This is a genomic window from Bartonella sp. 1-1C (genome assembly GCF_002810325.1).
Lineage (GTDB): Bacteria > Pseudomonadota > Alphaproteobacteria > Rhizobiales > Rhizobiaceae > Bartonella > Bartonella rochalimae.
In genome coordinates this window covers 1-115343 of record NZ_CP019489.1, presented here as the reverse complement: position 1 = coordinate 115343, position 115343 = coordinate 1, and the positions used below count along the sequence as shown (strand labels likewise).

Below are 115343 nucleotides of genomic sequence, written 5' to 3'. Positions count from 1 at the left end.
TGGCACCACTGTGTACCGTATTGCCACCACCGATGCCTCCATCGCCACCTTTCCCTCCGTTACCTCTTTTGCCGATTGAATTTGTATAATCCTTGGGAGAACGATCATTACCACCCCCATATCCACCGCCACGAGCCAAAACAATTCCCTCAATAATTGTATCACCCCCCCAATTTCCGTTGCTTTTGCCACCAGCACCACCACGACCAATCTGAACTGTTGTTGATTCTTTAAGGTCTAACCCTTTAATTCTAACGCGCGCATGTTGACCACCTCCACCTCCACCGCCTCCGTTGTCATCACCACCATCACCACCGCCCCCTCCACCACCTCCCCAAGCCCATATTTCTATTTCTGTCTCATCAGTAACACCTTCTGGCCAAGGGATTTCTCCACTTTCTGTCATCAAAATTTCAATCGGTTTCAGAGCCCCGTTACAACTACAGCTCCCATTGCTGGTACTGTTGCTGCTATGTGCTTCAATCGAAGCAAGAAGGTGAACCGGTGAGATAAGCGCATGCTCTGTTTTGGTACCATTAATCCAGTCTTGTTGTTCAAGAGATTGCATGAGATCAACTTGTTCCTGCACCTTATCCGCTCTCTCTTTCGCTTTCTCAGCCGTCTCTTTTACAGTACTGATAGAAGCTTGTGCATTCTCGGCTGTACTTTGTGCAGTAGTAGCAATAGCTTGTGCTTCTGAAGCATGAACTTCTGCAGCCTTTGCTATATTGAATACACTGTCTGCAGCTTCTTTCGCCTTATCTGCAATACGCGTACATTCTTCAACTGCCTCCTGCGCTTTATTTGCTAAATTCTGAGCAGCATAAGCGGTAGTTTGTGCTTCTACAACATTCTTTTCTGCAGTTTGTGCTATCTTTAAGACATTCTCTGCAGTTTCCTTTGCCTCATGGGCTGTATGAACGCCATGAGCCGCTGTCTCTTTGGCATCATGGATGCCTTCTTTAATCGCCTCTTTTTAAGATCAAAAACAATGCACAAGCTGTCATCCACGTTTTAAATATAAAGCTAAAAGATGATTCTCGTTTTATTCTTGGATGTGGCATCAGATACAAACCTGAAATAGTATGGCGGCAAAAACAATCAACATATGTTAATCCTGATGCTGTTGAAAAATCATACCCAATATCACGCGGACACTGTAAGAAGGCAGAGCATTTTCGAACGGGACAAGAAATCGATGTTAATATTTCTATAGCTCCCTCAGAAAGTAAGTACACAAGCATCCCTATTGTTGTGGCAGCGCGTGAAGAAGATATAAAAGACCAAGTTACTTTAATCATTACCCACACATCCCCACTGCAACCAGAAACAACAATGACTGTAACTACACAAACCGACCTCATAGACTTTAAAAAATTGGATTAACTCAATTCAGACACATACTGCACACATCATTTATTAATTTGATTTCTTCTTTTCTTTTTTCGATGAGTTTATCCCTTAAGAAGCCAAGCTTGCTTTCGACTGATCCCATAAACAAGATCAGCCCATTTAAGCGATAAAAAGATGAGAATTCGTGAGCAAAATAATTATCCATCCAAGTTGTAAAAGCTTGCGTAAACACAGATGAAAACCATTGATTAAAGTCATCGTGCGGCAATAACGGAAAATATTTTCTATCATCACGCGCAAAGATACTATTCAGCATATAGACAAGAGCAGCTTTTGATAAGGGATCTATGCTTATTCCAAAACATGCATCTTGATGCGAAAGGACACCATAATATATGTCTCCCTCTCCAATCTTATTAACAAGATCAATCAACTGAACTTTGGTGATAGAGATCTGTGGTTCATTTATCATCTATGATCTTTCTTTTTGCATAGAGCGTAGAATATTTTTCAATTAAATCTTCTTGTCGACGTATTATGTTTTTCATTATTTCATCTGTCTCTTTTTCTTGTGTTTCCGTCATTTTATAAAAGTAAAAGCCAGAAAAAAACATGGCTACATTGACTATAAAAAACACAATCATTGCTGCCAAACCGTAATCCATCTTTATTTCCTTTCTTCATAATGTAATTGCTGCATATCGTTCCACTTACATTCATCTCTGCAACCAGAAAAATCATCGCAAAATGTAGATCCGGAGGATGAGCCATTTCTAAATTGTTGCAGTTTTAAGTAATTTTTTAAGGATAACCCTTTGCCTTGTTCCCAACGACAAACAGAAGCTTGTCTAACGCCTAAAATATCTGCTAATTCTTTTTGTGTTAGCGAGAAAAATTTTCTGATAGATTTAATTTCTAATTTTTCCTCTGTGTCCATTTGAGTTCAAGCCTACTATTTTAACCATATACGCAATTGTATACAGTTTTAGAAAAAAAACAATAGATTTTTTTAATTTTAAAATCATAAATAATTAATTATGACGAAAAATATCATTGCTACACTTCAAATACTGCAATCTGAATTCGGTCTTAGTCAAAAAGATCTTGCAAATAGATTAGATGTAACTCAAGCAACCGTTTCAAGATGGTTAGGAAGTGAATCAGACCCTAGAGGTTCACATAGAGATGCAATCCTAGAATTATATAAAAGCTTAAAGGGCTATAATCAAATTACTACACTTGTCCCTGTTATGGGGTATGTAGGAGCAGGCTTAGAGATCGATACAGATGTTGAACAAATTCCAGAAGACGGGCTTGAAAAAGTTGAAATACCATTTGATTTACCTTTTGAAGCAATAGGATTCATGGTTCGTGGAACTTCTATGTATCCTGTATATAAAGATGGAGACTTAATCGTAGTTAAACATCTGCAAACAAAGCCAGTAAGTGATTATTATGGTGATGAAGTTGTTGTTCTAACAGAAGACAATAGACGCTTCATTAAACAAATTACCCGCTCTTCAGAAGGCATTGTACTCAAATCATGGAATGCAGATCCTATTAAAAATGTTAAGATCAAGTGGATTGGAGAAATAGTTTCAATATTGCCACGTAAAGCTTATCGACTGCTTATGAAATGACCTAAATTAAATTTGATTCTCTTCTTTTTGAAGACGGCATTTAAATGAAAATGCAAAAAGTCACATATATTTCATTTTTTTGCTTGCTTTTATTTATACGTTTGCGTATATGTAATAAAAACCACAAACAAACAACAGCTGCAAGGCACTAGAGGGGGTAGATATGGAAAAGCCGATTTTTATTAATCCAGATGAAATTCTTTTGGTTATATGCACGAATGAAAATGCAAACACTGCACGGTCTGGACCTTTTTATGATGAAATGGAAGTCTTAAACTTTTTATCTAGCATTGAGGATGTGGAAAGAATTATTCGTGTCGAACTCTCAACAAATCGATGGGAAGATATTTCTGAAGAAATTGCTGAAGCATATATCAAAGAAAATGCAGAGAGCTGCTTTTATGAAATGATTGAACATCCTTTTGTAGAATACAGCGATGCTTATGAGGCTTTTAGAAAAGATCTAGAAGATCAAAAAATTGATGATGAAATCTACGGCACTTATGAAGAGCAACACCGTCTCAGACTTTCTGATGTGCTTTAAAAAGGCACAAAGCTCTCTTTACAAATACTCTCATCATAAAAAGCAATGGAATTGATCATGAGGCATCTTACAGAAATTACAAAAACTGTTGAACAGGAAACTGTTCAGACTATGTCTAGCCGCGAGATTGCTAAATTATGCGGTAAAAGACATGACCACGTTATGCGTGACATCAAGCAAATGCTTGAAGAATTATACTCCAAAAGTACTGCCCCCAAATTTGGGGTGAGTGATTTTGCTGGATTATATAAGGATTCAACAGGTCGTACGCTACCTTGCTATCATCTACCAAAACGTGAATGTCTCATTCTCGTCTCAGGTTATAGTACTGCCTTACGGGCTAAAATCATAGACCGTTGGCAAGAACTGGAAAAACAGGTGGTAGTTCCACAGATTGATTACTCCAGTCCACAGGTCATGCTTGGTGTCTTAACCCATTTAAAAGATGAAAATGAACGAAAAGATACTCTTATTGCTGAACTCACACCAAAGGCAATGGCTCTTGAGTGCTTGCAACGGCAAGATGGCCTCTTTGGTCTTACTGAAGCTGCTAAAATCCTCGAGATGCAACCAAAACAATTTGTTCAATTTTTACAGCAAAAAGGTTGGGTTTATAGACGTGCAGCAGGTGGAAATTTGCTCCCTTATCAAGACAAAATCCAAAAGCAACTTATGGATTGTACAACCATCACACTTCAAACTGCCAGTGGAATAGAAAAAGTTATTCCTTCTGCAAAAGTCACCACAAAAGGTATGGGCGTTCTGTCTCAAGCATTACAAAAACAAACTATGCATTAAACATTAAAATTAGAAGAAAACTCACTTTTACATACCTGTTTCATACCACGGGTAGAGTGCGTGCAAATCAAGGATTGCTCCTATGACAAATTCCCCTTTAGCTCTTATCTCCCAAAAATATGGGTTCTCAGAACAAGAGTTTCGAAAAACAATTATTAAAACTTGTATTAGCCATAACTTCTCTGATGAAGAGTTTGCTGCCTTCATCTCCGTCGCAAATACTTATGGCTTAAATCCACTCACGAAAGAGATTTATGCTCTTCCTAAAAGAGGTGGCGGGATTATTCCTGTCGTCTCTATTGATGGATGGATCAAGATCATCAAATCAAATCCTAAATTTGATGGCATGACCTTTCAAGATCAACTCGATAAGGACGGCAATCTAATAGCAATCAAATGCGCTATTCGCTTGAAGGAAATTAAAGACCCTATCGAAGTCACGGAATATCTCAACGAGTGTAAACAAAAAACTGACCCATGGCAGAAATATCCTGCACGCATGCTGCGCCATAAAGCAGTCATCCAATGTGCTCGTTATGCTTTCGGATTTTCCGGTATTTACGATGAAGATGAAGCAGAACGGATTAATCAGGGCGCCAATTCACAAAGACAGCTTGTATCCGATGAAATGATCATGGAAATCCAAAACCTCATGCAGGAAACACAAACAGATGAAACAAAGGTTTTGAGCTTTGCCAATGTCAGAAACATAACAGATCTTTCTCTTCAAGAAGGACAGACTGTTTTACATCTCCTACAGAAAAAAAGAGAACAGCAATCCCCTCAAGAACAACAGCCTGCTGAATTCGTTTATGACTATGATGAAACTTATAGACAAGACAGTGTTCATCACCAAGAACAAAGAGCGGTGTGAGATGGAACAAAGAACTGCAGAATGGTTTCAGGCACGTTTAGGAAAAGTCACCGCCTCAAATGTTTACAATATTCTTAGTCGAACCGCTAGAAATTTGCCCACAAGCAAATATGAGGAATACAAAATCAAACTCATGACAGAACGCTTAGTCGGTGAAATCAGCCATTCTTATACAACATCTGCTATGCAACGGGGCATTGAACATGAAGGGGATGCCCTCAAAGAATATAGCTTTATTTATGATAGAGAGGTTACTCCATGTGGTTTCATCCCACATCCTACAATCGAAATGGCCGGTGCAAGCCCTGATGGTCTCATTGGTGAGAATGGGCTCATAGAGATTAAATGTCCCCAGTCTGTAAACCACCTTCGTTTCTGGGTGACAGAAAAAATCAAACCAGAATATTTAGCACAAATGCAATTTCAAATGGCTTGTACAGGACGTCAGTGGTGTGATTTTGTGAGCTATGATCCTCGGTTTTCAGGACAATCTGCTCACTTACGTCTCAAGGTTCAGCGGATCCATCGGAATGATGAACAGATAGAATCCATCAATCAAGCAGTGGAAGCATTTTTAGAAGAAATCGAACAAGACATCAAACAGATTACAGCTCAAGCGGCTTAAAGTTATGGGGACGCTCCAGCCATCCCCCTCCAGCGTCCCCGCCCATTTAATTAATGTAAAAAAGAGAAAGGTAATGAGATGATATTTGATGATGGCGATAGGTATGTAACAACCCGTGAATGTGCAAGGCTATTTAGTGTATCGACAACAACGATTCGCAATTGGGTGCTTCAAGGTGTATTTCCAGAGCCATATAAGCTAGGTCGAGCCGTAAGGTGGAGAAAGAAAGAGATCTTAGCATTTGCTCCAGAGAAAAATAAGGAGCAAATAACAACAAATTAGGTAAAATTGTATAAACCGTTAAAGGTGGTCTAAAAGGTGGTCTGAAAACGGCTGTTTAAAGAAAAAATCTATATATTTCAATATGTTAAAGACACAAAATGGTGCCCAGACGCGTACTGTCTTATTTGAATAAAATCAATATATTAGTTACAGGTGAGGGAGTTTCATGGTTATTGATTTTATTATGTTTTTTTTGTTCCTATCCCTCATTTTTTTGGAGCTTTTTTATTGCTTCTAGAGCGAGCTTTTTACGGTCAGCACTTTTGGTATAAAGAGATGCCATTTTATCTTCTGTCCATCCGAAAATTGCCTTGAGTTGTGAAACTGTAGCGCCAGCATTGGCAGCACGTGTTGCTGCTAATTTTCTTAATCCATGAGCTGATTTTTTAATACCTGCTGCATTACATGCTTCACGAAATAGATTGCCAAAACTTTCTTTTGCGAGCTTATTTCCACTTTTACCACAAATGAATGTTTCCTCACCTACGGGACCAATTTTAAGAGTTTCTGCGAGTTCAGGCAAAATAGGAAGAAAGACATCTGTTTGGAATTTGCTTTTCTCTGTTTTGAGATGAATGATATTATCTTTGGTATCTTTCCAGCCGATACGAACGGCATCACCACGTCGCAAACCTGTGTAAAGAAGAACATTAATCCAGACACGTTCATAGGTACCGACGGACCATTGTTGGTAATATTTTTCAACATCTTCTTCTGTCCATGCAGCAAATCCATCTTTATTGTTAAGAGCTGGTTTTTTTACTCCTACTGTTGGATTGTTTTCCAAAAGGCCTTGTTCAATTGCCCAATTAAAAAGTCCATTGAGTGCTTTCAGAAAATTTTGAGCAGTTGATGGTTTATCTTTGCGTCTTTCAACTCCTGCTATAATATGGGCTTTTTTGATTTCTCTATATGGAATGTTTCCTATAGTATCGTATACTTTCATCAGGATGAGTTCTCTTTGTCTTTTCGTCCCTTTGGCAAGATTATGCCAATTGATGCTATTAAAATATTGCTTAAGCAGCCATGCGAATGATCCTTCAATAAGTTTTCCTGGTTTAGGTTTAGGAGGTATTATGCCGTGTAATTCGGCAAGTGAGCTTTTGTAGTTATCAATAAACTCTTGCGTTCCATAGGTTCCGTGCACTCTGCGACGTTGTCCATGACCAATACGCACATACCATACAATTTTACCGTGTTGAGTGATTTGCTTCACGAGGTGAGGAGGGCGTGGTTTAGGCATAGTCATTTTATATTTTAGAGAGCAAGGCTTCGTAATATTCATTCTTTGATAAATTGAATAATTTATCAGGATGTGTTGCTGAGTTTGGAGTTGGGATATCGGATTTGAGATATATGAGGAGTTCCCCCGTAGGTTTGATTTCTATGAGTTCACACCCCTGCTTTTTAGCTTCTCGTAAAGCGCGAGCAATAGCGGGTTGAGTTATGGTGGGAAGGCGGTGTGCCATGTTTTTCTCCTTTAATTGAGATGCAACTCGCCTGTGGCGTGAAGCACGCATGTTTTTACAGTTGTTAGGAAAGGGCGGGGACGCTGGAGGGGGATGGCTGGAGCGTCCCCATAACTTTAAGCCGCTTGAGCTGTAATCTGTTTGATGTCTTGTTCGATTTCTTCTAAAAATGCTTCCACTGCTTGATTGATGGATTCTATCTGTTCATCATTCCGATGGATCCGCTGAACCTTGAGACGTAAGTGAGCAGATTGTCCTGAAAACCGAGGATCATAGCTCACAAAATCACACCACTGACGTCCTGTACAAGCCATTTGAAATTGCATTTGTGCTAAATATTCTGGTTTGATTTTTTCTGTCATCCAGAAACGAAGGTGGTTTACAGACTGGGGACATTTAATCTCTATGAGCCCATTTTCACCAATGAGACCATCAGGGCTTGCACCGGCCATTTCGATTGTAGGATGTTGGATGAAACCACATGGAGTCACCTCTCTATCATAAATAAAGCTATATTCTTTGAGGGCATCCCCTTCATGTTCAATGCCCCGTTGCATAGCAGCTGTTGTATAAGAGTCGCTGATTTCACCGACTAAACGTTCTGTCATGAGTTTGATTTTGTATTCTTCATATTTGCTTGTGGGCAAATTTCTAGCAGTTCGACTGATGACGTTGTAAACATTTGAGGCAGTGACCTTTCCTAAACGTGCCTGAAACCATTCTGCAGTTCTTTGTTCCATCTCACACCGCTCTTTGTTCTTGGTGATGAACACTGTCTTGACTATAAGCTTCATCATAGTCATAGACGAATTCAGCAGGCTGTTGTTCTTGAGGGGATTGCTGTTCTCTTTTTTTCTGTAGGAGATGTAAAACAGTCTGTCCTTCTTGAAGAGAAAGATCTGTTATATTTCTGACATTGGCAAAGCTCAAAACCTTTGTTTCATCTGTTTGTGTTTCCTGCATGAGGTTTTGGATTTCCATGATCATTTCATCGGATACAAGCTGTCTTTGTGAATTGGCGCCCTGATTAATCCGTTCTGCTTCATCTTCATCGTAAATACCGGAAAATCCGAAAGCATAACGAGCACATTGGATGACTGCTTTATGGCGCAGCATGCGTGCAGGATATTTCTGCCATGGGTCTGTTTTTTGTTTACACTCGTTGAGATATTCCGTGACTTCGATAGGGTCTTTAATTTCCTTCAAGCGAATAGCGCATTTGATTGCTATTAGATTGCCGTCCTTATCGAGTTGATCTTGAAAGGTCATGCCATCAAATTTAGGGTTTGATTTGATGATCTTGATCCATCCATCAATAGAGACGACAGGAATAATTCCGCCGCCTCTTTTAGGAAGAGCATAAATCTCTTTCGTGAGTGGATTTAAGCCATAAGTATTTGCGACGGAAATAAAAGCAGCAAACTCTTCATCAGAGAAGTTATGACTAATACATGTTTTAATAATTGTCTTTCGAAACTCTTGTTCTGAGAACCCATATTTTTGGGAGATAAGAGCTAAAGGGGAATTTGTCATAAGAGCAATCCTTGATTTGCACGTACTCTACCCGTGGTATGAAACAGGTATGTAAAAGTGAGCTTTCTTCTAATTTTAATGTTTAATGCATAGTTTGTTTTTGTAATGCTTGAGACAGAACGCCCATACCTTTTGTGGTGACTTTTGCAGAAGGAATAACTTTTTCTATTCCACTGGCAGTTTGAAGTGTGATGGTTGTACAATCCATAAGTTGCTTTTGGATTTTGTCTTGATAAGGGAGCAAATTTCCACCTGCTGCACGTCTATAAACCCAACCTTTTTGCTGTAAAAATTGAACAAATTGTTTTGGTTGCATCTCGAGGATTTTAGCAGCTTCAGTAAGACCAAAGAGGCCATCTTGCCGTTGCAAGCACTCAAGAGCCATTGCCTTTGGTGTGAGTTCAGCAATAAGAGTATCTTTTCGTTCATTTTCATCTTTTAAATGGGTTAAGACACCAAGCATGACCTGTGGACTGGAGTAATCAATCTGTGGAACTACCACCTGTTTTTCCAGTTCTTGCCAACGGTCTATGATTTTAGCCCGTAAGGCAGTACTATAACCTGAGACGAGAATGAGACATTCACGTTTTGGTAGATGATAGCAAGGTAGCGTACGACCTGTTGAATCCTTATATAATCCAGCAAAATCACTCACCCCAAATTTGGGGGCAGTACTTTTGGAGTATAATTCTTCAAGCATTTGCTTGATGTCACGCATAACGTGGTCATGTCTTTTACCGCATAATTTAGCAATCTCGCGGCTAGACATAGTCTGAACAGTTTCCTGTTCAACAGTTTTTGTAATTTCTGTAAGATGCCTCATGATCAATTCCATTGCTTTTTATGATGAGAGTATTTGTAAAGAGAGCTTTGTGCCTTTTTAAAGCACATCAGAAAGTCTGAGACGGTGTTGCTCTTCATAAGTGCCGTAGATTTCATCATCAATTTTTTGATCTTCTAGATCTTTTCTAAAAGCCTCATAAGCATCGCTGTATTCTACAAAAGGATGTTCAATCATTTCATAAAAGCAGCTCTCTGCATTTTCTTTGACATATGCCTCAGCAATTTCTTCAGAAATATCTTCCCATCGATTTGTTGAGAGTTCGACACGAATAATTCTTTCCACATCCTCAATGCCAGATAAAAAGTTTAAGACTTCGGTTTCATCATAAAAAGGTCCAGACCGTGCAGTGTTTTCATTTTCATTCGTGCACATGACTAAAAGAATTTCATCTGGATTAATAAAAATCGGCTTTTTCATATCTACCCCCTCTAATGCCTTGCAGCTGTTGTTTGTTTGTAGTTTATAGGGTATGTATAGAACGCTTTAGCGTTTATGTCAATTAAAAAAACCGCTATAGCGTTATTTTATTCAAAAACGTAGAGGTGGAACGTGAAGAATTCTAAAAATTTAGAAATAATTTTACCTAGTATTATAGTAAAATGGGAAACGTTATCGACAGCACAAAAACAAGAGATATTAGGGATAATAGAAGATATTACTTGTGTTTCTCCGTCAATAAAAAATTTAAAGCCTCAAGCTTTTTCTTGTCTCCAGATGAAGCCCAAGTAATAAGCTTTATATCTTCTTCAGAAATATTAAATCCAGTTATTACGTATATAGCACTAGTATTTCCGAGAGTATTGAGAATAGCTATGAACTTATCTACAGAAGGCCTTTTTCCTCCATTTACCATTTGCTGTACATAGTTTTGTCCACAGCCTGCGGCTTTGCTTATTTCAGTCATTGTGCGTCCATCATTTTTTATTAGCTCAATTAAGCGCTGGAACCAATCTTTTTCAATTTTTTCCATTTTACACCTTTACACTTTAACGCTTTTGCGTTATCTTTACGTTAAAAGATTGTTACGTAATGAGGACTGCAAAAAATATGATGCGCCATTCTGCTCTCATAAAAGATATAGAGTCGTTTTTAACTAATAACAAAATGTCTCCGTATACTTTCGGTTTCAAATCAATAAAAAATGGTCGCCTAGTTTCACGGCTGCGACAAGGTGGACGCATATGGCCTGAGACGGAAATGCGCATTCGTACATTTATGAAATACTACCCAAATAATATACGCCCTAGCGTTACAAATCAAGATCTCTCGCGATCTACATTTTGCGATGATTTTTCTGATTGCAGAGATGAGTGTAAGTGGAACGATATGCAAAGACTTTAGGGAGCATGATAATGTCAGTAAGAAAGAAATATGAGTTTGTGCGTAAGAGTGTGACATTTCTTTATCCAGATGAACAGTCTTTGCATAAGACAGTAGCGCTTTTTCGTATCCGTGCATTAAGAGATTTTGGTGATGTGAAAGCAGGGGATTTAGGTGGTTTTATAGAGCATGAAGGTAATTTAAGCCATGAAGGTAATTGTTGGGTAAGTGCAGATAGTCGTGATGGCTATTATTCTTTTGAAGCTGGTTTTGTTTTTGGAAATGCCAAGATTTCTGGAGATGCACGTGTTGGTAACGAGGCTAGAGTTTTTAGTAATGCGCAGGTTTATGATTGTGCAGAGATTTTTGGTGGTGCCTATGTCTACGACCAAGCCAAGATTTACGGTAATGCGAAGGTGGCTGGTGCACTTGTTTACGGTCAAGCCGAGGTTTACGGTCAAGCTCGTGTATATGGGAATGCGAAAGTTTATGACTTAGCGCGTGTTTACGGTCGGGCTAAGGTTTATGATCATGCAGAGATTTTCGATCAAGCGAAAGTTTATGACAAAGCTTTAGTCTATGGTCATGCTACGATACGTGGTGATGCCGAGATTTATGGCAATGCCGATGTAGATGACTATGCAGATTTTCGCGATAATGAAAAAGTTTATATGTGTAATTGCTGTAATTGCGTTAATACACGCGATATGGCGCCACACATAATATAAGCACGTTATAGTCTTAGGGGGGATAATCATCCAATGACAAAATCCAAAAAAGATATGCAGCAATTACATTATGAAGAAAGGAAATAAAGATGGATTACGGTTTGGCAGCAATGATTGTGTTTTTTATAAGTCAATGTAGCCATGTTTCTTGTTGGTTTTTATGTCTTTCGTAAAAAAATACAAAACTTATCTTATACTTTTTGCATTTTAGAGGATTTAACAAAAGAAATGCATTTTCCAGATGGCAGCACAATTGTTTTTAGCGATTCTGACTGGGATTTTTCTCTTGATGAAAATGATAATTTAATAGCTAAAAGTGCTTTAGGTCCATCATTGTCTATAAAGGCATCTGGTGATGTATATGGTTTTAAAAAACGTTTCATAGATAGTTTACGGAATGCATCTGCAGAAATGCGTGCATCTGCAAATCAGAAAAAAAGATTTCTGAATTAAGTTAATCTACTTCTTTAAGCGAAAGCATATGATTATGCGCTCTGCTATGACGCACGCACAAATAGGTAACAACCTTAAGGGGGGATAATCATGGCTTTTGAAGCCGATAAGAATGATAGTGGTAAACCGCGTGTTGATCTTATTCCACCGCTTACATTGCTTGAGGTTGGCCGTGTTTTAGAGTTTGGGGCAAATAAGTACGGTGCGAGTAATTGGCTTCATGGCATGAATTGGAGCCGTTTGTATGGAGCTGCTTTACGTCATTTATTAGCTTGGTTTGGTGGAGAAGATAAAGATCTTGAAAGCGGATTGCCACACTTGGCTCATGCCGTTTGCTGTCTTCTTTTCCTCATGGAGTTTGAAGCACAACAGATTGGTTGTGATAATCGTCCCAAAGAAAGGCAAAAGTATCATGACCATTAAGGCACAAACGATTCTCTGTTTTGATCTAGGGACGAAGACGGGTTGGGCGATTTGTGGTGCTGATGGTCACATTATCAGTGGTGTTATGAATTTCCAACCCCGTCGTTTTGAAGGGGGTGGGATGCGTTATTTGCGTTTTAAGCAATGGCTTAATGAAATTAAGCTGACAGCAGGGAGAATTGATGCGGTGTATTTTGAAGAAGTCCGCCGTCATATAGGGACAGATGCCGCACATGTTTATGGTGGCTTGTTAGCAACCTTAACAGCATGGTGTGAGTATTATCAGATCCCGTATGAAGGGATCCCTGTTAGTACGATTAAGAAAGAGACAACAGGGAAAGGGAATGCCTCGAAAGAAGAAATGATTAAGGCGGTGTGTGCCAAAGGGCATGCGCCTTGTGATGATAATGAAGCAGATGCTTTGGCAATTTTATATTTAAGGAAAGAAGGGGAAATACATGTCCAGTAAAATACCTTGGACGAGACTTAATACAGACCAGTGGCTATTTAAGCTCTCTGATTTACCACCTATGGAAGTCAATGTTTATGTGAAGTTGCGGGTAAGAATGTTACACACACGTGAACCTCTTTTGAATGATTCACGAATATTATCTCATTTTACATGTTGTACAGTAAAAAGATTTGAAAAGGCGTTAGATTATTTATTTAGATCTGGACACATCATTTGTTTAGAAGATGGTCGTTTATGGAGTTCAGATGTTGAGGAAGAACTCAATAACTCAAACGAAAATTTAAATAAGTTTTCAGAGAGAGCACAGAAGGCAGCGCAAGCAAAATGGGCAAGACATCATCAAGAAAAAACAATTAGTGATGATCAAGATGCTAAGCATGATGCTAAAACGATGCTTAAGGATGCTAAGCATATGCTTAATGATGCTAAAGCAATGCTTAATGATGCTATTAACAATAACAATAACATATATAATAAAAAAACTAATACTATCGTATTAGCAAAAAAAGAAATTTGTTCTGAAAATTTAGAAACGAACGATTTGATTGAAGAGCCAACAGAGGTCGATGCTCTCCAGAGCTCATCAGAACAAAACGCAACGGCTGTAGAAAACCAACCTCCCATTCACGAGCAAGAAAACACTCCTAAAGAAGCTAAGCGGAGCAAAACTAAAAAACCTCTCGTAAGCTTGCCTGAGGATTTTGAACCTAATTTGCAATACGCAATTGATAAAGGCTTAACGCATGACGAGGCGCTGTTAGAAGTTGAACGATTTACTAATTTTTGGAAAGCTAATCCATGTTCAAAAGCTAAGCACCGCGATTGGCAAAGGACTTGGTACAATTGGGTTACCAATCCTAGGTATGGATTGCTAGCTAAGAAAAAGGAAGATTTGAAAAAGGAAAAACGGTTAGGTGATCATTATGGCAAACTCACTCAGAAAACTTTCACAGAACAACTTGCAGAAGGCTTCAACGAACTCAGAGATCATCTCTCATCTAGAGAAGATTACGGAAATGATCAGTCCGGGGTACCCATTGATGCTGAAAGCTGGGAATTCATTGACGAAACAGGAGGAGGAGCAAGCCTTAGATTCTTGCAATCGTCTACAAGCGTTGCTCTCTGTGAAAGCTTCAGTTAAGCAAATTGAGCAAGCTTCTTTCCTACTCTCAAGCATGAGAGTCCCTGCGAATACAGATGCTAAAGCCGTGGTTTTATCCTACGGCATGATGCTGGACCGCATTTCATCATACGCTCTGAAAAAGGGGGTCGAAGATATCGTGGTTGGTCAAGCAATTGGGATATCAAAAACATTTATGCCAACTTGTGGAGAGCTTTTAGCTTATTGCCAGACAGTAGAAAATACTCTTCTTTCGAAAGCCGAAAGTGTACGTAGAGCAATTGAAAATACACGTGAGAAAGCAGTCCAAGAAAAAACAGCGAAAGAGCATTTTAGACCACTAACGCTTGTTCAGAAGCAAAAGCTTGAAGAAACTTTAAATGGTCTTGGGAGAACAGTGAAAAACATTGCAGGTTAGCAAAATAGTGAAGTTTACTGATTGTTTTGTGATTTGACATGCGTTTAAATCGACAGAAACGTACCATAGAGAGAGATTTGATAGTTTTTTGATGAATTCCACATTGCAGATACAAAACGCGCTGTGTGATCAAATTTGAGACAAAGAAAGGATAGAGCAAAAATGAGAGAAAACATACTCAGTTTCAAACAATTCTTCTTAGCAAAAAATCAACAGCCTGTGAAGAAGAAAAAGTTCATAGCAACAGCTGTTGGTCATGTTCCATGGGGGCTTGGAGTCGCTGAGCGTTTTTACAATCTGTATGAGTATGATGATGGGACAAGGGAGTATGAAAAGTTTGATGGGGGGCAATATCATGACATGCCTGAGAATACCGATTACAGTACCAAAGCGCAGGTAAAAGCGTGGCTTTATGGAGGAAATGTGCCCCAGACTATTTTGAATGTTGAGCCTCTCATAAGTGAAGTGAACAAAGAAATTCAGCAGTATTCAGCGAAGGTGATGATGTACGATCAAGACGATGAACCCATGTTGAAAGAAATGGAGGAGGAAATAAAGAAAGCACTGGATAAAAAGTTTAAGAAATAATAAGGAAAACAGCCTTATTGATGTTATAAGGCTTGGTTTTGAGCGTGTTGTGGGGGACATAATGATATTTAATTCATTTGAATTAGAAAACTTCAAACGGATAGGAAATCCTGTAATAATAGACTTTTCAGGGGGGAGATGATGTTTTTCGGTATAAAAATCGCGCATTTTCGCTCAGTTTTTAAAGAGAAAGAGGTCAAAATTTGTCATTAAACTTTTTCTAAAGATGCCCAGCTTGTTCTAAGGATAAAACATTAGGGAGTGGATTGTTCTGCCGTGCTTGCCATAAATCATGCTTTTGTTGTAGTTTAAGCCAAAATTCTGCATCATTTAAACCCGCTTTTTCTAAGCGTAAAGCAAGGTTAATACTGATTGCTGCACGACAATTTAAAACACGCGATAGAGTTAAACGTGCAATATTGAGATGATTTGCAGCCTCTGTTACTGTTAACCCTAATTCATCAAGCAATTCTTCTTTTAAAATACCACCAGGGTGTGGGGGATTGTACATCATGATAACACCTCAAACATTAATGATAGTCTTGGTAATCAACAAGTTCAACATCTGTTCCAATAAAACGAAAAGTAACACGCCAATTTGCATTGACACGCATAGACCAATAACCCTTTAAGTCGCCAGTAAGTTCATGTAAACGATATGACTTAATCGTTACTTGTTCGGGTGTAGATATTGTATCTAAAATTACCAAAATATTTGCCAGTTTTTTCGCATGTGCAGGTTGTATTCCTTTAACAATTCCTCTTTCGAAGAATAACTTCAAACCTTTATGCTTAAAACTAACGATTGCCATATATTACCCCTTTGTTACTTGATACGATACACCATGCATTTATGTCAATCAATTATTTATTAATGAGTCATGTTGACCATAATTTAATATGTTAAATTATAATAATATATCATTGAAATAATTGAAAAAATAAGCAAATCATGTTAAGATCTTATATCTATAAAAGACAAGTTTAAGGTTAATAAAAATATGCTCAATAAAGTGACATTAATCGGGTACCTTGGGGCTGATCCCGAAGGAAAAATGATGCCTTCTGGTGCAGAGATTGTGAATTTTCAGTTGGCAACTTCTCAAAGCTATACAGACAAAGAAACCCATCAGAAAATAAAAAAAACCGAGTGGCATTCTGTGGTGATTTTTAATCCTCAGCTGGCAAAGATAGCTCTCCAATATCTTAACAAAGGAAGTAAAATTTACCTTGAAGGACAGCTCCAAACCCGCAAATGGCAAGATAAAAAGGGACAAGATCATTCCACAACAGAAATTATTCTGCCTCAGTACAAGAGCAAATAAGCATAAATTATGTAAAATTGTATAAATTGCAAAAAATAGCCCTAAAATAGCGAATTAAAGGAAAAATATTGTATTTCAATTTTTAAAGAAATGACGGTGCCGCATGCCGGATTCGAACCAGCGACCCCATCATTACGAATGATGTGCTCTACCAACTGAGCTAATACGGCATAAACCTGTTATTATTTAAAACTAAAGGCTAATTCGAGGGTAATAACTAAAAGTATATATAAAAGCAAGCAGGTAATTTTTTCAATAATTCATAAATGCAACAGTTACTAAAATAAAACAATAGATCCTTATAAGCAAAAGGATTAAAGCTACATTTCTTGAGTTTTTGTTGTTTAAAAATGAATTAAATATTTCTTCAATTTATAATCATATCTAATTTCAAAAGTAGGACTGAAAGTAAAATTTTTTTGTGTAATAAAATGATGCTAAACATTCTGTTTAGAAAAGTGTTTAATAATTTTACAAGGAATCAAAAATTATTTGACAAGTTATTTTTTGAATGGAAAAAATAAGAGTGTTTATGTTTTTATACAATCAAAGCCATACTAGTATGATAATTATTTGATATAAAAGTGTTCCTCATTTCTGGACCTATAGATATAAAGTTAAAATGGAGTCAGAAGGCAATGTCAGATGAAAATAGAATGACAGAATTAGAGATTAAACTAGCTCATCAAGAAAAGCTTGTTGAAGAACTTTCTTGTGTGGTCACTGATCAATGGAAAAGTTTAGATGAAATATCTAAAAAATTAAATGCTCTAACAAAACGATTGCTCGATTTAGAAGAGCGAGATTCCTCCGAAATTCCTGTTGAACGTCCTCCTCATTGGTAAAAGTATAGTAAAATTAGTATGCTTATCCTTCACAAATTATATAAAGTATTTTTTGTGTTTTATGAAAAAGTTGGTTTAATGATTGAATCAAATTATTATTCTCGTTGTTATATTTCTTATAATTTTTCTTTAATGTAGTGTAAAAAATATCTTTAATTTCGATTTACTAAAATAGCCAATTTCCGTTATCTTTTAAAAATGTAAATGCTCGAGAAATTATTCTATGAGTGAATATAATAAAGCTTAAAAAAATTCTTTAATGTTGAATATATTTTCCTTATTGACAAGCAATTTTATGAAAAGATTTCTATGGTTAGTAACTTAAGATATAAAAATGTTATTGTCAAAATGCCAAATATAAATCATGCTGGGAAAATATTTAGAATAACATAAATTGAAGATAGAAGAAATGACACAATGCTACATATAAACTAATTGAGACTATTAATATCTGTCTAAAAAAAGAAATGGCTAATATTTCACTAAATGGATTTAATAATCCAGCTTAATTGTACTAATAGAACATATGCCATCAATAACTAATTATCATATATGTCAATGTAACAAAATAAGCGTCATTAATTTAACTAAAGAGCAAAACATATCTTATTCCTATTATTTTAATAGAATATTTGATATAAGCTATAAAAAATAGAAAGTCGCATTATCATGAAAATAAACATGAATTCATTTTTATTGTAATTTTTTATCTAGAACAAAAATATGTAGAAACTGTATTTTGTTTTTATATAAAAATTAGGTTGAATACATCAGAATAATGAAAAATGTTGAGCTAAAACACAATGAATTAAAACGGAGACTTAAAAATCGTCATGTTCAAATGATTGCCTTAGGAGGTGTTATTGGAACAGGCCTTTTCTATGGATCAACAGAAGCTATTCAATTAGCTGGCCCTTCAACCATTTTAGCATATCTTCTTGGAGGATTCATTATCTATCTTATTATGCGAATACTTGGTGAAATGTCAGCAGAAGAACCAACTTCAGGCGCTTTTAGCTTCTTTGCTTATAAGTATTGGGGATGTCTTGCTGGTTTTATAACAGGTTGGAATTATTGGTTTCTTTATATCCTTGTTGGTATGACTGAACTAACAGTTATTGGGTTTTATCTTGATCACTGGATTTTGATTGATCACTGGAAATCGTCTTTATTGGTTCTCTTGTTTGTCACATCGATTAACCTTATAGATGTACGTTTTTACGGAGAATTTGAATTTGCTCTAGCTTTAATTAAAGTTATTGCTGTTATTGGTATGATCGTATTTGGAATTTTTATCATTATAACAGGGATAAGTGGAAGCCAAGCCAGTATCAGCCATCTTTGGAATCATGGTGGTTTTTTCCCTTATGGCGCAACGGGGGTTATATTTGCTACTTCTATACTCATGTTCTCTTTTGGTGGCACAGAGCTTATTAGTATTGCCGCAGGAGAAACATCAGATCCACAAAAAACAATTCCATCAGCCATTCGTAAAGTTATGTGGCGTGTGATCATTTTTTATATCGGTTCTATAAGTGTAATTATGATGATAAACCCATGGAATATGATTAAAAAAAACGGGAGTCCTTTTGTAAATATTTTTGAAACTATAGGTATCCCTGCAGCTGGCCATATTTTAAACTTCGTGGTAATTATGGCTGCTATTTCAGTCTATAATAGCGGCATTTACTCAAATGGTCGTATACTTTATAGCTTAGCGATGCAAAAAAATGCACCGCATATTTTTAGTAAACTTAATGCTACTTGTGTTCCTTATGTTGCTATTCTTTTTTCATCAATTTGTACTGCGACAATTATTGTCATCAATGTTCTTATGCCAGATAATAGTTTTATGCGGATTATGGCTATTACAACCGTAACAGCAGCTATTACTTGGGCTATTATTGTTATTGTACATTTCAAGTTTCGAAAAGCACATAAAGGTCAAGCAAAATCCTTCGTTTATGCATTTGGTTTCTATCCTTATGGAAATTATCTTTGTCTTTTTTTTCTTGCACTATTGTTTTGTATTATGTTTGTAAGTGGTTTAGGAAAAAATGGGTTAATTACCCAACTCTTTGAAATGATAGGAATAAAAATAAGCTTTATTGAATCCTATATTCCTACACAAATGCCTGATATGAGTTTAGCAGTTATTATTATTCCTATATGGTGTTCACTTTTATTATTAGGATATAAACTCAAGCGATAATTCTAAAGTCATATAAAGGAATTGATTGGAATAAACATTGGCGATAAAATTTGATAAGGTAACGCAAATTTTTGATGATTTATGTGTTTTGAAAAATATTACCGTAAATCTCACGGAAAAACGAATTGCAATTATTGGTGCAAACGGTTCTGGAAAAAGTACATTTGTTCGCCTTATTAATGGTTTGCAGCTTCCATCGAGGGGTTCTGTTAATGTTGATGGATTGGATACAAAACATGATGCAAAAGCAATAAGACTGAAAGTAGGATTTGTTTTTCAAAATCCCGATAATCAAATTGTATTACCATTGGTAGAAGAAGACTTATCTTTTGGGCTTAAAAACTTAAAATTAAGTAAGAATGAAATTAAAAAACGAGTAGATGAAGTTTTACAGTATTATAACCTCCAAGCATTCAGAAACCATGCCATTCATTTATTAAGTGGTGGACAGAAACAATTAATTGCTATCTCAAGTGTGGTAGCAATGAAACCAAGCTATATCGTTTTTGATGAACCAACAACATCACTTGATTTACAAAATAAACGCCGCGTTACACAAGCCATTAAAGAATTACCACAAACAGCTATCGTTGTATCACACGATTTGGAATTCCTAAAAGAATTTGATAGGATACTTGTTTTTGATAAAGGAGAAATAGCAGTTGATGATGTACCCTCGGTTGCAATCAAAGAATATATAAAAAGAATGTCATGATCAGTTTGTATATATCTCAAGACACATTCATCCACCGGCTTAGACCAGGGATTAAATTATCACTTCTTATCCTGTGTGGAACTATTATCTTTATGGTTTCATCAGTATCTACTTTTTTACTTTTTTTATTATTTATATCTTTATTATATAAAATAGCTAAAATCCCTTTCAACAAAATAATAAAACAGTTTAAATCAGTATGGCTGTTTTTAGTCTTTATATTTGTTTTTCAAGCTATTTTTGATAGTTGGCTTACAAGTTTTTCGATTATATTACGCTTTATTATTCTTATTTCCCTAGCATCACTTATTTCATTCACAACAAAAGTTTCAGATATGATAACTTCAATTGAAGCAGGGTTTAGATTCTTTCAATGTTTCGGTATCAATCCATCAAAATTAAGTATCTCCTTATCTATGGCAATTAGATTTATTCCAGTTATCAATGAAAAATTCAATGAGATATGTGAAGCACAAAAAGCGCGTGGACTTAATATAAACATTATAGCTCTTGCAATACCCTTAATTATTCGAACAATAAGGATAGCATCAGAAGTAGCAGAAGCATTAGATGCGCGCTCTTATGATTCTAATGATAACTCATTGTATTTAAGGAAATAATTCAGTGACAACCAAAGATTTAACGTATATTTCTTTATTTGCCGCCCTTTATGCAGTTCTAGGTTTTTTTCCTCCTATTTTCCTTCCTTTTTTTCTTGGCCTTCCTATTACTGCTCAATCTATGGGGCCAATGTTAGCTGGATCTATCCTTGGAGCAAAAAGAGGTGCTGCAGCATCAGTACTTTTTCTTTTTCTGATCGCTATCGGTTTACCTCTGTTGGCTGGTGGACGTGGAGGTGTTGGTGTTTTTTGGGGACCTGGTGGTGGTTACATGATTGGTTATCCATTTGCAGCATTCTTTATTGGTCTTATGGTTAAATTGTTTTGGCGACGACTAAATTTTATAAAATTGGTTATAATAAATAGTATAGGTGGAATTGGAATTGTCTATCTCTTTGGAATATCTTGGATCGTTTATATTTCTAAGATTCCTTCATTGACAGCTTTAACAATGTCATTAGGATTTATGGTAGGTGACTTTTTTAAAGTTCTGATTGCGTCATTTATTGCACTTACAGTCAAAAAATCCGTTCCACTCATTACTCCTTCAAAAAAGTAATAGCCATTCACATCAACTGCAAGGGTTTTATTCTTAAAGATCGGAAAAAAATGATTAAAATATTTCCAAACCATATGAAAATATATTGATGGTTTATTTAAGCCGTTTGACTTCTAATTCTTAGAATTAATGAATTCGCATTTTAAATTATGGATAAAAGTTTGAATGAGAATTTCAACATTCCAGAATTAATTTTCTACAACCTAAACAAATTATTGACATGCTCCATTACAACACGACTATCTTTATAATCTGAGATTTTTGTTGTAGCGCTAATTATATAATTTTTTTCCAATTTAAGAGCAGTTGCAGGATTTTTTACAGAAGATAAAGTATTTTTCATATTAACATAAACCTATTAATATCTTTTTTATCTTGTGGAAGTGATTGTTTTTATTGAATAGATTTAATTTATAGAAAAAATTATCGATCTATTTGCAAAAATACCATAACATAATGTGTTGAAGGCACATTATAAAATTTATCAAAAATTACTGATAAGAGTACAAGGACATCACATAACAATATATCATACTGTTTATCGTATTTAATAAAAATAACTTTGGGCAATCTACAAAACTAAACTCTTCTTATCTTGATCACCCTTTTAGATTCTCTGGACGAACTAAATTCTCATGTGTAATTTCTTTAATTGTACGTACACCAGTTAATGTCATAGCTACACGCATTTCTTGAGAAAAAAGCTCCAAGAGATGAGTAACACCTTGCTCACCTGCTGCGGCAAGCGCATAAACAAAAGCACGACCAATCATAACAGCATCCGCACCTTGCGCTATCATACGAACTACATCAAGACCAGAACGAATACCAGAATCAACTAAAATGGTTAAATCGCCTTTTATAACATCCGCAATTTTCGGCAATGCTCGTGCTGTTGACAATACCCCATCAAGCTGACGCCCGCCGTGATTGGAAACAACAATACCATCAGCTCCAAATCGTACAGCTTCACGTGCATCCTCTGGATCAAGAATACCTTTTAAAATCATTTTTCCTTTCCAAAAGTCTCTAATCCATCGCAAATCACCCCAACTAATTGATGGGTCAAAGTTTGCACCAAGCCAACCAATATAATCTTTTAATGTCGTTTTCTTTTTAAGATAGGTAGAAACATTTCCAAGATCATGTGGATGACCCATAACACCAACATTCCAAGCCCAATGTGGGTGAAAAATAGACTGTATAATACGCCGCAATCCAGCATAAGGCCCAGACATCCCTGAATGAGCATCACGATAACGTGCTCCAGGAACTGGCATATCAACTGTAAAAACCAACGTACGAACACCAGAAGCCCACGATCTTTCCAGTACATCCCGCATAAACCCACGATCCTTAAGAACATAAAGTTGAAACCAAAATTCTTTTCCAACTGCCGCATGTACTTCTGAAATAGGACAAACTGAGACTGAGGACAAAGTGAAAGGAATATCTTTCGCAACAGCTGCACGTGCAGCTTTTACTTCACCACGACGTGCATACATACCAGTCAACCCGACAGGCGCAAGTACAATTGGCATACCAAGTTTTTGACCCAAAATCTCCGTTGAAAGATCAACATCACCAACCTGCTTTAGAATCCGTTGACGTAATGCAAGTTCTTGAAGATCTGTACAATTACGCCGCATTGTTTCTTCAGCATAAGCGCCACCATCAATGTAGTGAAATAGAAAAGAAGGTAAGCGGCATTTTGCTGCTTCGCGATAATCAACTGTTGACGAAATAATCATAGTAACACCATTACTCCAGTAAAATACAAAAAGATTTTTTTCAACGACAAATCCTCTTGTATATATTTTTTAAAATCTATATTGTTAAACTCATTTAAAATGCTTAGATAATTTTAATCCTTGTTCTTGATAATGTGAACCAATACCATCTCCATAAAGTTTCACTGGCCGATTAAGCATATGTTCATAAACCAAACGGCCGATGATTTGTCCGTGCTCTAAAATAAACGGAACTTCGTGGTTCCTTACTTCTAAAACTGCACGCGCTCCTTTTCTACTTATTGCCATACTCCCAAATCCTGGATCAAAAAAACCTGCATAATGTACCCTAAACTCTCCTACTAAGGGATCGAATGGTTTCATTTCAGCAGCATAAAAGGGAGGAACATGAATAGCCTCTCGTGACACTAAAATATAAAACTCATGAGGATCAAGAACTATTTCTCTTGTTCCATGATCATAAATAGGTTCCCAAAAATCTAAAATGGGAGCAATAGCGCTTTTATCAACATCGATAACACCAGTATGACGTTTCCCCCGATATCCAATAAGTCCATTTTCATGGCCTTCTAAATTAATGGAAATTCCAATACCGCCATCGTTAATATTAGGAGTATCATCAGATACAAGCATTTCACTTTTATGCAACGCATATAATTCAACTTCTTTTAAATAACTATATCCTTTACGAAACCGAAGTTGTGATAAGCGTGAACCCGTACGGACCAAAATCGGAAATGTTCGTGGACTAATTTCGAGATAAAGTGGACCATGATAACCCAGACAAATTTTATCAAATTCCTGAGCGTAGTCTGAAATCACGCGTGTAAAAACATCCAACCGCCCCGTAGAACTTTTAGGATTAGCAACCGCAGACAAAACTTTCGATAAGGCTAAACTTTCTAAAAGAGGAACGATATAAACACAACCCGTTTCTAAAACTGCTCCATCTTGTAAATCAAATTCATGCAGCTTTAATCGTTCAAGTTTATCAATAACGGTTGCATCAGGTCCTGGCATAAAAGAAGCGCGTATACGATATGCTTTATTTCCTAAACGTAAATCAAGACTTGCAGGTTGTATTTGCTTCTCATCAAGAGAGTCAATGGCATTAACCATACCATTGTTAATTAAATCATGTATATCACTATCAGCAAGAATACCATTCATGCGCATCATATGTTGTGCCTTCCATCTTTTTCTCCCTTTTTATCAGTATTATTAACTGGAGCAAACCCTTTCAAAAATAACAAATGATTTATTTCAAATTTAACGACTTGGTTCACAAGCGTAATAAATGATTTTAATCTATAAAACGGCATTCGGTAAAGTATTCTTGCGTAGGACAAATTCTAGAACTCATCATAGACAACTTTTTACTCACAACCTATATACTCATTTTTTAGAATACATTTTCAGCTTTTTTTTGCATAAAAGTTGATAAATAGTGTTATTATAGTTGAAAGTTTCTATACAATAAGAGAAAAACTCGTTAAAATTCAGATATGATTATACGTCATCTTAGCGAAACTATTATTAATCAAATTGCAGCAGGTGAAGTTATTGAACGACCCGCTAATGTTGTTAAAGAGCTCATTGAAAATGCTATTGATGCAGGAGCAAGCCGTATTGAAATTGTCATAGCAAATGGTGGAAAAAGCCTGATAAGAGTGAGTGACAATGGTTGTGGTATCCCAGAAGATCAATTAACTTTAGCAGTTTCTCGGCATTGTACATCTAAAATTACTGATGATGTACATAATATCTGTTTTCTTGGTTTTCGTGGAGAAGCATTGCCCTCTATTGGTTCTGTTTCAAAACTTAAACTGACCTCACGAATACAAAATTCCGATAGTGCAGCTGAAATTATTGTTAATGCGGGAAAAATTGAAGGACCAAAACCCTCTGCTGCTAATCCTGGAACTATCGTTGAAGTCCGTGATCTCTTTTTTGTTACACCAGCACGATTGAAATTTATGAAATCTGATCGTTCTGAAACAATTGCTATCACGGATACAATTAAACGAATTGCAATCGCCTTCCCACATATCCGTTTTTCTCTTGCTGGTATAGATCGAGCTCCCATGGAATTTCCTGCTATGGAACAAAATACCCAAGGGCAATTACAACGCATTACACAAATTATGGGAAAAGAATTTGCTCCAAACAGCCTTATCCTCGATGCTAAACGTGAATCTGTTCATCTAACCGGTTTTATCGGTTTGCCATCTTTCAATCGCAGTAACAGCCTTCATCAATTTGCTTATGTTAATGGACGTCCAGTACGTGATAAACTCCTATGGGGAGCAATCCGCGGAGCATATGCCGATGTTATTGCTCGAGATCGTCATGCTGTAGCCATTCTTTTTATTCATTTACCGCCCACTGATGTAGACGTTAATGTACACCCTGCAAAAATGGACGTGCGGTTTCGCGACCCAAGTCTCATTCGCGGTTTAATTATTGGAGCGATCCGTGAAGCACTGCATCAAACTGGCATTCGCCCTACATCAACAGACTCCGAAGCCATGTTGGCTGCGTTTCGAACAGAACCTTTAGAAACTGAAAAAATGCATCAATCTTTTTCTTATGATGCACGACCACGTCATATTGATCCAAAGCTTACATCAATATTTCATAAACCATTAGATATAAACAGCTCTATTGACTTCCAAGAAGATACGATCCCTATTATGGAGCATCTTAGCACACCAAGTGGTGACACACGCGCTACAATTAATGCATTAACATCAGAAGAATTACATTATCCTTTAGGGGCAGCAAGAGCGCAAATCCATAAAAACTATATTGTCGCTCAAACTCAAGATAGTCTTGTCATTGTAGACCAGCATGCTGCTCATGAGAGACTGGTTTATGAAGCGCTTAAAAATGCTCTGTATTCTCAACCACTTCCTTCACAATTATTACTTATTCCTGAAATTGTAGAACTCTCTGAAGAAGATGCCACATGCCTTTTATCTCACAAAGATGCTTTGAAAAAATTTGGATTAGGAATTGAATCCTTTGGCATTGGCGCAATCGCTGTACACGAAACACCTTCGATGTTAGGAGAGATTAATATCCAAGCTTTAATTAAAGATCTTGCCGATGAAGCAACTGAATATGATACAATAGATAATTTAAAAGGGATGCTTGATTATGTTGCAGCAACTATGGCCTGTCATAGTTCAATACGTTCAGGACGTCTTTTACATCCTGAAGAAATGAATGCACTTTTACGACAAATAGAAGCAACGCCTAATTCAGCCACATGTAACCATGGACGTCCTACTTATATTGAACTTAAACTCGCTGATATAGAACGCCTTTTTGGTAGAAAATAAAATTTCATAACTATTTTGGCTAAAAACTACTTGCTTCATTTATGCTCAACTTTATAAAATATCTGTAATATTTTATCAGCATTATTTTTCATAAATACATAGAAAGGACGCATAAAATATGTTCTCTCATAATGAATGCGAAGCAACAATCCACTATTTTAATAATAGTTATAAAATTGTTAAATATGGGACTTATACTATTTGTGCAGTTAGTGGACAAAAAATCCCTATCGATGATCTAAAATACTGGAATCATCAGCGTCAAGAAGCATATGCCAGTTGTGAATTATCCTATCAGCGTGAACTTGAGTGTAATCCATATCTTAGTCAATTACTAAAAAACATAAAATAACCTATAAGAAACTCTGAAATAGTATCTATATGCTTTTAAATATATCAATTAAAGGTGATATTTCGTTTCTTAAAACGAGCAATAGTCTCCTCAAGAAGCATACGACAAAAATCTCTTTGAACAAAATCAACTTTAACATCAAAGACAATAAGATTTTCTAAGATTTTATGTAAATTGTTAGCCTGTATGCGTATATAGTCCTTAGCAGTCGTAGCTATCCACAGATTATGAATTTTGGCCTTCCGTGCCAAATTCTTTAGATCCGTAGCTGTAAAAAAATAATGATCAGGATAAGAATAAGCTTGCGCAACATGACCAGACATTTCTTTAATGGATTTGAAAAATTTATCTGGATTGCCAATACCTGCAAATGCTAAAAAAGATTTTCCAGCAACTTCATCATCAATATGTGATTTAAGATGCCCATAATGCAAAGGTTTTCCAGTGCGTGAAACAAAAAGAGCTACCTCATCACTCTCATCCAAACAACCAATGACTAAAACACTGTCCATGAAAGATAATTGCGTTTTTAACGGTGCACGTAAAGGTCCCGCTGGAAAAACAGCTTTATTACCAAAACCACGCATTGCGTCCACAACAAGCAACGCATAATCCATATAAAGGCGACGGCTTTGAAAACCATCATCCATTAAAATAAAATTACATCCCTTTTCTTTAAGCCGTTGTGCTGCTGCATAACGATCAGGTGATATAGCAACAAAAGCGTGATGTGCAAGCAAAAGTGGCTCATCGCCAACATCGCACGCATTATCACATTTAACATCGACGAGATGCACTCTTTTGACTCTTCCACCATAACCACGTGATACAATGCCAGGTATTAAGCCAAGTTCCTTAGCCACTTGAGAAAAAGCAATAACAACAGGCGTTTTACCTGCCCCACCTAATGTAAAGTTTCCAACACACAAAACTGGTAAATCAATAGCAAGAGGCTCTCTTTCCATACGGAATCGTGCACAATAACCATAAATCCCAGCAATCGGTGCCAATAAAAAACGTAAAAAGCTTTTATTTTTCCACCAAAACCGCGGAGAACAAATATGCATATCTATTTTTGACACTGTCTTAAACCTGTCTGTATCACAAGTGGCTGCAAAAATGGATCAAGAACCTTTAATGTACACTCAAGTGCACCAGCCATACTTGTTGCTACCCCATAAGCCTTATCGATCACCTCTTGTCTCAAGGTCTCATTTGTTAAAAATTTATTCACTTGGATAGCAAGTTTCATTGTATCTTCAACTATATAGGCCGCATCACAGGATAAAAATCGCTCAAACGTACTTTGAAAATTGGCAATATGAGGCCCTGTTAAAATAGCTACTCCAAGCAAAGCGAGCTCTAATGGATTATGCCCACCACAATCGCACAATGATTTACCAATGAAAGCAACTTTCGATAAACGAAGAAAAAGACCCATTTCTCCAATTGTATCCCCTAACAAAATATCTGTATCTATATCTGGAACGATATTGCTACTTCTAAGAACATAACACAAATCTTCTTGATCACATACTTTAATAATATCTTCTGAACGTTCAGGATGACGTGGAACAATAATCGTTAATAAATCTGGAAAATAACTCTTGAGCATTTTATGAACTTCACAAGCAATTTTTTCTTCTCCTTCATGGGTTGAAACAGCTGCCCAAACTGGACGATTACCGATAGCCTTACAATAATGCGCAAGTAATTCCTGATCCTCAACCGGACACACCTCAGCCTTAAGATTACCAGAAAGTGCAACTGATTTTACACCAAGTGTATAATAATATGTTACATCTGTTTCATTTTGGCCAATAGCCACATCAATATGTTTAAAAATATGTTTAGCAAGAAAGAGTCGTTTGTGCCAAGCTTTAAAAGACTGTTCCGACATACGGGCATTAACCAAAATCTGTGGAATGCGCATTTTAGCAAGTTCTTTAATACGTAAAGGCCAAATCTCAGATTCACAAATCAATGCCAAATCAGGTTTCCAATGACTAATAAAATGACGCACAGCTAATTCTAAATCTAATGGAGCATATTGATGAATTAATCGATTGCCAAAATATTTCTTAACAAGAGTAGAAGATGTTACAGTACATGTGGTCAATAATACTTGTATCTTTAAAGATAAAATGTAATTAATCAGTGGTAAAAGAGCTACTGTTTCTCCAATACTCGCCGCATGAAACCAAATTAACGGACTTTGAGGACGTGCTTTTTTGCTTTTACCTAAACGTTCCTTATGTCGTCCTCGTTCTTCTTTCCCACGCATCGCTCTAAAAAACAAATAAAATGGTACCACAGGGTGTAAACAAAAGCCAACTATCCGATAGATTGAAAGAGCCACACGTGCCTTTAACTCCATCATTTTAAACCCCTTATTTCCTTGTTTTGAGATAGCTGTAAGCTTCATCTGTCAAATGATTCATTATGCTTGTTAATTGTATACGTTTTTCTTCTAACAAAGAATCATCTGCATCTTTAGGAACAAAAAATGCTTCACCTGCGAGAACAATTGAACGCCCAAAAGGAAGTGGAATTGCAGTTTTATCCCATGTTTTTTCAAGAATTTTTTCTCGCGAAAACGCATATACACAAGGTATGATAGGACGGCCAGATAATTTAGCTAATAAAATAATTCCTTTTCCCGACTCACGTGCTTTTCCACACGAGATATCTGCAATCATAGCAGCTGTTTTACCAGATTTAAGAGCATTTTTAAGCGTTAACAATGCTGTTGCTCCTCCTTTATGAGCGTGTTGGGTTTTACCGCGTCCCCCTGAACCACGAATAATTCCAAGTCCTAATTTTTGCGCTAATTGTGCATTTATTTCTGCGTCAGCAGAACGAGAAAACATAGCAATAACTTCCTCACCTTGAGAACGCAAAAAAGGTCCCATAATATGACGTCCATGCCAAAATGTTATAATAAAAGGATTATAAGCATTATATATTTTCCTAATATCATCTGAGCATTTTAACCGCGGATTCGTCCAATAAACAAAACGCAGATAGTTCGCTAAAATCCATACAACAAAAACCTTTACAAACCATGTTTTCATTAATGAATGACGATTATCCCGCCAAATTTTTTTCAAAATTCCATTTTTTTTCTTGTTAAAAGTTTCTCTCATAACGACATTAAAATTAGCAAACTCAATCTTGTAGTATTTTTGTAAAATAAAAAACAATAATTGAATATTTAAACTTTATGATCCATCACTTGTTGCGTAATCAAAAAACTGATGTAAAGGCACAACATAATAACGTTGCAATGCATTATCTACACTGCTTTGTGCTTTTGCCCGCCATGCTTCCTGAGCTGATTGATAGTCTGGAAAAATACCAACCACATCCAAATTACTGGGATCTCTAAATTGATTATCATTTAGATCTTTTAATTCTCCACCAAAGACAAGGTGCAATAATTGTCTCTTTTCGTTGACTTCAGCCATATTTACCCTCCATATTGTTTTAAAATTGAAGATGTTTTTATTTGATTAAACTAACTTTGTTTGACGAACAACATGTATCATATTTTGACAGCAATTACTTTCACCAGCAACTAAAAAACCATCTTGATAAGCTTCAATCCCATAAGAAATAAATGGCGCCTCAAGCGACATAAGACATCCACCACACTCCCGTAAAACAAGATCAGCAGCAGCAATATCCCAATCATGACAATTCGGACGAACCAATACAATATCAATTTCACCCTGAGCAATAAGAACAATACGATAAGCAAGAGAAGGAATATAACGAAAAAAATTGATTCGATTGCTAAAATCATATGGTAATTTTTGCGCAATTGATTGATCAATTGAAACCCTATATTTTCGATTGATGTTAGGTCTTAAAAGAGGCAGCTTGATGCCATTCAATGTTGCTCCTTCACCTGTCACAGCTGCATATATTTCACCTTTAGCAGGACATTGTAAAACACTTACAATAGGACGGCTATTCTCAATAATAGCAACCGAAATACACCACTCAATACTTCCAGAAAGAAAACCTCGAGTCCCATCAATGGGGTCGACTACAAAACAGCGTTTATAGATAGCTTCTCCCCTATTATCCTCTGTTTCTTCTGAAATCCAACCATAATTTGGACGAGCACTAAGAAGTTTTTCTTTTAAAAAAACATCTATTGCAACATCCGCTTCACTAACTGGTGAATTACCATTTTTAAACCAAACATCGAGCCCACATCCAAAATACTTCATTGCTAAATCTCCTGCCTCCAAACAAACATCGAGCAAAAGATTTAAGTCGGCATAATAATGTGCATTATTTTCCTGCAAGGATCATTCCTTCAATTAATAATGTCGGTGCCGATATACCATAACGTCGATCAATATCATTCGCAGGGATTAAATGCGCTAACATATGGAGGAGATCAGATCCTAATGTTACTTCACTCACTGGATAAGTGATTTCGCCATTTTCAATCCAAAAACCAGAAGCTCCACGACTATATTGCCCTGTAATAAAATCAACACCATGCCCAAACAATTCTGTAACATAAAAACCATTTTGCACACTTTTTACCATATCATGAGGTGATACTAAACCTGGTTCAATAGAAAAATTAGTGCTTGCTGGCTGAACAAGCGATGCAGAACGCACACCACGGCCATTTGTTTTAAGTCCTAATTCACGAGCTGAAGATGATGAAAGAAGCCAGTTTTTTAGAACACCATTTTCAATAATATTCAGTGTATGTCCTTCTACCCCCTCACCATCAAAAGGACGAGAAGCATTTCCGCGTAATCTTAAGGGTTGATCCATCACATTAATACCCGCCTTCATAACCCTTTCACCCCTTAAATTTTGCAAAAGACTTGTTTTGCGAGCAATCGATGCTCCATTAACCATAGACGCAATATGACCCGCGATTCCACGAGCTACACGTGGATCAAAAACAACATTCACAACCCCAGTTTCTGCACGAACTGCTCCTAAACGTCGAACTGCTCCTAATCCAGCATTTTTACCTACCGTCTCTGCTGATTCTAAATCAGAGAAATGTAAAGCCGTCGTATAATCATAATCTCGCTCCATTTCTGTTCCCCCACCAGCAAGAGCACTACAAGAACGCGAAAAATAGCTAGAACAATAAGATCCATAAAAACCATCACTATTCACAAGAACAAACCCATTCTTGCCATAAGCTGTTGCTGCACCGCCAGAATTGCTTACGCCCTTTACATCAAGGGCTGCTGCTTCCATTTGCAAAGCATCTTCTGTTAAAAAATGACTTTGTGGAACAAAATGATCAAAAAGATCAAGATCCTTAGGATGGGTAACTAAACACTCTTTATCCGCCAAACCTTCAAATAAACTATCAGGCGAAGCTTTGGCCATTGCAATAGCACACTTTGCTAATTCTTGCGGATCAACAACAAAATTAGCAGAAACACTTGCCACCTTTTTACCAATAAAAACCCTCAATGTAAAATCATCACTTTCTGAAGCTTCAGTGGATTCTACTTTGCCAAGACGAACTGCTACACAAACAGAATTTGAGTGGATAACAACAGCATCAGCAGCATCTGCTCCAAAACGCTTTGCTGCTTCAACCAACGAACTAGCTTTATCAAGCTGTTTTTTGTTCATCTTCATAAATATCCTTTAAATAGTAATTATTCATCTTAATAAGAAATTTTAAATGAAAAATATAATTTTTGTCTATTCATAGTTAAAAGTTATAGGCCATTAATGTATCATTTTTCTTTCAACTAATTCAGAAATTTGCCTTTTAGCTTTTTCACGAAAAGGTTCTACACGTTTTAAAATTTCTTTGACTTCAAAAAAATTTAAAATTTGGATTCCATTAACGGGAGGGCATAATAAAAGATCTAATGTTGCACACTGCAAACGTGCTGTCACAAGCGCTTTTTGTCCTATAATACCTGTAGCAACAAGACTCTCAGAAACCGAAAAGTGTCCATTTTTACATTCAATAATTGGAAGTCCTGTAACATCCACACCAATTGAAAGATCAACTGATTCAGTAAAACAATCAAAAGGAACTGGATTACAAATCGCCCCATCAATCAAAAAATCATGATTGCGTAAAACAGGCTTAAATAAACCAGGAAGAGCAGAAGAAGCTGCCAAAGCAGAACGCAAATCTCCTTCTTGAATAATAACCATCTCTGCTGTTTTTAAATTTGAAGCTACAGCACAAAAAGGAATTTTTAATGCACAAAAATCTCTCGGAAAATTCAATGGTAAAAAATTTTCTAAAATTAACTCCAAATTAAATTGAAAAAGATGAAAACTGCATTCACAAAGTGCTCTCCATGATGTTGGCATTAGAGACCATAAACGCTTTAAAATATCATTTGAGTTAGAAAAAGTTGATAAACAATACTCTTTCCAATCAGTCTCTGTCATTCCAGAAGCCACACCAGCACCGACAATAGAACCAATAGAAGACCCTGCAATGACATTTGGTTTCAAGCCCAAATCTTCGAACGCCCCAATCACTGGAAGATGACCTAAACCACGAGCCCCTCCGCCACCGAATGCCACACCAATTTTCACTCTATCTCTCCTACATCATGCTTCAATTCCCAAGTAAGTACAAAAGAAATACTGCCCCCTATAGTTATTATTTCTTATGTTTATAGAAGTCTTTGAGAAACGACAATAAAAATATGCACTCTTTATCTCCCTTTAATCCACTAATCTTAGATAATGCTAGATAATCTGAGTGATAAATCGAATACCAATTCCTCAGTCACACTTCTTTATCCATTGATTAAAAAGAAACTCTTTTGCAAAAAGAGCTATTTTTTTCCTCAAAATCTTTAACTAAACTGGAAGAAATCCTGCAATAACGGAATAACTGCTTCATAAGGAAATATGGTAAAACTATGTAGAATAATCTTGTTTCACTTTATAAAAAAATTTCTCAAATATACATTACTGTTGAAGTTTATAGATCCGTATTACTGTATCACTATAAAAACGCTCATCATCCAAATAAAATGGATCAGGCAAATTAATAATCGCTTCTTTTTCTTCTTCAAGAATAAAAAATGTTTCAGTTTTTGCCCATCCTCCTTTAAGAGCTTGAATAAAAGCCTTCTCACCCAACGAACAACCATAAGGAGGATCCGCAAAAATAACATCAAATGCAAGCATTGTCCCAATATTTCCAAGTTTGGTTGCATCACGGCGTAAAATTCGCCCAACGCCTTGCAACCCTAAAGTTTCAATATTCTTTTGAATTAAACTACGCCCCTCTATTGAATTTTCAACGAAAACAGCTGCCTTTGCTCCACGAGAAAGCGCTTCAATTCCTAAAGCACCAGTCCCAGCGAAAAGATCAAGAACACGCTTATTTACCCAAAAATTTTCTTCCCGACTCGTAAGAATATTAAAAAGACTTTCACGCGTACGATCAGTTGTTGGGCGAATGGATAGACCAAGAGGTTTTGCCAAAATACGCCCCGAAAACTTACCACCGATAACCCGCATTTTATCCTCCAGATCGCTGAGATACTCTTGCACCATTATTATATTTCTTAAATCTCTTCATGGCCTTATCAAATGGCCTAGATTTCCGCTTATTATTCAAAAAATGTTCATCACGATCGTCTTTAACAACCTTCCTCTCTTTTTTTAATAATTGATCTTTCTTGCTAAAAATACGTGATTCAACAAAAGATGTTTTGCTATGTTTTTTAGAAAAATCAATGCACTTAGCTTTTTCTACTTGTCTTTCTGATCGTTTTTCCTTCCCTCTATCAGTAGATCTCTTACCAACCCAATTACTTTTACGATCATAATGATTATCTGCATCAGAAGAGGACTTCTTACGTGCAATCTGTGGACAAGCACCAGGAGCCATCCAAACATTAGAACAACGTGAACGTAAAAAAGCACGCTCTTCCTTCCCACCTTTGTTGTGATCTTTAGCTCTTAATTTTGTATCAATTTTTTTACTCAATCGTACCTGACTGTGCCCCAAAAATCTGCTTTTCCTTCCATACAATAGATTTTCTTTGCTAGAGACAATCCAACTATCCTCAATCACAGAAGATTTTGTAATGTTTTGTTTTGCAACAACAGCAGAATTTGAAAAAGGCTTTAAAATAGGTGCATCAAAATCCGCATTAGCTTGCACAATCAAACGTTCTCCTAATTGATCGCGCAACATTCGACCTTTTAACTCACGAACTGCACCTTCTTTTAAATCAGATAATTGAAATGGACCATAAGACACGCGAATTAAGCGATTAACAGATAATCCTAAAGCTCCCAAAACATTCTTGATTTCACGATTTTTTCCTTCACGCAAAGCTACAGAAAGCCATACATTTGATCCTTGCTCACGTTCAATCGAAGCTTCAATTGAACCATAAAAAATCCCATTAACTGCAATACCATTCTTTAAATCTTGAAGTGCACTCTGTTTAACTTTTCCATGAGCACGAACCCGATATTTACGCACCCATCCCGTTAAAGGAAGCTCCAATACACGTGCTAAACCACCATCATTGGTTAAAAGCAAAAGTCCTTCTGTATTAATATCAAGCCTCCCCACAGAAAGAACACGAGGCATACCTTTTGGCAAATTATCAAATACTGTTGGTCTCCCTTGAGGGTCACGGTTGGTTGTAACAAATCCTATTGGTTTGTAATAAAGCCATAGCCGTGTTCGTTCTATAGGGGGTAAAGGCTTACCATCAACCATAATAACATCAGAGCGAGAAACATTAAAAGCAGGTGTAGTTACAACTGTACCATTAACAACAATACGGCCTGCAACAATCATCATCTCTGCGTCACGGCGTGATGCTAATCCAGCACGTGCCAACCTTTTAGCAATTCTTTCACTTTCACTCTTTTCACTCACTCTCTTTTCATTGCAATTTTTTTTAAATTGTATAGAAAATTTATCACGCACACTATGTCGTTTATTCCGAAAAGAAAAAGAAGAAGTGCAATCATTCGTCATATTCTATCCTTTGATATCCTAAGGCTCCATTTACTTTTAAAGAAGCTCTAAACACTTTTAAAATATAATGAAACCCTTTCATTATAAAATGAGACATAATAAAAAAGCTTGCTCACTTCATAGACCTCTTTAATATAGCTTTTTGGTTACTTATACCTCAATGGAAGAATAATATGAGACTTACTCCCATGGAAATAGCTCTTTTAGAAGCACAATTAGCAAAAAAACAAGATGAAATCCCCGTAGGTGCAGTTATCACACATGGTCAAACAATCATTGCGCGTGCCGGTAATTACATAAAAACCCCACATGATCCTACAGGACATGCAGAAATGCGTGTTATTCGTATAGCTTGTCAAATCTTCAAAAGTGAAAGAATTCCTGAATGCGATCTTTATGTAACACTCGAACCATGCGCAATGTGTGCCGCAACCATTTCATTTGCACGCATAAGAAACTTGTATTACGCAACGAGCGACCCAAAGGGTGGCGCTATTGAACATGGACCACGTTTCTACCAACAACAAACCTGCCACCATAGACCTAATGTTTATTCTGGTTTTAAAGAAAAAGAAGCTTCTCAATTGCTTAAAGATTTTTTTATACAAAAACGACGTCAAAAATAAACTTTACTTCAACCTGAATTTCTCATCTTTAAACAACACCCCTATTTTTACCTCTTATTGCTTTCTACTTGCAAATGGGTGTCCCTTTTCCACATATTTTTATTTACCTTTCTGGCCCTGCAGGTGCAGTTACTGCTGGTTGACGATAAATTAAAGGCGGCTCACTAAGATATCGACGATAATTTGCACTCCCACCAGCAGCCTCCTTCCGCCGACGCAAATACTCCTCACGTTGTTGTTTCTCATTAAGCTGTACAATGCCCTCTGAATCATCAAGATTTGTATGATATTTTCTTACTACTTTTTTATCTGAAGAACTACTATGAGGATTTACTCTATTAGCCTCCACTCCACCTAGCAAATTCTTCTTAGACTGTCCTGACATCTCCATCTCATTATGAGAATTAATCTCCGTACTATCTACCTGAGGTGGAGGTAAAACTACATGTGCATTAGGTTCTGGAAATACAAGTTTTGAGCGCTGTTTTAGCACAATTTGACTATTTTTATTTCTTGATCTTAATGAAGCAAGATTAGTTATATCGTCAAAAAATTGTAATGAAGCTGTTTTATCCGTACCATAAGTAGGAGCAGACAAATTACACCCCATCAACATACAACATACACTTAGCGTGCTTGCTAAAAATATTTTCATTGCATATCTATTCATTGCTCACCCACTTCCTTAAGCGCATAGTCCACTGACATTATCATGACTCTTTGGAGACTGCCAACAACGCACAAATCGCCTATTCATAGACAAAACAACGCATTTCATTTCTAACATAAATTTCCTCTTCATCAATGATAGAATTTAAGTGATGTTAAATTTATTGAATACTACCCTTTCAAATGACCCTATTCAAAGCATCTTCTACTGATATATGTTAGACTTCTTAAATTTTGCCAAGTGCTTGTAATTCTCGCAAAGCAGCTGCATCACGAGCAGAAACGTCAGGATAATTTGGATCACTCCCAACATCTTGTGTATAACGCCATGATCGAGCACATTTATTACCCACTGCCTTATTCGAACAGACACCGACACCTTCAACATCACTCAAAATAAAAGCATCCGCAGGAGGTATATCTTGAACGATTGTTAGAGCGCTGGTAATACAAATCTCCGCCATATCTAAATTGTTCAAAGATTCTAATAAAACAGGATCAGAAATAAAAACAATAGGCGCCGCTTCTAAAGATGATCCAATCCGTCTATTTACTCGCTCAATCTCTAAAGCGCCCGTCACAACTTTACGAACCTGTCTGATTTTTCTCCAACGCTCTGCTAAAGGTTCATTTTTCCATTCTGTCAATATAGGACGAAACTGTTGTAAGTGCACCGAACAACTTTCTGGATAACGTTCTAACCACGCTTCTTCCATTGTAAAAGGTAACATTGGAGCAAGCCATGTTACCATTCGATCAAAAATTTCACGAATAACTTGTAAAGAAGCTTTACGTTTTTTTGATGAAGGCGGATCACAATAAAGAGTATCTTTACGAATATCAAAATAAAACGCAGATAACTCAACGATTGAAAAATCCAATAATGCACGCATAATTTTCTTAAAATCAAACTCATCATAAGACTGATTAATCAACTGATCAAGTTCATAAAGTCGGTGCAATATCAATTTTTCAAGATCCGGTAGTGTACAATAGGGTATTTCTTCTCCTTCATCATACACTAAAATACCAAGCATCCAACGAATTGCATTCCGCAATTTGCGATATAAATCCACATTTGTTTGAAGAATCTTTTTACCCAAACGCTGATCTTCCCAATAGTCAGTTGTCATCACCCAAAGACGAAAAATATCAGCACCAGATGTTTTAATGATATCTTGTGGCATAATCGTATTGCCCAAAGACTTAGACATTTTTCTGCCATTCTCATCCAAAGTAAAACCATGTGTAACAACAGTTTTGTAGGGTGAACAAGTTCGTGTCCCACAACTTTCTAAAAGAGAAGACTGAAACCATCCACGATGCTGATCAGATCCCTCAAAATAAACATCAGCAGGCCATTTCAAGTCAGCACGATCTTCTAGCACAAAACTATGACTTGCTCCAGAATCAAACCAAACATCCAAAATATCATAGACTTGTATCCAACTTTCACGGGCACGCTCACCTAAAAAACGCTCTCGAGCCCCTTCTGCAAACCATGCATCTGCCCCTTCTGCTTCAAAAGCTTGTAAAATACGCTTATTTACTTGCTCATCTTTAAGAATAAGTCCATCTTCATTAACAAAAATACAAATTGGAACACCCCAAGCACGCTGACGAGAAAGCACCCAATCTGGACGATCTGTAATCATAGAAGCCAAACGATTTTGGGCGGAAGGTGGAACAAAACGTGTCGTCATAACAGCTTCCAAAGCTCGGCTGCGTAATGTTGAACCACCGCCAAGATCTTTATCCATTGCAATAAACCATTGAGGCGTATTCCGAAAAATAATTGGCTTTTTTGAACGCCAACTATGAGGATAGGCATGTTTTAAACGACCACGTGCAAATAATAATTCTGCTTTCATTAAAGCATTAATAACTTCTTTATTAGCATTCCCCATTTTTCCATTATCATCAATAACACGAATAGCTCCTTCCTTACGATCTGGTCCAAAACCAGGAGCATCCTTCGTATAAAAACCTGCATCATCAACGGGAAAAGGTATAGTAGTGTCAATACCAGCTTGCTCCAATACAGACTTATAAGCATTCCAAATTTCAAAATCCTCACGCCCATGGCTAGGTGCTGTATGGACAAAACCTGTACCAACACTCTCTGTCACATGGGAGCCATCAAGCATCGCAATCTTATGGTTATATCCCCCAGCTAAGCCTTTAAGCGGATGAGAAAGAATAAGAGTTTTAAGTTCATCAGCACACACAGAACGCAAACGTCTTAAAATAAGTTTCGCTTTTGCTGCACAATTCTCAACTAAAGCATCAGCAAAAAGAAGCTTTTCCCCAGCTTGAGGTCCAAAATCATTTTCTGCGCTCTCAACAAGATAAACACCATAAGAAATTTGTGAAGAATAACTAACCGCACGATTACCAGGAATTGTCCATGGCGTCGTTGTCCAAATTACAACATAGGTATCATATAAATCGTGAGAATGCGTTTCCAAAATAGGAAATTTAACCCAGATAACATCAGATTCATGATCATAATATTCAATTTCTGCTTCGGCCAAAGCTGTACGCTCAACAACAGACCACATCACAGGTTTTGAACCACAATAAAGTTGATCAGACATAGCAAATTTTATCAATTCGCTAGCAATGCGTGCTTCTGAATGAAAAGCCATTGTCGTATAAGGATTTTTAAAATTTCCTATAATACCAAGTCTCTTAAATTCTTCACTTTGAACTGTTATCCAAGACTGCGCAAAATCGCGACATTCCTGACGAAACTCACTAAGAAAAACATCATCTTTACTTTTCCCTTGCGCGCGATACTTTTCCTCAATTTTCCACTCAATTGGAAGTCCGTGACAATCCCAACCAGGAACATAATTCGCATTAAAACCCCGCATTTGAAACGAACGGACAATAACATCCTTTAAAACTTTATTTAAAGCATGCCCAATATGAATATTGCCATTTGCATAAGGTGGACCATCATGAAGAATGTAAAATGGACGATCTTTCGCTTGTTGCCTCAATTGAGTATAAAGATCTATCTCTTCCCACCGCCTTATTAATTCAAGCTCTTTTTGTGGTAACCCTGCACGCATAGGAAAATCAGTTTTGGGCAAATAAAGAGTTTTTGAGTAATCTATTACTTCATTTTTCACAGACATTGTGAAATATTCCTGTCCACTTTTACTATTTTAGCTTTGTATCATTTCCCTGAACCCTGAAACTATAGTTCCCCAGTCTATAAAAGGCCGGACCAATAATTCGTATTCAGCAGTGATTAAGAATATATAATATCATAAATTCTGAGTTTTATCACGAAACTATTAAAAAAGAAAACAAAAAATAACTCTCAAAAAAAAGACTCTGCATGAGCAGAATCTTTTTGCAATAAAAATGTAAATCTCTCAATAAATTAGAATTTATAAGCGACACCAACACGGAAGTCATTAGTTTTATAACTAAGCTCAACTTCTCCTTTTGCAAATTTCTTTTTTCCAAAGTCTGAATAACGGTATTCAGTGCGCATAATAAAACTCTTAGCCAGTGCTATATCAAAACCACCACCAAAGGTGTAACCAACCATTTTCTTTTCTTCATCTGCCTCAGCGTTTCTTCTAGATACCAATACCGATAAAGTGTCTTGAAGCTCTGCATAAGAAACACCCGCAGCAATATAAGGCATAATACGATCAGCAGCAAAACCAATACGTACTCGTGTAGCACCAGTCCATTTTTCTTTTAAACAGTGATTAAAAACGATACTCGTGTGTGCGTTATTTGTTGCTTGAGCCATATAATGATACATTACACGCTTATTTCTAAAACCTCCGATAGGATTCAGTACCACTGTCGCTTCCATTTGAGGTTGTTGTGTAGAGTCAACACTTTCTCCACCTGACCGATACGTTGGAAGACTATTATCATCAATAACAAAAGTTCTAGTATCTTCTTTTCCGGACCACATTATATCCGTATCAACACCTACAACAAGGTTATTACCAAGATCAACGTTAGATCCTGCATAAATACCACCTCTTATACCCAAGGGTTTAGGCAAAAATTTTGGATCAACTAGTGCCCATTTATTATTACGTCCGGAACTCTGTGAGCCACCACCAGAACTTACTAGAGGAGCCTCAAAATCCAAAGAGCTCGCAGCAACCGTACTTGAAAAACTACTAATCTGACCACCAATATAAAATCCGGTCCACGAAGGTTGAGAAGAAGCTGATGATAATGGTTCTTGAAATGACATACTTCCTGATGCTTGCACTACGGGAACACAAGTTGAAGTAATAGCCAACATAATAAAAAAAGATTTAATATTCACAGATCTATCTCCATGTAAATTTCGAAGTGTATTTTATATAACACTTTAATTTTAAAAATCTGTAGTAAAAATAACACAATAAAAAAATCTCTACTGTAAAGCAGAGATTTTACTTATAGTTCAATTTTCTAATAAATTAGAATTTATAAGCTACGCCAACACGAAAGTCATTGGTTTTATAACTAAGGTCCACATTATCCTTCGCAAATTTCTTTTTACCAAAGTCTGAATAACGATACTCCGCACGCATAATAACATTATCAGTCATTGCAACATCAACACCACCACCAACACTATAGCCAACTAGAATCTTTGTTTCATCTAAGACTTTTGTCTCAGAACCAGAAGGTGAAGCGCTCCTTGCTTGTGCTAATGCTCGAGCTAATCCCTTCGCTGTAAAAACATTTTGAAGCTGCACATAAGAAACGCCACCAGAAACATAGGGCACCACACGATCTACCGCAAAACCAACACGCATCCGCGTAGCACCAGCCCACTTTTCTTGTAAGCTATGACTAATGCTTATACTGCTCACATCAGTACTACTACGTTCTAGTATGTTCATATCCTGTACATCAAATACTTTTGTATTTTTTTTTCCAGACCACACCACATCTGCATCAATACCTAAAATAAGGCCTTTGTTCAAACTAACATTTGAACCTGCGTAAATCCCCCCTATAAAACCTGAAAGTTTGGGTGATTTTATTTTAGAAAATTCTTGACCTTCGCTATCCTCTTCCACACTATCTTGAGTAGGACTTCGGGTAGCTTCACCTGAAAAACCACCAATCTGAGCACCCACATAAAAACCCGTCCAAGAAAAATTGTTAGAAGAGGAAATCACTGGTACGGGCTGATAGCTTTGTGACTGATGCGGTCTCATAATATCAGCAGCTTGCACCATAGAAACCGGAATAAAAGTCCAACTACATGCAACCAGTAAATGTTTTATATTCATATAATATCTCCTATATTATCCAGACTGGTTTTTATAAAACATTTTATTTTAAATATCTGTAACTCAAATGATACTCTCGTAGAAAAAATAAAAGCCCTATCAAAGATAGGGCCTCTCTATAGCTTAAATTTTGCCTATAAATTAGAATTTGTAAGCTACACCAACGCGGAAATCATTGGCTTTATAATTAACTTCAAATTTGTCATTATGCAATTTCTTTTTACCAAAATCTGAGTAACGATACTCTGCACGGAGAAGTACGTTGTCAGTCATTGCAAAATCAACACCAGCAGCAAGAGTATAGCCAATCATTGTCTTTGATTCATCAACTGTATTACTCTTACCAGAAGTTTCTTCGTCTTTTCCATCAGCTTTTTGCACAGGAATTTTCTGTATACCAGTTAACGTTGTAAAGGTGTCTTGGAGCTGTGTATAAGCAACACCTCCAGCAACATAAGGCATAATACGATCAGCAGCAAAACCAATACGAACGCGTGTAGCACCAGCCCACTTCGCTTTTAAAGTATGATCGTATTTTGTAAATTTAACGTCTGATTCTTTCTCTGGTTCTTTCTCTGGTTCTTTCCCTGGTTCTTTCCCTGGTTCTTTCTCTGGTTTAGGATTTCCGTTATCCTTTGCACCTGTAGGTACGTTGTTGTTTTTGTCTTTACCCAATTCAGATGTCATTGTGTCATTTCTTGTGTCTTTCCGCCCAGAAAAAACAACATCCGTATCAACACCTAAAATCAGACCGTTCCCTAAATCAACATTAGAACCTGCATAGAAACCACCTATGAAACCTGAAGGCTTGGGCGACAATTTTTTATCAAGCGGAAACCACTTTTTAGAATCACCATCAGCAAGACTACTAAAGGAAGTCTTACTAGAAAAACCACCTATCTGACCACCTAAATAAAAACCTGTCCAAGAAAAAGCCGGAGCAACAACAATTGTTTCTCCTATTTCTTGAGGAACCTTAATATCCGCTGCTTGTGCTGCAGAAGCTGTCATCAAAGCAACAACAGACGCTGTTATTAAACATTTCATATTATTCATAAATTTGCTCCATAGCTAATGTTCATATACACATAGTTACACACTTCTTTCAAAAGATCTGTAGTAAAAATGATACAGACACAAAAAAACCATAATTATATGATATAATGTTTATTTTTATTTTATAAATAACAAAAATGCCTATAAAATATTGTAGTCATATTGATCATTACGAAATTACTAATATCGTGAATATAATGAAATCATATTTTAAGTTGCATTTAATTATCAAACATATTCTCTACTCACTCGCTTTTCTCACCAACTAGAAATAAAATTAAGCCTTTCCAACGAGTTATAACGAAATATACTCCTTAATAAAAGCACATGTAAAAACTGCACATTTATCAACTAAAAACTCAATGGACTTAATTTAGATAAAACAGGCCTTTTGTTTTTATGATTAGATGTCTCTGGCTTTTTCTTTTTTTTAGATTTTGACTTTTTTGAACCACTCGATGCAAAAGCCACATGTACTGGTTCTGTCATTTTTTCCCACTTGCTGTAAACAACACGACCAAAAGAATCTTTTAAAGGTAAAGGGTCCTTATTCCATTCACTAACAGGAAAAGTGGTAGAAATAAGCGGTATCTCCTCTTTAAGATCAGATCCTTGAACCGTAGCAGCTGTTATCATAGTAAAACTCAAAACTGTAATAAAATACTTCATATTCATCACTTATCTCCATATTTATAAAATACAAAATGTGTCTTATAAACTATTTCATCACACATATCTATAAAAAATGATGTAAACACAGAAAAAACAAAAGCCTTGTCTTTAACAAGACCTCACTATAATCTACTCTCATAACACATTAAAATTTATGAGATCTTCCAATGCAAAAATCATGAATAAAGAAAATTTTGAATTTTAAATAAAATCTGAATAATAATATTCCGTACGCTAAATGTTATCGCTTGACTCTTTAAAATTAACGATAACCTTAGAAAGCCAGAAGGTATATTTATTGTATCTATCTTATAATCATAATCAGTTTAGTAAGGTTTTGATAAATTCAATTTAATTTGAAAAATATCTTACCAAATTCATTTTTCTGAGCAGTACATTTACTTACTAATCATATTCCTAAAAAGAATCCTAACAACAATACGAAATCTCATCTTCATAAAAGATTCATTTGTAATCTACTATTTCATTATATTTTATAAAAATATAATGTATTTACTTTTTGTAAAATTGGTAATTGATATTCCTCAAAATGATACAGGAAAAAGAGAGATTTGCAATGTACAAATATTCTGTACTAACGAAATCAACTATTCCTTTTCAATTTTAGAAATAAATTTTAAAGTTCAAACATGCGCAAAAATATCAACTTCTGACCATCCCAAAAGATCAAGCTTTGCTCTTACAGGCAAAAATTGAAAACACGCTTTTGCAATATCTTCGCGTTCTTCACGTTTTAAACGTTCTTCAAATATACTCTTTAAACGATGTAAATACAAAACATCAGATGCAGCATATTCAATTTGTGCACGAGATAAAGCATCTGCTGCCCAATCTGATGATTGTTGCTGTTTGGAAATATTAACATTCAATAATTCACTACAAATTTCCTTCAAGCCATGACGATCAGTATAAGTACGCGTCAGTTTTGAGGCAAGTTTCGTGCAAAAAACAGCATCGGGCATCACACCAAATGTATGCGCTAAAATAGCAAGATCAAAACGCCCAAAATGAAATATTTTCGTAATTGTTTTATCTTCAAGCAACGTAACTAAATTAGGAGCACTATTTTGTCCTTTAGCAATCTGTATAATATCAGCAGTACCATCTCCAGGAGAAAGTTGAACCACACATAAACGATCACGGTGTGGTTGCAATCCTAAAGTTTCAGTATCAATTGCAATAGAATCAACACAATAATTATCCAAATTTGGTAAATCACCTTGATGAACACGAATCTCTGCCATTTATTCTCCTATTTGCTAGGGCTGCAAGAATGCGTACCCAAGACCGTTGCCCCTTATGAAATGATTTTAAATTATATTTCTCATTAGGTGAATGAATCCGATCATCAGCTAATGCAAACCCAACTAAAATAGTTTCCATATTAAAAATTGATTGAAAATCCCCGACAATCGGAATAGATCCTCCCATAGCAGTTAACAAAGCAGGTGTCTCCCATTCCTGAAATAAAGCATCTTGCGCCGCTTGAATAAAAGGTGAATCATAAGGAAGTTGAACTGCCGGAGAAGCACCGTGTTCTTTAAATGCAACTGTACAATCTGCAGGAATAAGAGAGCGCACATAATTACGAAAAGCTTGGCGTATCTTTTCTGGATTCTGCTTATGCACTAAACGAAAAGAAACTTTTGCAGACGCTTGAGAAGGAATCACCGTCTTAAATCCTTCACCCTCATATCCCCCACTAATGCCATTAATTTCTGCTGTAGGACGAGCCCATACTTGTTCTAAAAGACTTCGTCCCTTTTCTCCAGTAGAGATAGAAAGACCAACAGGACTAAGAAATGTCTCAGCATTACAACCAAGTTTATTCCATGATTGTAAAATCTGTAAAGGCGTCTCTTCTACACCATCATAAAATCTAGGAAGTTGTACTCTACCATTTTCATCATGAAGCCCAGCCAAAATTTTAGCTAAAATGCGAATAGGATTAGCTGCTGCGCCTCCAAAATAACCTGAGTGCAAATCGCAATTAGCAGCCGTAACGATAATCTCTTCCCCTAAAATTCCTCGAAGACCAACAGAAATAGATGGTGTATTCGTATCCCACATTGAGGTATCACAAACTAATGCACAATCAGCCTTCAGTTCATCAGCATTTTCCTTTAAAAAAGGAATAAGTGAAGGTGAACCACTTTCTTCTTCACCTTCCAACAAAATAGTAACCTTTACAGGAAGCTGTTTTGTCTTTTCTTTAAAAGCACGACATGCCTCAATAAAAGTCATGAGCTGGCCTTTATCATCTGAAGCACCACGAGCACAGATGATCTTGTTTCCATTTTGTTCTTTTAAAGAAGGCTCAAACGGATTATTTTCCCATAAATCCAATGGATCAACTGGTTGTACATCATAATGCCCATAAAATAACACATGCAAACAATCATCAAAAGGTCCTGGATGATGACCAACAACCATTGGATGACCAGGTGTATCGCGACGTGAAGCTGTAAAACCTATACTTTTCAAATCTTCCACCAACCAATCAGCTGTTTTACGGCATTCATCTTTATATGCTGGATCTGTAGAAATAGATTGAAAACGTAAAAGAGAAAAAAGATGTTCAAGGTTTTTTTCTAGATTCTTATCAAGATACTCTAACACTTTATTAATCATAAAAAAAAACCTTTCAATCTTCGCAAAATTATAAATATGACTTTAAGCTTGTTATAAAATTTTGCAAGATACATTCTTCATTTTTGACATTGTGGACAATAAAAGCTTGAACGACCTGACTGTACAATACGCACAATAGGTACCCTACAATTCAAACATTCTTTTCCTTCACGTCCATAAACCGAAAAATGGTGTTGAAAATATCCAAGTGAACTATCTACATGCATATAATCACGTAAAGAAGTCCCCCCAGAAGCAATTGCTTCAGTAATCACATTACATATATTTTGTGCAAGAAAATTTGTAGATTTCAGTGTATGTACATCTTCTAACGCCAATGTAAATGCATTCCGCTGTGGTGATAAATGACTACGCCAAAGTGCTTCACAAACATAAATATTCCCAAGGCCAGCAACAATAGATTGATCAAGCAAAGCTGTTTTCAGAGATGTTTTTTTATTAGCAAAAGCTTTTTTTAAATAAGCACCAGAAAGAGTATTGTTCATAGGCTCAACCCCTAGCCTTCTTAAAAATGGATGTTCATAAAGCTTTGTTGTATCTGTTAAAAGCATAAAACCAAAACGGCGAACATCATTATAAGTGAGACGATAAATTTTATCATCTTTTGCCTGAATATTTATAATGCAATGATCATGCTCAACTAATTTGCTTATAGAAGAATGCTCCTTGCTTAAAAATTCACCCTCTATACGCCACGATCCTGACATACCTAAATGACTCAAAATCGTTTCATTGTTTGAAAGAGAAAATAATAAATATTTCGCGCGACGACTAAGTTGTATAATCGTTCTGCCTACTAATCGCTCAGAAAATGCTTCTGGAAAAGGAAAACGCAAATTTTTACGATTAAGTTGAACAGATATAATTTTTGCACCAGTTAAAAACGGATCAAGCCCACGGCGAACCGTTTCCACTTCAGGAAGTTCAGGCATTATCTCCCCAATGATTACACATGTGCAAATTAAGCCCACTCACCCTGACGAAATACAGGAATTTTTGTACCATCCTGCATAACACCGTCTATGTTGATTTCATTTGATCCAATCATCCAATCAATATGAATAATACTCTTATTCCCACCACGCATCGCAATCTCTTCCGGCGTCAATGCTGCCCCATTTAAAAAACACTTAGAATAACATTGCCCTAAAGCAATATGACACGCAGCATTTTCATCAAACAATGTATTATAAAAAAGTAAACCGCTTTTAGAAATAGGTGAAGAATGCGGGACAAGAGCGACTTCACCTAATCGACTAGCACCCTCATCACTTTGTAAAACCTTTTGCAAAACTTCTTGCCCCTTTGAAGCTGATGCATTGACAATACGGCCTGCTTCAAAACGCACTTCAATATTATCAATAAGCGTTCCTTGATAGGAAAGTGGCTTTGTTGAACGAACAAAACCATCAACTCTATAAGCATGAGGAGTTGTAAATACTTCTTCAGTGGGAATATTAGGATTACAGATAACACCATTTTGAGCAATCGAGGCACCCCCATGCCATTCATGCTCATCAGCTAAACCAACTGTTAAATCGGTTCCTGGACTGGTAAAATGCAAAGCAGCAAAACGTTGATCATTAAGCCAAGATGAACGTTGCTTTAAATTGGCATTGTGCGCATGCCAAGCATCTACAGCATTATCCTGTGTCACACGTGAAGCAGAAAAAATAGCTCCTGCTAATTTCTGAATTGCTTGCTCAAGAGGTAAATCAGGAAACATTGCCGTAGCCCATCCCGCTGTTGGATAAGCGATAATCGACCAATTAATCGCAAAATTCGATATTTTGTTCAGAGCAGGCTGATAAGCTATCGAAGTTGCCTTATTCAAACGTGAAACCTTATTCAAATCTTGGTTGGAAAGTAACAATGGATTATCACCAACAATTGCCAAACGTGCAGCTCCGTTTTCAAATGCTTTTGCCATTCCTTCATAAAGCCAAGAAGGTGCACGATCAAAACTAGCGGAATGCGCATTTTCAAACCGAATAAGTGATAATGCCTCATCACCAAAAAGTGGTGTAATAACACCAGCACCAGCCTTATAAGCATGAAGGGCTATCTGTCGAACCAAAGGTAAAGCCGTAACTGGAGCTGTCAAAACAAGATCCTGTCCTTCTTGTAAATTGAGCCCTACTTTTATTGTAACTTCTGCAAGGCGGTCAAGCATTTCAGGAGAAATCATTTCATCACGATCAAAACGCATAACCCTTATCCTTATTCAACTGCGAAAAAAACTACCGACTTCTATATCGTTCTTCTAACATTGCAACAACTGCATTTAACTGATGTTGTGAAGGCATATCATACGCCACAATTGTTGCGTTTTCTCTTAGCTCATCTCCATAACGAGGTGCAGATGTAGGAATAGGAATTTTATCAAGCTGTGCAACAACAAAAGGTGTAAAACTCTTTTTATCTGCTTGTGCAATCTCTATTGAAACAGGTACTTCCTGTATTTCTTCTGTTTTTACTTCTCCACTGTCTACACTTGAGTTTATAAAGTTGGACATATTATCAGAACGTTCTTGAGAAAAAGCAAACGCAACATCATAAGGACGGTCATTAACCGGAACTTGAAGTGATCCATTACGGGAACGTTTTTCATAAAAAGCGTTACCTCCCGCAACACGAACATAATGCATATTCTTATAAGGAAAAGATAAACCAGCAGTGTGGAAAAACATGGCATTTTTACTTTTCTTATCTCGCTCACCACGTAAAACGGCATCAGCAGCCTCTTTAACACGAGCAACAGATGCCTTCTCAAGCATAGGGCGGGTTAAAACACCGGGAGCAAATTGCTTGCGCTGACCAACAACACCACAAATAGTCTTTGGATAAGCACTTGAATTCACACGGTTCATAACAACCGTTCCAACAGCAATCATTCCTTCACGACTTGAACGATTTGATTCAAAATACATCGCACGCATAAGACATTGGCGTTCTGTTAATGGATAATCGACTGATTTAGCTTGTTTATAGTCGTTCGTTTTTTGAAGCTTCACATGATTTGATGAGCACCCTACAATAACGGATGATATAACGCAAAGGACAATAATAAACCACTGATTTTTTTTCATTTTATACAATATATTCCTATGTCTTCAAATATCTAAAATTCAAATGAATTTTTAAATACAAATCAAAAAAATATACAATTAATTGCTAATTGCTCACATATATAATCTAATAATTTAATCGTCAAAAAATGCTTCTACACAAAAAACAATAAAAAAATCTTAATTCAAAACATCTCTCATTGTCTAAATGATTCAATGAATATTGCGTTAATCTTAAGTTTTTAAAATAATCCTCAAACACTAATATCTCTATAACTGACTATAGTATTTGATAACCAATAAACACCACACCTGAGCACCATTTAAAAAACTTTTTACATAAAAAATTTTACCAAACTCAAATGCAATTCAGAACAGATTAAGAAATCTTATAGAGCGCGCCAATTAATAATAAAACCTAATCTGTTTTCTTCTCATTCACTCCAACTTTATATGTCATATCATCACGGGGACGACCAAACGTCATATGATTACCTGTAATAATATAATGAAGTGTTTCAGCAATATTGGTTACATGATCACCAATCCGTTCAATATTTTTTGCGCAAAAAAGTAGGTGTGTACAAACTGTAATATTACGCATATCTTCCATCATATAAGTCAAAAGTTCACGAAAAAGAGACGTATACAAAGCATCAATTTTATCATCACTTTCACGTACTGCATCAATGCGATCTAATAAACGACTCTTATAAGCGTCAAGGACTTCCTTTAGCTGATTGCGCGCTAAAACTGTAATCGTTTCAAGCCCACGGTAAAAAGCTGCAGGTTGACGGATTTCCGAAATAGCAACTGTCCGCTTTGCAATGTTTTTTGCCATATCTCCAATTCGCTCAAGATCAGAAGCAATCCGGATAGCTCCAACAATTTCACGTAAATCAACAGCCATTGGTTGGCGTTTACAAATAATGGTAATGGCTTTTTCATCAAGATCACGTTCTGCTTCATCTAAAAATAAATCATCGGCAATAACTGAAGCTGCTAACTCAGAATCATCACACACAATTGATGCCACAGAACGTTCAATCATTCTTTCAGCATGGCGACCCATTTCTGAAATCTTGGATTCCAAATATTCTAATTCTATATCATAAGAATGAACAATATGACTCATGATAGTCCCTTATACCCTTCAATTCACTTACCCAAAACGTCCAGTAATATAATCCTGCGTCTGTTGCTCTTTTGGTGACGTAAACATCATTTCTGTTGCGCCAACTTCTACCAAGTGCCCTACATGAAACATAGCCGTATATTGAGAAACACGTGCCGCCTGCTGCATAGAGTGTGTCACAATCACAATTGTATAACTTTGTCTCAACGCATCGATCAGCTCTTCAATACGTGCCGTTGCAATTGGATCAAGAGCTGAACAGGGCTCATCCATCAATATAACTTCAGGACTTACAGCAATAGCACGTGCAATACATAAACGTTGTTGTTGTCCGCCTGATAAACTTGTTCCTGGCATATGAAGGCGATCTTTCACTTCTTCGAATAATCCCGCTTGTATCAAGCTTTTTTCAACAATCTCCTGCAATTCAACACGAGATTTCGCTAAACCGTGAATACGCGGTCCATAAGCAACATTCTCAAAAATAGATTTTGGAAAAGGATTAGGTTTTTGAAAAACCATTCCAACACGCGCACGTAATTCTACAACATCAATACGTGAGTTATAAATATCCTCCTCATCTAAAGTAATCAAACCTGTTACTTTGGCGCCCTCGATTGTATCATTCATACGGTTAAAACATCGTAAAAAAGTCGATTTTCCACAACCTGAAGGCCCAATTAATGCAGTGACTTGATGTTCGATAATATCAAGAGTAATGCCGTGAATAACTTCTTTCTTTCCGTAAAAAACACGAACATCTTGACCACGCATTTTGATCTTCATACCCGATTCAACCTTAGTGTTATGCATCAACTCTCTCAAAAATTACCAACGTCGTTCAAACCGCCGGCGTAAAAGAACAGCTGCAATATTCATAAAAATGAGAAAAATCATTAATATAATAATAGCACCTGATGTCTTCTCCACAAAAGAACGCTCTGCTTCACTTGCCCACATAAAAATTTGAACAGGCAAAGCTGTTGCTGGATCCATTGGTGTAACAGGAATATCTACGACAAAAGCAACCATCCCAATCAAAAGCAAAGGTGCTGTCTCACCCAGTGCTTGAGCCAAACCAATAATTGTGCCTGTCAGAATACCAGGAGCTGCTAAAGGAATCACATGATGAAAAACCATTTGCGTCTTCGATGCACCCAACCCTAAAGCTCCTGCACGAATAGAGAATGGAACAGCTCGTAAAGCAGAACGCGTAGCAATAATAATTGTTGGTAATGTCATAAGAGCCAAAACAAGCCCTCCAACAAATGATGCTGAACGCGGCATCCCCATAAAATTGATAAAAACAGCAAGTCCTAGAAGACCAAAAACAATCGAAGGAACAGCAGCAAGATTATTAATATTAATTTCAATAAAATCTGTGAATTTATTTTTTCGTGCATATTCTTCAAGATAAAGAGCTGTCGCTATCCCTATTGGCAATGAAATTACTAAAACAATAATCATCATATAAAGAGAACCAATCATCGCGACACCTAAACCCGAAGTCTCAGGACGACTTGATGCACCAAATATAAAAAAATGACGGTTGAAAGTCTTATAAAGAGTACCGTCATTAATTAAATATTTCATCCATTGTATCTGTTGATCAGAAATTTTACGATTTTTTTCTGGTACATGTAAATTAATCTGCCCCTTATATGCTGAATCAATATCTGATGCAGCTAAAACTTTAACTTTTTGGGTTGTTCCAATTAAATGAGGATTTTTCACCACTATATCACGCAACTGAACACGAACACTCTGTGAAAACATACGGTTAACATTACGCATAGATATCTGATCATTGAGATCGACCCCAAGTTTTGTTGCCAAAGCATTCTGTACAAGAAGTGGATAATTAGCAGTTACTAATATCTTTGAATTACTCTCACGCTGACCACTAGGGTCAATCACTTTTTCATCCAAATAAACTGATAAAATCATCTCACTTTGAAAAAAAGCTGTATAACCTTGACTAACAATAGACCATAAAAGAATTGCCAAAAAAAACAAACTAATAAAGATAGCACTTAAACCATAAATACGAAAACGGCGTTCAGCTCGATAACGACCTTTAAGGTCAATATTACGACGATGCGAAAAAAAAGCTTCACTCATTCATATCGTTCCTGATATCTACGTACTATATAAAGAGCTAAAATATTCATTAAAAGAGTCAGAATAAAAAGTGTCATTCCCAAAGCAAAAGCTACAAGTGTTTGTGGAGAATTAAACTCAAAATCACCCGTTAATTGATTAACAATTTTAACCGTCATTGTTGTCATCGCTTCAAATGGATTAAAAGTAAAATTTGCAGCAACACCAGCTGCCAATACCACAATCATTGTCTCTCCAATTGCACGTGATGCAGTCAACAGAAGTGCTCCCATAATCCCAGGAAGAGCAGCTGGTATAACTACTTTTTTAATTGTTTCAGATTGTGTTGCCCCTAAACCATAAGAACCTTCACGTAAAAAACGTGGAACAGCAGTAATAATATCATCTGATAAAGATGAAACAAAAGGAATCAACATAATTCCCATAACAATACCAGCCGTCAAAACACTTTGCGCCATAATAAAACTAACCCCACCAGAAAGAGACAGTGAAAGATTGTGCAAAAAAGGCCCAACAATCTTCAAAGCAAAGAAACCGTACACAATAGTTGGGATGCCAGCAAGTACTTCTACTAATGGTTTTACAATCGACCGTAATCGAATTGAAGCATATTCAGCCATATAAAGAGCAGCAAATAACCCAACAGGTACAGCAAAAAGCATAGCAATAAAAGCAATATAAAGCGTACCAGCTAATAATGGTATTAAACCAAATTGTCCTACACTATTTTCTGCATGATTCATTGAAAAACGAGGATCCCATACTGTCCCCAAAAAGAAATTTGATAATGACACAGATTGAAAGAAATTCATTGTTTGAAAAAACATAGAAACTACAATACCAACCGTTGTTAAAATAGCAATTGTAGATGCACAAACCAATCCAATAATAATAAAACGCTCAACTTTATTACGGGCACGTTGGCGCGGAGAAACTTGCATAATACCAAAAATAAAACAGAAAAATGTAATAATAGAAAACAAAATATGACCAATAAATTGAAATTTATCATAAAAAAAATGCCATAACTCTGTAATTTTCAATATATAATCTGGCACTGTTACGGGCAAAACAAATCCTTGCACTAACAATTGAGCTCGCACATCCTCATATAAAGTAGCGGTAAGAGCTCCTTTAAAGTGAGGCATCATTTTGATTAACCCGCGAATAAGCCCATGCCTATCTATTTCTATCATAGACACCATATGAGCTTCCAACTCTCGTGAAACAATATATTCCAAATAAGCAGAACTACCAACATTCCAAAAAATTAAAAAAATCAGAGCTGGAATAATAGTTATTAAAAATGTCCACCAACCATAATAATGTGCACGAGAATGCATCTTAAATCCTGAACGTTCAAGGCAATGCGCTCGCATATAAGAAATGCAAAAGCCAATGATACTAAAAGTCAACAAGAGAAAAATAATGAAAGAAATAGCCATCTTGTTTTTCAATTTCTGTAAAAAAGAAACATAAAATAATTCCACATCATCAATATAGAAAATTACTGCAAAACCATGACTTTACCAGAAGAAAAAGCATCTCGTTGCAGCTGTCTTTCCCTTTCAGAAAGAGGAACTAAACCATATTCAGTTAATGGACTATGTAAACCAATCATTTGATCAGAAAGAAAGAAATCAACATATTCTTGCATACCTGGTACAATGTTTAAATGCAATTTCTTAACGTAGAAAAACAACGGACGTGCAATCAAATATGTACCATCAGAAATTGTTTCAACAGTCGGATAAACACCATTAATAGATGCAACCTTAAGTTTATCTGCATTGTTTTCATAAAAAAACAAACCAAAAACCCCAATTCCTGTTTTAGAAGAAGTAAGACGAGCAAATGTCTCAGAATAATCACCATCGATATCAATAACTTTTCCATCTTTACGGACAGCAATACAAGTAGCATTAATAGCCTTATCACTCATTCCCAAAGCCTTCATCTGCTCAACTGCACCACTGGCTTTACAGCCAATAGAAAGCACTTTTTCTTCAAGAACTTCACGAGTTCCATGCTTTTCACCAGGAATATAAGCTGTAATTGTCCAATCAGGAAGATCACTATTGACTGCACTCCATTTCATAAATTTATTTGGTTGCAATTTCCCATCCACAATAACCTGCGCAGCTAATGCTCTATACAAATCCACTGGCTGCAATTTCCAATCAGGACCATTGATATCTGTTGCAAAAACAATGCCATCATACCCAATACGCATTTCTTCAATATCCTTTACGCCAGCATTAAAACAAGATCGTAATTCATCTGATTTCATTGCTCGCGAAGTATGAACAATATCAACTGTATTATTCCCAATACCACGACAGAATTCCTTAATACCAGCTCCTGAACCTCCCGATTCAATAACAGGAACTTTAAAATCAGAGTACATTTCTCCAAAGACCTCAGCAACAATTTTCCCATAAGGCAAAACTGTCGATGAACCTACAATATGAACTCGATTGCGAGCATAACTAATACCAACCAATAATATAATAGAGGAAATAAATCCTATTCCAATTGATAATAATTTCCTCATTTATAATTCCTTTAAATTTAATTCAAGATCTACCGTTGCATTACCGTAACATACAAAATTTACTTCACATAAGTCATATGATATTTATAATAAACTATGTTATAGTCATTTTTAATTTAAGCGTTTAAGTTCAACAATATCCCAAAAAAGAGAAGCGATATCTGCGCCTCCAAAGCGTTTAATTTCACGAACTCCTGTAGGAGATGTAACATTGATTTCTGTTATATAGTCCCCAATCACATCAATCCCTACGAGAAGCAAACCACGTTTTTTTAAAGATGGGCCAATACGTGCACAAATTTCATAATCACGTTCTGTCAAACCAATATATTCTACATGACCTCCAACATGAATATTAGAACGAACATCGGTAGCTGTAGGAATCCGATTAATTGCCCCAACTGGTTCGCCATCAAGCAAAATAATTCGTTTATCTCCCCTTCGTACACCCTCTAAATAACGTTGCACAATAAAAGGCTCTTTATAACTTTTTTCAAACATTTCGATCAGTGATGCGAAATTGCAATCGTCATGTTTTAAATAAAAAACACCTGCCCCTCCGTTCCCATAAAGTGGCTTAAAAATGATATCGCCAAATCTAGATCTAAATGCCTTTATTTCTTCAATATCCTTTGTAATGATTGTTTCTGGCATCAAATCAAAGAATTCAGTCACAAAAATCTTTTCCGGACTATTACGCACCCACATTGGATCGTTCACGACTAGTGTTTTAGGATGGATACGTTCTAAAAAATGAGTGGTAGTGATATAATTCATATCAAAAGGTGGATCTTGTCGTAACAAAACCACATCCATATCTATTAATTCCGTACGTACAGACTCACCTAATTGGTAATGAGATCCTTCTTCATCACGTACAGTTAGTGGCTCTAACTGGGCAATCACACACCCATCACGTATAAATAAGGAATCCGGTGTATAATGGAAAAGAGAATGCCCACGTTCTTGAGCCGCCAAAGCAAGTGCAAACGTAGTATCTCCTCGGATCTCAATCGTCGCAATATGATCCATCTGAATAGCAATTTTCATTAATAAAACCTCCTACCGCTGAGTGCCAACTGGTCAAGCAAACATAAATTTATTAAACAGTAAAGGAAACTATGACAAGAGAGAGCCTATGATAAAAGAAAGTGATAAAAAATTAAGTAAAGAAGAAATCGAACGCTATACACGCCATATCATCCTCCCTGAAATTGGTGGAATAGGACAACAAAGACTTAAAACTGCACGTGTTCTTGTCATTGGTGTAGGTGGTCTTGGAGCTCCTGTCTTACTCTATCTTGCTGCAGCAGGGGTTGGAACTATTGGAATTGTTGATGATGACATTGTTTCATTATCCAATTTACAACGTCAAGTTATTCACAGCACAAACACAATTAACCAATACAAAACCATCAGTGCAGAAACAACAATAAAAGCAATAAACCCTCATGTTAAAGTTAAAAAATACAACTTTCGACTGAATGAAAATAATGTGGATCAACTGCTTAACGCCTATCACATCATTATTGATGGTAGCGATAATTTTTCCACGCGCTATCTCCTTGCAGATCATGCTGCCCAATGTGCTAAGCCTTTAATAAGCGGAGCCATACACCGATTCAAAGGTTCACTAACAGTACTTATGCCTTATAAAGACAATAATCCACACTACCGAGATTTATTTCCTAATCCACCAGCTCTAGGTACGACATCGGCATGTGCCGAAACTGGAATCATCGGTGCCTTGCCTGGAGTTATCGGTACATTACAAGCAATGGAAGCGATTAAATTGATCACAAATATCGGTGAACCTTTAGTAGGAAAACTTCTTCTTTATAACGGATTATCAGCACAATTTGATATAATTTCCTATAAACGATCAGCTTCTAACGCAAATGCAGCAGACATCAAAGTTTGCGTATAAGGTTTTTTTGGACAAGAAAAAATATGATCAGCAGAACTATATTCAACTATTTTGCCATGACGCATAACAATCACTTCATGGGCAAGCGCTTTAACAACTTTCAAGTCATGACTAATAAATAAATAACCTAAATGATATTTTTGTTGCAAATAACGTAAAAGATCAACAATTTGTGCCTGCGCACTCATATCAAGAGAGGATGTTGGTTCATCAAGCATAATAAGGCGCGGTTTAAGAATAATTGCACGCGCAAGGGCAATCCGCTGTCTCTGTCCACCAGAAAACTCATGAGGATAACAAAAACGGGTCTTAGGATCGAGATCAACCTCACACAAAGCTTCAATCACGCGATCATTACGATCAGAATAAGAAAGCTTAGGTTCATGAATTGATAATCCCTCAGCAATAATTTCACTGACAGACATCCGTGGAGAAAGTGAACTAAAAGGATCTTGAAAAACAATCTGAATATGACGACGCAAAGGACGCATCTGCTTAAAGTTAAAATTGCTTATATCTACACCATCAAAAATGATTTGACCTTTAGAAGAAAGCATTCGTGTCAACGCAAGTCCTAATGTTGTTTTTCCTGACCCCGATTCTCCTACAACACCAAGCGTTTTTCCAGAACGAATTATAACATCGACATCCTGAACAGCTTTTACATAATCAACGGTCCGTCGAAACAATCCTTTTTTAATTGGAAACCAAACTTGTACTTTCTGAGCTTGTATCAAAATAGGTTCGTTATTATCAACTTGAAGAGGCTGATTTTTAGGCTCTGCTGCTAATAATTGCTTGGTATAAGGATGTCGAGGATTTTTAAAAATTTCATTTGTTGAACCATTTTCAACAATTTTTCCTTCCTTCATAACGTAGACACGATCTGCAATACGGCGCACAATAGACAAATTATGGGTAATAAAAAGCATTGACATTTTGTGATGTTTTTTAAGCTGTATTAATAGTTCAAGAATTTGTGCTTGAACAGTTACATCCAATGCAGTTGTTGGCTCATCAGCAATCAATAATTTTGGATTATTCGCAAGTGCCATTGCAATCATCACACGTTGTCGTTGCCCCCCTGATAATTGATGAGGGAATGAATCCAAACGTTTTTTTGGTTCACTAATACCTACTTGTTTCAGTAAATCAATAATGTGCATGCGCAATACTTGATCAGAAATCACTGCATGCATTCTAAGAACTTCACCTATTTGACGCTCTATGGTATGTAAAGGATTAAGAGAGATCATTGGCTCTTGAAAAATCATAGCAATATCTTTGCCACGAATTTTACGCAAATCTTTTTCTTTCAGCTTCATTAAATCTTTATTATTAAAGAGAATTTCACCCGATTGATCAAGCCTTTTCAAAAAAGATAATAATTGTAAAATAGAGAGTGCTGTTATTGATTTTCCTGATCCTGATTCCCCAACAAACGCAACTGTTTCACCTTCCTGAATATCGAAAGAAATTTGCTTAAGAATATATCTTTTTGTCTCTGTCTGACAAAATGCAACCGAAAGATCACGGACTGAAAGCAATTCTGTCATTATTGTATCTTTCGTGGATCAAAAGCATCTCGAGCTGCTTCACCAATAAATGCCAGCAAAGACAATGTCACAGCAATAACAAAAAAACCTGTGATACCAATCCAAGGAGCATTTAAATTAGAGGTAGCCTGCCGCATTACCTCTCCTAAAGAAGCATAACCAAGGGGAAGGCCAAAACCTAAATAATCAAGCGATGTTAACAATGAAATCCCTGATGTCAATAAAAACGGCAAATAAGTTAAAGCAGAAATCATAGCATTAGGCAACAAATGACGCATCATAATAATCCTATTAGGAACGCCTAACGCGCGTGCAGCATTAATATAGGTAAAATTTCGTGCTCGTAAAAATTCTGCCCGTACCACACCAACTAATACGACCCATTGAAACAGCAGCATAACACCTAATAGCATCCAAAAGCCCTGCGCTAAAACTGCAGCCATAATAATCACTAAATAAAGTGATGGTACAGAAGACCATATTTCAATCAAGCGTTGACAAATTAAATCAATCCAACCACCGAAATACCCTTGAATTGCACCAGCTGTAATACCGATAATTGCAGAAATAGCTGTTAAAAGAATACTAAAAATTATCGATACACGAAAACCATATAAAACTCGCGCAAAAATATCACGTGCTAAATCATCAGTTCCAAGCCAATTCCATTGATGAATAGTACACTCTGGATCAACACTTCCCTGTGCATAATGAATACAACGCTCCTCTTTGCTTTGAAGCCAAAAAGGAGGCGCTAATGCTACAGTTTTGTTCCCTACCACCGTATTATAGGAATAATGAACCATTGGCCACAATGCCCAACCATGTTGGGCTATTTCATTTTGAATAAAAGGATCACGAAAATCAGCTTTAGCCAAATTTCCACCAAATTTTTCATCAGGGTAATCAAAAAAAATAGGAAAAAGAAGCTCTCCTTTATAAGAAGCAATAATCGGACGATCATTAGCAATAAATTCTGCTGAAAAAGAACAAACACATAAAAATAAAAAGAGCCATAACGACCACCAACCGCGACGATTCTGCTTGAAATTATGCCAACGACGGGCATTTAATGGAGAGAGAAAAGTACATAGTTTCAATTTATCATCATACAATCTATTGTCTCTTTCCTTTTCCATCACAAGTCCTTTTTATCAAAGTCAATACGTGGATCAACCATCATATAAACAACATCAGAAATGAGGCTTATAATAAGACCAATTAACGAAAAAATATAAAGAGAAGCAAAGACAACAGAATAATCACGGCTAACAATAGACGTATAACTTAAAAGGCCTATACCATTTAATGAATAGAGCATTTCAATTAATAAAGATCCACTAAAAAATGATCCCATAAAAGTCGCAGGAAAACAAGCTATGATAACCAAAATCGCATTGCGAAATACATGGACATAAAGAACTGAATGCTCACTTAAACCTTTAGCACGAGCGGTAATAACATATTGCTGGCGAATTTCTTCCAAAAAACAATTTTTTGTCAATAATGTCGTTGTCGCAAAAGAGGAAATAACCATCGCTGTCAATGGTAAAACTAAATGATATAAATAATCCAAAATCTTTTCTCCAAAAGATAATGTCTCAAAATTATCAGAAGTTAAACGTCCCAATGGAAACCAATCGAAAAAGGATCCCCCAGCAAAAAAAACCATTTAAAAAATACCAAAAAGAAAACTTGGAATCGCATAACCGATAACAATAACAGTACTTGTCCACGCATCAAAAGCAGACCCTTCTCTGAGCGCTTTACGAATTCCCAATGGTATAGAAATAGCATAAGAAATTAATAAATGCCAAAAACCAAGAAAAAGAGATACAGGTAATGCATCTTTAATAAGGTCAATAACTAAACGTCCCTGTATATAAGACTCCCCAAAATCAAAACGCACATAACGACTAAGCATTGTTAAATAACGTTCCAAAGGGGGCTTATCAAAACCAAATTGTTTTTCAAGTTTTGTGATAAACTCTGGATCCAATCCTTGTGCACCGCGATCTTGAGAAGATCCGGATGATAATGACCCAACATGAGCACTATTAGTAATAACATCAGAAGATAAATTAAAATCTCCACCACCTGCTATACGCCCTGTACCATCTCCCCCTATTCCTTGTAATTGAGAAATGATATTTTCAATAGGCCCACCTGGAGTAAATTGAACGATGATAAACGTTACTGTTAAAATACCAATAAGTGTTGGTATAATCAAAAAAAACGTCGTATAATATAAGCTGCCATTTATTTGTATTTCCTTTTCAATAACAACGTATCATATTATTTTAATGACGCATCAATAATGATTTTTGACAAATTCAAAACAACAAAATTATAAATAAAATCTAGGCCTATGTTTTTTAAAACATTAACTAATCTTATTCATCATCCTCTGGTAGAGGAACAGAATAATCAGATAAACTACGCAAATAAAGCAAAAGATCAGCACGATCTTGATCATTTTTAATCCCACGAAAAGACATAATTGTTCCTGGAAATGCTTGACGTGGTGATTGAATATAACGATCTAAAGTAAAAAAATCCCATTTTTTATCAGAATTCGCACGCAATACTTTTGAATAAGAATAATTTTTTACATTTGCAAAAGGACGGTCCACGATTTCCCAGAGTGACGGACCAACGCGATTAGATTCACCAGGTTTAGAAGCGTGGCAAATTGCACACTGACGAAAAATTTTCCGTCCATTCTCAAGATCACCTTGTTTAAGAAGATCACTCAACAATAAAGATTCATCAGATGTATTTTGTGCTTCTTTAAACGTATCATTATTGGTAATTTTATAAGAACGTTGGACTGATTCATCATGAATAATATCACTCATAGTGAAAATACCCACTAAAACAATCAACAAAAACAAACAAGCACAAATTAAGTAAACAAAAGTTGATCGCTTCATAAAATTTAAACTTTCATATTTTTATATTATTTTCAGTATAGTTCTTTGCAGTTCTTTCCCTTATTAAAGTATAAGGTTATAAAATTAAGTATACATTCTTTGGAACTCTGCCATGTCTCTTCAACCACTCATTCTTATTCCCGCTCGTATGGATTCAACTCGTCTACCAGGTAAAGCCTTAGCTGATATCGCTGGAAAACCAATGATCATTCATGTTGCTGAACGGGCAAAAGAAACTGGATTAGAGCGTATTATCGTTGCAACAGATCATGACAAAATTGCTCAAACCGTCACAGCTTATGGCTATGAATGTATCATAACCTGCAAAAATCATCAATCGGGATCTGATCGTATTTATGAGGCCTTAACCAAAGTTGACCCTGAACAAAACTATAATGTTATTGTGAATGTACAAGGTGACTTGCCAACAATAACGCCTAATGCGATCGTAAGCGCCTTACGGCCCTTAGAAAATAATTTAACTGATATTGCAACATTAGGAACAAAACTTAGTGAAGAAAATGAAAAAATAAACCCAAATATTGTTAAAATTATTGGCACACCAATTGCTCAAAATCGACTTCGTGCCCTTTATTTTACCCGTGCAACTGCACCTTATGGAGATGGACCTTTATACCATCATATTGGATTATATGTTTACCGACGCAAAGCTCTTGAAAAATTTATAACACTTAAATCATCGACACTTGAACAACGTGAAAAACTCGAGCAATTACGGGCATTAGAAAACGATATGCGTATTGATGTGGAGTTAATCGATACAACTTTTTTCAGTGTCGACACACAAAATGATCTCGAAAGAGTCCGTAAAATTCTAGTGTAAACTAACTGTCATAATCAACACAATCTATTTTTCAAAAAAATACAGAATTAATTACTATATTATTTTTAGTATACTTCACAATTAAACAATCTTATGTTATAATTAGACATATCATTTTAAATAACTTAAAAGGGGAATATATAAATGAGAAAGCTTCTATTTCAAGGACTAATTTTTGCAAGCATCTTGATCTGTAATGATGCTTTTGCTAGATTTGGCGAGCATGAATGGGTATTTGAGCCTCATGAAAAGGTTGTAATTGATAAAAGCGACTACACAAAACAAGGTGTGGAGTATGGTTGTAAAGATATCAACCCTGCAGCTACGTTTCATTTAACATATACAGACCCAAAATATCTGAAGATTGTTACTGATAATCCGAATCAGATAACTCACATTAAAGACAAAAAACTATTTATTATTAGTAATGTTAAATCCCTTGATGTAAGTTTCCCTTGGGTCGGGGGGCCTCACACTTTTGAGAATGTAACCGACAATAAAGTTGTAGGAAAAAACTGTGATACAGGAATCTATGGATATTGAGCATACTAAGAATAATTATACCTTAAAATTTTAAAATTAAGAAAGGTTTATTGCTATGTGGGGATGCTTTTATCATATATAGCGCATCCTGAAAGCTCATCAAATTCAGATACAAATTTTAATGATCTGTATCATGTTTTTAGTTCTTCCTTGATTTTTTATTTTAAATCGGTAATATGATATAAGGGAGGTTGGTAATGGACGAACTACTCGCCAACCGGGTCAGATCTGGAAAGAAGCAGCCCTAACGAGTTTTGTGCGGGTCATTGTACCGGCCTTCCTATTTTTGTAAAACTGAATGCATATTTTTTTGTATGTGGCATTTTAGTTTTTGTGGTAATATTTTTTATCCTAAAAAAATAATGGGTTTTAAACTTCTTTAAATTTAAAGAGCTATGCTCTCGCCTTATTAAAAAGGTGGACCAAAAGAGATTTAAAATTGGAATAATTAACAGAAATATGCCAACAATAATGACCTATCGCGTCCTTGCTCGTAAATACCGACCTCAAAATTTCTCCGATCTCATTGGTCAAGAAGCAATGGTACGTACTCTCAATAATGCTTTCACAACAGGGCGTATTGCACAAGCATGGATGTTAACAGGAATTCGTGGAGTAGGAAAAACCACAACAGCGCGTATTTTATCCCGAGCTCTTAACTACAAAACAAAAGATATTGATCAACCAACTACTCTATTCGATACACTTGGTGAGCATTGTGCACAAATCATTGAAGGTCGCCATATAGATGTTGTTGAAATGGATGCTGCTTCGCATACTGGTATTGACGATATTCGTGAAATTATTGAACAAATCCGTTACCGCCCTGTTTCTGCACGTTATAAAGTATACATTATTGATGAAGTTCATATGCTCTCAACACAAGCATTTAATGGTCTATTAAAAACACTTGAAGAACCTCCTCCGCACGTGAAATTTATTTTCGCAACGACAGAAATTCGTAAAGTTCCTATTACAATTCTTTCACGCTGTCAGCGTTTTAATTTGCAGCGCGTTGAAACAACTGCTTTGGTCGCTCATTTACGCAAAATTTCTCAACTAGAAAAAGTTGAAGCACAAGATCAAGCGTTATTCATGATTGCGCGTGCAGCAGAAGGATCTGTCCGTGATGCGTTATCTATTTTTGACCAAGCAATTGCTTATAGTAATGGTAAAGTTGATACCACTGCAGTAAGCCTCATGTTAGGATTAACGGATCAATCTCACATTATTGACCTCTTTGAATCTCTTATGAAAGGAAATATTATCCATGCATTGCACGAATTACGCAATCAGTACAATAGAGGTGCAGATCCTTTTGTTATACTAACAGAATTAGCGAATTTTAATCATCTAATCACACGATTACGTTTGACACCAGAAATAATAGAGAATTCATCACTTACAGAAGAAGAACGCTCAAGAAGTTTAAATTTTTCACAAAAACTTTCCATTCGTATTCTCTCACGCAGTTGGCAAATGCTCCTCAAAGGCCTACAGGAAGTCAATCAAGCTCCCCATCCTATTCAAGCTGCTGAAATGTTATTGATTCGTCTTGCCCATGTTGCTGATTTGCCAACTCTCGACGAAGCTTTAACAAAACTAACACAAGAAAAAAACACACCTATAATTGTTGAAAACCATTCTTCTCAAGAAATAATAAATGAAAGCAATCTTACAAAAACAGAAGTTGCACATAGCTACACTTCCTCCCCAATTTCAGATACACTGCAAAACCAATCTAGTTGCTCTCCCAAATATATAAAGATTAAAACTTCTGAAAAGATCGATTTTTGTAATAAGATTGAAACTTGCGAAAATGTTCAAACGAATCAACTTCATAAAAATATAATCATAGATTCTTTGCAAGATATTGTTGATCTAGCTGACCAGCATAATGAAATACATTTCAAATTATTGATCAAAGAATTCCTTCATCCTGTTTCTTTTGAACCGCAGCACATAACATTAAGACTCGCTGAAGAAGCCCCCCGCTCTCTTGAACGTGATATAAAAAAAATGCTGTACCAATGGACTGGAAAACACTGGACTATAACTCTTGTCAATGAAGGAGGAAAACCAACTCTACAAGAAGAAAGTGTTGCTATACAAAAATCTCTTTTTGCCGATGCACAAACGGATCCTGATATTGCAAAAATCCTCAATCATTTCCCAGGAGCAAAAATCATTGATATTCGCTTCAATAAAAAAGAAAATGATCTTGATTTAATCCCTAATATCTTTGACACCGATAACAATACAAATGATGAATAAGGAAACTCATCCCTATGCGTGATATGATGAATATAATGAAAAAAGCCAAAGAAATGCAAACAAAAATGCAGCAAATGCAAAGTGAATTGGCTAATCTGCAAGCAACTGGTATAGCAGGTGGAGGTCTTGTCAAAATCACTCTTAATGGTCAAAATACTATATCAGCCATAAACATTGATACTTCATTGATGAATCCTAAAGACGTAGAAATTCTTGAAGATCTTATTATAGCTGCCTATACTGACGCTAAAAGTAAAATTGATGTAATTATTGAAGAAAAAACTAAAAGTGTGACTGCAGGAATGCCAATCCCACCGGGTTTTCAATTTCCGTTTTTATAAACAAATTATATTTTAATCTCTTGGTATAATAGTATGTCTAAACATATTGCAGGCCCTGAAATTGAACACCTTATTCAGCTTTTAGCACGAATACCAGGTCTTGGACCACGTTCAGCACGTCGAGCCGCTCTCTATCTCATCAAGAAAAAAGAAACCCTGCTAGAACCTCTAGGATCTGCACTACAAGAAACTGCAAATAAAGTTCGAATTTGTTCTATTTGTGGTAATGTAGACACAACAGATCCCTGTTCAATTTGTACAGACCCTCACCGTGATGAATCAATAATCATTGTTGTTGAAGATATTTCTGATCTCTGGGCTCTTGAACGTGCAAAATTTTTATTAGCACGTTATCATGTCTTAGGTGGACGATTGTCTCCTTTAGATGGGATAGGACCTGATGAACTAAACATCGCCTCTTTAATCAACCGCGTTACCAATAATTCAATTACAGAGATCATCTTAGCGGTTAATGCTACAGTTGAAGGGCAAACGACAGCTCACTATATTACCAATCAACTTTCCCAGTCTTCCATTAAAATCACCCGCCTTGCCCATGGAGTACCAGTAGGCGGTGAGCTAGATTATCTCGATGACGGAACATTAGCTGCTGCTTTACAAGCAAGAACTAATTTTTAAAATTATTTCTCAGTCATTTTTTGATAATTCCTAAATTTTATGATAAAAAGATTCTGAAGTCTAATATTTTAATATAATATGCGGCAGGGGAATTTTTAAAATGCCGAATAGAAATTTATCTTTCATATTCAATTTAGGACCGGGAATTTTAATCTGTACGCTTATATCGGCATCCGCTTACGGTTTAGAAATCATAGAAAAGAAACTTCTTTCAGAAGCATGGATTGAAACTCTTGTTTTAGTTATTTTATTAGGCTCTATTGTCCGTAGTTGTTCTTCTCTTCCAGAATATTTTGATAAAGGTATAAATTTTTGCGCAAAAACACTTCTGGAAATTGCTATTGTTCTTCTAGGTGCAAGCGTTAGTGTCCATACAGTACTTTCCGCCGGTTTGGCTTTACTTGTTGGTATTATAGTTATTGTATTTCTTACTATTTTTATCAGCTTTGTCATTGGACGATTTTATGGACTTTCTAAAAATTTAGCTATGCTTGTCGCTTGTGGTAATGCTATCTGTGGTAATTCAGCTATTGTGGCCACTGCACCTGTTATTAATGCAAAAAGTGAAGAAGTGGCTGCATCAATTGCATTTACTGCTCTCCTAGGAGCTATTATTATTTTCATTCTGCCTTCTCTACAACCGCTCTTTAATTTATCATTTAATCAATATGGTATATTAGCAGGCATGACCGTTTATGCTGTTCCACAGGTTTTAGCAGCAACAACATCTGTATCTTTTGTGAGTGTTCAAATAGCAACTCTTGTTAAATTAGTGCGAGTTTTAATGTTAGGTCCGATCATTTTTACTCTAGCAATCATTTACCCTCGGCCAGGACATCATCTACGTTTACATAATTTCATTCCATGGTTTATCATTGGCTTTATTATCATGATGCTTATACGCTCAGCAGAACTTATTCCTACAACTGCTCTTACTCCTATCAACTTTATTACTCAACTTTTCACTATTATTTCAATGGCAGGATTAGGATTAAGTGTTGATATTCGTTCATTAAAAAAAGCAGGATGGCGTGTGATATGTGCTTCAATCACCTCTATATTTGTCCTTAGTGTCTTCAGTATTCTTATGATAAAACTTTTTAATTTTGATCACATAACATTTTAAAAAATCTACATCGAATACTTCACTTTCTTAAATATAGCTTACAGAAAAACCTAAAATATTGAATCTATTTCACATGTATTGTTTTGCTGTGATAAAAGATACGCTATGCTCAAATACAGCTAAAAAAACTTATACATCCTACTGATCTCAATATTTTTAAATATTTCACTAGAGATAAATAAAATTTCTAAAAACCAAAACTTATCTTTTATTTATTGCTATATTCAGCTAAAAAGCATTTATGCTTATTCTTGCTATAGATACTGCTTCAATTTATTGTGCTGTCGCACTTGTTCAAAATAAATCTGTTATCGCACGCATCAGTCAATGTATTGGTAAAGGTCATGCTGAGAAACTCATTGGTCAAATTGAACAGCTAACTCATCAAGCAAATATCAAGCTTGATCAGATTAATCGCATTGCCGTCAATATTGGACCAGGATCATTTACAGGTATACGTGTAGGTATTGCTACAGCAAAAGCTTTGGCCTTAGCATTGGAAATTCCAGCTATTGGAATCAGCTCACTTGAAGCATTAGCTGCACAAGTAGCTAATAAACATATCACATCAATCATTACTGTTGTTATTGAAGCCGGTAGAGGAATGTTCTATCATCAAAATTTTAACAAAAATCTTATAGCTTTAAGCATGCCCAGCCTAAAAACTCCTGAAAATATTATCGCAGATCTATCCGAACACACTATGCTTACTGGCCCAGCTGCTGAAATTATTACTCTCTATATTAAAAACAATACAATGAGCAAAAAAATTATACTGGATTCCATTTCATGTGATGCTGCAGACGTTTTAACTTATGCATACCTAGCTGCAAATAAACAGCCCAAAATACCACTGCATCCCCTCTACTTACGCGATGCTGATGCAAAACAACAAACTGATTTTGCTTTACCACGAAAACAATAATGGCTAAATCTTTGTTAACAAAAAAAAATTTTATAATCGCACCATTAAGCTCTAAAGATAGTATTTTTCTTCATCAAATTCATAAAAATTGTTTTTCTATAGCGTGGACAAAACAAACATTTGAGGCTTTTTTAAAAGATCATTCTATCTTTGGCTATAAAGCCCATCTCATTGGGCAATCTCATCAAATTTTAGGATTTTGTCTCTGCCGTCTTATTCTTGGTGAAGCAGAAATTATAACGATTGCAGTTGATTCTAATAACCGTCAACAAAAAATTGGTCATTTTCTTATTGATAACATATTTCGCCACCTTCATCGTGAACGTGCAACGAAACTTTTTCTAGAAGTAGAAGAAACCAATCTTCCTGCCTTAGCCCTTTATAAACGATTTAAATTTCAAAAGATTGCTAAACGCCCAGCCTACTATCAATCACACAATGGACTCATAGATGCAATCATCATGCAAAAAACTTTCAAGCAAATAGATTGAGATTAAAAAAAAAAACGTTTAGAAACGCAATATGGATCATCGTACAAATTCTAAAAATATACTTCCCAGTGGCCCCAAAAAAGTTTTTATTAAAACTTATGGATGCCAAATGAATGTTTATGATAGCCAGCGAATGAATGATAGTTTAAGTGCTCAAGGTTATATTGCCACACAAACACCAAATGATGCAGACCTTATTCTGATTAATACCTGCCATATTCGAGAAAAAGCAGCAGAAAAACTTTACTCTGATCTTGGTCGCTTACAAATAATACGTCAAGGACGTACACATGATAAACCTTTGATGATCGGTGTTACAGGTTGTGTTGCGCAAGCCGAAGGCAATGAAATCTTGCGACGTGCACCAACCGTAGATTTTATCATTGGACCACAAATGTATCATCGGCTACCGGAACTATTAAAACAAGTCAAACAAGGAAAAAAAGTTGTTGAAACAGATTATGCCGTTGAAGATAAATTTTCTCATTTACCACCTCATAACAAACAAGCTGTTAGACAAAGAGGCATTAGTGCATTTTTAACAGTGCAAGAAGGTTGCGATAAATTTTGTACCTTTTGCGTTGTTCCCTATACACGGGGTGCAGAAATATCCCGATCCGTTAAGCAAATCACTGCTGAAGCGCACCAACTTATTGAAGCAGGTGTAAAAGAAATTACACTCCTTGGGCAAAATGTAAACGCATGGCATGGACAGAGTATCGATGGAAAAACTTGGCGCCTTGGAGATCTTCTTCATCATCTGGCCAAAATTGATGGTTTAAAACGATTACGTTATACAACAAATCATCCACGTGATATGGATGACAGTCTTATTGCTGCACATCGAGATCTTGATATACTTATGCCTTATCTGCATCTTCCTGTTCAGTCAGGCTCAGATCGTATCCTGAAAGCAATGAATAGACAACACAAAAGTATTCATTATCTTAATCTCATCGATAAGATCCGTGCTGCAAAGCCTGATATTGCTTTTTCAGGCGATTTCATTGTAGGATTCCCAGGTGAAACTGACGAAGATTTTGAAGAAACTATCAAGCTTATTAAACAAGTAGGCTATAGTTCGGCTTATTCTTTTAAATATTCACCTCGGCCTGGTACAGTCGGTGCAACAATGAAAAATCACGTTGATGAAACGGTGAAAAATACTCGCCTCCAGCATTTACAAGCCATTCTTCTCGATCAACAGCATACATTCTTACACTCTAAAATTGGTCAAACAACTGATATTCTTATTGAAAAAATTGGTCGTCACTCTGGGCAAATGATAGGACGCTCCCCTTGGCTTTTACCTGTTGTTATAAATACACAAGCCCCTATTGGAACTATTATGAAAATTCGTATTACAAATGCAAGCTCTAATAGTTTCATCGGTGAAAAAACCGACATATATTAAATATTAAAGAAATTTTATAATTCTATTTAAAAATATAATCTTAAAAAGCTATTTCACTTTTAAAGACAAATGATTATATTAAGGCTATAATGTAAACAGATAAGGAGTATGGGTTGAAAGCATCAACCAAAAAATCGAAGCAAATTCCAAAGATAAAAAGTATCTCCTCTCAAAATACAGGTATCTTAAAAAAAGCTAATACTAATCATGTTGTTTTAACATTTGAAAACAACAATACTGCAAAAATAGTTTTTGGTAAATTTGATGAAAATCTTGCTTATCTTGAAAAGAAACTCAAGCTTGATATCCGTCCACACGGTAACAAAATTTTAATCTATGGAACAGCTATTGCCGTACAACAGGCACACTATGTATTAGATCAACTTTATCAAAAAGCAAAAGCACATCCAGAGCTTACTCTATCAGATATAGAAAGTGCAATCGCTATGGCAAATTTGCCTGATGAACAACAAAAAAAACTTCAAATAACTCAACCTTCTGCAAAGCAAACGCTAGCACAACTTAATACCCATAAAAAAACAATCTATGCTCGTACTTTAACACAAGACATTTATATGCGTGCCATGGAACATGCTGAACTTATTTTTGGAATAGGTCCAGCAGGCACTGGAAAGACATATCTTGCCGTTGCTCATGCTGTCATGCTTCTTAAATATGGTATCATTGAACGAATTATTCTCTCACGTCCAGCCATTGAGGCTGGAGAACATCTTGGCTTCCTTCCCGGTAATCTTAAAGAAAAAGTTGATCCCTATTTACGTCCCCTTTACGATGCTCTGTATGATATGATACCTGCTGAAAAAGTAGAACGCATTTTAACCTCTGGAGTTATAGAAATCGCTCCTCTAGCCTTCATGCGTGGACGAACACTTGCTCATTCAGCAATAATCCTTGATGAGGCACAAAATACTACACCTATGCAGATGAAAATGTTCCTTACACGCCTTGGAGAAGGATCACGGATGATTATAACGGGTGATTTAAGCCAAATTGACTTGCCTGCAGGACAAAAATCAGGTTTAGTGGAAGCAATTCGTATCCTTTCAGATATAGAAAATATTAAAATTATTCATTTTAATGAAAAAGATGTTGTACGGCACCCTCTTGTTTCCACTATCATTCAAGCCTATGATCGTGATTCTATTGAACAGAAAAAGCAATACAACTCCTAAGCTTTCCATAAAAAAATGAGTGCAATTTCTCATGGTTTCTATTGATATAACTATTGAAAGTGCTAAATGGAATAATGAGAAAATGCTTTATAATATCACTGAAAAGGCTCTAGTTACTACATTGCAGCATTTATCATTAAATGAAATAACAAGTGAGCTCAGCCTGCTTTTTACAGATGATACGCATATGGCACAAATTAACGCACGATGGCGTAATCACAATAAACCCACAAATGTTTTATCCTTTCCTGCTTTTCCTCTTAAAGCTGGACAAAATCCTAAGCTTATGCTTGGTGATATCGTTATTGCGCAAGAAACTGTTATGCGAGAAGCAGAAGAAGAAAAAAAATCATTTCAGGATCACTTAACGCATATAATCATTCACGGTATCCTTCACCTTCTTGGTTATGATCATGAAACAAATGATGAAGCTAATCAAATGGAAAAACTAGAAAAAGAAATACTTCAAAAGCTAACTATAAAAGATCCCTATACTAAGTTGTTATAAAATGATAAAAGTTAAACTTAAACTTAGGTTTACAAATAATAAAATTTAAAATAATTGACGCAGCTATTATAATTGAGAAAGTTTAGAAAATTTTAAAGCTATGGCGGATAAAATTAATACAAAAAATAATACTCAAATATCTTCTAATCCTGAAGAATATTCTCTACAAAAAACAAGCTATAAAAAGAAAAATTCATTGCTAAGCTCTCTATTTTCATTTTTACGTAGACGCAACCATACATCACTACGTGATGGTCTTACTAATGTACTTGCTGCTGATAATGAGAAGGAAACAACACTTTTTTCTCCTGAAGAACGCACTATGCTTCATAATATTTTATGCCTACGAGAAGCACGTGTTGATAATATTATGATTCCACGTTCCGAAATAGAAGCATTGGAAATCAATACTCCCCTTGGCGAAGCTCTTAGATTTTTTGCAAAAATTGGACATTCACGCATACCTGTATACGCTGAAACATTAGATGATCCACGAGGTATGATTCACATCCACGATATCCTCAATTATATAACCTCTTTTATTACCAGCTCTACTCGAAATGAACAAAAATATGACTCTCTACAATTGAATCATAAAGATTTACAACACCCTATTGGTGAACTAGATCTTATTAGAACAGTTCTATTTGTGCCTCGTTCTATGCTCGCAAGCAAATTATTAACACGTATGCAAACCACACGAACACAAATGGCTTTAGTTATCGATGAATATGGTGGTACAGATGGTTTGGTGTCTATGGAAGATATTGTCGAATTAGTTGTTGGTGATATTGAAGATGAACATGATAATATTGATAACGCTATCATACGCCAACCTGATAATAAATGGTTGGTTGATGCAAAGACTGAATTAAAAGATTTGGAAAAAGCTCTTGGTCCTGATTTTGTCGTGGGAGAATATGGAGATGAAGTGGACACCATTGGTGGTTTAATCTTTTCTATTCTTGATCGCATTCCCTCAAAAGGTGAAATTATTGAAACTGTACCAGGTTATCGTTTTCGTATTTTAGAAGCTGATAAACGTCGAATTAAACGATTATGTATTTTTCGTATCTCAGAAAATGAAAATCTTAAGGAACAACAATCTTATAAGGATAGCTAATTATTGTTAAAGAAGCTCAACCTTCTCCTGCTTTCCATCACTGGTTGGAAACGGCAAATATGTGTTTTTTTATGTGGTGCTTTAACGTCTTTTGCACTTCCCCCCTTTTATTTAACGCCCATTTGCTTTTTAACATTTCCCATTTTCATTATTTTTCTCGATAAAATCAATACTATCCAAAACAACAAAAAACGCCTTTTAACAAACGCACTAGCTTTTGGAAATTTTGGTTTTGGTTATTTTTTTTGTAGCCTTTGGTGGTTAAGTAATGCATTATTAATAGATCCAGCCTCTTTTGCTTGGGCATTACCATTCTCTATTTTTTGTCTTCCTGCTTATCTTTCTTTTTATTGGTTTTTTGCTGGTATAATTGTTTCCTTATTATGGACAAAAAACATAGCACGCTTCTTTATATTAGCTTTCTCACTCGGATTAGCAGAGTGGTTGCGCGCTATTCTATTGACGGGTTTTCCATGGAATGCTCTCGGTTATACAGCTATGCCAACCCCAATGTTCATGCAATCAGATATGATTGTAGGACTCTATGGAATGAATATTCTTGCTACTTTATGCTATAGTTTACCAACTGTTTTATTAACAAATGAAAAAAAATTCTCAGCACTTTTACTTTGTTTTCTTCTTATATTAGCCCATAGTGGATTTGGATTTTATCGTTTGAAAACAGCGCCGAATATAGCAGAGTACCGCAATAATAACCATTGGGTGCGTATTGTTCAACCCTCTATCCAACAAACCACCAAAATGAGCAATACGAAAAGAAAAGATATATTTGCAGCACATCTAAACTTAAGTATTAAAACAGCCATTAGCCAGAATCCAGAGCCTGATTTTATCATATGGCCAGAAGCTTCTCTTCCTTATATTCTTAGTAATACGTCTTCTATTCTTACAAAGCATATTGGCTCTTTTCTAAAACCCCAACAATGGGCTATTATCGGCGCCATCCGAACCGGTGATGCCTCCCCTCCTTATACCCAAATACAATATTTTAATACAATTGCAGTCATTGATGCCAAAGGTGATATTCTTCACATATCTGATAAACTTCATCTCGTCCCTTTTGGTGAATACCTTCCATATCAAAATTTACTAAAAAAGATAGGCTTGCATGTTCTCGCTGATACTATTGATGGATATACTGCTGCAAATGTGCGAAGAACCGTTATGATGCCAAATGGTTTTTCTTACCTTCCACTTATTTGTTATGAAGCTATATTTCCTAATATAACAGCTTTTAAAGGTCCTCCCCCTCAAGCAATTATTAATATAACAAATGATGCATGGTTTGGTAGAACACCTGGCCCATATCAACATTTTCAACAAGCGCAACTTCGTGCCATTGAACTGGGAATACCTCTTATTAGAGCAGCAAATAATGGAATATCAGCTGTTATTGATCCTTATGGAAGAATTGTTTCCTCCCTTGAATATAATATTATTGGCGCTCTTGATACACCGATCCCACAACCAATCAACACTATTTGGAACAATAAATACAGAACATTCTCTACTTTCATCTTATTCATTCTTATGCTATTGTATCGTATTAGTTTTGGTTCTACAAAACAGCTTGAATGATTGAGTACTTATGTACAATATCATGTTATGTGTACCAGTAACGTCAAGAAAAGTATTATATATCATCTTCATTTATAATAAACTAACCTCACATGCACCTAATGTTTGTTTGGAAACAAAGCGCTGAAAATAAAGAGTTGCATTATGACCAAAACTAGAAAAAAACCCGATCCAATGGATATTTATGTTGGAACCCGTATTCGTTTGCGTCGTAATATATTAGGTCTTACTCAAGAAAAACTCGGTGAAAAATTAGGTATTACTTTTCAACAAATTCAAAAATATGAAAAAGGAACAAATCGTGTTGGAGCAAGCCGCCTTCAAGCAATTGCAGAAATTATGGATGTTCCAGTCTCCTATTTTTTTGATAAAGGAATTAGTATACAATCTTTAGAAGGTTTTACGGAAAGTGATAATAATTTTATAGATTTTTGTTCTAGTAGTGAAGGCATTCAATTAATGCGTGCTTTTACCAATATATCTGATGCTAAAGTGCGTCGAAAAATTATTGATTTAGCGAAGGCTCTTTCTGAAGAAGATCATAACGATGAGCTATAAAATTATATTCTTTTTTACATTATTATTGACGATTTGGCATAGGATTGGCAAATAAAGCAAATTTGAGTCTACCAAACATGAAATATTGACTTCTTTTTTATTTGAGAGAGTTCCTATGCCGCATCGGAATTATTTTTTTACAAGTGAGTCGGTATCGGAAGGACATCCCGATAAAATTTGTGACCGTATTTCGGATGAAATCGTTGATATGGTTTACAGAGAATCTCACAAAGCCAAAACTAATCCATGGTTAATACGAGTTGCTTGTGAAACTTTAGTAAGTGTCAATCGTGTTGTCATAGCTGGTGAGGTACGTGTTCCCGATACACTCTTAAAAAAAGATAAAAACGGTCAATTTATACGCGATAAGGCTGGCTCTCTTATTGTGAATCCTACCCCTTTTCGTAAAGTTGTACGTCACGCCATTCGTGCTATTGGCTACGAACAAGAAGATTTTCATTGGAAAACCGTTAAAATTGATGTTCTTTTACGCCCTCAATCAGCTGATATCGCACAAGGAGTTGATCATGCCATTGATCGTCATGGCGAAGAAGGAGCAGGTGATCAAGGCATTATGTTTGGATATGCTTGCCGTGAAACACCAGATCTCATGCCTGCACCAATTTATTATGCACATAAGATTTTAGAACATCTTGCAATAGCCCGTCATAAAAAAGAGGGAGAAACTGGTAAATTAGGACCAGATGCTAAAAGCCAAATAACAATAGAATACAAAAATGGCAAACCTGCGGAAGTGACATCTATTGTCCTTTCAGTACAACACCTTGATGAAAGCTGGGATTCGAATAAAGTCCGTACAATTGTTGAACCCTATATTTTGCAAGCTTTACATGATATCCCAATCTCCAATCAATGCAGATGGTATATTAATCCAACAGGAAAATTTGTTATTGGTGGTCCTAAAAGTGATGCGGGATTAACAGGACGGAAAATTATTGTGGATACGTATGGTGGTGCCGCACCTCATGGTGGTGGTGCTTTTTCAGGTAAAGATACAACAAAAGTTGATCGTTCTGCAGCTTATGCTGCACGCTACCTAGCTAAAAATATTGTTGCAGCTGATTTAGCAGATCAATGCACTATTCAGCTCTCCTATGCAATTGGCATTGCAGAACCTTTGTCCATTTATCTTAACCTCCATGGAACAGGCAAAGTAGATGAAAGTGCTATTGAAGCTGCAATTCCAAAAATAATGGATTTATCACCAACAGGCATCCGAAAGCATCTTGATCTCAACAAACCTATTTACGCAAAAACAGCAGCTTATGGCCATTTTGGACGCAAACCAGAGCATGATGGTTCATTTTCTTGGGAAAAAACTGATTTAGTTGGACAACTTAAAAAAATGATTAAAATATCATGACTACACATAAAACGCGTATGAGTGAAGCTTTTTTTGGTCGCCGACGAGGAAAACGGCTACGAAACAATCAAATTACACTTATAAATACGCTTCTTCCTACTCTTAACATTGATTTAAGCAAACCTGCACCTTTAAAGTTAGTATCTTTATTCACCAATCCAGTGGAAGAAGTTCGACTTGAAATTGGCTTTGGTAGCGGAGAACATCTACTCCATGAAATGAAGCGTTTTCCACACACTGGTTTTATAGGTATAGAACCTTTTATTAATGGAATGGCAAAAATATTATCATATACTGAAAAGCACAAAGAATATCAAAATCAACTTCGTCTTTATAACGATGATGCTACACATTTTCTTGATTGGTTACCAACAGAATCTCTTGATGGAATAGATTTGTTTTATCCTGACCCATGGCCTAAAAAAAAGCATTGGAAACGACGGTTCATTAATGAAAAAAATCTAAACCGTTTTTCTCGAGTTCTCAAAGACGGTAAAAAATTCCGCTTTTCTAGTGATATAGATGACTATATCAATTGGACGCTTTATCATTGTATTCAACACAATAGTTTTGAATGGCTCGCAGAAAAACCTACAGACTGGAAAATTCCCTATCCACTATGGCCAAGCACCCGATATGAAGCCAAAGCCCTATGTGAAGGTAGAACACCCACTTACCTTACTTTTATTAAACAATAAAAGATAAAATGCTTTACTATAAATAACTTGTAAAATTCTCTGTTTAAGAGTATAAAGAGATAGATTTTCGCCCTTATGATGAGGAGTGGTCCAATTGGAGCCACTCTTTTTTATTGTAAGTTCGATAAAAATTTGGATGAACCATATGAATGAAATTGAAAGAATGGATGATATTGATGAACCGCGTTTGTTTGAAGAAGATGGCGTTGCGGCACGTGTTTCTGCTCTTATTATACCATTACTAAAACCTTTAGGTTTTCGGTTAGTTCGCACAAAACTTTTGGGCTTAAATGGTTTAACACTTCAGATTATGGTTGAACGCACTAATGGCACCATGACAATAGAAGATTGCGAAATAGTTAGTCGAGCTGTTGCCCCTCTCCTTGACGTAGAAAATATTATTGAACGCAAGTATCACTTAGAAGTTTCATCTCCTGGTATTGATCGGCCACTCGTAAGAAAATCTGATTTTATTCATTGGCAAGGACATCTCGCAAAAATTGAAACTAGTACTATTATTGATGGACGCCAGAAATTGCGTGGTAAGCTTAAAGATATTACACAAAATGGATTTACTTTAAATATCGAGAAGACAGCTCATAGAGAAAAAGTAAATGTATTTATTTCTTTTTCTAATATTACTAATGCGCACTTAATCCTCACCGACGAACTTATTCGTGATACATTGAAAAAAAATAAAGATTTAGACAAACAATTAATTTCGGATGATAATCTTAAACCTCTCAAGAACGAAAACAACTATAACACTTAAATATTAACAGACCCCCTGCCCTCATGTGGCATAAAAAAGGAGAAAATCAATGGCTATAAGCGCTAACAGGCTTGAACTTCTGCAAATTGCAGATGCTGTTGCACGTGAGAAGTCAATTGACCGTGAAATTGTCATTTCTGCAATGGCTGATGCTATTCAAAAAGCAGCACGTTCTCGTTATGGCCAAGAAACCAACATCCGTGCTGAGATCAATTCTAAAACAGGTGAAATTAAATTACAACGTCTTCTTAAAGTTGTTGATGTCGTTGAAGATTATACAACTGAAATAGCTTTATCGGATGCCCTAAAACGCAAAGAAGATGCAAAAGTCGGTGATTTTCTTTCCGATCTTTTACCTCCCATGGATTTTGGACGCATTGCAACACAATCTGCTAAACAAGTTATTGTGCAAAAAGTACGTGATGCAGAACGTAATCACCAATTCGAAGAATTCAAAAATAAAATTGGGGAAATTATTTCTGGTACAGTTAAACGTGTGGAATATGGCAATGTTATTGTTGATATAGGTCGTGGAGAAGCTATCGTGCGACGTGATGAATTAATTCCGCGGGAATCTTTTCATTATGGAGATCGCATTCGTGCGTTTGTTCATGATGTACACCGTGAACCAAGAGGACCACAAGTTTTCCTTTCACGGACACACCCTCAATTTATGGCAAAACTTTTCACTATGGAAGTCCCAGAAATTTATGATGGTATCATAGAAATTAAATCTGTTGCTCGTGATCCAGGCTCACGCGCAAAAATCGCTGTTGTTTCACGCGATGGCTCAATTGATCCCGTTGGTGCATGTGTTGGAATGCGAGGAAGCCGTGTTCAGGCTGTTGTTGCAGAATTACAAGGAGAAAAAATTGACATTATTCCTTGGTCGCCTGATGCTGCAACATTTGTCGTCAATGCACTGCAACCCGCTGAAGTTTCGAAAGTTGTTCTTGATGAAGATGCAGAACGTATTGAAGTCGTCGTACCTAGTGATCAGCTTAGTCTTGCAATTGGTCGACGTGGACAAAATGTGCGTTTAGCTTCGCAATTAACAGGATGGAATATTGATATTCTAACAGAACAAGAAGAATCTGAAAATCGTCATAAAGAATTCACTGAACGTAGCAAGCTTTTCATGGAAACTTTAGATGTTGATGAAATGGTTGGGCAAGTTATGGCCTCAGAAGGTTTCACCTCAATTGAGGAAATCGCTTATGTTAATCTTGAAGAAATAGAGTCTATCGACGGCTTCGATCATGATACTGCTTCAGAAATCCAAAATCGTGCACGTGAATATTTAGAACATAAAGAAAAAGAGCTCAACGAAAAGCGTAAAGAGCTTGGTGTTTCAGATGAATTGCAAACACTGCCTAGTATAACAAATGCTATGCTAGTTGCTATAGGTGAGGATGGTGTAAAAACAATAGAGGATTTTGCAGGCTATGCAGTTGATGATCTCGTTGGATGGAGAGAATGTAAAGAAGGTCAAACACAAAATTTTCCTGGCATCTTGACACCTTTTGATATTACCCGTGCGGATGCAGAAGCCATGGTGTTAGCAGCACGCGTGCAAGCAGGTTGGATAAATCAAGCTGATCTTATTAAACAACATCCTGTAGAAGGTGAAGCAATAGATAATTTGGATGCGGATAAATTTTAAATGAATGAGCGGACTTGTATTGTGACAAAAAAAAGTGCTTCAGCGGAAACGCTGATCCGTTTTGTCATTGGTCCAAATAATCAAATTATCCCTGATCTTAAAGCTAACTTACCCGGACGTGGTCTTTGGGTTTCTGCGCATCACACTATCATAGAAGAAGCAGTCAAACATAAAGCTTTTAGAAAAAATCTTAAAACAGATGTTGAGGTTTCTGAAAATCTCGCTCATATTGTGGACAAATTATTACTAAAAGCCGCACTTTCAAGCCTTTCTATGGCTCGAAAGGCGGGGACTATTGTCACAGGATCAACCAAAGTTGTTTCTACTATTCGTGCCGGCCAGGTTATTCTTGTTCTCCATGCAAAAGAAGCAAAAGAAGATGGAAAACGCAAAATTTCACAAGCCATCCACGCAATACAAAAAAAAGTAAATCAAAATATAAAAGTTATATCTTTATTTACAGGTGATGAAATGAGTATGGCTTTTGGAACTAATCCTGTGATACATGCTGCCTTATTGAATACGAAAGCTGCAGAGGGATTTATCAAAACGATATACAAATTAATCACTTATCGTGAGGATAAATGTAATAAGCTTAGTGCAATAACGGCAAAGGCCGTGAAGGAAATACAATGAGTGAAAAAAATAATGACAAAATAACAGCTAAAAAAACACTGACTTTAAAACGATCAGGATTAGAAACTAGTACAGTCAAACAAAATTTTAGCCATGGTCGTACAAAGGCTGTGGTTGTCGAAACTAAACGACGCAAAATTACACGCCCCGACGAAAAAACTGAAGCACCACAGCCTATTACTAAACCGCATGTAGTTCAACACTCCAAACCAAAATTTGAAGAAATACCGCCCAGCAAACCTATAGCGCCTAGCAACCTTTCATCAGCAGAAATAGAAGCGAGGCGCCGTGCTTTAGAAGAAGCACATATCCAAGAAAAAATAATACGTAAACAAGCTGAAAAAGAAAAACGTGACAAAGAACGTGAAGAACGTTTGCATTTACAAACTCATCAAGAAAAGCAAATATTACGAGAAAGTAAGAACACCACAGATCAAATTCCAACTCATACTTCTACACTCTCCTCAAAAGAATCTATCAAAGCAATAGATGTAAAAGCATTAGAAGCAGCTATGCCGCTTAAAAATATACCTATAGTGGAAAAACGTATTATAGATGATCATGATAATGAAGACAAACATAACCGGCGCACTAATTCTTCTAAACCAGAAATGCGTTCACCTAAAGTTGTAAAAGGAGCTGATGAACGTCGCCGAGGAAAACTTACTCTTCATAGTGCGTTGGATGAAGAAGGAAGTGGACGTGGACGTTCAATAGCAGCAATGCGTCGTCGGCAGGAAAAATTCAAACGTGCACAAAATCAAGAACCAAGAGAAAAAATTTCCCGTGAAGTTACTCTTCCTGAAACCATTACCATCCAAGAACTCGCTCAACGCATGACCGAACGTTCGGTTGATGTTATTAAATTTTTAATGAAACAAGGACAAATGATGAAGCCTGGTGATGTCATCGATGCGGATATTGCAGAGCTCATTGCTGTTGAATTTGGTCATACAGTTAAACGTGTTTCAGAATCTGATGTAGAAGATGGTATTTTCAATATCAGTGATGATCCGTTAAAGATGTGTCCACGTCCACCTGTTGTAACCATTATGGGTCATGTTGACCATGGAAAAACTTCTCTTCTTGATGCTATTCGTAAAGCCAATGTTGTTTCCAGTGAAGCAGGTGGAATTACACAGCATATCGGTGCTTATCAAGTTGAACAAAATGGTCAAAAGATTACTTTTATCGACACGCCTGGACATTCTGCTTTTACAGCCATGCGTGCTCGTGGTGCTCAAGTAACTGATATTGCTATTTTAGTAGTCGCCGCCGATGATAGTGTGATGCCACAAACAATTGAGTCCATTAATCATGCAAAAGCCGCTAATGTTCCCATTATTGTTGCTATTAACAAAATTGATAAACCAACTGCCGACGCACAAAAAGTACGTACAGAACTTTTGCAACATGAAGTTTTTGTTGAAGCCATGGGCGGTGAAACTTTAGAAGTTGAAGTTTCTGCCAAAACTGGACAAAACCTTGATAAACTTTTGGAAGCTATTCTTCTCCAAGCTGAGCTTCTTGATCTTAAAGCGAACTCAGAGCGAACAGCAGAAGGTGTTGTTATTGAAGCTAAACTTGATCGAGGACGGGGACCTGTTGCAACTGTTCTTATCCAAAAAGGTACATTACAACTTTCTGATATTATTGTTGCAGGCAATGAATGGGGACGTGTTCGTGCTTTAATTGATGATTGTGGTTGTCATATCAAAAAAGCAGGGCCTTCCACACCAATTGAAATTTTAGGCATGCAAGGTACACCACAAGCTGGTGACCGATTTGCTGTAGTGACAAATGAAGCAAAAGCAAGAGAAATAGCTGAATACCGCCAACACTTAGCTCGTGACAAAGCTGTAGCTCGACAAACTAGCTCTCGTGGTTCTCTTGAACAAATGATGACAAAATTACAAACTATTGGTGTAAAAGAATTCCCACTTATCATCAAAGGAGATGTTCAAGGATCTATTGAAGCAATCACTTCAGCATTAGAAACACTAGGAAATGAGGAAGTGCGTGCACGCGTCGTACACTCGGGTGCTGGAGGTATTACTGAAAGTGATATTTCTCTCGCTGAAGCCTCTCAATCTGCTGTTATTGGCTTTAACGTTCGAGCGAATAAACAAGCAAGAGATGCAGCTAAAATTCAAGGAATTGAAATCCGTTATTATAACATCATTTATGATCTTGTTGACGATATAAAAGCAGCTATGTCAGGATTACTATCGCCAGAACAGCGCGAAACCTTCCTTGGTAATGCCGAAATTCTAGAAATCTTTAACATTACAAAAACTGGAAAAGTTGCTGGTTGTCGGGTTACAGAAGGAAAAATAGAAAGAGGAGCTGGCGTTCGGCTAATTCGAGACAATATCGTTATTCATGAAGGAAAACTTAAAACACTCAAACGCTTCAAAGATGAAGTCAGTGAAGTACAAGTTGGTCAAGAATGTGGAATGGCATTTGAAAACTATGATGACATTCGCGCGGGTGATATTATTGAAACTTTCCGAGTCGAGCATATTAATCGTACATTATAAGGCCACCTAAGAGCTTTCTTTATCTAATAGTTAAAAAAGAAAAGTATTAAACTTAATACAATCTTTCTATATTTTCTTATCTTTTAAGAGAACAAAAGGAAAACAGGATATAAAAGGTAATAATTTTGGTGAAAAATCCACATCCATCACAACGGCAATTAAGAGTAGGAGAACAGGTTCGCCACGCAATAGCTCATATATTGCAACGAGGTATTTTGCTTGATGATATCTTTAAAAATATTGTTATTTCTGTCTCTGAAGTGCGTATGTCATCGGATTTGAAAATTGCTACTTGCTTTGTTTCCTTTCTCAATACCGTGGATCAAACTTCTCATGATGCTATCATTAGTGCTTTAAATAAAAATAGTCGTTTTATCCGTGGAGCAATCAGTCATCAGTTACGGCAAATGAAATACATGCCTGCACTCCGTTTTCGTTTCGATAACAGTTTTGATAATTTTGCAAAAATTGATACTTTACTCCGATCACCTGAGGTTGCGCGTGATCTTCATAATGATAAACTTAAAGATCAAAAAACGTGACACGACAACGTACAAAAAAAGGTCGTTCTATTTCCGGCTGGATCATCCTAGATAAACCCAAAGGAATGAGTTCGACAGCAGCTGTTTCAAAAATCAAATGGCTTTTTAACGCACAAAAGGCTGGACATGCAGGGACGCTTGATCCACTTGCTTCTGGCTTATTGCCTATTGCGCTGGGAGAAGCAACAAAAACTGTTTCTTATGTTATGGAAGGTACCAAAACTTATCATTTTTGTGTAGCTTGGGGAGAAGAGCGTTCCACAGATGATCTAGAAGGTGAAATTACTAAAACATCTTCGATACGTCCAACACAAGAAAATATTCTTACTCTTTTACCAAAATATACAGGCATTATTTGGCAAAAACCTCCAAAATTTTCAGCAATTAAAATTGCTGGTAACCGTGCCTATGATTTAGCACGCAAAGGTACAAATATTGAAATTTCACCTCGTCAAGTGGAAATTAAAGCCCTCAAACTCATCGATACTACTGCTCAAGGACATTCTATTTTTGAAATGACATGTGGAAAAGGAACCTATGTACGTTCCTTAGCACGTGATATGGGACACGATCTCGGTTGTTATGGATATATTTCTGACCTACGCCGTATAAAAGTCGCGCCTTTTAAAGAAAATGATCTCATTACATGGGATGAATTAAAAGCTGCAATGCCTTGTAAAGAAACAGCAGATGAAAATTGTACTCTACCGAAGAGAGATTTCTCTGTACTTGATCAGTTATTGATTAAAACAGATGCTGCATTAAATTGCCTATCACACTACACTCTCAATAACACTCAAGCGATGCATATAAAGGTGGGTAAGTCAGTACCCTTATTTGAAAATAACATCTCTATTGATGAAGAAAATGTTTATGTCACTTACAAAAATCAGCTTCTTGCTATAGGTACAATTGATAAAAATCAATTCAAACCAAAACGGATTTTCACAATTTAATGAGCTGCTATTTCTAACACTAAGCTAAGCCCACTATAGAAGGCTGTTTTTCTGCACTAACACTAATAGCTATTTTCTATCTTATATTTCAATTCTATAACACTCAAATTACTGATTATTGGACAGTTTTAAATGTATTTCATTAATCTTTGGTACTGTTTGCCACTTAATCATGCGATGCACCTTTACGCTATTGGATATGCGATTTAATCTATCAAGATGTTTATTAACCTCTATATCTGCTTTTGTGCGACGGCGATTATGGCGCAAATAATCTACCCAAGTTGGTATATGGTAAGATTCTATCCAATATTCTGGCCTCTCAAGATCACGCAAAAGAATCCACTGGCGTGCTCCATCACGTAGTCGAATATGACGGCAACGTCTCATAACTTCAAGAAATTCTGCAAGATCATTTTCATTAATTTGATAATAAGTCATAATCATAATTGGACCACTTTGTCCTGCTAAACTTAATGAAGGTTCTGGCTCTTTAAATTGATCAAGCGGCTCAAAATTAATTTGAGGAATTTCTTGAATTCTGCATTTAATACCTGCAAGAGCTCCACAAATTAAGAATATCGCGCAAACATTCAAAGCAACTGTTAAAGAATAAACCTCCGCTAATACACCCCAAATTGCACTTCCAACAGCCATACCACCGTAAGACGCGGTTTGATAAAGAGCTAAAGCACGCGCAACAACCCAGCGTGGTGTAGAAAGCTGTACAGATGTATTAAAGAGTGATAATGCCAAAACCCAACATAAACCAGCAGGAAATAAAACAGAGTGGCTTATAAACAACGAACGACTCATTGCTAAAACAAAGCAAGAAAATGACAATCCAACAAATGCACCTGCAACAATTATTTCTGACTTAAAATGGCTTCGTACAAACGAATTAATCACACCAGCTGTAATAGCTCCCAGACCAAAACAACTAAGTAATGTACCATAAAATAGTGCATTCCCTTCAAAAAATTCATGTACAACGATTGGCAGTAATGCAAAAATAAAAACAGCACCAACACAAAAAAGGAATGATCTTACCATAATACTCAAAAGATTGGGAGACATCGCTACATAACGGATACCATCTGTTATAGCCCCTAAAAAACTCTCCCTTGGTAATGTATTGTTCTTGTAATTTGGCTTCCATAAAAACAAAACGCTAATCAAGGGAATATAACTCAATGCATTAACAAAAAAAGTTGTAATGCCACCCAAAGTAGAAATAATAGCTCCTCCAATAGAAGGTCCTACACTGCGCATCAAATTCAAACCAACACTATTCAAACTAACGGCAGTAGAAATATTTTCTCGGTCCACAATATCCCCTATTGTTGCTTGCCAAGAAGGATTATACAAAGCGGTTCCACATCCAATCAAAAATGTAAAGCATAAGAGAAGCCAGGGGGTCATTAATCCTATATAAGATAAAATAACCAAATTAATTGAGACAATCATCATAACAATTTGTGCAAAAAGCATAATATGACGCCGATTAAAATTGTCAGCTAATGCACCCGCCATCAGAGAAAAAACAACAAGTGGTAATGTCGTAGCACTTTGCACAAGCCCTACCATAAAATGAGAAGAACTAATCAATGTCATCATCCAGCTTGCTCCCACCGCCTGTACAAGACCACCTAAATTCGCTACAAGAGTAGCAACCCATAAATTTCTGAATGTTGAATTATGAAAAATCTCTAACGTTGAAACTTTCTGCATCTTTTGTCTCCAAATCAGCAGCTCATTCATCCCTTTACTATGAGTACATCATGTAAAGTTATCACCTTATCTATTTAGAACAATAATTCTTTAAGAAACTTTCATAAAAAATCTTAAAATAAATATTTGCCAAAATAAACTTATATAAAGAAAATCTTCAAGGGCTAGTATTTTAACTTTATTTCCTATATAAGTACCAAATATCAGTATCAAAGCAAGTAAGATTTTCTCTCTTCTTGTTCTTTTATAGCCTTTGCTGGACGACATCTTGGCTACGGGTGTTTTTTGCTTATTTTTTGAAAGGACAATACGATGTCGATTACTGCTGAGCGTAAAAAAGCTCTTATTACAGAATATAAAACTAAAATCGGTGACACAGGTTCACCAGAAGTTCAGGTTGCTGTTCTTTCTGAGCGTATTTCTAATTTAACCAACCACTTTAAATCTCACAAAAAAGATAATCATTCTCGTCGGGGTCTTTTAAAGATGGTATCCCAACGTCGTCGACTTCTTGATTACCTAAAAGGTGTTGATCAAGATCGCTATCAGAAACTTATCGAAAGATTAGGTCTGCGCCGTTGAAGAAAAGTAAGTAAGTATTTTTTACGAGAAATCACTCTTTTACTTTAATATACTGCTCGTAATCAAAGACTAATGAAGAATCGTGAGCAAGATTGCTGGGTGTTTCCATTTGATCTGTCATTTATTTCTCTCTATGCAAAATATAGAAATGTCTTGTTGTATTACCCATAACTTTGAAACATAACACAAAATCACAATGTAAATATTAGGTCATTAAGGATTAAAAATGTTTAAAACCCATAAGGTAGAAATTGAATGGGCCGGCCGGCCACTTATCCTCGAAACAGGAAAAATTGCACGTCAGGCAGATGGCGCGATTCTTGCTACATATGGTGAAACTGTTGTTTTGGCAACTGTCGTTTCAGCAAAAATCCCGAAACCAGATCAAAATTTTTTTCCGCTCACCGTTAATTATCAAGAAAAAAACTATGCAGTTGGTAAAATACCTGGAGGTTATTTAAAACGCGAAAACCGTCCAAGTGAAAGTGAGACCTTAATTTCACGGTTAATTGATCGTCCAATTCGCCCGCTCTTTGTTGATGGTTATAAAAATGATACACAAGTAATCGTTTCTGTCATCCAGCATGATTTAGAAAACAACCCTGATATTCTTGCTATAATTGCATCTTCTGCTGCACTAACTCTCTCAGGTATTCCTTTTATGGGCCCAATTGCCGCTGCTCGTATTGGTTACTGTAATGGACAATATATTCTTAATCCTAATATTGACGAGATGCCTGAATCAAAACTTGATCTCGTTGTTGCTGGAACAGAAAATGCTGTACTAATGGTTGAATCAGAAGCACATGAATTACCTGAAGATGTAATGTTAGACGCTGTCATGTTTGGTCAAAAAAGTTTTCAACCTGTAATTAATGCAATCATCAAACTTGCCGAAGTAGCTGCTAAAGAGCCCCGCGACTTTATTCCGGAGGATCTGTCTATCCTTGAAAAAGATATGCTTAAAATGATCGAACAAGATCTCAGAGACGTTTATACAATTACTGATAAACAAAAACGTCATGCTGCAATTGATCTTCTTAAAGAAGAAGTCATCAATAAATTCACACAAGAAACAGAAAAAAACTGTGAATTTAATACAGATCAGATTGCAACTGTTTTCAAACATTTGCAAGCAAAAATTGTACGCCAAAACATCCTTGATACGGGAAAACGCATTGATGGACGAAATCTTTCAGATGTTCGCTCAATTCAATCAGAAGTAGGTATTTTACCTCGTACACATGGATCAGCATTATTTACTCGTGGTGAAACACAAGCACTTGTCATAGCCACATTAGGAACTGGAGAAGATGAGCAATATATAGATTCCTTGACAGGCATGTATAAAGAAACATTCCTTCTTCATTATAATTTTCCACCTTTTTCAGTAGGTGAAATAGGTCGTATTGGTTCTCCAGGTCGCCGTGAAATTGGTCATGGTAAATTAGCGTGGCGTGCTATTCATCCCATGTTGCCGACAAAAGAATCATTTCCTTATACTATTCGTACTGTATCAGAAATTACTGAATCAAATGGATCTTCTTCAATGGCAACTGTTTGTGGAACTTCACTAGCACTCATGGATGCAGGTGTTCCTTTAGCCAACCCTGTTGCTGGTATTGCAATGGGTTTGATTAAAGAAGGTGAACAATTTGCTGTTCTATCAGATATTTTAGGGGATGAAGATCACCTTGGTGATATGGATTTCAAAGTAGCAGGTACAGAAAACGGAATTACTTCTCTGCAAATGGACATAAAAATTGACGGCATTACTGAAGAAATTATGAAAATCGCACTTGCACAAGCTAAGGATGGTCGAATCCATATTCTCAATGAAATGGCAAAGGCCTTAGCTCGTGCACGTAGTGAACTCAGCGAATTTTCTCCACGTATTGAAATGATGAACATTCCTGTAGATAAAATTCGTGATGTTATTGGTTCTGGTGGTAAAGTAATAAGAGAAATTGTGGAAAAAACTGGAGCTAAAATTAATATTGAGGATGATGGAACAATTAAAATTGCTTCTTCTGATTTAAAAACCATTGAAGCAGCAAAAAATTGGATCCTTTCGATTGTTGATGAACCTGAAGTCGGTGCTATTTACCAAGGAACAGTTGTTAAAATTGCAGAATTTGGAGCGTTTGTTAATTTTTTTGGTTCTCGCGATGGACTTGTCCATATCTCCCAACTCGCGGTAGAACGGGTAGCAAAAACAACTGATATTGTCAAAGAAGGTGATAAGGTTTGGGTTAAATTAATGGGCTTCGATGAACGTGGTAAAATTCGGTTATCGATGAAAGTCGTAGATCAACAAACTGGAAAAGAGCTTATCCATGATGACTCAGTAGAAACAGAAAAAGGTGGTAATATTCATGAAAGGAATCCATCTGAAAAGAAAAACCGTCGTAAGAAAAAAGAAGATTAATTTTATTTTCTTACTGTAAAATAAAATGCCATTCTAAAATATTGGAGAGGCATTTCTTTGAAAGAATAAAATGTGTCTCTATTTTTACCTTTTGAAAGCTATGATCTCCCTAGACCTTGTTCAAACCAATATTTTTTAGGTTTTGGTTTAACTAAAATTCCTGATAAACAATGGATAAAAAATCTTGAAATTATAACCCCTTGGCGACAAGATTTTTTAAAATTTACCAATGCTAAATTTCAATGTAGCCCCCAAATAAATCAAACTATAATCTATGATGGAGGACTGCTACAACTTGGTAAATATCGTGATCTTAATCAGAATCGTTTTCTTGATCTATTAGAACGAGTCAAACCTAGTGGATGGATCATCATTAGTGGAGAAAAAACTGCTGGTTCTGCCTCAATGATAAAATGGGTTAACACTCTTGTTCCTATTAGTAAAAAATTATCCAAAAATCATAGCCATATCTTCTGGCTGCAAGTACCGCAAAAAATAGATAAACAAAATATTGCTCATTTTCGCTCATCACCACTCAGTTTTGGAAATAAATTTCAGACTACTTCTGGTATGTTTTCTCACGGTCGTATTGACCCAGGATCTGCTGCACTTATACCTTATTTACATAAAGTCATTTTTGGAAAAACAGCTGATTTTGGAGCGGGCTGGGGATTTCTTTCTTATACCGCACTTGAAGTAAGCAAAAACTTAACTGCACTCGACCTTTATGAAGCCGACTATAACGCTTTAGAGGCAGCAAAAAAGCATCTACAGCACATAAAAACCTCTCTTCCGATTGGCTTTTATTGGCATGATCTTATTTATGAGCCTATAAAAAATATTTATGATACAATTATTTCAAATCCACCATTTCATACACAACAAACAACAGACATTTCATTAGGGCAGCATTTTATTATAAATGCTGCAAAATACCTTAAACCTAAAGGTCGCTTGCTTCTCGTTGCAAATCGCCATCTACCTTATGAAACACTATTAAAAAAGCTCTTCTGCACAGTTTTTATACATGAAGAAGTTCATGGCTACAAAATCATAGAAGCATGTCGATAGATCACTATATGCAAAGGTCTCTAAAGAACAAAACGTGAAAGATCTATATCAGAAGCAAGATCTCCTATAGATTTTCTGACATAATCAGCATCAACTTTAAATGAAGTACCGGCCTTATCAGGTGCCGTAAAAGAAATTTCATCTAAAACACGCTCCATAACCGTCTGCAAACGACGTGCGCCAATATTCTCGATCCTCGCATTTAAATCAACAGCAATATCAGCTAACGCATCAATTGCATCATCAGTAATTTCTAAATGAACTTCTTCTGTTGCCATTAAAGCAATATATTGTTTAATCAGACTAGCTTCAGGTTCAGTAAGAATACGCCGTAAATCTTCCCTTGTTAAAGCATTTAATTCTACACGGATAGGCAAACGACCTTGCAGCTCCGGTAACAAATCAGAGGGCTTAGATACATGAAAAGCACCAGAAGCAATGAAAAGAATATGATCTGTTTTTATTTGCCCATATTTAGTCGCAATTGTTGTCCCTTCAACTAAAGGCAAAAGATCTCTCTGAACCCCTTCGCGTGAAACAGCAGCAGTTGCCCCACCATCGCGAGTTGCAATTTTATCAATTTCATCAATGAAAACAATTCCATCATTTTCAGCAACACGAAGTGCCTCTTGAATAATTTGATCTTGATCTAGGAGTTTCTCCGATTCATCATCAATTAATGGTTTAAAAGCGTCCTTTACAGTCGTTTTGCGTACCTTTGTACGAACACCCATCTTTCCAAAAATATCTGATAAATTCATAATACCCATTTGTGCACCAGGCATACCAGGAATATCAAAAGTTGGAGCACTATTACTATTATCAGTTACTTCAATTTCAATTTCTTTGTCGTCCAATTCTCCTTCGCGCAATTTTTTACGAAAACTATCGCGGGTAGCAGGACTCGCGGTTTTTCCTACAAGAGCATTTAAAACCCGTTCTTCAGCATTAAGATGAGCTTTTGCTTTTACTTCATCACGTTTTTTTTCACGCACAAGAGAAATTGCAATTTCAACAAGATCACGAATAATTTGCTCAACATCGCGACCCACGTAGCCCACTTCAGTAAATTTAGTGGCCTCTACTTTAACAAAAGGAGCTCCAGAAAGTTTTGCTAATCGACGAGCTATTCCTGTTTTACCAACACCCGTTGGCCCTATCATCAGAATATTTTTAGGCATAACTTCTTCACGCATCTGCCCTTCAAGCTGTTGTCGACGCCACCGATTACGCAGTGCAATAGCAACAGAACGCTTAGCATCATTTTGTCCAATAATAAAACGATCAAGTTCAGAAACAGTTTCACGAGGGGAAAATACAACACACATTCAAATAGCTTTCTCTAAAGGAGGTAATTCAGCATCCAACGCTTCTATTGTAAAATTATCATTGGTGTAAACACAAATTTTAGCAGCAATACTCATAGCTTTAGAAGCAATAGTTTCTGCATCTAAGTCCATGTCCATCAATACCCGTGCAGCCGACAAGGCAAAATTACCTCCAGAACCAATTGCCATCACTCCATCTTCTGGTTCTAAGACATCACCAAGACCTGTCAACGCCAAAGTAGTTTTTTGATCAGCCACAAGCATCATTGCTTCAAGACGACGTAAATAACGATCGGTACGCCAATCTTTTGCAAGCTCTACACATGCACGCATAAGCTGATCAGGATATTGCTCCAGTTTTGTCTCTAATCTTTCTAATAGTGTGAAAGCATCTGCTGTAGCGCCTGCAAAACCAGCTATCACTGCTCCACTTTTCCCAAGACGACGAACTTTGCGCGCGTTACTTTTCATAATTGTTTGTCCAAGTGAAACTTGACCATCACCAGCCATAACTACTTTATTACCTTTTCTTACAGTTACGATTGTCGTACCATACATAATATCAGGCTTATGCTCTGTCATAAGAAAACTCCTTAACATGGCTTCCTTGTATCATACATAAAATAAAATCACTAATCCCTTTATTTAATAATATATATTGCAAAACACAATGATTGAGCACACTTCAATTTTTCTCAATATAAAAAATGATATCATTGTTGTATACTCAAATTATTTTATATTGCTTTGTATAAGCAATCTGCCTTCTTACAGGGGAAAATTATGAAAAGAATAGCAGTAGGCACATTAGGTGGAACAATTGCAATGACAGCCAATAATTTGGGCCAAATGCAACCGACTTTAACATCAGATATACTCATAAAAAATATTCCTGATTTAGAAAAAATTGCTGATATTCACAGTTACACATTAACACAACTACCGAGTGGATCTCTATCTTTTAAAATTCTACTTGAAACAATAGAATGGGCAATACAGCAAATCAAGATGGGTGCAGATGGTATTGTTTTAACGCAAGGAACCGACACATTAGAAGAAACAGCTTTTTTTCTTTCCCTTTATTGGAATAGAGCTGAACCACTTGTTGTAACTGGTGCTATGCGTATACCCTGTGAAGCAAGTGCTGATGGACCTGCTAATTTTTTGGCTGCGACCCGCGTCGCTGCTAATCCACAAAGTCGTAATAGAGGAGTCCTAGTTGTAATGAATGATACTATTCATTCACCCTACTGGGTACAAAAAAGCCATACTGTTAAAGTCGAAACGCTGCAATCAGGTCTAATAGGCATTCTAGGAACAATTTTAGAAGGAAAACTCTTTTATTTTAACGATCGAAATTTTTTTCCTACAACTTTCACAGCTCCTAAAAAAAATGATCATCAAGTTGCGCTGCTATATTCCTCTTTATCATCTGACACACACTTGATGAAATTTTGCCTTGAAAGTGGGCATTATGCAGGCCTTGTCATAGCAGGTTTTGGTTCAGGCCACTGCAGTTTTCAAGCAGCAGATATAGTACGAAAATACGCAAAAAAAATACCAATTATCATTGCAAGCCGTTCTTATCATGGTCCAACAACTCGTACAACCTACGGTTATAAAGGTTCAGAAATTGATATGATTTCTTCTGGTGCTTTAATGTCTGGCTATTTATCAGCAGTAAAAGCCCGTTTACTTTTATGGGCTTTTTTGGCAGAAGGTCTATCACAAAAACAAATCATTGCACGCTGGAATGATTGGACTATAAGTTAATTCACTATTTTAAAACAAAACATGATTTTTTAAACAAAAGACAGCCTGTTGTTCTGCCCTCAATCATGACAATTTCTAAAAAATAATCTAAAAACTCTTGGCCAATAAAGATGCTTGATACTACTCAATTCAAAAACAATCAAGAAGATAACTTGATCAATTACATTTCTGATCAATATTCTCCCTACACTTTTTTTACTGTACAAGAATGGTCTCAATTTCGCGCAAATACCCCACTTACCTTAACTTTTGATGAAATTAAACGCTTACGATCAATCGATGATCCTATCGATTTAGAAGAAGTGCAATGTATTTATCTTTCTTTAGCGCGTCTCTTATCATACCATGTTGAAGCCGTACAAGAACTTTTCCGCAAACGTCAAATATTTTTGCATCAAGCAGATACCAAAAAAACACCCTTTATTATTGGAATTTCTGGTTCTGTTGCGGTGGGAAAATCAACAACCGCACGTATTCTTCAAGAACTCATGAAACGATGGAAATCTAGTCTTAAAGTTGATCTTGTTACAACCGATGGATTTCTTTACCCTAATGCCATTTTACAAGCAAAAAATCGTATGAATCGTAAAGGATTTCCTGATTCCTATGATATTAAAAAATTATTGCGCTTTCTTTCTGACGTAAAATCAGGCATTGGTAATGTTAGTGCACCGCTTTATTCGCATATGATCTACGATGTTCTAGAAAATCAAAAAATTATTATCGACCGGCCTGATATTTTAATTGTTGAGGGTGTTAACGTGCTTCAAGTTAGTGATTATCCTAAAGATGGAAAAATTGTACCTTTTGTTTCAGACTTTTTTGATTTTTCAATCTATGTAGATGCTGCAACAGAAGTGATCCATCAATGGTATTTAGAACGTTTTAAACAGTTACGTAAAACAGCTTTTCAAAAACCCGAATCTTATTTTCATCGTTATGCACTGTTAAATGAAGAAGAGGCCTTAAAAATTGCTGAAAACCTTTGGTACACAATTAATCTAAAAAATTTACAAGAAAATATACTACCAACAAGACCGAGAGCTGATCTTATTCTACGAAAGGGGAAAAATCATTTAGTTGAATATGTTGCACTTCGAAAACTATAAGGATTATAAATACATGCTTCAACATCAAATTAATTTCACTGCCACACGTTCTGATAAGAGCTGCCCTATCCTCTTAATTGATACAAAAAACTTTGCTAATTTAGCTCTTGATTCATCAATAACCTCATGGATGAAAGTTAATGGCTTTACTGGAAAAGCAGGACAAATATTATTTGTTCCCCACGAAACAGGACAATTAAAACAAGTTTTATTTGGACTTGGCGATAAGGAAAACCCTTTCATAACAGGACTTCTTCCCAAAAATCTCTTCACTGGCTATTGGCATTTAGAAGGAACTACCTCAAATGAAATGAATACCTATCTTGGATTAGCATTTGGGAGTTACCAATTTAACCGCTATCGTCAAAAATCCCCTTCTAAATCACTATCGATCCATGTACATAACGCAATTGATCTGGATGAACTTAAACGAATTTATGAAACTATCTTTTGGGTCCGTGATCTTATCAATACTCCAGCTAATGATATGAATCCTAACACTCTCGAAATAACAACACGCCAACTAGGGCAGACTTATAATGCTCATGTCACAAGTATTTGTGGAGATGATCTTTTAGTACAAAATTTTCCAATGATTCATGCTGTAGGACGAGCAAGCAACATTGCACCACGACTCATTGAACTACAATGGGGACAAGAAAACCATCCTAAAATCACATTGGTTGGCAAAGGAGTGACTTTTGATTCCGGAGGATTAGATATTAAATCTGCCAATAATATGCTATTAATGAAAAAGGATATGGGTGGTAGTGCGCATGTTTTGGGATTAGCAAAACTAATCATGGATGCAAAACTTCCTTTTTGTCTGCGTGTTTTAATTCCTGCAGTTGAAAATGCCATTTCTGCTAATGCTTTCCGGCCAGGTGATATCCTTCAAAGCCGTAAGGGATTAACTGTTGAAGTTGGCAATACAGATGCCGAAGGCCGACTTATTCTTGCTGATGCCCTAACCTATGGTGATGAAAAAAGCCCCCAGTTCATGATTTGCATGGCTACTTTAACCGGAGCAGCGCGCATAGCATTAGGGCCAGATCTCCCTGCATTTTATTGCAGCAACCCAATATGGGCACAGAAAATTTCTCAATCAGCAAATTCCATTACTGACCCTCTATGGCAAATGCCACTTTGGAAACCCTATAGACAAATGTTGTCATCACAAATTGCCGACATTAATAATACATCTGGAAATAACTTTGCTGGCTCTATAACTGCCGCTTTATTTTTAAATTCTTTTGTCGAAAAAGCAGAAAAATTTGCTCATTTTGACCTTTATGGATGGTCTCCAAAAGAAACACCAGGTTATCCTGTCGGTGGAACCGCACAAGCTATTCGTGCTCTTTATAAACTCTTCAAAGATCAAATTTGATATAAATAATTGGTAAGGATGTACAATAATTTGAACAAATTATAATTTTATTCTTTCTATTGGATAAGAGATCTATTAATATTCGCTGTTAGTCCATTAGAGGTAAAAAATGCCTTATAAAAATTCACCGTTGCGTACATCTCAAGGTATCCTCACAAATCAGCAATTTGAAACTCCATGTTCTGTCCAAGGAGAAAAAAGACGCATTAATACAGCTGTTGCAGGTCTATTTAAAGAAAACAGTAAGAAAAGCGAAAGGCAAACAGAGTGCCTCCTCGGAGAAGAGATCTTAATCCTTGAACAAGGTGAAACCATGTCAAAGGTAGAATCGCTTAAAGACGGTTATGTAGGTTATATTGATACACAAATTCTTTGCACATCAACCATAAAACAAACGCATATTGTTTCAGTTCCTCGTACTTTCCAATATTCGCAAGCTGATTTAAAAAAGGCTGTAGAACGTGCTTTGTCTATGGGAAGTAAAGTAACCGTTGTTGATGTAACTGAAGAACGTGGTACAATGTATTCTATTCTTGAAAATGGAACAGCTATTATTTCTTCTCATCTTCAGCCTATTCAACATACGTTCAAAGATTATGTAACTGTTGCTCAAACTTTTATTCGCACACCTTATCTTTGGGGAGGTGTTAGTGGCTTTGGTCTTGATTGCTCTGGACTAGTTCAACTTTCTATGATGATGGCAGGAAAAGCAGTTTTACGTGATACTAGTATGCAACAGCAAACTATAGGAAAACCACTAACAGATACTGATACTCTTAAACGAGGTGATTTGATTTTTTGGCAAGGCCATGTTGCAATTATGATTGACTATAAAAATATTATTCATGCAAATGGCTATTCTATGGATGTTATGGTTGAACCTTTAGAAAAAGCAGTTGAACGAATTGCTAAAAATCACAAATATCCTGTAGCAAAACGTCGACCACTTTAATAACACCTTAAAAATTTAATAGCGTAATATCTTAAATGCTATTTTAGAACATTTTGTTTATCCAATTATTTTGAATTTTTAATATTTGTAAACACACTCTATAATTCTTTTAATAACAAATTTTTCTATATTTAATCTTTTGATATTATAAATTATTTTTTTAAAACGCAGATAATTTCATCTTTTTGCATAATCTGTTTTTCAATTACAATGTGTAAACTACTTATTAAATATATTTTTAACAGCATGATATGACTATAAGATATAAAGAAATATTCCTGAGAATTAGAATCCCTGTGAGTTTGGCTAAACAACTTAACGAAACTCACAAATAATTATTCAAAATAAGAACAAAACTAATCTTTAAAGGCTAAAATTGATAACGTAAACCACCCGAAATACTAATTCCAGAAAAGCCAGCTTTGGTTAATTTATGTTGGTATAACAAATCGCCATGGAATGTTATAGTATTAGACAATTGAGCATGAACACCCATCCCTGTTTCAACTGTAGAACCAAATGCACCTAACTGAAAAGCGTCTTTAAAATGCACTATTCGCTTGACATCATAACTATGCGCAACATGAAGTTTGCTATAAAAGGAAACAACATGTGCCTTTTCGGAAGAAGAAACAACTTTCGTTAAACAACCACCAATACGTCCTATCAATTGATTATGGCTTCCTAACTCAATATCAAACCGATCTATATCACGCGCTTTATCAAACAGGAGAGACTGATAAACAACTTGAAGCTGCGGTTCAAGAATAAGACCATTATAGCCTGTTATAATTGCATGACCGCCCATCAAAGAAGCATTCAAAAGTCCCCCTTTTAATTCTGCTGTTTTTCCACGAGAAAGAGTGACAACATCGCCCTTAAAAAAATCATAAGAGATAAAGCCATTTGCATAAACGCCTGTATCATGATGCAAATTAGCATAAAGCTTTCCTGACCATTTATTAAAAACACTCTTTTGACTTTGTTTAACCTCACGAGGCTGAAGAGAGAGCTGACCATAACCGCCCATAAATCCAAAAGACGAAGCACTATGTTTACTCTCTAATGTATTTAATACAATACCTACTGTCACATTATTATAGTCAAGATCAGCTCCATAACCATGTTCAAAAACGGATAAATTTGAAGTATAATGATGGTTACTACCATAACCACGGACAAAAAAGCTTGTCTTTCTATTTTTATCAGGCTCATGAGAAGCATTTTGTATGATTTCCAACAGTTCATGTTGATTACTTACATCTACCAAACCTGTGTGAAATAAAGCATGAGGTAAAAGCAAATAACTTGGCAGTTGTGGCACAACCGCTGGTACTCTTTTTTCAGGTAAATCTGGTGTTCTAGGATCCTGTGGTTTGGATGGCGTTGGTGGTTTCGGTACCGGTGGTGCCGGTGGAACTGGTGGGATTGGCGCTGGTGGTTCCGGTACCGGTGATGCTGGTAGAACTGGTGGGATTGGCGCTGGTGGTTCCGGTACTGGTGATGCTGGTAGAACTGGTGGGATTGGCGCTGGTGGTTCCGACACCGGTGGTAATGATTCCGGTGGTACTGGCGCTGGTTTTGGTGGTGATGGTTGTACTCGTGGAGAAATATATTTACTCTGCAGACGATAATCCCAAAAATTACTTCCATTACCACTAACTAACTTTTGATCAAGACTAGCCTGACCATGAGAAGAACTTGGGCCATAAGCAGAAAGAACATACTGATAAGGTGAACCATCAATTGTAATATAATCACCTTCCAATTTGAAAGAATGTTCTTGTGCCGTACCGGAAACCTGAATAAGCGAAATACCCTGAGTATTCCCATTCCTCCCTATATCATCTTTCGAACTTCCATTTTGGCCAGTAACGTAAACAGTGGTCGTACCAGACACATTGCCATGAATCAAAAGCCTATCAGTCTTTTGGTCGTTAATGTTATTTTCTTTACTAATAAAAACGTTCAAGTAAAGCTTTGCATCATTCACAGCATTATAAACAACACCCGATCCTTTTCCAACATTAAGTGTTTGATAAACAAAATTTTTTGGTGCATCAAACTGAACAATACTATGATCCAATTCTAAAGATGTTATAAACCATGCAATGTTATTCAAATGCCTTTGACTTGTAGAAGTGTTATTTTTTCTTGTTGTCAAAGTCCAGTTTGAATTATTTTTCAAACTAAAATTTACAAGAGCTCCATTAGCGATAGAAACTCCCCCTTTGAGGATAGACTGATCAGCCTGAATGTCTATAATTCCTCCTTTGGCTTTTAACAAAAGATCGCCGGAGATATTGGAATTTTTTGATAATTTAACAATAGATGTTTTCTCATGAGCATAAAAATCTTCCATTAAAGCATTTTGTTTTGTGATATATATCGCTGGATATTTTTCAGCTGTAATAGTTGAGTTTTCAATATCGACCTTTTCCCCCACCATATTTCTGTTCACGGGCTGATACATTGTTATACCATAAGTATTAGAAACAGAAACTCGCCCATCCTTTAAAAAAATAGATCCTCCTGTATCTAGATACAATCCACCTCTATCATCTGTTGTTCCCTTACCATCGTTGTTTTTTCCAGTAATTATGACACCATCTAAATCAGTATGTCCCTTTTCTCCTACAAACACCCCCACTCCATTTGTAAAATCAATTGACCCATTTATCATTTCAAGCTTACTGTTATTATTGGCGATATACATCCCTAAAGAATCATAAGGGTACTCATTACTTCCACCACTCTTCACTGTAATTTTTACATTAGTTAAGGAAATATCACCCTGAGATGCCTTATCTATTACAACACCTGTACCAACAACATCTATTGACCCATTGATCATTGTAATTTTGGAATTACACATCTTATTAGAAGAACATCCAGCATATAAACCCATATTAGCACGCTGCTCCTTCCCTTCGCTCAATGTAATATGGACATTCTCTAACTCTACTCCTTGACTACTCCACGAGCTTACTCCTATACTCCTTTGATCATAATTTAAATTAATTGTTCCACCCACCATTTTAATTGCCCCATTTTCATTAGCGGAAAGGCCTTCTGCTACTTCCTTAATAGTTGAATTCTGCAAAATAACTTTCCCATACTCTTTTGCAAATACGCCTGTTTTAGAGTTAGTAATGGTAATGTTCTCCGCATTAATAACTGTCCCTGATTTTTCTGCGGATACTGCCTTAGAAAATGAAGAACCCTTCTGCTCATTTAATTGATAGCTCTTACTCGTAAAAGTATGTGTTTTACCATCAGAACATTTAAGAAAAGAACTACTCTCTGAACAATCTGTCATTTCAGATGTCGCATTAACATCTATATTGTGCAAAAAGAAAAAAGCACTTGTTGTACAAGCACAAACGTAAGTGTAATTTTTAAAAACTTTAAGCATAATTTTGCCTCAATTTTTTCCTTCCAATCAAAATTAACATCTCGAAAGATATATCTTAACAACTAAAAAGTGTATTATTATATCTTTGCACGTGTCTTAATTTAATACATTATGTGTTTTATTTAATACGTTATGTATTTTATGTAAAGCAAGAAATAAATTGTCAGATGTTCCTAATGAGATATCTTATTTTGCAAGAAACAAAACTTTTTCATGCTCGATATCATCGATTACCTTAGATCATCTTTCTATGTAAAAATCATTACTTTTTACTTGAAAACAAATTTGTATCGTCAAGATATCTGGTTTATGATATTAATTAAGCGCTACGCCTTAAAGTAGCACTACACTTCATAAACAGGAAAAAAATCATGTATTTTATTACTTTGTAGAAAAAATTTCACAGCAAATACATGATTAATTGTACTGAACTGACATAAATTTTCAGACCTATATACTATTTGAGCTATTTTTTATAATAATATTCCGAGTATTTAGACCTTTTTAACCAACTGTATGCCATGCTCGAATAAAGTTTCGAATCTATCCTCCGTATCTCAAATGGCAAATTACATAAATGAAGAAAAAGAGGTGTAAATATGAAACATTTTATTTGGTTTCGTTTTTTTGTACTCTTATCATGTATATTAATGACAGGAGGGCTTCTATTTGTCTCTCTTTCCTTTTCACATCCGCAAACACTCAATCAAGATTTAGGTCCTAGTGGTTTACCACTTCCACGATTTGCTTCGATAAAATCCGCTCGTGTTAATATGCGTGTTGGACCAGGAAATAATTATTCTATTATCTTTACTTATCAAAAGCAGGGACTCCCTATTGAAATTATCCAAGAATATGATCAATGGCGCAAAGTTCGTGATGCAGAAGGAGATGAAGGATGGATTTACCAGTCACTCTTATCAGGAAAACGAACTGCAATAACTATTCCGTGGCAAAAGGATAAAACACACAGACTCATGCTACGTAAAAATCCAGGAGATAATGAGAAAATTGTAGCAGAAATAGAACCTAATATCATCGGTACTATTCGCCAATGTAATGGAATCTGGTGCGAATTAGACATCCGTAACGCTCGTGGCTGGCTTTATCAAACCCAATTATGGGGAATTTATCCTGACGAAAAAATTAAAAATTAAAAAAGCTTAAACTATCAGCATTTCATTTTTATTCTTCATATAATCTTTGAAGTTCGTAAAATTAAATAGAACTCTTTGGCCTTAAACGAATGATTAAATCGACATGCGAAATTTCCATATCGTTTGGTGGTTGAGGGAGATTTTCAATAATAGGAGAATCTTCCAAATTACAAGGAATATCAAGAATACGATTTTCACCCTCAACATAGAAATGATAGTGATTAGATGTATTCGTATCAAACCAAGTTTTCGAACCTTCTACAGCAATAATCCGCAATAAACCTGCTTCTGTAAACTGATGAAGAGTGTTATAAACTGTCGCCAAAGACACAGGCACACCTGACTTAACTGCCTCTTCATATAACTCCTCAGCAGTAACATGGCAATCACCTTGAAAAAAAATCATATTAGCTAGTTCTAATCGTTGACGCGTTGGCCGCAAACCATTTTTACGCAAACGCTCTTTTAACTCAGATAATGAATGGCAATTCACAACTTCCTTACGATTTCCGATAAATCGTTCTTTTTTATTCAATCTCAAGTCATCAGTACTCATCTAAGATATTATAAATCTTCCTACATGCATATGCAAGTTTGGTTTACAATTTAAATACAATGAAAAAACAAGATAATAAATATTTTAAATGATAATCCTTTGTAATAAGGAACGTAAAAAACTTTTTGTCACCATTAATAATATAAATCATTTCCCTCTCCTGAAAATTTGCTCTAAAAGTAGATTAGGATAGAGGCATAAAAAGAAATATGGAAATAACAATGGCTGAACAAAAGTCTCACTACACTTATGAAGAGCTTTTAAGCTGCACTCGCGGCGAAATGTTTGGTAAAGGTAATGCACAATTACCTGCACCTCCAATGTTAATGATTCACCGAATCACTCAAATCAGTGAAACTGGTGGAGAATATAATAAAGGAGTAGTTTGTGCTGAATTTGACATTACTCCAGACTTATGGTTTTTTGATTGTCATTTCATCAACGATCCTGTTATGCCAGGGTGTCTTGGTTTAGATGGTATGTGGCAATTGACGGGTTTTTTTCTTGGATGGTTAGGTGAACTAGGAAAAGGACGAGCTATTTCAACAGGAGAAGTAAAATTATCAGGCATGGTAACTCCGCAAACCAAATTGCTTCAATATGAAATAAATTTTAAACGTATTCGACGTGGACATTTGGTTTTAGGAATAGCAGATGGATGTTTAAAAGCAGATGGAGAAACAATCTATAAAGCCAATGATTTACGCGTCGCTTTGTTTAAAGAAAGTTAGACATTCTTTCAACAAGTTAAAGGTATTTTATTACTCTATAGGAAACAAGGAGGTATGAATGCGTCGAGTTGTTGTAACCGGAATGGGTATTATCTCCGCAATTGGAAATGAGCTTCAAACTGTTTTAACGAGTTTATATGAAGCAAAATCAGGAGTTTGCTATGCACCCAAGCACGCTGAATTAGGTTTCCGAAGTAGAGTCTATGCTAAACCGAGTATTAACATAGAAGAATTTGTTGATCGGCGAGCTATGCGTTTCCATGGCTATGGAACAGCGTGGAATCAGATTGCTATGGACAGAGCAATTACTGATGCAGGTTTAGAACCTAATGAAGTATCAAATGAATATACTGGTATTATTATGGGCTCTGGAGGACCATCAACTCGATCAATTGTTGAAGCTGCTGATCTTACACGTCAAAAAGGCCCAAAGCGCGTTGGACCTTTTGCTGTCCCCAAAGCAATGAGTTCTACAGCTTCAGCAACTCTCGCAACTTTTTTTAAAATTAAAGGGATTAATTATTCAATTTCCTCAGCTTGTGCTACATCCAATCATTGTATTGGAAATGCTTATGAGATGATACAATACGGTAAGCAAAATCGCATCTTTGCAGGTGGTTGCGAAGATTTGGATTGGACATTATCTGTTTTATTTGATGCTATGGGTGCTATGTCCAGCAAATATAATCATACACCAGAAACAGCTTCACGTGCCTATGATATTAATCGTGATGGATTTGTCATTGCTGGTGGAGCCGGTGTTTTGGTTCTTGAAGAACTGGAATTAGCTAAAGCGCGCGGTGCGAAAATTTATGGCGAGATTGTTGGTTATGGTGCTACATCCGATGGGCATGATATGGTCTCTCCATCTGGTGAAGGAGCAGAAAGATGTATGCGTATGGCTCTTGCAACCATAAAAAATAAAATTGATTATATTAATCCTCACGCAACAGCAACAATTGTTGGAGATTCCTCTGAAATAGATGCAATTCGTCGTATTTTTGGAGGAGGAGACCAATGTCCACCCATCTCCGCCACAAAATCTTTAACTGGGCATTCTTTAGGTGCAGCAGGTGTTCAAGAAGCAATTTATACACTATTGATGATGAATCATAATTTTATTTGTGAAAGCGCTCATATTGAAGAACTTGATCCAGCTTTTTCCGATATGCCAATTGTTCGTAAACGTCTCGATAACCAAAAACTTAATACCGTATTATCAAATACTTTTGGCTTTGGTGGTACCAATGCAACCCTTGTTTTCCAACGCTATACATAAGCAGGAACTCTTAGTGTATTGAAACTATCATAGTCTATGGAGAATAATATGAAAGGTTTGATGAAGGGCAAACGAGGTCTCATTATGGGAATTGCAAATGATCATTCGATTGCTTGGGGTATTGCATGTCAATTAGCAAATGCAGGAGCTGAACTAGCTCTTACATATCAAGGAGAAGCTTTTGGAAAACGCGTCCAGCCATTAGCAGAAAAGCTTGGTTGTAAATTATTATTAGAATGTGATGTTGAAAAAGTTGAAAATATCAATCGTGCATTTGAATATCTTGAAAAAGAGTGGGAAACTATTGATTTTGTTGTTCATGCTATTGGTTACTCAGATAAAATGCAATTAAAGGGGCGTTATGTTGATGTTACAACACGTGAAAATTTTAATCGTACAATGGTTATTTCAGCATATTCCTTTACTGAAATTGCTCAACGCGCTGGTAAGCTCATGCCTAACGGTGGTGCATTATTAACACTCACTTATGGAGCTTCACAGAGAGTTGTTCCTAATTACAATGTAATGGGTATAGCTAAAGCAGCTTTAGAAGCTATGGTGCGTTATTTAGCAACAGATTTTGGGCCCCAAAATATTCGTGTCAATGCAATTTCAGCTGGACCTATTCGGACTTTAGCTGGTAATGGAATCGCATCCGCACGAGCAATCTTCTCATATCAACGCCGTAATGCGCCTCTACGTCGTACTGTAAATATTAATGAAATTGGAAATGCGGCTCTTTACTTACTCTCCGATTTATCATCAGGAGTTACAGGTGAAATTCATTATGTTGATTCAGGCTATAACGTCTTGTCTATGCCAACACTTGAAGAACTAAAGCAAAGCGAAGAAGCTCAAGAAAATAAAAACTCACACAACGAAAAATAGCAGAAGCGTCTATTGTCAAAAACTATAAAGTTGAAAAATACCTTAAACTTTAAAAACGTATTTAATACCCCCTAATAACCAAAAAGCCACGTTATAAGCTTTAAAATTAAAAGGCTCTATTTTCGAATAACAGTTTTAACAATTGATTACTGATTTCCTTCTCTTCAAAAAAGTTGCTTTATTGATCTGGTATCTCAGAAGGCTGTTCTATTGTTTCTGGGGTTTGTTCAATCATCTCGAAAGTGTTAGAGGGCTGCTCTATTGTTTCTGGTACATTAATGAATTTTTCTTCTAATATATTTGTACTGATATCTGGTTCAACAATACGCCCCGAACCGCCCATCATATTATAATTTAAATGAGATATAGCCCACCAAGTACCACCGATGATAATAAAGGCACACATAGCGGTAAACAATAAAGCTGTTAGATTCCATCTGGCATCTGGACCAGAATTCAAATGCAAAAAGAAAACAATTTGTACAATAATTTGTATAAGTGCCATCCCAATAAGATAAATAACCTTTGTACTAATAGCCCAACTATCTAATAATCCATACATTACAGGAATAAAAGAACCTAAAGTAAAAAGAACAGCTAAAATAAAGCCAACTAGATAAGAACCAATACTTGGCTCATGATTTTTATCATACATGCTCATTACAGTGCTCCTAGCAAATAAACCATAGTGAAGACACCAACCCAAACAATATCAAGTAAATGCCAGAAAATTGAGAGACATGTTAAACGTGTTTTATTATCCTGATCCAAACCACTACGACGCAGATGAAAAAACATTACAACCATCCACAGTAAACCGACACTCACATGAAGACCATGGGTACCAACCAACGCAAAAAATGCTGACCAATAAGCAGATAGAACATTTCGCCCAAAAGATTTTATGCCTGTTGTAGGATCAACACCAGCATAAGCATTAGGATCGTAATAGAACACCTCATTCAGCAGTTCATAAAATTCATAAATTTCCATTCCAACAAAGCATAATCCAAGCGCGAAGGTAATTGCCATCCAGACGCGTAGCTTAGCAAGAGATCCCTTATGAGCATACACCATAGCAAACCCATAAGTAATTGACGATAATAATAAAATTGCTGTTTCAACCAAAACAAAGTTTAAATTAATAAACTCATTACCAGCTTTACCTCCTCCATAAGAAGCAGAAAATACAGCAAAACTCGAAAACAATGTTGAGAACAAAATTAAATCTGAAAGAATGTAAACCCAAAATCCAAATATCATTATTGAACTACTATGATGATCATGATGATGTTCGTCCGCGCATACATGATTCATTGTTGTCGCACTCATACTTTTACCCCTTGTTTTTCTAAAACAGCTGTGAAGATATCTTCTGTTTTTTGCACCTCTTCGGCTGAAATATAATAACCATGATGATCACCCATTAATGAATGATAAATAATCGTTGTAACAAATCCAACTAATCCTAAAATAACCAGCCACCAAATATGCCAAACAAGAGCAAAGCCAACAATTAATGAGAAAAAGCCTGCAATAATTCCAGCTGATGTATTTGAAGGCATATGGATTTTTGCAAACCCACTTGTCGGACGCTGATAACCTCTCTTTTTCATATCCCAATAGGCATCCTCACTCCGCACTTCTGGAATAATTGCAAAATTATAAGAAGGAGGAGGAGAAGAAATAGACCACTCAAGTGTTCGTGCGTCTCCCCAAGGATCATTTGATGTTACCGGCAAACGCCCTTTATGCTTAATACCATACCAAATTGCTAAAAGCATTTGTAATACAAAACAAAGTATACCAAGAAGAATAATAAAAGCACCTACTGCAGCAACCATAAACATCGGCTGCCAACCTGGCTCAATATAATGCTGAAGACGACGCGTAGCACCCATTAATCCAAGGAGATAAACTGGAAAGAAAGCAAGGTAAAAACCAATAAACCAGCACCAAAAAGATGCAATACCTAATATACGATTTGGTTTAATGCCAAAAACTTTTGGAAACCAAAAGGCTAACCCAGCTAAATAAGCGAAAACAACACCTCCAATAATCGTATGATGGAAGTGAGCAACTAAAAATAAAGAATTATGAAACTGCCAATCAGCAGGAACAATCGACATCAATACACCGGTTAATCCGCCACCAACAAACGTAAAAATCATTCCCATGCACCAAAGCATTGGAGGTTCGAAACGAATCCGCCCCTTATACATAGTCAATAACCAATTAAAGACTTTAACACCCGTCGGAACTGCTATGATCATCGTAGCAATACCAAAGAAAGTGTTCACAGCTTCACCTCCTCCCATTGTAAAGAAGTGATGCCCCCAAACAAGAAGCGAAAGAACCAAGATCACTACAATTGCCCATATCATTGAGGCATAACCAAAAAGGCGCTTTGAAGAAAATGTTGAGACGATTTCTGAAACAATTCCAAAGGCAGGCACAACTAAAACATAAACCTCTGGATGACCAAAAACCCAAACATAATTAATCCACACCATTGGGTTCCCACCAGCAACATTAGTAAAAAAATTCATGCCTAAATAACGGTCAGCTGCCAAGAGTACAAACGCAACAGCTAAAACAGGATAAATAACTAAAATAAGAATGTTACTAACAAAAGCAGACCAACAAAAAACAGGCATTTTCATCATCGTCATTCCAGGAGCACGCATTTTGATAATGGTTGCCACAAAATTGACTGATCCCATCGTTGTTGCAATACCAGAAAGCTGAAGAGACCATAAATAATAATCCACCCCTGTATCTGGACTATTTTGCAATTCTGAGAAAGGTGGATACATTAACCAACCACCACGACCAAAATTACCAATACCAAGCGATATATTAATTAATACTGCTGCCGCAACTGTGATCCAAAATCCTAGATTATTTGCAAATGGAAATGCAACATCACGGGCACCAATCTGAAGTGGTATAAGATAATTGAAAAGACCAAATAAAATTGGTGTGGCCATGAAGAAAATCATAATCACACCATGTGCTGAAAAAATCTGATCAAAATGCTCAGGAGGTAAATAACCTGCTGCTTCACTCCCAAACGCTAAAGCCTGATGTGTTCGCATCATAATCGCGTCAGCAAAACCACGAACAAGCATAATAATACCAAGAACGATGTACATAATACCAATTCGTTTATGATCAACAGTCGTAATCCAATTTTTCCAAAGAATTTTCCACCAACCAAGCACTGTTAAAGCAATAACAACAGCTAAACCGCCCAAAATAATTGCAATACACGTATAAAGAACAATTGGCTCATGCGCAAGTGCATGAAAAGCAGCTGCTGTAGGATCTGTAAGTCTTCCAAACATTTTCTACCCTATATAAAATAAATTCTAATTAAAAAGAGCCCTTATTTAAAAATGGTTTCTTTCTCGATTAACTATTTCCTAAATAGCACTTGGATCAAAAACTGAACAAAGTGTACCCCAAAGCGTCTGAGCAGCAGCCCGCTTCATTAAATCTTCATTACAAATGACATTTTCACCAACACATCGATTGACAATACGATAATAAAGCTGTTTTTCAACAGGTGCAAAATAACGGACTTTAGCATCTTCTTCTTTCGCAGCAATATTACCCATAAGGGGAGAAACAGAAAGTTGACGATAAGATAAACGATCAAGCTTCTGGCCATTTTCTCGAACTTTAGCAACCCAGTTATCGAAATCATTCAATGATACAGAATGCCATTTAAAACGCATATTTGCAAAACCATCACCACTATAATTTGCTGAGCTCCCATTGAATACACCTTGCTTATCAGCCATTAAATGTAATTTAGCATTCATCTGTGGCATAGCATAAATAACTGTACCAAGACTCGGTACCCAAAACGCATTAACAGAACTTTCTGATGTTATCTGCAATAACACTTGACGACCTTGTGGTGCATAAATTTCATTAACCGATGCAATACCATACTCAGGATAAATAAATAACCACTTCCAATCTAGTGCGACAACATCCACTTGCAAAGGCTTTTCTTCACCAACAACATCCGTAGGAAGAGTATTTGAGGGTTCAAGTTTATAAGTGTAATAGGCCGTTAATAGCCCTAAAACCATTACAATAATAACTGGAATGCCCCACATAAAAGCTTCAATTTTATTTGAGTGTCCCCAATCTGGTAAATAATCTTCTGTTGTTTTCGAAGCGCGATATTTTATAGCTAAAAAAACCACTGCAATCATTACTGGAATTACAACACATAGCATAACCAAAACACATACAATGATTAAAACAAGCTGTTGACGCGCAACATACCCCGCAGGCTGAAGAACATCAATTTTACAACTAGATAAAAGCAATGCCCCCCACAAAACCGCAAGTATCTTTATTTGTTGAATAAAGTCTCTCATTCCTACCTTCCCCGTACATGCCCCCTAGCAGTTGCCATAATATACAATATAGAACGCATCTTATTTATTCAAACAAAAATTATCAAGTAAATTTATCGATATTAACCAGTTTTAGCTTTTTAAACTGTATTTAAACTGCTTAGCAATATATTTAAGTGCAAGCTAATATCCTTCACAACCGCATCCAACAATAACCACATTTATTGCTAAATGATAAAAAGATCCACGTTGATAAATATTTAACAGATGAACTTCTCCTATTAATCCTAGAAATATTTTTAATGCATCAAAAATTGCAAAAGACGTACAGCTACAAGCAATTGGATTGATGATCAATCTGACATTCAATCCAATGACTGTTTATATCCAATTTACGAGTTGATTTTCACATTTATTTTGATAAGAAGTGCAATGTTATTATAAATCCTACTACTCAATCTTTACACGATCTTTCAATATCTTCTGAGGTTGCAGTACTACAAATTTCTAGCTCATGTGTACCAAAAAAGTTTAAATTAGGATCATTCAAAACCGTTATAATTGTAAATATGATGCGCCTTTTTTTCAATTATTCACTCATAAAAAAATTATTAATATATTGTTTATTGCAATAAAATGCCATTTTCAATTTCAAAAAACTCTGCCCGTCCTTTTAAAGAATCAAACAAAATATGATCTGTCCCTGTCATAAATGCCTGCCCACCTAAATCATCAAGAATATCAAATAAAGCAGCACGTCGATGAGAATCAAAATGAGCAGCTATTTCATCGAGAAGGAGAATAGGCGTCATATTAGATATCATACTTGTTAAACGTGCATGACACAAAACTAAGCCTGTTAATAAAGCTTTTTGTTCACCAGTCGAACATAATGTTGCGTTTATATTTTTATCTGCATAAAAAACTTTTAAATCCGTACGGTGTGGACCTTCTAATGTTCGGCCAGCAACGCAGTCTATCGCACGATTGTTACGCAATCGACTCAAAAATTGCTCTTCAACTTCAATAGCAGACATTTCCCTAAGCGCTTTTTCTAAACAACCATCAACTTGTAAAAAAGCTCTTGGAAAAGGTATACAAGAAGAAACTTGCGCAAACATATCATTTAAAAGCTGAATAACATCAACACGCGCTGCCGCAATGGCTGTTGCAAGTTCAGCCATTTGAACCTCTAAAGCATCCAACCAAACACGATCATCATTTCCATCTAAAAATAAACGATTGCGTGCACGCATAACTCTGTCATAATCTGCTATACGGCGGCCATGCAAAGAATCAATAGATAAAACCATACGATCTAAAAAACGGCGTCGATCAAGTGCAGGCCCTGTAAAAAGTCCATCCATAGAAGGGGTCAATATACTAATATGGCAATAGTCCATTAAGCAATCAATTGCTTCATTCACACCATTAATATGTACTTTTCTACCACCATCATTAACTTCTAAAGCTGTACCAATATTTGCTTCACCATAAAGTGTACACTGAAGGCGAGCAAATACAACAAACCCTGTACCACCTCCCTCAGAACAACTGATATCAGAATAAGCCGCACGTCGCAAACCACGACCAGGAGAAAGAAAAGACAGTGCTTCTAAAAGATTGGTTTTGCCAACGCCATTACGACCTGTCAAAACGACATGATGACCTAATAAATGAAGAGCTAAAGAACAATAATTACGATAATTTTCTAATTTCAGTTGTCTAACAGCCACTTTATGTATATGGCCAACACTGCTTCGCAAAACGCATTATCCCTAAACACGAATAGGCATCAGCACATAAAGCGCATTTTTATCATCATTTCCACGAATCAATGTTGGCGCTCCAGAATCAGCAAACATGAAAATCATTTCATCACTTGAAAGTTGTGCTGCAATATCTAAAAGATATCTTGAATTGAAACCTATCTCAAGCGGATCAAATACATAATTTGCAACCAATTGATCTTTTGCACTTCCTGAATCAGGATTGTTCACTACAAGTTTTACAACCCCTTTTTCAATCGTCAATTTTACTGCACGCCCACGATCACTTGAAATTGTTGAGACACGATCAACTGCAGCAGAAAAATCTTGCCGATTGACAATCAACTTTTTATCATTTCCTAATGGAATAACGCGCTGATACTCTGGAAATACTCCATCAATTAGTTTTGATGTTAAAATTACAGACCCAACAGAAAAGCGAATCTTTGTATCTGAAAGCTCTATACACACATCATTATCAGCTTCTTCCCCAAGAAGTTTTTGCAACTCTCCCACGGTTTTACGAGGAATAATAACACCTGGCATGCCATCAACTCCCGAAGGTGCTTCTATATCAACCTGCGCCAAACGATGACCATCAGTAGAAACCAAACGCAACTTCAAAATATCATCATCAATGACATGAAAATAAATACCATTCAGATAATAACGTGTCTCTTCAGTAGACATAGCAAACTGTGTACAATCAAGTAAATATTTCAATCTTGATGCCAACAAAGAGAAGCGACAACTAAACTGACCTGGAAGTGATTCCGGAAAATCTACCTTAGGAAGACACTGCAACTGAAAATTAGTACAACCAGAAGTAATAGACATAGCACTTGCCTGATCTTCATTAACCTCTAAAATAACGTTACTATCATCAGGAAGTTTGCGAACAATATCATAAAGCAAATGCGCTGGAACAGTTATCGCCCCACCTTGTTCAATATTGACTGAAGAAGATTCTATGATTTCTAGATCAAGATCTGTTGCTTTTAATTGCATCCTCCCATCACTTGTATCTATCAACACATTTGACAAAATAGGAATAGCGCTACGACGCTCCACAATACGGTGAACACGACTAAGAGATTTAAGCAGCTGACTGCGACCAATTGTAATGCGCATAAAAATCCCTGTTTATAACTTATTACCCAAAATAACTATAGGAATTCGACAAACCAAAAGCAATCAATTGACTTACAATTGCCATATGTTTAAATTTTAATAAACTTCTTTTAAAATAGCAAGATTTTAATACAAATTTAATATAAACCAAAATTATTATTTTCATCAATCCTCGCTGATCCTATTAATAATCAGAAAAAGATTATAATACTATGCGGCATACTCTCCTATTAATCGCTTAAGTAACTCAAGCTCTTTAGCTAAAGTTTGATCATCACAAACTAAATCTTCAATTTTACGTACAGCATGTAAAACAGTCGTATGATCACGTCCCCCAAAACGGCGTCCAATTTCAGGTAATGAACGAGGTGTCAAAACTTTTGCCAAATACATCGCAACTTGCCGTGGCTTCACAATTGTACGTGTTCGACGATTAGACAATAGATCCTGCCTAGAAACATTATAATGACGTGCAACAGTCCGTTGAATTTCCTCTATTCGAATACGTTTCGATTCACCTGAACGTGTCAAATGACCTAATAATTCATCAATCCGCTCTAAAGATAAATCAACTTCAAAAGATTGACGAAATAACAACTGGTTAAAAGCTCCCTCAATATCACGACCTGATCCTAAAACCGTTTTAGCAATATATTCCAAAATCTCATCAGAAATTGTAATCATATTATCATCTTGCTGTGCAACTTTTAACCGTTGGCGCAACATTGCCAAACGCATCTCATAATCTGGTGTTTCAATTTCAAGGGTTACACCTCCTTGAAGACGAGAACGCACACGAAGATCAAGCGATTCTAATTCTGCTGGTGGACGATCAGCAGCCACAATAACTTGTTTTGCACTATCGAGTAACATATTAAGCAAATGGCAAAATTCGCGTTGAATTGATTTCCCTTGTAAAAATTGCATATCATCGATAATTAAAAGATCAATGTCACGCAACTGCTCTTTGAATGAAAGAGCATCATTATCACGAATGGCCACAGCAAAACGCCACATAAAATATTCAGCAGTCAAATAAATAACCCGTGCAGGTGTCAAACGCTTAAGCGCAGCTGCTGCAATAGCCTGAAGTAAATGCGTCTTTCCTAAACCAACAGACGCATAAATAAAAAGGGGATTAAAGCGTAAAGAACTTTTATGTCCTTCTGCAATCGAGCGCGCTGCAGCCAAAGCAACACGATTCGAAGCACCTTCAATAAAATTCTCAAAAGTATAGCGAGAATCAAGTGGAGAACCAAAAACACCTACTTGATTACTTTTAATTGATTGCTCCGCATAACTCTCAACTACAGAAGAAACAGACTGCTCTTCAGGAATAATAACAATGGAGCTTTTATTAGATCCACATACAAAACCTTTTGAAACACGTTCCATACTTCGTACAATAACTTCAACGCGAAGAATTGCTGAATTCTCTTGCTGCCATAAAGTGGTTAAAAGAGCGCTATAATGGTTATTAATCCACGAACGCAAAAACGCTGTAGGAACAGAAAGTTTTACAAGATTACGATTATATTCAGCAAGTTTTAAACGGCCAAACCAACTTGTATAAGCCTCAACACCAATTTGGGCTTTTAACTGCGCCATTACACGGGCAAAAGCAGCAGCACCCTCTTCCTCTGAAAAAACTACAGGTCCTAAAGAAGACTTAACACTAACTGCCCCTTTTATCTTCATCATTTCATTTATCATTCTCTCTGTCGATAGGATATCCACTGCAACCTTTTTAAAGGAACTAGCTTTAGAATTCAATTTATTCACCATTTTTTATCCCAAAAAAACTATAATCTTGCCCTACCAAACAGCCAAAATCTGTCTGGCGAAAGCAGAGACACACCCTTCCCCAAATAAGATTATTCATCCTCCCCTTAGGATAGTCTTAAGTACAACCCTATTAACAAAGATGATCAATAAGATTTATCTTGTTTGATCGTATGATACGCTTTCCGAAACTGAAAACAATCAATAATGAAAATTAAAAAACACCACTAAAAACTGCTTAACATACGTCTACAAACAGAGCATAAGATAAAACATTCTCTATACAATATGATATAGAACACTTACCTGACGTAAACCTTGTGTATTTTCAATTTTCATAAGGAGCATACAAAACAGCACAGGTAAAATGCAAGAGGCTAAAATGAAATCAAAAGATCATAAAAGACGACTATAAATTTGTATTTGCAAAAAGAAAATAAGAAAGACTATTGATTCAAATAACTTTTTTTTTGTAAAGTTTACCAATAATTAAAGATTTCATGTATTAAAAATAAAAAATAAAAAAAGCTTGACAAAAAACGACTCTATAGAAATCCACAACACTTGTGGATAACTATCTAAATATAAAAAACAACAATACTTATTTGAAAGTAATCAATAAATCACTTTCTTGAGACAAACGAATTAAAAAACCAGCACCGATTTAGATGCT

General features: G+C 36.2%; 114 protein-coding genes, 1 tRNA gene, 1 other RNA gene and 2 pseudogenes (1 of these 118 running past the window's edge). 58 read left to right on the top strand and 60 right to left on the bottom strand.

Translation table 11 applies throughout. From position 1 onward, the window contains the following. The 5 genes from B11cv2_RS07115 to B11cv2_RS00570 form a co-directional block, all read right to left on the bottom strand. A protein-coding gene (locus B11cv2_RS07115) for a glycine-rich domain-containing protein (protein ID WP_158521536.1) crosses the window boundary here: on the bottom strand, nucleotides 1-589 show its 5' portion. 308 nt of this gene lie to the left of the window's left edge; 589 of the gene's 897 nt are visible here — the first part of the coding sequence; its start codon is at nucleotides 587-589; the stop codon falls past the left edge of the window. 373 nt (nucleotides 590-962) lie between these two features. Then, nucleotides 963-1364 carry a hypothetical protein gene (locus B11cv2_RS07110; RefSeq protein ID WP_158521535.1) on the bottom strand — a complete coding sequence of 134 codons (402 nt, stop codon included), beginning with the start codon at nucleotides 1362-1364 and terminating at the stop codon, nucleotides 963-965. A 23-nt stretch (nucleotides 1365-1387) separates the two neighbouring features. After that, complete coding sequence (locus tag B11cv2_RS00580; protein WP_100692871.1) at nucleotides 1388-1825, bottom strand: hypothetical protein; 438 nt, start codon at nucleotides 1823-1825, stop codon at nucleotides 1388-1390. Then, nucleotides 1815-2018, bottom strand: a complete 204-nt coding sequence (locus tag B11cv2_RS00575; protein WP_100692870.1) for a hypothetical protein — start codon at nucleotides 2016-2018, stop codon at nucleotides 1815-1817. The genes B11cv2_RS00580 and B11cv2_RS00575 overlap by 11 nt, the downstream gene beginning before the upstream one ends. 2 nt (nucleotides 2019-2020) lie before the next feature. Then, nucleotides 2021-2290, bottom strand: coding sequence for a helix-turn-helix transcriptional regulator (locus B11cv2_RS00570; protein WP_148664921.1), 270 nt, complete (start codon nucleotides 2288-2290; stop codon nucleotides 2021-2023). Nucleotides 2291-2390: 100 nt separating this feature from the next. On the opposite strand from B11cv2_RS00570, the gene B11cv2_RS00565 reads away from it, so the two are divergent. From B11cv2_RS00565 to B11cv2_RS00540, 6 genes are all read left to right on the top strand, one after another. Further along, entirely contained in the window at nucleotides 2391-2993 is a 603-nt protein-coding gene (locus B11cv2_RS00565) for a S24 family peptidase (protein ID WP_100692869.1), read from the top strand. A 163-nt stretch (nucleotides 2994-3156) separates the two neighbouring features. After that, nucleotides 3157-3537, top strand: a complete 381-nt coding sequence (locus B11cv2_RS00560; RefSeq protein WP_100692868.1) for a hypothetical protein — start codon at nucleotides 3157-3159, stop codon at nucleotides 3535-3537. 57 nt (nucleotides 3538-3594) lie between these two features. Then, a complete protein-coding gene (locus tag B11cv2_RS00555; RefSeq protein ID WP_100692861.1) occupies nucleotides 3595-4335 on the top strand; it encodes a Rha family transcriptional regulator in 741 nt (246 codons plus the stop codon). An 82-nt stretch (nucleotides 4336-4417) separates the two neighbouring features. Further along, entirely contained in the window at nucleotides 4418-5209 is a 792-nt protein-coding gene (gene bet / locus B11cv2_RS00550) for a phage recombination protein Bet (RefSeq protein ID WP_100692867.1), read from the top strand. Nucleotide 5210: 1 nt separating this feature from the next. Next, nucleotides 5211-5834 carry a lambda exonuclease family protein gene (locus tag B11cv2_RS00545; RefSeq protein ID WP_100692866.1) on the top strand — a complete coding sequence of 208 codons (624 nt, stop codon included), beginning with the start codon at nucleotides 5211-5213 and terminating at the stop codon, nucleotides 5832-5834. A gap of 78 nt (nucleotides 5835-5912) precedes the next feature. Then, nucleotides 5913-6116, top strand: coding sequence for an AlpA family transcriptional regulator (locus B11cv2_RS00540; RefSeq protein WP_100692865.1), 204 nt, complete (start codon nucleotides 5913-5915; stop codon nucleotides 6114-6116). Between the two features lie 199 nt (nucleotides 6117-6315). Here B11cv2_RS00540 and B11cv2_RS00535 read toward each other — a convergent pair whose 3' ends face one another. The 7 genes from B11cv2_RS00535 to B11cv2_RS00500 form a co-directional block, all read right to left on the bottom strand. Continuing rightward, on the bottom strand, nucleotides 6316-7359 hold the full coding sequence (locus B11cv2_RS00535) for a tyrosine-type recombinase/integrase (RefSeq protein WP_100693915.1): 1044 nt from the start codon (nucleotides 7357-7359) through the stop codon (nucleotides 6316-6318). Nucleotides 7360-7366: 7 nt separating this feature from the next. Beyond that, on the bottom strand, nucleotides 7367-7585 hold the full coding sequence (locus B11cv2_RS00530; protein WP_100692864.1) for a hypothetical protein: 219 nt from the start codon (nucleotides 7583-7585) through the stop codon (nucleotides 7367-7369). A gap of 116 nt (nucleotides 7586-7701) precedes the next feature. Further along, nucleotides 7702-8325: a lambda exonuclease family protein gene (locus tag B11cv2_RS00525; protein WP_100692863.1), complete on the bottom strand. Its 624-nt coding sequence runs from the start codon at nucleotides 8323-8325 to the stop codon at nucleotides 7702-7704. A gap of 1 nt (nucleotide 8326) precedes the next feature. Further along, nucleotides 8327-9118 (bottom strand): phage recombination protein Bet, encoded by a 792-nt coding sequence (bet, locus tag B11cv2_RS00520; RefSeq protein WP_100692862.1) that lies wholly within the window; start codon nucleotides 9116-9118, stop codon nucleotides 8327-8329. A gap of 82 nt (nucleotides 9119-9200) precedes the next feature. Further along, the gene (locus tag B11cv2_RS00515) at nucleotides 9201-9941 is read right to left on the bottom strand and encodes a Rha family transcriptional regulator (protein ID WP_100692861.1); all 741 of its coding nucleotides are present in this window, start codon (nucleotides 9939-9941) and stop codon (nucleotides 9201-9203) included. Between the two features lie 57 nt (nucleotides 9942-9998). Next, nucleotides 9999-10379 carry a hypothetical protein gene (locus B11cv2_RS00510; RefSeq protein ID WP_100692860.1) on the bottom strand — a complete coding sequence of 127 codons (381 nt, stop codon included), beginning with the start codon at nucleotides 10377-10379 and terminating at the stop codon, nucleotides 9999-10001. 238 nt (nucleotides 10380-10617) lie between these two features. Beyond that, nucleotides 10618-10932, bottom strand: coding sequence for a helix-turn-helix domain-containing protein (locus B11cv2_RS00500; RefSeq protein ID WP_100692858.1), 315 nt, complete (start codon nucleotides 10930-10932; stop codon nucleotides 10618-10620). 77 nt (nucleotides 10933-11009) lie between these two features. Between B11cv2_RS00500 and B11cv2_RS00495 the strand changes: the two genes are divergently transcribed. The 8 genes from B11cv2_RS00495 to B11cv2_RS00460 all read left to right on the top strand — a co-directional run bounded on the left by B11cv2_RS00495 (nucleotide 11010) and on the right by B11cv2_RS00460 (nucleotide 15484). After that, nucleotides 11010-11303: a hypothetical protein gene (locus tag B11cv2_RS00495; RefSeq protein ID WP_148664920.1), complete on the top strand. Its 294-nt coding sequence runs from the start codon at nucleotides 11010-11012 to the stop codon at nucleotides 11301-11303. An 11-nt stretch (nucleotides 11304-11314) separates the two neighbouring features. Continuing rightward, on the top strand, nucleotides 11315-12010 hold the full coding sequence (locus B11cv2_RS00490) for a hypothetical protein (protein ID WP_199570335.1): 696 nt from the start codon (nucleotides 11315-11317) through the stop codon (nucleotides 12008-12010). Nucleotides 12011-12151: 141 nt separating this feature from the next. Further along, a complete protein-coding gene (locus B11cv2_RS00485) occupies nucleotides 12152-12463 on the top strand; it encodes a hypothetical protein (RefSeq protein WP_245406977.1) in 312 nt (103 codons plus the stop codon). Between the two features lie 90 nt (nucleotides 12464-12553). Continuing rightward, nucleotides 12554-12886, top strand: coding sequence for a dATP/dGTP diphosphohydrolase domain-containing protein (locus B11cv2_RS00480; protein ID WP_035006123.1), 333 nt, complete (start codon nucleotides 12554-12556; stop codon nucleotides 12884-12886). Next, the gene (locus tag B11cv2_RS00475) at nucleotides 12876-13355 is read left to right on the top strand and encodes a crossover junction endodeoxyribonuclease RuvC (RefSeq protein ID WP_100692856.1); all 480 of its coding nucleotides are present in this window, start codon (nucleotides 12876-12878) and stop codon (nucleotides 13353-13355) included. Before B11cv2_RS00480 ends, B11cv2_RS00475 begins: the two co-directional genes overlap by 11 nt. Beyond that, on the top strand, nucleotides 13345-14499 hold the full coding sequence (locus B11cv2_RS00470) for a DUF1376 domain-containing protein (protein WP_100692855.1): 1155 nt from the start codon (nucleotides 13345-13347) through the stop codon (nucleotides 14497-14499). The genes B11cv2_RS00475 and B11cv2_RS00470 overlap by 11 nt, the downstream gene beginning before the upstream one ends. Continuing rightward, nucleotides 14483-14896 carry a hypothetical protein gene (locus B11cv2_RS00465; protein WP_245406976.1) on the top strand — a complete coding sequence of 138 codons (414 nt, stop codon included), beginning with the start codon at nucleotides 14483-14485 and terminating at the stop codon, nucleotides 14894-14896. The genes B11cv2_RS00470 and B11cv2_RS00465 overlap by 17 nt, the downstream gene beginning before the upstream one ends. Nucleotides 14897-15058: 162 nt before the next feature. Beyond that, the gene (locus tag B11cv2_RS00460; protein WP_100692854.1) at nucleotides 15059-15484 is read left to right on the top strand and encodes a hypothetical protein; all 426 of its coding nucleotides are present in this window, start codon (nucleotides 15059-15061) and stop codon (nucleotides 15482-15484) included. 220 nt (nucleotides 15485-15704) lie between these two features. Here the strand turns inward: B11cv2_RS00460 and B11cv2_RS00455 are convergent, their stop codons facing one another. Then, a complete protein-coding gene (locus B11cv2_RS00455; protein WP_100692853.1) occupies nucleotides 15705-15998 on the bottom strand; it encodes a HigA family addiction module antitoxin in 294 nt (97 codons plus the stop codon). A 16-nt stretch (nucleotides 15999-16014) separates the two neighbouring features. Continuing rightward, nucleotides 16015-16296 (bottom strand): type II toxin-antitoxin system RelE/ParE family toxin, encoded by a 282-nt coding sequence (locus B11cv2_RS00450; protein ID WP_100692852.1) that lies wholly within the window; start codon nucleotides 16294-16296, stop codon nucleotides 16015-16017. Nucleotides 16297-16485: 189 nt separating this feature from the next. On the opposite strand from B11cv2_RS00450, the pseudogene ssb reads away from it, so the two are divergent. Continuing rightward, nucleotides 16486-16806 (top strand): annotated as a pseudogene (gene ssb, locus B11cv2_RS00445) (single-stranded DNA-binding protein); the annotation flags it as partial. 100 nt (nucleotides 16807-16906) lie between these two features. Here ssb and B11cv2_RS00440 read toward each other — a convergent pair. After that, a tRNA-Thr gene (locus B11cv2_RS00440) sits at nucleotides 16907-16979 on the bottom strand. Nucleotides 16980-17447: 468 nt separating this feature from the next. Here B11cv2_RS00440 and B11cv2_RS00435 point away from each other — a divergent pair. From B11cv2_RS00435 to B11cv2_RS00415, 5 genes are all read left to right on the top strand, one after another. Beyond that, on the top strand, nucleotides 17448-17654 hold the full coding sequence (locus B11cv2_RS00435) for a SlyX family protein (protein WP_100692850.1): 207 nt from the start codon (nucleotides 17448-17450) through the stop codon (nucleotides 17652-17654). Between the two features lie 778 nt (nucleotides 17655-18432). Then, on the top strand, nucleotides 18433-19866 hold the full coding sequence (locus B11cv2_RS00430) for an amino acid permease (RefSeq protein WP_100692849.1): 1434 nt from the start codon (nucleotides 18433-18435) through the stop codon (nucleotides 19864-19866). A gap of 37 nt (nucleotides 19867-19903) precedes the next feature. Then, entirely contained in the window at nucleotides 19904-20581 is a 678-nt protein-coding gene (locus tag B11cv2_RS00425; protein ID WP_100692848.1) for an energy-coupling factor ABC transporter ATP-binding protein, read from the top strand. Beyond that, entirely contained in the window at nucleotides 20578-21201 is a 624-nt protein-coding gene (locus tag B11cv2_RS00420; protein WP_100692847.1) for an energy-coupling factor transporter transmembrane protein EcfT, read from the top strand. Before B11cv2_RS00425 ends, B11cv2_RS00420 begins: the two co-directional genes overlap by 4 nt. A 4-nt stretch (nucleotides 21202-21205) precedes the next feature. Further along, nucleotides 21206-21760 (top strand): biotin transporter BioY, encoded by a 555-nt coding sequence (locus B11cv2_RS00415; protein WP_100692846.1) that lies wholly within the window; start codon nucleotides 21206-21208, stop codon nucleotides 21758-21760. 599 nt (nucleotides 21761-22359) lie between these two features. Here the strand turns inward: B11cv2_RS00415 and lldD are convergent. Together lldD and B11cv2_RS00405 are read right to left on the bottom strand one after the other, a co-directional pair. Next, on the bottom strand, nucleotides 22360-23511 hold the full coding sequence (lldD, locus tag B11cv2_RS00410) for an FMN-dependent L-lactate dehydrogenase LldD (RefSeq protein WP_100692845.1): 1152 nt from the start codon (nucleotides 23509-23511) through the stop codon (nucleotides 22360-22362). A gap of 90 nt (nucleotides 23512-23601) precedes the next feature. After that, nucleotides 23602-24690 (bottom strand): 2'-deoxycytidine 5'-triphosphate deaminase, encoded by a 1089-nt coding sequence (locus B11cv2_RS00405; protein WP_100692844.1) that lies wholly within the window; start codon nucleotides 24688-24690, stop codon nucleotides 23602-23604. A gap of 326 nt (nucleotides 24691-25016) precedes the next feature. Between B11cv2_RS00405 and mutL the strand changes: the two genes are divergently transcribed. Together mutL and B11cv2_RS00395 are read left to right on the top strand one after the other, a co-directional pair. Continuing rightward, nucleotides 25017-26855 carry a DNA mismatch repair endonuclease MutL gene (gene mutL / locus B11cv2_RS00400; RefSeq protein ID WP_100692843.1) on the top strand — a complete coding sequence of 613 codons (1839 nt, stop codon included), beginning with the start codon at nucleotides 25017-25019 and terminating at the stop codon, nucleotides 26853-26855. A 118-nt stretch (nucleotides 26856-26973) separates the two neighbouring features. Then, entirely contained in the window at nucleotides 26974-27207 is a 234-nt protein-coding gene (locus B11cv2_RS00395; RefSeq protein WP_035005667.1) for a DUF2093 domain-containing protein, read from the top strand. A gap of 44 nt (nucleotides 27208-27251) precedes the next feature. Here B11cv2_RS00395 and lpxK read toward each other — a convergent pair whose 3' ends face one another. The 9 genes from lpxK to B11cv2_RS00350 all read right to left on the bottom strand — a co-directional run bounded on the left by lpxK (nucleotide 27252) and on the right by B11cv2_RS00350 (nucleotide 36091). Then, entirely contained in the window at nucleotides 27252-28274 is a 1023-nt protein-coding gene (lpxK, locus tag B11cv2_RS00390) for a tetraacyldisaccharide 4'-kinase (protein ID WP_100692842.1), read from the bottom strand. 2 nt (nucleotides 28275-28276) lie between these two features. Next, on the bottom strand, nucleotides 28277-29587 hold the full coding sequence (gene waaA, locus B11cv2_RS00385; protein ID WP_100693913.1) for a lipid IV(A) 3-deoxy-D-manno-octulosonic acid transferase: 1311 nt from the start codon (nucleotides 29585-29587) through the stop codon (nucleotides 28277-28279). Between the two features lie 10 nt (nucleotides 29588-29597). Then, nucleotides 29598-30353, bottom strand: coding sequence for a lysophospholipid acyltransferase family protein (locus B11cv2_RS00380; protein WP_100692841.1), 756 nt, complete (start codon nucleotides 30351-30353; stop codon nucleotides 29598-29600). A gap of 75 nt (nucleotides 30354-30428) precedes the next feature. Continuing rightward, a complete protein-coding gene (locus tag B11cv2_RS00375; protein WP_100692840.1) occupies nucleotides 30429-30674 on the bottom strand; it encodes a DUF4170 domain-containing protein in 246 nt (81 codons plus the stop codon). 45 nt (nucleotides 30675-30719) lie between these two features. Beyond that, nucleotides 30720-31523 carry a 3'(2'),5'-bisphosphate nucleotidase CysQ gene (locus tag B11cv2_RS00370; protein WP_100692839.1) on the bottom strand — a complete coding sequence of 268 codons (804 nt, stop codon included), beginning with the start codon at nucleotides 31521-31523 and terminating at the stop codon, nucleotides 30720-30722. Next, a complete protein-coding gene (locus B11cv2_RS00365; RefSeq protein WP_199570334.1) occupies nucleotides 31510-32844 on the bottom strand; it encodes a TldD/PmbA family protein in 1335 nt (444 codons plus the stop codon). The genes B11cv2_RS00370 and B11cv2_RS00365 overlap by 14 nt, the downstream gene beginning before the upstream one ends. 93 nt (nucleotides 32845-32937) lie before the next feature. Then, on the bottom strand, nucleotides 32938-33771 hold the full coding sequence (locus tag B11cv2_RS00360) for a patatin-like phospholipase family protein (protein ID WP_100692837.1): 834 nt from the start codon (nucleotides 33769-33771) through the stop codon (nucleotides 32938-32940). A 381-nt stretch (nucleotides 33772-34152) separates the two neighbouring features. Beyond that, a complete protein-coding gene (gene rsmD / locus B11cv2_RS00355) occupies nucleotides 34153-34710 on the bottom strand; it encodes a 16S rRNA (guanine(966)-N(2))-methyltransferase RsmD (RefSeq protein WP_100692836.1) in 558 nt (185 codons plus the stop codon). Between the two features lies 1 nt (nucleotide 34711). Continuing rightward, nucleotides 34712-36091, bottom strand: coding sequence for a pseudouridine synthase (locus B11cv2_RS00350; protein ID WP_100693912.1), 1380 nt, complete (start codon nucleotides 36089-36091; stop codon nucleotides 34712-34714). Between the two features lie 275 nt (nucleotides 36092-36366). Here B11cv2_RS00350 and B11cv2_RS00345 point away from each other — a divergent pair, with 275 nt between their 5' ends. Beyond that, nucleotides 36367-36819, top strand: coding sequence for a nucleoside deaminase (locus tag B11cv2_RS00345; protein WP_100692835.1), 453 nt, complete (start codon nucleotides 36367-36369; stop codon nucleotides 36817-36819). Nucleotides 36820-36922: 103 nt separating this feature from the next. Here B11cv2_RS00345 and B11cv2_RS00340 read toward each other — a convergent pair whose 3' ends face one another. From B11cv2_RS00340 to gshB, 17 genes are all read right to left on the bottom strand, one after another. Further along, complete coding sequence (locus B11cv2_RS00340; protein ID WP_100692834.1) at nucleotides 36923-37489, bottom strand: hypothetical protein; 567 nt, start codon at nucleotides 37487-37489, stop codon at nucleotides 36923-36925. Between the two features lie 226 nt (nucleotides 37490-37715). After that, nucleotides 37716-40631, bottom strand: a complete 2916-nt coding sequence (ileS, locus tag B11cv2_RS00335; RefSeq protein ID WP_100692833.1) for an isoleucine--tRNA ligase — start codon at nucleotides 40629-40631, stop codon at nucleotides 37716-37718. A 251-nt stretch (nucleotides 40632-40882) separates the two neighbouring features. Next, nucleotides 40883-41800 (bottom strand): outer membrane beta-barrel protein, encoded by a 918-nt coding sequence (locus B11cv2_RS00330; RefSeq protein ID WP_245406975.1) that lies wholly within the window; start codon nucleotides 41798-41800, stop codon nucleotides 40883-40885. Nucleotides 41801-41936: 136 nt separating this feature from the next. After that, nucleotides 41937-42761, bottom strand: a complete 825-nt coding sequence (locus tag B11cv2_RS00325; protein ID WP_100692832.1) for an outer membrane protein — start codon at nucleotides 42759-42761, stop codon at nucleotides 41937-41939. A gap of 141 nt (nucleotides 42762-42902) precedes the next feature. After that, the gene (locus B11cv2_RS00320) at nucleotides 42903-43817 is read right to left on the bottom strand and encodes an outer membrane protein (RefSeq protein ID WP_100692831.1); all 915 of its coding nucleotides are present in this window, start codon (nucleotides 43815-43817) and stop codon (nucleotides 42903-42905) included. Nucleotides 43818-44168: 351 nt separating this feature from the next. Continuing rightward, complete coding sequence (locus B11cv2_RS00315; protein WP_100692830.1) at nucleotides 44169-44492, bottom strand: hypothetical protein; 324 nt, start codon at nucleotides 44490-44492, stop codon at nucleotides 44169-44171. Nucleotides 44493-45133: 641 nt separating this feature from the next. Continuing rightward, entirely contained in the window at nucleotides 45134-45754 is a 621-nt protein-coding gene (locus B11cv2_RS00310) for a ribonuclease D (protein ID WP_100692829.1), read from the bottom strand. After that, entirely contained in the window at nucleotides 45726-47141 is a 1416-nt protein-coding gene (locus tag B11cv2_RS00305; RefSeq protein WP_100692828.1) for a dipeptidase, read from the bottom strand. Before B11cv2_RS00305 ends, B11cv2_RS00310 begins: the two co-directional genes overlap by 29 nt. A gap of 77 nt (nucleotides 47142-47218) precedes the next feature. Continuing rightward, nucleotides 47219-48094 carry a bifunctional DNA-formamidopyrimidine glycosylase/DNA-(apurinic or apyrimidinic site) lyase gene (gene mutM / locus B11cv2_RS00300; RefSeq protein WP_100692827.1) on the bottom strand — a complete coding sequence of 292 codons (876 nt, stop codon included), beginning with the start codon at nucleotides 48092-48094 and terminating at the stop codon, nucleotides 47219-47221. A gap of 29 nt (nucleotides 48095-48123) precedes the next feature. Continuing rightward, nucleotides 48124-49371 carry an aminopeptidase gene (locus tag B11cv2_RS00295; protein ID WP_100692826.1) on the bottom strand — a complete coding sequence of 416 codons (1248 nt, stop codon included), beginning with the start codon at nucleotides 49369-49371 and terminating at the stop codon, nucleotides 48124-48126. 31 nt (nucleotides 49372-49402) lie between these two features. After that, nucleotides 49403-50251: a cell wall hydrolase gene (locus tag B11cv2_RS00290; protein WP_100692825.1), complete on the bottom strand. Its 849-nt coding sequence runs from the start codon at nucleotides 50249-50251 to the stop codon at nucleotides 49403-49405. A 397-nt stretch (nucleotides 50252-50648) separates the two neighbouring features. After that, nucleotides 50649-51365, bottom strand: coding sequence for a phosphate signaling complex protein PhoU (phoU, locus tag B11cv2_RS00285; protein ID WP_035005639.1), 717 nt, complete (start codon nucleotides 51363-51365; stop codon nucleotides 50649-50651). 27 nt (nucleotides 51366-51392) lie between these two features. Continuing rightward, nucleotides 51393-52151 (bottom strand): phosphate ABC transporter ATP-binding protein PstB, encoded by a 759-nt coding sequence (pstB, locus tag B11cv2_RS00280; RefSeq protein WP_245406974.1) that lies wholly within the window; start codon nucleotides 52149-52151, stop codon nucleotides 51393-51395. Nucleotides 52152-52193: 42 nt separating this feature from the next. Then, nucleotides 52194-53486, bottom strand: a complete 1293-nt coding sequence (pstA, locus tag B11cv2_RS00275; RefSeq protein WP_100692823.1) for a phosphate ABC transporter permease PstA — start codon at nucleotides 53484-53486, stop codon at nucleotides 52194-52196. After that, a complete protein-coding gene (gene pstC / locus B11cv2_RS00270) occupies nucleotides 53483-54931 on the bottom strand; it encodes a phosphate ABC transporter permease subunit PstC (RefSeq protein WP_100692822.1) in 1449 nt (482 codons plus the stop codon). The genes pstA and pstC overlap by 4 nt, the downstream gene beginning before the upstream one ends. Before the next feature lie 62 nt (nucleotides 54932-54993). Continuing rightward, nucleotides 54994-56040 carry a PstS family phosphate ABC transporter substrate-binding protein gene (locus tag B11cv2_RS00265; protein ID WP_100692821.1) on the bottom strand — a complete coding sequence of 349 codons (1047 nt, stop codon included), beginning with the start codon at nucleotides 56038-56040 and terminating at the stop codon, nucleotides 54994-54996. Nucleotides 56041-56151: 111 nt separating this feature from the next. Continuing rightward, entirely contained in the window at nucleotides 56152-57090 is a 939-nt protein-coding gene (gene gshB, locus B11cv2_RS00260) for a glutathione synthase (RefSeq protein WP_100692820.1), read from the bottom strand. An 88-nt stretch (nucleotides 57091-57178) separates the two neighbouring features. On the opposite strand from gshB, the gene B11cv2_RS00255 reads away from it, so the two are divergent. Further along, on the top strand, nucleotides 57179-57967 hold the full coding sequence (locus tag B11cv2_RS00255) for a molybdopterin-synthase adenylyltransferase MoeB (protein WP_100692819.1): 789 nt from the start codon (nucleotides 57179-57181) through the stop codon (nucleotides 57965-57967). On the opposite strand, the gene B11cv2_RS00250 is transcribed toward B11cv2_RS00255, so the two are convergent. The 4 genes and pseudogenes from B11cv2_RS00250 to B11cv2_RS00235 all read right to left on the bottom strand — a co-directional run bounded on the left by B11cv2_RS00250 (nucleotide 57913) and on the right by B11cv2_RS00235 (nucleotide 62456). Then, nucleotides 57913-59523 carry an ABC transporter ATP-binding protein gene (locus B11cv2_RS00250; protein ID WP_100692818.1) on the bottom strand — a complete coding sequence of 537 codons (1611 nt, stop codon included), beginning with the start codon at nucleotides 59521-59523 and terminating at the stop codon, nucleotides 57913-57915. The two genes, B11cv2_RS00255 and B11cv2_RS00250, sit on opposite strands and share 55 nt — an antisense overlap. Further along, nucleotides 59523-60662: an ABC transporter permease gene (locus B11cv2_RS00245; RefSeq protein ID WP_100692817.1), complete on the bottom strand. Its 1140-nt coding sequence runs from the start codon at nucleotides 60660-60662 to the stop codon at nucleotides 59523-59525. The genes B11cv2_RS00250 and B11cv2_RS00245 overlap by 1 nt, the downstream gene beginning before the upstream one ends. Next, nucleotides 60662-61782: pseudogene (locus B11cv2_RS00240) on the bottom strand (microcin C ABC transporter permease YejB). Before B11cv2_RS00240 ends, B11cv2_RS00245 begins: the two are co-directional and overlap by 1 nt. A gap of 134 nt (nucleotides 61783-61916) precedes the next feature. Next, entirely contained in the window at nucleotides 61917-62456 is a 540-nt protein-coding gene (locus B11cv2_RS00235; RefSeq protein ID WP_100692816.1) for a cytochrome c family protein, read from the bottom strand. Between the two features lie 112 nt (nucleotides 62457-62568). Here B11cv2_RS00235 and B11cv2_RS00230 point away from each other — a divergent pair, with 112 nt between their 5' ends. The 23 genes from B11cv2_RS00230 to truB all read left to right on the top strand — a co-directional run bounded on the left by B11cv2_RS00230 (nucleotide 62569) and on the right by truB (nucleotide 85225). Continuing rightward, nucleotides 62569-63300: a 3-deoxy-manno-octulosonate cytidylyltransferase gene (locus B11cv2_RS00230; protein WP_100692815.1), complete on the top strand. Its 732-nt coding sequence runs from the start codon at nucleotides 62569-62571 to the stop codon at nucleotides 63298-63300. Nucleotides 63301-63444: 144 nt separating this feature from the next. After that, on the top strand, nucleotides 63445-63843 hold the full coding sequence (locus tag B11cv2_RS00225; RefSeq protein ID WP_100692814.1) for a hypothetical protein: 399 nt from the start codon (nucleotides 63445-63447) through the stop codon (nucleotides 63841-63843). Nucleotides 63844-64029: 186 nt separating this feature from the next. Further along, nucleotides 64030-64126: signal recognition particle sRNA small type (gene ffs, locus B11cv2_RS00220), an RNA gene on the top strand. 176 nt (nucleotides 64127-64302) lie between these two features. Beyond that, a complete protein-coding gene (locus B11cv2_RS00215; protein WP_100692813.1) occupies nucleotides 64303-66117 on the top strand; it encodes a DNA polymerase III subunit gamma/tau in 1815 nt (604 codons plus the stop codon). Between the two features lie 14 nt (nucleotides 66118-66131). After that, nucleotides 66132-66458, top strand: coding sequence for a YbaB/EbfC family nucleoid-associated protein (locus B11cv2_RS07180; protein ID WP_199570333.1), 327 nt, complete (start codon nucleotides 66132-66134; stop codon nucleotides 66456-66458). A gap of 33 nt (nucleotides 66459-66491) precedes the next feature. Continuing rightward, nucleotides 66492-67097, top strand: coding sequence for a recombination mediator RecR (recR, locus tag B11cv2_RS07175; protein WP_199570332.1), 606 nt, complete (start codon nucleotides 66492-66494; stop codon nucleotides 67095-67097). Nucleotides 67098-67197: 100 nt separating this feature from the next. Further along, nucleotides 67198-68223 (top strand): YeiH family protein, encoded by a 1026-nt coding sequence (locus B11cv2_RS00205; protein WP_100692812.1) that lies wholly within the window; start codon nucleotides 67198-67200, stop codon nucleotides 68221-68223. A 241-nt stretch (nucleotides 68224-68464) separates the two neighbouring features. Further along, on the top strand, nucleotides 68465-69148 hold the full coding sequence (gene tsaB / locus B11cv2_RS00200) for a tRNA (adenosine(37)-N6)-threonylcarbamoyltransferase complex dimerization subunit type 1 TsaB (protein WP_100692811.1): 684 nt from the start codon (nucleotides 68465-68467) through the stop codon (nucleotides 69146-69148). Beyond that, nucleotides 69148-69639 (top strand): ribosomal protein S18-alanine N-acetyltransferase, encoded by a 492-nt coding sequence (gene rimI, locus B11cv2_RS00195; protein WP_100692810.1) that lies wholly within the window; start codon nucleotides 69148-69150, stop codon nucleotides 69637-69639. Before tsaB ends, rimI begins: the two co-directional genes overlap by 1 nt. 31 nt (nucleotides 69640-69670) lie before the next feature. Next, nucleotides 69671-71053, top strand: a complete 1383-nt coding sequence (gene miaB, locus B11cv2_RS00190; RefSeq protein WP_100692809.1) for a tRNA (N6-isopentenyl adenosine(37)-C2)-methylthiotransferase MiaB — start codon at nucleotides 69671-69673, stop codon at nucleotides 71051-71053. Between the two features lie 113 nt (nucleotides 71054-71166). Then, nucleotides 71167-72246 (top strand): PhoH family protein, encoded by a 1080-nt coding sequence (locus tag B11cv2_RS00185; RefSeq protein WP_100692808.1) that lies wholly within the window; start codon nucleotides 71167-71169, stop codon nucleotides 72244-72246. Nucleotides 72247-72277: 31 nt separating this feature from the next. Next, entirely contained in the window at nucleotides 72278-72754 is a 477-nt protein-coding gene (gene ybeY, locus B11cv2_RS00180) for an rRNA maturation RNase YbeY (RefSeq protein WP_100692807.1), read from the top strand. Between the two features lie 100 nt (nucleotides 72755-72854). After that, nucleotides 72855-73877, top strand: coding sequence for a hemolysin family protein (locus B11cv2_RS00175; protein WP_100692806.1), 1023 nt, complete (start codon nucleotides 72855-72857; stop codon nucleotides 73875-73877). 3 nt (nucleotides 73878-73880) lie between these two features. After that, on the top strand, nucleotides 73881-75476 hold the full coding sequence (lnt, locus tag B11cv2_RS00170; protein WP_100692805.1) for an apolipoprotein N-acyltransferase: 1596 nt from the start codon (nucleotides 73881-73883) through the stop codon (nucleotides 75474-75476). A gap of 144 nt (nucleotides 75477-75620) precedes the next feature. Continuing rightward, nucleotides 75621-76034, top strand: a complete 414-nt coding sequence (locus B11cv2_RS00165) for a helix-turn-helix domain-containing protein (RefSeq protein WP_100692804.1) — start codon at nucleotides 75621-75623, stop codon at nucleotides 76032-76034. Between the two features lie 115 nt (nucleotides 76035-76149). Beyond that, nucleotides 76150-77418, top strand: coding sequence for a methionine adenosyltransferase (gene metK, locus B11cv2_RS00160; protein WP_100692803.1), 1269 nt, complete (start codon nucleotides 76150-76152; stop codon nucleotides 77416-77418). Beyond that, a complete protein-coding gene (locus B11cv2_RS00155; protein ID WP_100692802.1) occupies nucleotides 77415-78116 on the top strand; it encodes a tRNA (guanine(46)-N(7))-methyltransferase TrmB in 702 nt (233 codons plus the stop codon). Before metK ends, B11cv2_RS00155 begins: the two co-directional genes overlap by 4 nt. A gap of 145 nt (nucleotides 78117-78261) precedes the next feature. Then, nucleotides 78262-78888, top strand: a complete 627-nt coding sequence (rimP, locus tag B11cv2_RS00150) for a ribosome maturation factor RimP (RefSeq protein ID WP_100693910.1) — start codon at nucleotides 78262-78264, stop codon at nucleotides 78886-78888. Nucleotides 78889-78937: 49 nt separating this feature from the next. Beyond that, nucleotides 78938-80551, top strand: coding sequence for a transcription termination factor NusA (gene nusA, locus B11cv2_RS00145; RefSeq protein ID WP_100692801.1), 1614 nt, complete (start codon nucleotides 78938-78940; stop codon nucleotides 80549-80551). Next, nucleotides 80552-81187 carry an RNA-binding protein gene (locus tag B11cv2_RS00140; RefSeq protein WP_100692800.1) on the top strand — a complete coding sequence of 212 codons (636 nt, stop codon included), beginning with the start codon at nucleotides 80552-80554 and terminating at the stop codon, nucleotides 81185-81187. After that, complete coding sequence (infB, locus tag B11cv2_RS00135; RefSeq protein WP_100692799.1) at nucleotides 81184-83727, top strand: translation initiation factor IF-2; 2544 nt, start codon at nucleotides 81184-81186, stop codon at nucleotides 83725-83727. Before B11cv2_RS00140 ends, infB begins: the two co-directional genes overlap by 4 nt. A gap of 128 nt (nucleotides 83728-83855) precedes the next feature. Continuing rightward, a complete protein-coding gene (gene rbfA, locus B11cv2_RS00130; RefSeq protein WP_100692798.1) occupies nucleotides 83856-84269 on the top strand; it encodes a 30S ribosome-binding factor RbfA in 414 nt (137 codons plus the stop codon). Beyond that, entirely contained in the window at nucleotides 84266-85225 is a 960-nt protein-coding gene (truB, locus tag B11cv2_RS00125) for a tRNA pseudouridine(55) synthase TruB (protein ID WP_100692797.1), read from the top strand. Before rbfA ends, truB begins: the two co-directional genes overlap by 4 nt. 108 nt (nucleotides 85226-85333) lie before the next feature. On the opposite strand, the gene B11cv2_RS00120 is transcribed toward truB, so the two are convergent. After that, entirely contained in the window at nucleotides 85334-86956 is a 1623-nt protein-coding gene (locus B11cv2_RS00120) for an MFS transporter (RefSeq protein WP_100692796.1), read from the bottom strand. Between the two features lie 312 nt (nucleotides 86957-87268). Here B11cv2_RS00120 and rpsO point away from each other — a divergent pair, with 312 nt between their 5' ends. The 3 genes from rpsO to B11cv2_RS00105 all read left to right on the top strand — a co-directional run bounded on the left by rpsO (nucleotide 87269) and on the right by B11cv2_RS00105 (nucleotide 91037). Beyond that, the gene (gene rpsO, locus B11cv2_RS00115) at nucleotides 87269-87538 is read left to right on the top strand and encodes a 30S ribosomal protein S15 (protein ID WP_078688232.1); all 270 of its coding nucleotides are present in this window, start codon (nucleotides 87269-87271) and stop codon (nucleotides 87536-87538) included. 226 nt (nucleotides 87539-87764) lie between these two features. Continuing rightward, nucleotides 87765-89966 (top strand): polyribonucleotide nucleotidyltransferase, encoded by a 2202-nt coding sequence (gene pnp, locus B11cv2_RS00110; RefSeq protein WP_100692795.1) that lies wholly within the window; start codon nucleotides 87765-87767, stop codon nucleotides 89964-89966. 72 nt (nucleotides 89967-90038) lie between these two features. Beyond that, nucleotides 90039-91037, top strand: coding sequence for a class I SAM-dependent methyltransferase (locus B11cv2_RS00105; protein ID WP_100692794.1), 999 nt, complete (start codon nucleotides 90039-90041; stop codon nucleotides 91035-91037). Nucleotides 91038-91057: 20 nt separating this feature from the next. On the opposite strand, the gene hslU is transcribed toward B11cv2_RS00105, so the two are convergent. Together hslU and hslV are read right to left on the bottom strand one after the other, a co-directional pair. Continuing rightward, the gene (hslU, locus tag B11cv2_RS00100) at nucleotides 91058-92365 is read right to left on the bottom strand and encodes an ATP-dependent protease ATPase subunit HslU (RefSeq protein WP_100692793.1); all 1308 of its coding nucleotides are present in this window, start codon (nucleotides 92363-92365) and stop codon (nucleotides 91058-91060) included. Further along, nucleotides 92366-92947: an ATP-dependent protease subunit HslV gene (gene hslV / locus B11cv2_RS00095; RefSeq protein ID WP_100692792.1), complete on the bottom strand. Its 582-nt coding sequence runs from the start codon at nucleotides 92945-92947 to the stop codon at nucleotides 92366-92368. It abuts the gene before it with no gap. Between the two features lie 201 nt (nucleotides 92948-93148). On the opposite strand from hslV, the gene B11cv2_RS00090 reads away from it, so the two are divergent. The 4 genes from B11cv2_RS00090 to B11cv2_RS00075 all read left to right on the top strand — a co-directional run bounded on the left by B11cv2_RS00090 (nucleotide 93149) and on the right by B11cv2_RS00075 (nucleotide 97586). Next, complete coding sequence (locus tag B11cv2_RS00090; protein WP_100692791.1) at nucleotides 93149-94138, top strand: asparaginase; 990 nt, start codon at nucleotides 93149-93151, stop codon at nucleotides 94136-94138. A 164-nt stretch (nucleotides 94139-94302) separates the two neighbouring features. Then, complete coding sequence (coaA, locus tag B11cv2_RS00085) at nucleotides 94303-95247, top strand: type I pantothenate kinase (protein WP_245407007.1); 945 nt, start codon at nucleotides 94303-94305, stop codon at nucleotides 95245-95247. Nucleotides 95248-95260: 13 nt separating this feature from the next. After that, a complete protein-coding gene (locus tag B11cv2_RS00080; RefSeq protein ID WP_100692789.1) occupies nucleotides 95261-96634 on the top strand; it encodes a M17 family metallopeptidase in 1374 nt (457 codons plus the stop codon). Between the two features lie 109 nt (nucleotides 96635-96743). Further along, nucleotides 96744-97586: an NlpC/P60 family protein gene (locus B11cv2_RS00075; protein ID WP_100692788.1), complete on the top strand. Its 843-nt coding sequence runs from the start codon at nucleotides 96744-96746 to the stop codon at nucleotides 97584-97586. Between the two features lie 370 nt (nucleotides 97587-97956). Here B11cv2_RS00075 and B11cv2_RS00070 read toward each other — a convergent pair whose 3' ends face one another. Continuing rightward, nucleotides 97957-101001: an autotransporter outer membrane beta-barrel domain-containing protein gene (locus tag B11cv2_RS00070; RefSeq protein ID WP_100692787.1), complete on the bottom strand. Its 3045-nt coding sequence runs from the start codon at nucleotides 100999-101001 to the stop codon at nucleotides 97957-97959. Between the two features lie 599 nt (nucleotides 101002-101600). On the opposite strand from B11cv2_RS00070, the gene B11cv2_RS00065 reads away from it, so the two are divergent. Next, complete coding sequence (locus B11cv2_RS00065; RefSeq protein WP_100692786.1) at nucleotides 101601-102158, top strand: SH3 domain-containing protein; 558 nt, start codon at nucleotides 101601-101603, stop codon at nucleotides 102156-102158. Nucleotides 102159-102219: 61 nt separating this feature from the next. Here the strand turns inward: B11cv2_RS00065 and irrA are convergent, their stop codons facing one another. Continuing rightward, complete coding sequence (gene irrA, locus B11cv2_RS00060; RefSeq protein ID WP_245406973.1) at nucleotides 102220-102714, bottom strand: iron response transcriptional regulator IrrA; 495 nt, start codon at nucleotides 102712-102714, stop codon at nucleotides 102220-102222. Nucleotides 102715-102935: 221 nt separating this feature from the next. Here irrA and fabA point away from each other — a divergent pair, with 221 nt between their 5' ends. From fabA to fabI, 3 genes are read left to right on the top strand one after another with little or no spacing between them, the layout of a single operon-like run. Then, complete coding sequence (gene fabA, locus B11cv2_RS00055) at nucleotides 102936-103445, top strand: 3-hydroxyacyl-[acyl-carrier-protein] dehydratase FabA (protein ID WP_100692785.1); 510 nt, start codon at nucleotides 102936-102938, stop codon at nucleotides 103443-103445. Nucleotides 103446-103503: 58 nt separating this feature from the next. Beyond that, the gene (fabB, locus tag B11cv2_RS00050) at nucleotides 103504-104724 is read left to right on the top strand and encodes a beta-ketoacyl-ACP synthase I (RefSeq protein ID WP_100692784.1); all 1221 of its coding nucleotides are present in this window, start codon (nucleotides 103504-103506) and stop codon (nucleotides 104722-104724) included. 48 nt (nucleotides 104725-104772) lie between these two features. Then, the gene (gene fabI, locus B11cv2_RS00045; RefSeq protein ID WP_100692783.1) at nucleotides 104773-105612 is read left to right on the top strand and encodes an enoyl-ACP reductase FabI; all 840 of its coding nucleotides are present in this window, start codon (nucleotides 104773-104775) and stop codon (nucleotides 105610-105612) included. Nucleotides 105613-105790: 178 nt separating this feature from the next. Here the strand turns inward: fabI and cyoD are convergent, their stop codons facing one another. From cyoD to dnaA, 8 genes are all read right to left on the bottom strand, one after another. After that, a complete protein-coding gene (cyoD, locus tag B11cv2_RS00040) occupies nucleotides 105791-106273 on the bottom strand; it encodes a cytochrome o ubiquinol oxidase subunit IV (RefSeq protein WP_100692782.1) in 483 nt (160 codons plus the stop codon). After that, nucleotides 106273-106944: a cytochrome (ubi)quinol oxidase subunit III gene (locus tag B11cv2_RS00035; RefSeq protein ID WP_100692781.1), complete on the bottom strand. Its 672-nt coding sequence runs from the start codon at nucleotides 106942-106944 to the stop codon at nucleotides 106273-106275. The genes cyoD and B11cv2_RS00035 overlap by 1 nt, the downstream gene beginning before the upstream one ends. Beyond that, complete coding sequence (gene cyoB, locus B11cv2_RS00030) at nucleotides 106941-108959, bottom strand: cytochrome o ubiquinol oxidase subunit I (protein ID WP_100692780.1); 2019 nt, start codon at nucleotides 108957-108959, stop codon at nucleotides 106941-106943. The genes B11cv2_RS00035 and cyoB overlap by 4 nt, the downstream gene beginning before the upstream one ends. A gap of 78 nt (nucleotides 108960-109037) precedes the next feature. Further along, on the bottom strand, nucleotides 109038-110009 hold the full coding sequence (gene cyoA / locus B11cv2_RS00025; protein ID WP_100692779.1) for a ubiquinol oxidase subunit II: 972 nt from the start codon (nucleotides 110007-110009) through the stop codon (nucleotides 109038-109040). 162 nt (nucleotides 110010-110171) lie between these two features. Then, entirely contained in the window at nucleotides 110172-110345 is a 174-nt protein-coding gene (locus B11cv2_RS07585; protein ID WP_371410328.1) for a type II 3-dehydroquinate dehydratase, read from the bottom strand. Nucleotides 110346-110611: 266 nt separating this feature from the next. Then, the gene (recF, locus tag B11cv2_RS00015) at nucleotides 110612-111754 is read right to left on the bottom strand and encodes a DNA replication/repair protein RecF (protein ID WP_100692778.1); all 1143 of its coding nucleotides are present in this window, start codon (nucleotides 111752-111754) and stop codon (nucleotides 110612-110614) included. 12 nt (nucleotides 111755-111766) lie between these two features. Beyond that, nucleotides 111767-112888 carry a DNA polymerase III subunit beta gene (dnaN, locus tag B11cv2_RS00010; protein WP_100692777.1) on the bottom strand — a complete coding sequence of 374 codons (1122 nt, stop codon included), beginning with the start codon at nucleotides 112886-112888 and terminating at the stop codon, nucleotides 111767-111769. Nucleotides 112889-113098: 210 nt separating this feature from the next. Further along, a complete protein-coding gene (dnaA, locus tag B11cv2_RS00005; protein WP_100692776.1) occupies nucleotides 113099-114673 on the bottom strand; it encodes a chromosomal replication initiator protein DnaA in 1575 nt (524 codons plus the stop codon). Nucleotides 114674-115343: the final 670 nt, after the last annotated feature.

Coding starts and splice junctions, on each gene's coding strand:
- B11cv2_RS07110 (WP_158521535.1), bottom strand. CDS start 1,364: ATGAGGTCGGTTTGTGTAGTTACAGTCATTGTTGTTTCTGGTTGCAGT.
- B11cv2_RS00580 (WP_100692871.1), bottom strand. CDS start 1,825: ATGATAAATGAACCACAGATCTCTATCACCAAAGTTCAGTTGATTGAT.
- B11cv2_RS00575 (WP_100692870.1), bottom strand. CDS start 2,018: ATGGATTACGGTTTGGCAGCAATGATTGTGTTTTTTATAGTCAATGTA.
- B11cv2_RS00570 (WP_148664921.1), bottom strand. CDS start 2,290: ATGGACACAGAGGAAAAATTAGAAATTAAATCTATCAGAAAATTTTTC.
- B11cv2_RS00565 (WP_100692869.1), top strand. CDS start 2,391: ATGACGAAAAATATCATTGCTACACTTCAAATACTGCAATCTGAATTC.
- B11cv2_RS00560 (WP_100692868.1), top strand. CDS start 3,157: ATGGAAAAGCCGATTTTTATTAATCCAGATGAAATTCTTTTGGTTATA.
- B11cv2_RS00555 (WP_100692861.1), top strand. CDS start 3,595: ATGAGGCATCTTACAGAAATTACAAAAACTGTTGAACAGGAAACTGTT.
- bet (WP_100692867.1), top strand. CDS start 4,418: ATGACAAATTCCCCTTTAGCTCTTATCTCCCAAAAATATGGGTTCTCA.
- B11cv2_RS00545 (WP_100692866.1), top strand. CDS start 5,211: ATGGAACAAAGAACTGCAGAATGGTTTCAGGCACGTTTAGGAAAAGTC.
- B11cv2_RS00540 (WP_100692865.1), top strand. CDS start 5,913: ATGATATTTGATGATGGCGATAGGTATGTAACAACCCGTGAATGTGCA.
- B11cv2_RS00535 (WP_100693915.1), bottom strand. CDS start 7,359: ATGCCTAAACCACGCCCTCCTCACCTCGTGAAGCAAATCACTCAACAC.
- B11cv2_RS00530 (WP_100692864.1), bottom strand. CDS start 7,585: ATGGCACACCGCCTTCCCACCATAACTCAACCCGCTATTGCTCGCGCT.
- B11cv2_RS00525 (WP_100692863.1), bottom strand. CDS start 8,325: ATGGAACAAAGAACTGCAGAATGGTTTCAGGCACGTTTAGGAAAGGTC.
- bet (WP_100692862.1), bottom strand. CDS start 9,118: ATGACAAATTCCCCTTTAGCTCTTATCTCCCAAAAATATGGGTTCTCA.
- B11cv2_RS00515 (WP_100692861.1), bottom strand. CDS start 9,941: ATGAGGCATCTTACAGAAATTACAAAAACTGTTGAACAGGAAACTGTT.
- B11cv2_RS00510 (WP_100692860.1), bottom strand. CDS start 10,379: ATGAAAAAGCCGATTTTTATTAATCCAGATGAAATTCTTTTAGTCATG.
- B11cv2_RS00500 (WP_100692858.1), bottom strand. CDS start 10,932: ATGGAAAAAATTGAAAAAGATTGGTTCCAGCGCTTAATTGAGCTAATA.
- B11cv2_RS00495 (WP_148664920.1), top strand. CDS start 11,010: ATGATGCGCCATTCTGCTCTCATAAAAGATATAGAGTCGTTTTTAACT.
- B11cv2_RS00490 (WP_199570335.1), top strand. CDS start 11,315: ATGTCAGTAAGAAAGAAATATGAGTTTGTGCGTAAGAGTGTGACATTT.
- B11cv2_RS00485 (WP_245406977.1), top strand. CDS start 12,152: ATGTTTCTTGTTGGTTTTTATGTCTTTCGTAAAAAAATACAAAACTTA.
- B11cv2_RS00480 (WP_035006123.1), top strand. CDS start 12,554: ATGGCTTTTGAAGCCGATAAGAATGATAGTGGTAAACCGCGTGTTGAT.
- B11cv2_RS00475 (WP_100692856.1), top strand. CDS start 12,876: ATGACCATTAAGGCACAAACGATTCTCTGTTTTGATCTAGGGACGAAG.
- B11cv2_RS00470 (WP_100692855.1), top strand. CDS start 13,345: ATGTCCAGTAAAATACCTTGGACGAGACTTAATACAGACCAGTGGCTA.
- B11cv2_RS00460 (WP_100692854.1), top strand. CDS start 15,059: ATGAGAGAAAACATACTCAGTTTCAAACAATTCTTCTTAGCAAAAAAT.
- B11cv2_RS00455 (WP_100692853.1), bottom strand. CDS start 15,998: ATGATGTACAATCCCCCACACCCTGGTGGTATTTTAAAAGAAGAATTG.
- B11cv2_RS00450 (WP_100692852.1), bottom strand. CDS start 16,296: ATGGCAATCGTTAGTTTTAAGCATAAAGGTTTGAAGTTATTCTTCGAA.
- B11cv2_RS00435 (WP_100692850.1), top strand. CDS start 17,448: ATGTCAGATGAAAATAGAATGACAGAATTAGAGATTAAACTAGCTCAT.
- B11cv2_RS00430 (WP_100692849.1), top strand. CDS start 18,433: ATGAAAAATGTTGAGCTAAAACACAATGAATTAAAACGGAGACTTAAA.
- B11cv2_RS00420 (WP_100692847.1), top strand. CDS start 20,578: ATGATCAGTTTGTATATATCTCAAGACACATTCATCCACCGGCTTAGA.
- lldD (WP_100692845.1), bottom strand. CDS start 23,511: ATGATTATTTCGTCAACAGTTGATTATCGCGAAGCAGCAAAATGCCGC.
- B11cv2_RS00405 (WP_100692844.1), bottom strand. CDS start 24,690: ATGATGCGCATGAATGGTATTCTTGCTGATAGTGATATACATGATTTA.
- mutL (WP_100692843.1), top strand. CDS start 25,017: ATGATTATACGTCATCTTAGCGAAACTATTATTAATCAAATTGCAGCA.
- B11cv2_RS00395 (WP_035005667.1), top strand. CDS start 26,974: ATGTTCTCTCATAATGAATGCGAAGCAACAATCCACTATTTTAATAAT.
- lpxK (WP_100692842.1), bottom strand. CDS start 28,274: ATGCATATTTGTTCTCCGCGGTTTTGGTGGAAAAATAAAAGCTTTTTA.
- waaA (WP_100693913.1), bottom strand. CDS start 29,587: ATGATGGAGTTAAAGGCACGTGTGGCTCTTTCAATCTATCGGATAGTT.
- B11cv2_RS00380 (WP_100692841.1), bottom strand. CDS start 30,353: ATGAGAGAAACTTTTAACAAGAAAAAAAATGGAATTTTGAAAAAAATT.
- B11cv2_RS00375 (WP_100692840.1), bottom strand. CDS start 30,674: ATGGCTGAAGTCAACGAAAAGAGACAATTATTGCACCTTGTCTTTGGT.
- B11cv2_RS00365 (WP_199570334.1), bottom strand. CDS start 32,844: ATGAAGATGAACAAAAAACAGCTTGATAAAGCTAGTTCGTTGGTTGAA.
- rsmD (WP_100692836.1), bottom strand. CDS start 34,710: ATGCGGGTTATCGGTGGTAAGTTTTCGGGGCGTATTTTGGCAAAACCT.
- B11cv2_RS00345 (WP_100692835.1), top strand. CDS start 36,367: ATGAGACTTACTCCCATGGAAATAGCTCTTTTAGAAGCACAATTAGCA.
- B11cv2_RS00340 (WP_100692834.1), bottom strand. CDS start 37,489: ATGAATAGATATGCAATGAAAATATTTTTAGCAAGCACGCTAAGTGTA.
- ileS (WP_100692833.1), bottom strand. CDS start 40,631: ATGTCTGTGAAAAATGAAGTAATAGATTACTCAAAAACTCTTTATTTG.
- B11cv2_RS00325 (WP_100692832.1), bottom strand. CDS start 42,761: ATGAATATAAAACATTTACTGGTTGCATGTAGTTGGACTTTTATTCCG.
- B11cv2_RS00320 (WP_100692831.1), bottom strand. CDS start 43,817: ATGAATAATATGAAATGTTTAATAACAGCGTCTGTTGTTGCTTTGATG.
- B11cv2_RS00315 (WP_100692830.1), bottom strand. CDS start 44,492: ATGAATATGAAGTATTTTATTACAGTTTTGAGTTTTACTATGATAACA.
- B11cv2_RS00310 (WP_100692829.1), bottom strand. CDS start 45,754: ATGGCAGAGATTCGTGTTCATCAAGGTGATTTACCAAATTTGGATAAT.
- B11cv2_RS00305 (WP_100692828.1), bottom strand. CDS start 47,141: ATGATTAATAAAGTGTTAGAGTATCTTGATAAGAATCTAGAAAAAAAC.
- mutM (WP_100692827.1), bottom strand. CDS start 48,094: ATGCCTGAACTTCCTGAAGTGGAAACGGTTCGCCGTGGGCTTGATCCG.
- B11cv2_RS00295 (WP_100692826.1), bottom strand. CDS start 49,371: ATGCGTTTTGATCGTGATGAAATGATTTCTCCTGAAATGCTTGACCGC.
- B11cv2_RS00290 (WP_100692825.1), bottom strand. CDS start 50,251: ATGAAAAAAAATCAGTGGTTTATTATTGTCCTTTGCGTTATATCATCC.
- phoU (WP_035005639.1), bottom strand. CDS start 51,365: ATGAGTCATATTGTTCATTCTTATGATATAGAATTAGAATATTTGGAA.
- pstB (WP_245406974.1), bottom strand. CDS start 52,151: ATGAAGATCAAAATGCGTGGTCAAGATGTTCGTGTTTTTTACGGAAAG.
- pstA (WP_100692823.1), bottom strand. CDS start 53,486: ATGAGTGAAGCTTTTTTTTCGCATCGTCGTAATATTGACCTTAAAGGT.
- pstC (WP_100692822.1), bottom strand. CDS start 54,931: ATGGCTATTTCTTTCATTATTTTTCTCTTGTTGACTTTTAGTATCATT.
- B11cv2_RS00265 (WP_100692821.1), bottom strand. CDS start 56,040: ATGAGGAAATTATTATCAATTGGAATAGGATTTATTTCCTCTATTATA.
- gshB (WP_100692820.1), bottom strand. CDS start 57,090: ATGAAAATTGCTATTCAGATGGATCATATTGCGACGATTGAGATCCGA.
- B11cv2_RS00255 (WP_100692819.1), top strand. CDS start 57,179: ATGATAAAAGAAAGTGATAAAAAATTAAGTAAAGAAGAAATCGAACGC.
- B11cv2_RS00250 (WP_100692818.1), bottom strand. CDS start 59,523: ATGACAGAATTGCTTTCAGTCCGTGATCTTTCGGTTGCATTTTGTCAG.
- B11cv2_RS00245 (WP_100692817.1), bottom strand. CDS start 60,662: ATGGAAAAGGAAAGAGACAATAGATTGTATGATGATAAATTGAAACTA.
- B11cv2_RS00235 (WP_100692816.1), bottom strand. CDS start 62,456: ATGAAGCGATCAACTTTTGTTTACTTAATTTGTGCTTGTTTGTTTTTG.
- B11cv2_RS00230 (WP_100692815.1), top strand. CDS start 62,569: ATGTCTCTTCAACCACTCATTCTTATTCCCGCTCGTATGGATTCAACT.
- B11cv2_RS00225 (WP_100692814.1), top strand. CDS start 63,445: ATGAGAAAGCTTCTATTTCAAGGACTAATTTTTGCAAGCATCTTGATC.
- B11cv2_RS00215 (WP_100692813.1), top strand. CDS start 64,303: ATGCCAACAATAATGACCTATCGCGTCCTTGCTCGTAAATACCGACCT.
- B11cv2_RS07180 (WP_199570333.1), top strand. CDS start 66,132: ATGCGTGATATGATGAATATAATGAAAAAAGCCAAAGAAATGCAAACA.
- recR (WP_199570332.1), top strand. CDS start 66,492: ATGTCTAAACATATTGCAGGCCCTGAAATTGAACACCTTATTCAGCTT.
- B11cv2_RS00205 (WP_100692812.1), top strand. CDS start 67,198: ATGCCGAATAGAAATTTATCTTTCATATTCAATTTAGGACCGGGAATT.
- tsaB (WP_100692811.1), top strand. CDS start 68,465: ATGCTTATTCTTGCTATAGATACTGCTTCAATTTATTGTGCTGTCGCA.
- rimI (WP_100692810.1), top strand. CDS start 69,148: ATGGCTAAATCTTTGTTAACAAAAAAAAATTTTATAATCGCACCATTA.
- miaB (WP_100692809.1), top strand. CDS start 69,671: ATGGATCATCGTACAAATTCTAAAAATATACTTCCCAGTGGCCCCAAA.
- ybeY (WP_100692807.1), top strand. CDS start 72,278: ATGGTTTCTATTGATATAACTATTGAAAGTGCTAAATGGAATAATGAG.
- B11cv2_RS00175 (WP_100692806.1), top strand. CDS start 72,855: ATGGCGGATAAAATTAATACAAAAAATAATACTCAAATATCTTCTAAT.
- B11cv2_RS00165 (WP_100692804.1), top strand. CDS start 75,621: ATGACCAAAACTAGAAAAAAACCCGATCCAATGGATATTTATGTTGGA.
- metK (WP_100692803.1), top strand. CDS start 76,150: ATGCCGCATCGGAATTATTTTTTTACAAGTGAGTCGGTATCGGAAGGA.
- B11cv2_RS00155 (WP_100692802.1), top strand. CDS start 77,415: ATGACTACACATAAAACGCGTATGAGTGAAGCTTTTTTTGGTCGCCGA.
- rimP (WP_100693910.1), top strand. CDS start 78,262: ATGAATGAAATTGAAAGAATGGATGATATTGATGAACCGCGTTTGTTT.
- nusA (WP_100692801.1), top strand. CDS start 78,938: ATGGCTATAAGCGCTAACAGGCTTGAACTTCTGCAAATTGCAGATGCT.
- B11cv2_RS00140 (WP_100692800.1), top strand. CDS start 80,552: ATGAATGAGCGGACTTGTATTGTGACAAAAAAAAGTGCTTCAGCGGAA.
- infB (WP_100692799.1), top strand. CDS start 81,184: ATGAGTGAAAAAAATAATGACAAAATAACAGCTAAAAAAACACTGACT.
- B11cv2_RS00120 (WP_100692796.1), bottom strand. CDS start 86,956: ATGCAGAAAGTTTCAACGTTAGAGATTTTTCATAATTCAACATTCAGA.
- rpsO (WP_078688232.1), top strand. CDS start 87,269: ATGTCGATTACTGCTGAGCGTAAAAAAGCTCTTATTACAGAATATAAA.
- pnp (WP_100692795.1), top strand. CDS start 87,765: ATGTTTAAAACCCATAAGGTAGAAATTGAATGGGCCGGCCGGCCACTT.
- hslU (WP_100692793.1), bottom strand. CDS start 92,365: ATGTGTGTTGTATTTTCCCCTCGTGAAACTGTTTCTGAACTTGATCGT.
- hslV (WP_100692792.1), bottom strand. CDS start 92,947: ATGACAGAGCATAAGCCTGATATTATGTATGGTACGACAATCGTAACT.
- B11cv2_RS00090 (WP_100692791.1), top strand. CDS start 93,149: ATGAAAAGAATAGCAGTAGGCACATTAGGTGGAACAATTGCAATGACA.
- B11cv2_RS00080 (WP_100692789.1), top strand. CDS start 95,261: ATGCTTCAACATCAAATTAATTTCACTGCCACACGTTCTGATAAGAGC.
- B11cv2_RS00075 (WP_100692788.1), top strand. CDS start 96,744: ATGCCTTATAAAAATTCACCGTTGCGTACATCTCAAGGTATCCTCACA.
- B11cv2_RS00070 (WP_100692787.1), bottom strand. CDS start 101,001: ATGCTTAAAGTTTTTAAAAATTACACTTACGTTTGTGCTTGTACAACA.
- B11cv2_RS00065 (WP_100692786.1), top strand. CDS start 101,601: ATGAAACATTTTATTTGGTTTCGTTTTTTTGTACTCTTATCATGTATA.
- irrA (WP_245406973.1), bottom strand. CDS start 102,714: ATGAGTACTGATGACTTGAGATTGAATAAAAAAGAACGATTTATCGGA.
- fabA (WP_100692785.1), top strand. CDS start 102,936: ATGGCTGAACAAAAGTCTCACTACACTTATGAAGAGCTTTTAAGCTGC.
- fabB (WP_100692784.1), top strand. CDS start 103,504: ATGCGTCGAGTTGTTGTAACCGGAATGGGTATTATCTCCGCAATTGGA.
- fabI (WP_100692783.1), top strand. CDS start 104,773: ATGAAAGGTTTGATGAAGGGCAAACGAGGTCTCATTATGGGAATTGCA.
- cyoD (WP_100692782.1), bottom strand. CDS start 106,273: ATGAGCATGTATGATAAAAATCATGAGCCAAGTATTGGTTCTTATCTA.
- B11cv2_RS00035 (WP_100692781.1), bottom strand. CDS start 106,944: ATGAGTGCGACAACAATGAATCATGTATGCGCGGACGAACATCATCAT.
- cyoB (WP_100692780.1), bottom strand. CDS start 108,959: ATGTTTGGAAGACTTACAGATCCTACAGCAGCTGCTTTTCATGCACTT.
- cyoA (WP_100692779.1), bottom strand. CDS start 110,009: ATGAGAGACTTTATTCAACAAATAAAGATACTTGCGGTTTTGTGGGGG.
- dnaN (WP_100692777.1), bottom strand. CDS start 112,888: ATGCGCATTACAATTGGTCGCAGTCAGCTGCTTAAATCTCTTAGTCGT.
- dnaA (WP_100692776.1), bottom strand. CDS start 114,673: ATGGTGAATAAATTGAATTCTAAAGCTAGTTCCTTTAAAAAGGTTGCA.